Source organism: Intrasporangium sp., assembly GCF_036566125.1.
In the GTDB taxonomy this organism is placed as follows: domain Bacteria; phylum Actinomycetota; class Actinomycetes; order Actinomycetales; family Dermatophilaceae; genus Intrasporangium.
The window spans coordinates 1-96,182 of sequence record NZ_DATCWX010000167.1 but is presented as its reverse complement, the minus strand read 5'-3'; the positions used below and the strand labels follow the sequence as shown (position 1 = coordinate 96,182).

Genomic DNA, 96,182 nt, shown 5'->3' with positions numbered 1-96,182 from the left:
GTCGATGGCGCGGCCCTGACCCACCATGCCCGCCGAGAGGTCGGTGGCCACCACCTGCCCGCCGGCTGCCCGCACCCAGCGCGCGCACTGGCCGGCACCGGCGCCGATCTCCAGCACCCGGCGGCCGCGGACGTCCCCGAGCAGTCCCGCGTCAGCCTCCCGGAGCCGCTCGGGGCCCCACATGCAATCCGCGTCTCCCAGGAACCGGCCATGTTCCGCGTAGTAGCCGTCGGCCTCGGCATCCCACCAGGTCCGGTTGGCCCGTGCGGACTCGTCGGGCGCGGCGGGCCGGCGCAGCGCCTCCGGCTGAGGACAGGGCTGGTGGCTCACGTCGAGCGCAGCCAGTCGTGCCTTTGACCGGTTCCCGGCAGCACGGATAGGATGCTCGAGCGCACTCGTGTGCTCAGTTCACCATGTCCGCACGGCGGCCCTTGGTCGTCGCCAATCTCAAAGTCCACAATCGGAGTTCCTACTACATGACTGCCAACACGGTCGAGAAGACCGCGCCTGAGGTCGCCATCAACGACATCGGCTCTCAGGAAGACATCCTTGCCGCCATCGACGCGACCATCAAGGACTTCAACGACGGCGACATCGTGCAGGGTCGCATCGTCAAGGTCGACCGGGACGAGGTCCTGCTCGACATCGGCTACAAGACCGAGGGCGTCATCCCCTCGCGTGAGCTGTCCATCAAGCACGACGTCGACCCCTCCGAGATCGTCGGTGTGGGCGACGAGGTCGAGGCCCTCGTCCTCCAGAAGGAGGACAAGGAAGGCCGCCTCATCCTGTCCAAGAAGCGCGCGCAGTACGAACGCGCCTGGGGCACGATCGAGAAGGTCAAGGAGGAGGACGGCGTCGTCACCGGCACCGTCATCGAGGTGGTCAAGGGTGGCCTGATCCTGGACATCGGCCTCCGCGGCTTCCTGCCGGCCTCGCTCGTCGAGATGCGGCGCGTCCGTGACCTCCAGCCCTATGTCGGCAAGGAGATCGAGGCCAAGATCATCGAGCTCGACAAGAACCGCAACAACGTGGTCCTGTCGCGCCGCGCCTGGCTCGAGCAGACGCAGTCGGAGGTCCGCACCACGTTCCTCAAGGAGCTCCAGAAGGGTCAGGTCCGCCAGGGCGTCGTCAGCAGCATCGTCAACTTCGGTGCGTTCGTCGACCTCGGCGGCGTTGACGGCCTGGTCCACGTCTCCGAGCTGTCCTGGAAGCACATCGACCACCCGTCCGAGGTCGTCGAGGTCGGCCAGGAGGTCACCGTCGAGGTCCTGGACGTCGACATGGACCGCGAGCGGGTCTCCCTGTCGCTCAAGGCGACCCAGGAGGACCCGTGGCAGCACTTCGCGCGCACCCACGCGATCGGCCAGGTCGTCCCGGGCAAGGTCACCAAGCTCGTCCCGTTCGGTGCGTTCGTGCGCGTCGAGGACGGCATCGAGGGCCTCGTCCACATCTCCGAGCTCGCCGAGCGTCACGTGGAGCTGCCCGAGCAGGTCGTCAACGTCGGTGACGAGATCTTCGTCAAGGTCATCGACATCGACCTCGAGCGTCGCCGGATCTCCCTGTCGCTCAAGCAGGCCAATGACGAGAGCGTGCCGGTGTCGGAGTTCGACCCGACGCTCTACGGCATGGCGGCCGAGTACGACGAGGAGGGGAACTACAAGTACCCCGAGGGCTTCGACCCCGAGACCAACGAGTGGCTCGAGGGCTTCGAGGCCCAGCGCGAGAAGTGGGAGCGGCAGTACGCCGAGGCCCACGCGCGTTGGGAGGCGCACAAGACCCAGGTCGACGCGGCCCACAAGGCCGACGCCGAGGCTGCTTCCAACGCCGGGACCGCCACCTCCTACTCGTCGGCGAGCAGTGGTGGCGCTCCGGAGAGCCAGGCCGCGACGCCGGCCGAGGGCACGCTCGCCTCGGACGAGGCGCTGGCCGCGCTTCGCGAGAAGCTGACGGGCAACTGAACAACGCATTCCGTATGCCGCTGAGCTCGCTCACGCGGTAACGCTCGCACCGAGCCCCGGTCCTTCACAGCGTGGAGGACCGGGGCTCGTGTGCGCCGAGATCTGATCGTGGGTCGTCGAGCAGGAGCGGGTCGTCGGGAAACAGGGGGTCGTCCGCGAACGACTCCTCGATCCGCCTCGTCGTGCGCCGGCCCGCTGATCCGAGCGCACCGCGGTCGCCCGGGACGCGTCGAGCCCGCGCGCCCCGCCACCAGCCCGCCACGAGGCGGGTTGCCGGCTCCGCCACGAAGCGGTCCACGACGAGAACCACGACGGTCAGGAACGCCACGGCCACCACAGCGCGCTCGGGTGGTGCCCAGCTCTCCGTGCGGCGTGTGACGAAGGCGAAGACGGGCACGTGCCAGATGAAGATCGTGATCGACCGTCTACCGAGCCACCCGAGCGGTCTCCAGCTCATGGCCCGGACTCCGTAGGAGCGGGGGTCCGGCGAGCTGACGGCTCCGAGCGCATAGAGCGTCGTGGCGACGGCGATGACCACGCCCTGGAGGCGGTAGTAGGCGCCGACCCCCGTGAAGGCGGTGCTGACCACCGCAGCGACGACGAGCAGGAGTCCGGAGCCGAGGAGCCCGCCGGCGTGGTGACGGATGAAACCCAGACGATGCACGAGCAGTGCCGCGAGGATGCCGTAGAGGAGGCCATCCATCCGCGTCGTGGTCATCAGGCTCGCCTGGTACCAGCCGTCGCTGTCGAAGACATACCAGCGCCACCAGGTGACCACGGGGATGGCCAGTCCAACGAGCACGATCAGGAGTGTCCTGATACGCCACAGGACGAGGAGCAGCGCGAGGAGGACCAGATAGACCTGGAGCTCGATGCTGAGGTAGTAGAGCGCGCCCAGGTCGGATCGAGCGTTGAGCGCGTTGTTACGGACGTACTCGTTCCAGGTGTAGGTGGCGACGGCACGGACGGAGGACAGCGTCGCCGACTCCCGTGTCGTGTCGGTGGGGTCGAGTCGCGCCATCAGCAGCACGACGACCAGCAGCACATAGACCTGGATCGAGATCCGAACGGTGCGGCGGCTCAGCGCCGAGATGGGACCGGTCCACCCGCGCTCGGACCTGGCGCGGAGCAGGCTCGCGGTGACGAGGAAGCCGCCGATGACGAGAAACATCGACACACCGATGTTGCCGGCCTCGAACAGGCTCTGGATCGGCCCCAGGTCCCAGCGCGTCAGCGGTGACCAGACGAGGCCGAAGTGGGACAGCACGACGAGCACGATCGCGATGCCGCGAAACCCGTCGAGGAGGTCGTTGCGGGGACGCCCCGGGCGTTGCGCGGCCTGCTGTTCCCCAGCCCCCATCGCGTTCATCGCCATCCTCCCAACGTGGCAGCCTCCGGACGATGCGGCGGGGCGGTGGTGGGTTCCGTCGGTGGCTCGGGCGCCCGGAGGTGGGTGGCGAGCCACCGTCGGGCCGGCTCCTCGACCCAGCGATGCGTCACGACGACGACGGCCGCAAGGATCGCGACCCCGAGCACCGTGCGGGTGAACCAGTCCCAGTCGCCGGTGTGCCTGGCCACGACGGTGAAGATCGGAAGGTGCCACACAAAGATCGCGAGGGAGGCTCGTCCGAGATAGGTGAGCAGCGGGAGTGACAGGACACGCCCCACGGCGGTGGACTGACGGGCGAGGTAGATGCCGAGGACCAGGGCCGATGCGGTGACGTTGAAGGCGATGCCCCACTCGCGCAGGAAGACCAGCTCGGGCAGTTCGTGCAGGCTGGCCATGAGGACAAGGAGCCCGACAGCCGTCACAGCCATGAGCGTGCCGGCAAACCGGCTCCACCGACGCCACCAGAGGAGGGTCACCGCGATCAGGGCACCGAAGAGGACGCCATCGGCCCGGGTCAGGGTCGAGGTGGTGGCGATGAGCCATCCCTCGTGCTCGAGTACGTGGTAGCGCCAGATGGTCACCGCAACGATTCCTGCCGCGAGCAGGCCCGCGAGGGCCCGCTGACGACGGGCGAGAAGGAGGATGACGAGGGGCAGCACGATGTACACCTGCTGTTGAACGCTGAGGTACCAGAGGTGTCCGAGGTCCGAGCGGACCTCGAGAAGGTGCGAGGCGGCCCAGACGTTCGACGTGTGGGTCAGGGTGTGTGCCGCTGTCAAGTAGGTGCCGCGATCCGTCCACGGATCCATCGGGTCGACGTGGTGGATGAGGACGATGACGAGGACCAGCGGCACGAGCTGAACCCCGAGGCGGACGAGCCTGCGCAGGTAGAACCGCACAGGGTCGAGCACACCGAGCTGGTGCTCGCGCAGGAGCCCGCGGGTCACGATGAGGCCGCCAACGATGAAGAAGATCTCGACCGCGCCGCCACCGAAGAACCCTCGGAGCACGGGGACCGAGTCGAGCGGCTGGCGCGGCCACAGCAGCCCGCCGGCGTGCCCGAGCGCCACCAGGACAACCGCGAGTCCGCGCAGCCCGTCGAGGGCGGAGATGCGCCGAGGCGTGACGATCGGCGTTCCAGCGGTGGACGAGTCGGGCGTAGACGGCTGCGACGGGTCGGCTGCGGGCACGCTCGGATGCTACCGGTCGGTAGACGAGATCAGGACGATTGATGCGCCACGAGGGTCCGGGCTTGGCCCGGACCCTCGTCCCCCTCGCATGGCCCCCAGAGGTCCCGGCCCCGTCTGACAGACTCTCTGTGACACTGCGTCTGGCGAGTCGCGTCACAGGGGAGAGGACCTGACGGACCGGGCGGCAACTCACTTGAATGGCGTTCCAGTGTGCTCATGGTGGCGGCGGAGGTGGCGGGTGTCAACAAACCGATCTCGGCACGCAGGGGGGAGGCTCGAGTCCACCCGTGCCACACGCCGGCGGATCATCGCCGCGGCCACGAAGCTGCTCCTGTCCGATGGCTACCACGCGATGTCCGTGTCGGCGCTCGCCAAGGCGGCCGAGGTGAGCCCGCAGACGGTGTACAACGCCATCGGGGGCAAGGCGGACGTGCTCAAGCTCGTCCACGAAATCCTGCTCGCGGGGGATGAAGAGCCGGTCCCCATGGCCGACCGGCCCGAGTTCAGGGCGATGTCGGACGCACCCGACCAGCCGGCGTTCATCGCTGCCTACGCCCGCCTGTGCGGGCTCATCTACGAGCGTGTCGGCCCGCTCCTCGGGAGCGTTCTGGGACAGGGCACCGGTTCGGATGTTGGGCTGTCGACGTTCGTGGACTCGACCGAGGCAGAGCGCAGGACCGATCAGACCCTCATGCTCGCAACCCTCGAGGCGGTTCACGGGCTCCCGGACGGCTTCCCTCGGGACGTCTTCCTCGACGAGGTCTGGTGCCTCACCGCCCCTGAGATCTATGACCGTCTGGTCCGGCGACGCGGCTGGTCCCACGAGGCGTACGTCCGTTGGCTCGAAGACGTCCTCGTCGCTGCGTTCGAGCGCGCATCCAGGCGGTGAGCTGCCGACGTCTGCCCATGCCGTAGCGTGACCGCATGCTGCGGGTCGGGTTGACGGGGGGAATCGGTTCGGGCAAGTCCACGGTGGCGCGTCGGCTGGGGGAGCTCGGGGCAATGGTCATCGACGCGGACGTCGTTGCCCGCGAGATCATGGAGCCCGGTCAGCCGGTCCTCGAGCAGGTTCGTGAACGCTTCGGCGACGAGGTGATCCGCGCCGACGGCACTCTCGACCGGGCGGGGCTGGCCGCCATCGTCTTCACCGATCCACCGGCCCTTGCGGCGCTCGACGCCCTCACCGGGCCTGCCATCGGCGCGCGGATCGCGCAGCTGCGCGATGCGGCGCCGGCCGGCGTCGTCTCCGTCCACGACATGCCGCTGCTCGTCGAACGTGGGCTCTGGGTCGGTGAACACGTGTCGATCGTCGTCGAGACCGACCTCGAGACGCGGGTCAGGCGACTCGTCGAGCAGCGGGGCCTCGACGAGCAGGACGTGCGCAACCGGATCCGGGCGCAGGCCACCGACGCTGAGCGCAGAGCCGCCTGTGACGTCGTGCTCTCCAACGACGGGGCTCGGGTGGACCTCGTCGCGGCCGTCGACCGGCTGTGGCAGAGTCGCCTGCATCCGTGGAACGACAATCTCGTCGCGGGTCGACACTCCCGTCGGCCGGAGCGTGGCGCCGTCGTCGCACCCCGCGCCGACTGGGCCTCTCGTGGCGCACGGCTGGTCGCCAAGATCGCCCACGCACTGAGGGACATGGCCGCAGTGACGGAGGTCGAGCACGTCGGCTCGACCTCCGTGCCCCACCTGATGGCCAAGGACGTCCTCGACATCCAGGTCGGTGTCCGTGACCTCGCGGTCGCGGACGACCCTCCGTTTCGCGCTGCGATGCGCGGTGCGGGGCTGCTGCGCTTCGATCACCTCACCGCGGATACCCCCCACCCGAGCGGCGCGGATCCGGATGGCTGGAAGAAACGTGTCTTCGGGTCGACGGATCCGGGGGAGATCGCCCATGTGCACGTCCGTGAGGCGGGTTCGCCGGCATGGCGATTCGCGCTGCTCTTCCGTGACTGGCTCAGCCACGTTGCCGAGGAACGTGAGGGCTACGCGGCAGAGAAGCGCCGACTCCTCGACCTCCACGACACGACGACCGCCTACGCGGAGGCCAAGGAGCCTTGGTTCACCGAGGCATTCCCACGGGCCCAGGGCTGGGCGGCGGAGACCGACTGGACGCCACGCTGAGGTCACGTTCGCGTGGGAGGGAAGTCAGCGGCATACGGAATTGTTGAGGCAGGCGTGAGAGGCGAATACAAGGTTCCCGGTGGCAAGCTCGTGGCAGTGGATCTCGACGTCTCCGACGGGCGGCTCGCGGACGTGAGCATCTCCGGTGACTTCTTCCTCGAGCCGGACGACGCCCTCGAGGACATCAACGCCGCACTGAGCGGCCTGTCCACCGACGCAGGCGTCGAGCAGCTGGCGTCGGCAATCGACGGGGCGCTCGACGAGACGGTCTCCCTCATCGGCTTCACGCCCGAGGCCATCGGCATCGCGGTGCGCCGCGCTCTCGGCAAGGCCACGGGGTGGCACGACCACGTCTTCGATGTCATCCCGCCCGTGACGCTCGACCCGGCGATGCACGTCGCCCTGGACGAGGTCATCGCCCACGAGGTGGCCGCGGGGGAGCGTCCACCGATCCTGCGGTTCTGGGACTGGGACCGGCCGCTCGTCGTCATCGGCTCGTTCCAGAGCGTTCGCAACGAGGTTGACCCGGACGGGGCCGCCAGGCACGGGATCGAGGTCGTCCGGCGCGTCTCCGGCGGCGGGGCGATGTTCATGGAGCCCGGCAACACCATCACCTACTCCCTCGTCGTGCCGAGCTCGCTCGTCGAGGGTCTCAGCTTCGAGCGGTCCTACTCCTTCCTCGACGACTGGGTCATCGGGGCGCTCGCCGACATCGGCGTGCGCGCGCACTTCGTGCCCCTCAACGACATCGCGAGCGACAAGGGCAAGATCGGCGGGGCGGCGCAGAAGCGGTTCGCGTCCGGCGCCGTCCTGCACCACGTGACGATGGCCTACGACATCGACGCGGAAAAGATGCTCGAGGTGCTGAGAATCGGGCGGGAGAAGCTCTCCGACAAGGGGACGAAGTCGGCGAACAAGCGGGTCGACCCGATGCGCTCCCAGACCGGGATGACCCGCGAGGCGATCATCGAGAGCTTCATCGCCTCGTTCACCCGGGCGCATCGCACGACGTCGGCGACGTACTCGGAGGCCGAGCTCAGCGCTGCGAAGGAACTCGTCGAGGCCAAGTTCGCGACGCCCGACTGGACTCACCGGGTGCCGTGAGCGGCGTGGGGGAGCCGGCCCAGCGGCATACGACATCGGTGTTGTCGGTATCGCGACGTAACGTGTAGCCATGCGTCCAACGACCGACCTCCAGCGCACGGTGGCACCTTTCGAGGTCATCTCGGACTACCGGCCGAGCGGTGACCAGCCCCCGGCCATCGCTGAGCTCGCGCGCCGGATCACGGCGGGGGAGCAGGACGTCGTGCTCCTCGGCGCCACAGGGACGGGCAAGTCGGCCACGACCGCCTGGCTCATCGAGCAGGTCCAGCGGCCGACGCTCGTCATGGCGCCGAACAAGACGCTCGCCGCGCAGCTGGCCAACGAGTTCCGCGAGCTGCTGCCCAACAACGCCGTCGAGTACTTCGTGTCGTACTACGACTACTACCAACCCGAGGCGTACATCCCTCAGACGGACACGTACATCGAGAAGGACAGCTCGATCAACGACGAGGTCGAGCGGCTGCGTCACTCGGCGACGAACTCGCTGCTCACGCGGCGGGACGTCATCGTCGTCGCGTCTGTCTCATGCATCTACGGCCTCGGGACGCCGCAGGAGTACGTCGACCGGATGGCGCGCATCAAGGTCGGCGAGGAGGTCGACCGGGACTCCCTGCTCCGGCGGTTCGTCGAGATGCAGTACACCCGAAACGACCTCGCCTTCACGCGCGGGACGTTCCGGGTGCGCGGTGACACGGTGGAGATCATCCCGGTCTACGAGGAGCTCGCGATCCGGATCGAGTTCTTCGGGGACGAGATCGAGCGGATCTACACCCTGCATCCGGTCACCGGCGAGGTGGTGCACGAGGAGCAGGAGATGTATGTGTTCCCGGCGTCGCACTACGTCGCCGGGCCGGAGCGGATGGACCGGGCGATTCGCGGGATCGAGCTCGAGCTCGAGGACCAGCTCGCGACGTTCGAGAAGCAGGGGAAGCTGCTCGAGGCACAGCGGTTGCGGATGCGCACGACCTACGACGTCGAGATGATGCGGCAGGTCGGCTTCTGCTCCGGCATCGAGAACTACTCGAGACACATCGACGGCCGCGGTCCGGGGTCGGCCCCGAACTGCTTGCTCGACTACTTCCCGGAGGACTTCCTGCTCGTCATCGACGAGTCGCACCAGACGGTGCCCCAGATCGGCGCGATGTACGAGGGCGACATGTCCCGCAAGCGGATGCTCGTCGAGCACGGGTTCCGCCTGCCGAGCGCCATGGACAACCGGCCGCTCAAGTGGGAGGAGTTCCTCGAGCGGATCGGGCAGACGGTCTACCTCTCCGCGACGCCGGGCGAGTACGAGCTCGCCAAGTCCGCCAAGGGCGGGCCGCCCGTCGAGCAGATCATTCGCCCGACCGGCCTCGTCGACCCCGAGGTGGTGCTCAAGCCGACGAAGGGCCAGATCGACGACCTGATCCACGAGATCCAGCTGCGCGTCGACAAGAACGAGCGCGTCCTCGTGACGACGCTGACGAAGAAGATGGCCGAGGATCTCACCGACTACCTGCTGGACAAGGGGATCCGCGTCCGCTACCTCCACAGCGACATCGACACGCTCCGGCGGGTCGAGCTGCTGCGGGAGCTGCGCACCGGCGTGTTCGACGTGCTCGTCGGGATCAACCTGCTGCGTGAGGGGCTCGACCTGCCCGAGGTGTCACTGGTGTCGATCCTCGACGCCGACAAGGAGGGCTTCCTGCGGTCGACGCGATCGCTCATCCAGACCATCGGTCGGGCCGCCCGCAACGTCTCCGGTCAGGTCCACATGTATGCCGACAAGGTCACGCCCTCGATGCAGGACGCGCTGGACGAGACGAACCGCCGCCGGGAGAAGCAGCTCGCCTACAACCGTGAGATGGGAGTCGACCCGCAGCCGCTGCGCAAGAAGATCGCGGACATCACCGACCTGCTCCAGCGGGAGGACGCCGACACCCAGGAGCTCATCGGCTCTGGGCGCATGCAGTCCCGCGGGAAGAGCGGCGCCGGGCGAGGTGCGGTGGCGGCGGACGTCGGTGTGTCGGTGGGTGGTCGGGGCGAGAGGCCGTCCGACCTCGCCGCCGCCGATCTGTCGGGCCTGATCCAGGAGCTGACCGCGCAGATGCACCAGGCGGCGGCCGAGCTGCACTTCGAGCTGGCGGCGCGGCTGCGGGACGAGGTGAGCGAGCTGAAGAAGGAGCTCCGGCAGCTGACCGCGGCCACCCGCTGAACGGGCCTTCCGACCAGGACGAGTCCACCGGTCAGACGAGAGTTGAACGCAGGGCCGTGGGATGTAAGACTCAGGCGTTCACGGAGGGGAGTATCCCCGAAGCGACGGGCTCGTCATCACGGCTCCGACTCAGTCGGTCCCGGGCCCGTCGGCCGGCCTGCTGGGCGGGAGAGACCTCCGGTTGCTGACGCTGTCCTGACCGACGCTGTAACCGGAAGGTGCCCACATGAACGTCCCCGCTTGGGGCTGGTTTGTCACGATCGGGTTGATGACGGTCGTGCTGATCATCGACGTCTTCGTCATAGCTCGCCGGCCCCACGTTCCCTCCATGGCAGAGGCCAGCCGCCACCTCGCCTTCTACGTGACCGCCGCGGTCCTGTTCGGGCTCTTCGTGTGGTGGGAGTGGGGCGGGCGGTTTGCGGGTGAGTTCTACGCCGGCTGGCTCACCGAGTACTCGCTGTCGGTCGACAACCTCTTCGTCTTCCTGCTCATCATGAGCAGCTTCCGGGTTCCGCAGCGGTTCCAGCAGTCCGCGCTGATGATCGGCATCGTCATCGCCATCGTCCTCCGTGGCATCTTCATCGCCCTCGGCGCCGTCGTCATCAATGCGTACGCCTGGGTGTTCTACATCTTCGGGGCCTTCCTCATCTACACGGCGATCAAGCTGGCCAAGGGTGGGGAGACCGACGACGACGAGTACCACGAGAACCGCTTCCTCGTGTGGGTCGAGAAGACCTTCCCGGCGACCAAGGAATGGCACGGGGTCCATCTCACCATCGTCCGGAACGGCAAGCGCCTCATCACGCCCATGATGATCGTCATCCTCGCGTTGGGGACGACCGACCTGCTCTTCGCGCTCGACTCGATCCCCGCGATCTACGGCTTGACCAAGGAGCCGTACCTCGTCCTCACGGCAAACATCTTCGCGCTGATGGGTCTGCGTCAGCTGTACTTCCTCATCGGCGGCCTGCTCAAGCGCCTGGTCTACCTCAGCATCGGTCTCGCGGTCCTGCTCGGCTTCATCGGCGTCAAGCTGATCTTCCACGCCCTGCACGAGAACAACCTGCCGTTCGTCAATGGCGGGGAGCCGATCCACGGTGTGCCCGACATCCCGATCACCGTTTCACTGGGTGCCATCGTCCTCATCCTCGGCGTCACGACGGTTGCGAGCCTGCTGAAGACGCGCCGCGACGCCCGTGCGGCAGGCGGCCCAACCGCTCCGATCGACCTGGATTCCGGCTCGCGTCGCGGCTCGAGCTGACCCTCCGGGGCTCAGCCCGAGCCGACCACGATGTCCGGGGTGTCCGGCTTCGCCTTCGCGCTGAGCACGAGAGCGCTCGCGATGACGACGAGGAACAGGCCGACCACCTGTCCACGGTCGAGGACCTGGTCGAGGACGAGCAGACCGGCGAGGGCGGCCACGGCTGGTTCGATACTGAGCAGGATGCCGAAGACGCTCTGGCTCAGGTGCCGAAGGGCCATGAGCTCCAGGGAGTACGGCAGGACGGAGCTCAGCACGGCGATGCCAAGGCCGAGACCCACGATCTCCGGCGTCCACCTGTCGACGGAGAAGAGCCCGAACGGCGCCACGACGGCGGTCGACACGACCAGGGCCAGGGCCAGTCCGTCCAGGCCGCTGAACAGGGTCCCGGTGCGTTGGCTGAGCACGATGTAGGCGGCCCACATCGCCCCTGCCACCGCCGCCCAGAACAGGCCGATCGGCTCGAATCGACCCCATGAGGCTCCGGTCGCTCCGGAGACGAGCGCGACCCCCAGACCCGCGGCGAGCACCGCCGCGACGTCTCTCGGTCGCCGGCTCAGCACGGCGGCCAGGGTGAGTGGCCCCAGGAACTCGACGGTGACCGCGACGCCGATCGGGAGGTAGGCGAGCGACGAGTAGAAGGCCGTGTTCATGGCCGCAAGCGCGAGGCCGAAGAGGACCACGGTGACCCAGGCCCTGCGCGAGCGCCCACGGACCCGAGGTCGGACAACGGCACAGAGGATGACCATGGCGAAGGTGAGGCGCAGCAGCACCGAGCCGACGGCCCCGATCCTCGGCACGAGCGTGGCGGCGAGCGCACCACCGAACTGGACTGAGACGACACCGGCGAGGACGAGGAGCGGTGCGGTCGAGCGATCGATCCTCATGGATCGGCGAGGACGTGGTCAGGGTGACCTGGGGTCGGGAACTGGCGGCCAGGAGACACGGACGTCATCTTTCCATGTGACACGCGGGACTCCTGAGGCCAGAAGTGCTGACACGAACCGGGCCGTCGTCGTACCGTCAAGTCATGGGCGAGATCACGGTCGTTGCCATCGATGCTCCGAAGCACCGCCCCGACCCGGAGGACTCCCTGGTCGTCATGCAGGGCTGGCTGCACGCACCCCCTGCCTGGGACGGGACTGCTCTGGAGCGGCTCTGGAACCAGAAGCATGGCCGGTCGCGGTTGGGCATCGGTCTGTGCGTCGCAAACAACCCGAGGCGCCACTTCGTCGTGACCAACGTGCCCTACGACGTCGAGGTCGTGCGCGCCGAGCTCGAGTCCCTCATCGCCGAGCTCGATGCGGGTTCGGACCAGGTGACCGTTCCGGCGTAGTCCTGACGGACGGCTGAGCCCAGTTAGTACGGCTCAGGGCGCCTCAGCGCTGGTCACCAGCCACGCGCGCGCCACTCCTGGAGGTGCGGTCGCTCCGCGCCGAGGGTGGAGTCGTCGCCGTGGCCCGGATAGAACCAGGTGTCGTCGTCGTACACGTCGAAGATCCGCGCCGTCACGTCGTCGATGAGCGAGTCGAAGCTCTGCCCCGGATTCTTCGTGTTGCCGACGCCCCCAGGGAAGAGCGAGTCGCCGGTGAACAGGTGAGTGGCGCCTTCCGGGTTCCGGTAGGCGAGGGCGACGGAGCCAGCGGTGTGCCCGCGCAGGTGGATGACGTCCAGCGTGATCTCGCCGAACCGTACCTGGTCCCCCTGCCCCAGAGGTTCGTCGACGGGGACGGTCAGCCCGTCCGCGTCTTGGGCGCCGGCGAGGGTGCGAGCCCCCGTCGCGGCGACGACTTCCTCGAGGGCCCGCACGTGGTCCCAGTGCCGGTGTGTGGTGAGGACGGCGTCCAGCCCGTCACCGCCGTCCCGGACGAGCTCGAGGATGCGGGGGGCCTCATCGGCCGCGTCGATGAGCAGCTGGCGACGGCTCGTCCTGCACGTCAGCAGGTAGACGTTGTTGCTCATCTGCGACACGGCGAGCTTGCGGATCGTCAGGTGCGGCAGTTCCCGCACGTCCACGGGGCCGCCCGGCACGACTCGTCCGGTGTAGGTGTCGGACATGGCTCAACCTCCGAACGGCAGGTGGGGGAGCGAGGCTGTCGGCTCCGTGAGCCCGTCGGGGCGACTCCGGCCCAGCCAGAGCAGCACGCCCCAGCGCGGGCCGGCGATGGTTGCGCCGCCGTCCCCGATGGTCCACTCGTCGCCCTCGTCGGTCCGGATCTCGAGTCCGGGAGCGCCGTCCGACGAGGCCAGTCGTGCGACCAGGTCATCGAGGAAGAGGTGGACGAGCTCGTCGGGCGTCTCCTCGAACCCGTAGCCGGCATCGAGGTCGACGTGGTGCCACACGACTTCGCGCAGGCGCATGAAGGGGACACGCTCGGCGGAGATGAGCTGTCCGCCCGGCACTCGCTCCACGGTGGTGCCGACGTGCTCGACGCCCAGCCGGCTGATCTGGGGCGCCAACGCCGCCGCCGTCGTCCGGACGTCCGAGGCAAGCTCGGCTCCCGACCGTCCGGCTCCCGCCTCGATGTCGGCATCGCGCGCCTCGACCGAGTCGTACATGGTGTCGGGCTCCCCGGTCAGCACTGCCGCACACACGCGCGAGAGCGCCTCGGCGTTGCGGGCGAGGTGGGTCAGCACGTGTCCGCGGGTCCACCCCTCGCACAGTGAGGGAGCCCGGACGTCAGGGTCTCCCAGCCGCTCGGCCGTCGCCACGAGCCGCTCCGTCTCGCTGGGCAGGTGCGTCGTGGACAGGTCAATGAGGTGCATGCCGTGCCTTTCCGGTGGCCTCGGCCAGCGCCAGGGCTGCGCCGACCAAGGCGAGGTGCGAGAACGCCTGGGGGAAGTTGCCCACCATGCGTTTGTTGATCGGGTCGTACTCCTCCGAGAGCAGCCCGACGTCGTTGGCCAGCCCGACGAGGCGGTCCATGAGCGCCGTCGCCTCGGCCAGCATGCCCGCCTTCGCATAGGCGGTGACGAGCCAGAACGAGCACGCCAGGAAGGGGTGCTCGTCGCCGTTCAGCCCGTCGACGCCCACCTCGGTGCGATAGCGCAGGACGAGGCCGTCCCGCATCAGCTCGCGCTCCACGGCGCGGATCGTCCCGAGCATCTTCGGGTCGTCGCCGGCAATGAAGCCAACAGCCGACAGCGTGAGCAGCGACGCGTCGACCTCGGTCGTGTCGTAGTGCTGCACGAAGGTCTGCTTCTCCTCGTTCCAGCCCTTCTCCATGACCTCGGTGCGGACCTGCTCACGCAGCTCCCGCCAGCGGTCGACCGGACCTTCGAGCCCGTGCTCCTCGACGCCCTGGATCGCCCGGTCGAAGGCGGCCCAGACCATGACCCGAGAGTGGGTGAAGTGGCGCTGTGGGCCGCGGACCTCCCACAGTCCGTTGTCCTGGGCCTGCCAGCGCTCCGCCAGGTTGTCCATGAGGACCCGTTGCAGCATCCACGAGTCCTTGTTGTCGGACAGGCCCTGCTGGCGAGCGTGCTCGAGGGCGATCATGACCTCGCCGAGGACGTCGGTCTGCCACTGTTGCACGGCGCCGTTGCCGATTCGCACCGGCCGCGAGTCGGCATATCCGGGCAGGTGGTCGAGCTCGCGTTCCGGGAGGTCCCGCGAGCCGTCGACGCAGTACATGATCTGGATGTCCTCCGGGTCGCCCGCGACGGCGCGGAGCAGCCACTGGCGCCACGACTCGGTCTCCTCGACGTAGCCGCATCCGAGGAGGGCCTCGAGAGTCAGCGCCGCATCCCGGAGCCAGCAGTAGCGGTAGTCCCAGTTCCGCTCACCACCGAAGTCCTCCGGCAGGGAGGTCGTGGGTGCAGCGACGATGCCGCCCGTGACTCCATGGGTGAGCAGGCGGAGCACCAGGACGGAGCGGGTCACGGCGTTCTCGTAGGGGCCGTCGTAGTCGCTCCGGGCCGCCCACCGGCGGCTGCGCTCGATGGTCTCGGCGATGCGGCTGAGGACCCTGAGCGGCGGTGGGATCGTCTCGACGCTGCTGAACCAGGTCGTCGCGAAGGCGAGGCTCTCCCCTTCCGCGATGTCGAACTCATCGACGTGGGTCCAGTGCTCGGCATGGGGTAGTCGTGCACCGCGGAGGACGATCATGTCCGGTCCAGCCATCGCGGTGATGATCTGGTCGATCCCGGCCTCGCGTTCCTCGGTGTGCCGGCTCACGAACGGCTTGGTCCGGCCGTAGCTGAACCGCACGATCCACTCGTGACGCATCCGCACGGTTCCCGACACGCCCTCGATGCGCCGGAGGACGTCGGCTCGTCCGTCGCCGAGCGGCATGACATCGAGCACGCGGACGACCCCGGTCGAGGTCTCGTGGGTCGTCTCGAGGACGAAGGAGTCATCGAGGTACCGACGCGTCGTCCTGGCATGTGGATCGACCGGTCGGATGAGCCACCGACCGTTGTTCGGGGTTCCGAGGAGCGCCGCGAAGCAGGCGTGGGAGTCGAACCGCGGCAGGCAGAGCCAGTCGATCGAGCCCTCCCGGCTGACGAGCGCGGCCGTCTGGGTGTCGCCGATGACGGCGTAGTCCTCGATGGGAGTGACGTTCGAGGTCGGCTGGCTCCCGCTCATACTCATGCAGTATGCCGACCCATGGGGGGCTCCGCGCCCAAGGCACCCCCCAAAGGCCCGCGCGGCGGGGACTGCGGGGACGTCGGGAGCAGGCCCAGCGGCATACGGCCAGTCATGCGTTTGGGGGACTGTCGGTGGACCGACTTAGCATGGGGCGCGTGAGTCTTACGCCCGCCCATAGGGACGCCAACCCCCACACGCTCGTCGTCCGCGGTGCGCGCGAGCACAATCTCAAGGACGTGTCGGTCGACCTGCCCCGCGACAGCCTCGTCGTGTTCACCGGCCTCTCCGGCTCGGGCAAGTCGTCGCTCGCCTTTGACACGATCTTCGCCGAGGGCCAGCGGCGCTACGTCGAGTCGCTCTCGTCCTACGCCCGGCAGTTCCTCGGGCAGATGGACAAGCCGGACGTCGACTTCATCGAGGGCCTGTCGCCGGCGGTCTCGATCGACCAGAAGTCGACCAGCCGCAACCCGCGGTCGACGGTCGGGACGATCACCGAGGTCTACGACTACCTGCGTCTGCTTTTCGCGAGGGCGGGCCGCCCACACTGCCCCGTGTGCGGTGAGCCGGTGACCCGGCAGACGCCACAGCAGATCGTGGACCAGCTGCTCACCCTCGAGGACCGCACCCGCTTCCAGGTCCTGGCCCCGGTGGTGCAAGGGCGTAAGGGGGAGTTCGTCGACCTCTTCGCGGAGCTACAGACCAAGGGCTTCGCCCGCGCGCGCGTCGACGGTGAGGTCGTGTCGCTGTCCGAGCCACCGAAGCTCGAGAAGCAGCGGAAGCACACGATCGAGGTCGTCGTCGACCGGCTGGTGGCCAAGGGTGACGACACGGGCGCCAAGCGCCGGCTCACTGACTCCGTGGAGACCGCCCTCGGCCTCGCCGGTGGCATCGTGCTCGTCGACTTCGTCGATCGGGATCCCAAGGACCCCGAGCGCCAGCGGCGCTTCTCCGAGCGGATGGCCTGCCCCAACAACCACCCGCTCGGCATGGACGAGATCGAGCCCCGGTCCTTCTCGTTCAACTCGCCGTTCGGCGCGTGCCCCGAGTGCACCGGCATCGGCACCGAGCTCGAGGTCGACCCGGAGCTCGCCGTGCCCGACGACGACCTGACGCTCGCTGAGGGGGCCATCCAGCCGTGGGCGCAGGGGTCAGGGTCTGCCGAGTACTTCCAGCGGGTCATGTCCGCGCTGGGCGAGGACCTCAAGTTCTCCATGGACGTGCCGTGGAAGGCGCTGCCGAGCCGCGCAAAGCAGGCGCTGCTGCACGGGGAGAACTACAAGGTCCACGTGCGGTACCGCAACCGCTACGGCCGCGACCGGTCCTACACCACGGGCTTCGAGGGGGTCGTGCCCTTCATCAAGCGCCGGCACGCCGAGACCGACTCGGACTGGAGCCGGGAGCGCTACGAGGGCTACATGCGCGAGGTGCCCTGTCCCGTGTGCAAGGGCGCCCGGCTCAAGCCCGAGTCGCTCGCCGTGCTCGTCGGGGGCAAGAACATCTCCGAGGTGTGTGCGCTCGCCATCTGTGATGCGGCCGGATTCCTCGACAACGTCGACTTCACCTTGCGCGAGCAGCAGATCGCCGAGCGGGTCATCAAGGAGATCGACTCCCGGCTCGGCTTCCTCGTGGACGTCGGTCTTGACTATCTCTCGCTCGACCGGCCAGCGGGCACGCTCTCGGGCGGCGAGGCGCAGCGGATCCGGCTTGCGACGCAGATCGGGTCGGGGCTCGTCGGCGTCCTCTACGTCCTCGACGAGCCGTCCATCGGCCTGCACCAGCGGGACAACCACCGGCTCATCGACACCCTGACGCGCCTGCGCGACCTCGGCAACACGCTCATCATCGTCGAGCACGACGAAGACACCATCGCCACGGCGGACTGGGTGGTGGACATCGGTCCGGGTGCCGGCGAGCACGGCGGTCATGTCGTGCACTCCGGCTCGGTCCAGGGCCTGCTCGAGCACCCCGACTCGCTCACCGGCATGTACCTGTCCGGCCGTCGCGAAATCCCGGTGCCCGTCGTGCGGCGCGGTCACGACGGACGTCGGCTCACCGTGACGGGGGCCAAGGAGAACAACCTCAAGAACATCACCGTCGACTTCCCGCTGGGCAACCTCGTCGCGGTGACCGGAGTGTCGGGCTCGGGCAAGTCGACCCTGGTCAACGACATCCTCTACAACGTCCTCGCCAACCGGCTCAACAACGCGAAGAGGGTCCCAGGGCGGCACAAGGCGGTCACCGGACTCGACCACCTCGACAAGGTCGTCCACGTCGACCAGAGCCCGATCGGGCGCACGCCGAGGTCGAACCCGGCCACGTACACCGGCGTCTTCGACAACATGCGCAAGCTGTTCGCCGAGACGACCGAGGCCAAGGTGCGGGGCTACCAGCCCGGCCGGTTCTCCTTCAACGTCAAGGGCGGACGCTGCGAGAACTGCGCCGGCGACGGCACGATCAAGATCGAGATGAACTTCCTGCCGGACGTCTACGTTCCGTGCGAGGTCTGTCACGGCGCCCGCTACAACCGGGAGACCCTCGAAGTGCACTTCAAGGGCAAGACCATCGCGGACGTGCTCGACATGCCCATCGAGGAGGCGGCCGACTTCTTCGAGGCGGTGCCGGCGATCTCGCGGCACCTGAAGACGCTCAACGACGTCGGGCTCGGGTATGTCCGACTCGGCCAGCCTGCACCGACGCTGTCGGGCGGCGAGGCGCAGCGCGTCAAGCTGGCGAGCGAGCTGCAGAAGCGCTCGTCCGGGCGCACGGTCTACGTCCTCGACGAGCCAACGACCGGTCTGCACTTCGAGGACATCCGCAAGCTGCTCGACGTCCTCCAGGGGCTGGTCGACAAGGGCAACACGGTCATCGTCATCGAGCACAACCTCGACGTGATCAAGAACGCCGACTGGCTCATCGATCTCGGTCCCGAGGGCGGCTCCGGCGGGGGTGAGGTGATCGCCGAAGGCACACCCGAGGACGTGGCCCTCGTGGAGGCGAGCCACACGGGGCGGTTCCTCCGGCCGATCCTGGAGCGGACCGCCCGCACGCCGGAGCGGTCGACGGCAGGCGCCAAGGCGCCCGGGAAACGGACCTCACAGGCCGGCGACAGCGCTCGCACAGGCGCGAAGAGCAAGGTGGGCGGCACGGCGGCCAGAACGACGGCCGCCGCGACGAAGTCCTCCTCATCGGTCACCGTCCGCACCAAGGCCCGGACGTCGGATGCGGGAGGCGCGCGTTCGACCCGATCGACGAATCCGACGCGAACGACGCGAACGACGCGAACGCAGAAGGGAACCGCATGACCGAGCCTGTCACGGGCCGCAGGACCGTGCTTATCGGTGCCATCGGAGTAGGGGTCGGTGCAGGGACGCTGGCGGCCTGCAGCAGCCCTCCCGTGCCTGCGCCCGAGAACCCGGGTGACAGCTCGGCGGCCGGGAGCCCCGCCGCCGAGGGTGGCGGCGCCACCCCGAGCCCCGCGGGCACGCCTGTCGCCGAGATCCCGGTCGGCGGCGGGAGGATCTTCCCCGACCAGCAGGTCGTCGTGACGCAGCCCGCCGCCGGCGAGTTCAAGGCCTTCTCGACGACGTGCCCCCACCAGGGCTGCGCCGTGACCATGATCGAGGGCGGCCACATCATCTGCCCATGTCACGGGAGCCAGTTCGACCTGACGTCCGGTGCCCCCACCCCGGACAGCCAGGCGAAACAGCCCCTGGCGGCGATGACCGTGCATGTGCAAGGAGACCGGTTCTCCGTGTCGTGAACCGGCCCCGGGCGGGTCCGCGGGTGGGCACGTGGCCCAGCCCAGCGGCATACGGGCGCGTCGGTGACCCGACATAGGGTGGTGGTGTGGCCGATCCGACGACCTACCGCCCCAGACCGGGCGAGATCCCGCTCGACCCGGGCGTCTACCGCTTCCGGGACGCTCACGGACGTGTCATCTACGTCGGCAAGGCCAAGTCCCTTCGGCCACGGCTGTCCTCGTACTTCCAGGACCTGGCCGCCCTCCATCCGCGGACGGCCACGATGGTCACCTCCGCCGCGTCGGTCGAGTGGACCGTGGTCCGCACCGAGGTCGAGGCCCTCGCTCTCGAGTACTCGTGGATCAAGGAGTTCGACCCCAGGTTCAACGTCAAGTACCGCGACGACAAGTCCTACCCGTTCCTCGCCGTGACGATGGGGGAGGAGTTCCCCCGTGCCCAGGTGATGCGGGGCGCCAAGCGGCGCGGCACGCGGTACTTCGGTCCGTATGGTCACGCCTGGGCCATTCGGGAGACCCTCGACCTGCTGCTCCGGGTCTTCCCGATCCGGACCTGTTCCGCCGGCGTCTTCAAGCGGGCCGCGGCGAGCGGCCGGCCGTGTCTGCTCGGCTACATCGACAAGTGCTCGGCGCCGTGCGTGGGCCGGGTCACCGCCGAGGAGCACCGAGCCATTGCCGAGGACTTCTGTGACTTCATGTCCGGCGACACGAGCCGGTTCAGCAAGCGTCTCGAGGCCCGGATGAGGGAGGCCGCTACCAACCTCGAGTTCGAGGAGGCCGCCCGGCTGCGAGATGACCTCACGGCGATGCGCAAGGCGTTGGAGAAGCAGGCCGTTGTCCTCGGAGACGCCACCGATGCAGACGTCTTCGCCCTGGCCGATGACGACCTCGAGGCGGCCGTGCAGGTCTTCCACGTCCGCGGCGGACGGATCCGGGGTCAGCGGGGCTGGGTCGTCGAGAAGGAGAGCGAGGACCTGCCGCTCCTCATCGAGCACCTGCTCCAGCAGGTCTACGGCGATGTTGACCAGGAGAACGGCGACCGCCATGCCGTGCCCCGCGAGGTCCTGGTCCCGATCCTGCCGGCCGACCGGGAGGCGGTCGTGTCCTGGCTCTCCGGGCTGCGCGGCTCGGCCGTCTCGGTTCGCGTTCCTCAACGCGGTGACAAGCGGAGCCTGATGGAGACGGTTCGGCGCAACGCGGAGCAGTCCCTGACCCGCCACAAGGTGGCGCGCGCCGGGGACCTCACCCTGCGCAGCCAGGCACTCAAGGAGCTCCAGGACTACCTCGGCCTGGCCGAGGCACCACTGCGGATCGAGGGCTACGACGTGAGCCACGTCCAGGGCACCAACGTCGTGGCGAGCATGGTCGTCTTCGAGGACGGGCTGGCGCGCAAGGGCGAGTACCGGCGGTTCATCGTCCGCGGGGCCAACGGGTCCGGAGGTGCGAACGGGCACCACGCGGCCGACTCGGAGTCGGGCCCGGAGTCGGGCACGGAGGCAGGGGCGGTTGACGACACCGCCGCGATGCGCGAAGTGCTGACCAGGCGGTTCCGTCGCTACCTCGAGGAGGCCGAGGGCATCGGGGACCTCGACCTGGCCACTGGCGTCGAGCCGGGGGACGACGCCACAGCCAGCCCCGCAGGCGGGTCCGTTGGCGGTGTCGGTCCGGTTGTCGACGCGGATGCTGGTGCCGATGATGACAGGGCGTCGGGCCCCATCGACCCAGCCACCGGCCGCCCTCGACGCTTCGCCTACCCGCCCAGCCTCGTCGTCGTCGACGGCGGTCTGCCGCAGGTCAACGCTGCCCAGGCAGTGCTGGACGAGCTCGGCATCGAGGAGGTGGCCCTCGTCGGCCTGGCCAAGCGACTCGAGGAGGTGTGGCTGCCGCGGACCGAGTACCCCGTCATCCTGCCGCGCACGAGTGAGGGCCTCTACCTGCTCCAGCGGCTTCGCGACGAGGCGCACCGCTTCGCCATCACCTTCCACCGCCAGCGGCGCTCGAAGGCGATGACGGCCTCGCAGCTCGACGGCGTGCCGGGTCTGGGGGCGGCGCGCCAGCGGGCGCTGCTGAGGCACTTCGGCTCCGTGAAACGACTCCGGGCAGCAGCCGCGGAGGACATCATGGCGGTGCCGGGGATCGGGCCCGCCCTCGCCGCTGCCATCGTCGCGCACTTGTCCGAGGGCGGTCCGGCGCAACCGGCCGTCAGCCTCACGACAGGAGAGATCCTCGAATGAACACCCGGTCCGCGACGTCCGAGAGTCCGCAGCGCGGCGAGAGCGCCGTCGCCGACGCACCGCTCGTCATCGTCACAGGCATGAGCGGCGCCGGCCGGACGACGACCGCCAACGTCCTCGAGGATCTGGGCTGGCTGGTCGTCGACAACCTGCCGCCCCAGATGCTCGAGCCCTTGGCCGAGCTGCGGCATGCCTCCCAGGAGCGCAAGCCCGAGCCCGCGCCACGCCGGGTGGCGGTTGTCGTCGACGTCCGTTCTCGCGGCTGGTTCGCGCACCTGCAGGAGGCCATCGACGCCGCCACCGCCAGGGGTGAGCGACCGAGTGTGCTCTTCCTCGACGCCACGGACGAGGCGCTCGTCCGTCGCTTCGAGAGCGTCCGCCGCCCGCATCCCCTCCAGGGTCGCGGCCGACTGCTCGACGGCATCCAGCGGGAGCGTTCGCTCCTCCTCGACCTGCGATCGAGCGCCGACGTGGTCATCGACAGCTCAGGACTCAACGTCCACCAGCTGGCCGCAAAGCTGACGTCCATCTTCGCCGGCGACCGAGAGGTACAGCTCCGAATCGCCGTGATGAGCTTCGGGTTCAAGTACGGCCTTCCGCTCGACGCCGACGTCGTCCTGGACATGCGGTTCCTGCCCAACCCGTACTGGGTGCCCGAGCTCAAGCCACTCAACGGACAGGACGAGGCAGTGGCCGAGTTCGTCATGCAGCAGGCCGGCGCCGAGGAGTTCCTCGACCGGGCGAGCGACCTGCTCGAGACCATGATCGAGGGGTACATCCGGGAGGGCCGCCGGTATGTCACCGTTGCGATCGGCTGCACCGGAGGCAAGCACCGCTCCGTGGCCACCGCCGAAGCGCTCAGTGCCCGAATCGGGCAGCCCGAGGGGGTCGACACCTTCATCGTCCATCGTGACCTGGGCCGGGAGTGACGGTGCCGCCTGCCGCTCGGCTGCTGAGGAATGACCAGCGGCACATCGTTGCTCTCGGCGGAGGACACGGGCTCGCCGCGTCACTCAGTGCGCTACGCCTCCTCACGGACCACCTGACCGCAGTCGTCACGGTCGCCGACGACGGCGGGTCGAGCGGCCGGCTCCGGGACGACTTCCACGTCCTGCCGCCTGGTGACCTGCGCATGGCCCTCGCCGCGCTCTGCGACGACTCGGACTGGGGCCACACGTGGCGGGACGTGCTGCAGCACCGCTTCGCGGGATCCGGGGAGCTCAACGGTCACGCGCTCGGCAATCTCATGATCGTCTCGATCTGGGAGCTGCTCGGTGACACGGTCCGGGGCCTCGACCTCGTCGGCCGGCTGCTCGGGGCCCGCGGACGCGTGCTGCCCATGGCTGCCGAGCCTCTCGAGATCGTCGCGGAGATCCGCGGCCATGATCCTGCGTCGCCGGACGAGACGGTCGTCGTGCACGGACAGCACCGCATCGCGTCGTCGCCGGGCACCGTGTCCTCGATCGGGATCCTGCCGACCTGCCCGCGGCCATGCCCCGAGGCGCTGACCTCGGTCGCCGAGGCCGACTGGATCGTCTTCGGCCCGGGCTCGTGGTTCACGTCGGTCATGCCGCACCTGCTCGTGCCCGACCTCGCCGACGCCCTGGTCGCGACGAAGGCCCGTCGGCTGCTCAACCTCAACCTCGAGGTGGCCAGGGACGAGACGCGCGACTTCAGTGCGGAGGACCACTTGCGATCCTTCGCCGCGAACGCTCCTGACCTGCGGCTGGACGCCGTGCTTGCCGACCCGAGCGTGGTGGACGATCCCGAGGCCCTGAAGGCCGCCGCCGCGGATGTCGGGGCCGACCTCGTCGTCGCTCCCGTCGTGGCACGTGGTCGCCCCGGCGTCCACGACCCCCTTCGGCTCGCCGCGGCGCTCCGCGACGTCATCTCGGCCTGAGACGCGCGACCGGCGCCGGCTGCGGACCGGAGTCGGGGTTCGCCCCGCCAAGATCGAGTGAACGACTTCTGGCGCAGAACTTGTTCACTCGATCGGGCTTGCATCGAGACCGGTGCGGTGAACCGAATGGCAGGATGTCGACCATGGCGATGACAGCAATGGTGAAGGACGAGCTCTCGCGTCTCGAGGTGACCAAGCCCTGCTGTCGCAAGGCCGAGGTGTCGACCATGCTCCGCTTCGCCGGGGGCCTGCACATCATCGGTGGCCAGATCGTCGTCGAGGCCGAGCTCGACACCGCGAACGCCGCGCGCCGCCTGCGCCGCAACATCTCCGAGGTCTACGGCCACCGGAGCGACGTCCTCGTGCTCGCCGCGGGTGGTCTGCGGCGAGGCTCCCGGTACGTCGTGCGGGTCATCGAGGAAGGTGCCACGCTCGCGCGCCAGACGGGCCTCATCGACGCCCAGGGGCGCCCCGTCCGGGGCCTGCCACCCAAGGTCGTCAGCGGGCCGACGTGCGACTCGGAAGCGGCGTGGCGGGGAGCCTTCCTCGCCCACGGCTCGCTCACCGAGCCGGGCCGATCGTCCGCCCTCGAGATCACCTCGCCGGGCCCGGAGGCCGCCCTGGCCCTCGTGGGAGCAGCTCGTCGGCTCGGCATCCAGTCCAAGGCTCGCGACGTGCGCGGCGTCGACCGTGTCGTCATCCGTGACGGTGATGCCATCGGGGCGATGCTCACCCGCCTCGGGGCGCACGACGCCGTCCTCGCGTGGGAGGAGCGCCGCATGCGGCGCGAGGTCCGCGCCACCGCCAACCGTCTCGCGAACTTCGACGACGCCAACCTGCGCCGCTCCGCACGCGCCGCGGTGGCCGCCGGCGCCAGGGTCGAGCGGGCCATGGAGATCCTCGGTGACGACGTGCCGGAACACCTGCGTGAGGCAGGGACGCTCCGCCTCGAGAACAAGCAGGCCAGCCTGGAGGAGCTCGGCCAGCTCGCGAAGCCACCCATGACGAAGGACGCCGTGGCCGGCCGCATCCGTCGGCTGCTCGCGATGGCCGACAAACGCGCGGAGGAGCTGGGCATACCCGGCACCGAGGCCAACCTCACGCCGGAGATGCTGGACGGCTGACCGCTGGCCCCCAGCCCGCCCTGTGCGATGAGACTCACTGAAACGGGTATTCGCTGACGGACTAGGGTTGACCGTGCGGACATCGCAGCGTTGCGGCGCCCGCCGACCAGTGAAGTCTCACTTGAAGAGGTGCACACCGTGACCGTTCGCGTAGGCATCAACGGCTTTGGCCGCATCGGCCGCAACTTCCTCCGCGCCGCCCTGGCTTCCGGGGCCGACCTCCAGGTCGTTGCCACCAATGACCTCATGGACAACAAGACCCTCGCCCACCTGCTGAAGTACGACAGCATCCTGGGCAAGTTCCCGGGCGAGGTGACCTACGACGAGACGTCAATCAGCGTCGACGGCAATTCGATTCGCGTCTTCGAGGAGAAGGATCCCGCCCAGATCGGCTGGGCGTCGGTCGGAGCCGACGTCATCGTCGAGTCGACCGGCTTCTTCACCGACGCGCAGAAGGCCAGGACCCACCTCGATGCGGGCGCCAAGAAGGTGATCATCTCTGCCCCGGCCAAGAACGAGGACATCACCATCGTCATGGGCGTCAATGACGACCTGTATGACGCCGCCAACCACACCATCATCTCCAACGCGTCGTGCACCACGAACTGCCTCGCACCGATGGCGAAGGTCATGCATGACGAGTTCGGCATCGTCAAGGGCCTCATGACGACGATCCACGCGTACACGGCGGACCAGAACCTCCAGGATGGGCCGCACCGGGACCTGCGGCGTGCTCGGGCCGCCGCGCTCAACATCGTCCCGACGACGACGGGCGCGGCCAAGGCCATCGGCCTGGTCATTCCCGACCTCAAGGGCAAGCTCGATGGCTTCGCGTTCCGGGTGCCGACGCCGACCGGGTCGGCGACCGACCTCACCTTCGAGGCGGGCCGCGAGACGACGGTCGACGAGGTCAACGCCGCCGTCAAGGCTGCCGCCGAGGGACCCCTCAAGGGCTTCCTCGTCTACACCGAGGACCCGATCGTCTCCAAGGACATCGAGACCGACCCGGCATCGTGCATCTTCGACGCCGGCCTGACCAGGGTCATCGGCAACCAGGTCAAGGTCGTCGGCTGGTACGACAACGAGTGGGGTTACTCGAACCGGCTCGTCGACATCGTCAAGCTCGTCGGCCAGTCGCTCTGACGACTCCAGAAGCAGCCGCCACACTCCGCACATCCCACCTCGTACCCGTCACCCACCTGACCCGACCGAAGAGGCAAGCGCGTGAAGACGATTGGCGACCTCGGGGACCTGCGCGGCAAGCGCGTCCTCGTCCGTTCTGACCTCAATGTGCCGCTGGACGGCACGACGATCACGGACGACGGCCGCATCCGCGCGTCCGCACCGACCATCCGGATGCTCACCGAGATGGGGGCGCGCGTCATCGTCTGCGCGCACCTGGGACGCCCCAAGGGCGAGCCGGACGCGCAGTACTCGCTCGCGCCCGTCGCCAAGCGGCTCGGCGAGGTCCTCGGTGCGCCGGTTACCTTCGCGGAAGACACCGTGGGTCCCAGCGCCAGGTCCGCGGTGGAGCACCTCAAGGAAGGCGGGGTGCTCCTGCTCGAGAATCTCCGCTTCAATCCCGGCGAGACCGCCAAGACGGACGAGGGCCGCGCCGAGTTCGCCCAGGCACTCGCCTCGCTCGCCGACGTCTTCGTCTCGGACGGCTTCGGCGTCGTGCACCGCGAGCAGGCCTCCGTCTACGACGTGGCCCGGCTGCTCCCGCACGCGACCGGTGGCCTCGTCGAGGCCGAGGTCAACGTGCTGCGCCGTCTGACCCGCGACCCGCAGCGGCCCTACGCCGTCGTCCTCGGTGGCGCCAAGGTGTCCGACAAGCTCGGGGTCATCGGAAACCTGCTCGGCACCGCCGACAGGCTCATCGTCGGTGGCGGCATGGTGTTCACCTTCCTCGCAGCAAAGGGCCTCGAGGTGGGCAAGAGCCTGCTCGAGGCCGACCAGATCGACACCGTCAAGGGCTATCTCGAGCGGGCTGAGAAGGGGGGCGTCGAGATCGTCCTGCCCGCCGACATCGTCGTCGCGGACGCGTTCAGCGCCGACGCGGCGCACGACGTCGTCGCCGTGGACGCCATCCCTGCGGACCGGATGGGTCTCGACATCGGCCCGGAGTCCTCCCGTCGCTTCGCTGAGAAGCTGTCCGACTGTCGCACGGTGTTCTGGAACGGGCCGATGGGTGCCTTCGAGATGGCGCCGTTCGCCGCGGGAACCAAGGCGATCGCACAGGCACTGGCCGAGGTGACTCGCGACGGGGCCTTGACCGTCGTCGGCGGCGGCGACTCCGCCGCCGCGGTACGGCAGCTCGGTTTCGCGGACACCGACTTCGGCCACATCTCCACCGGAGGCGGTGCGAGCCTCGAATACCTCGAGGGCAAGGAGTTGCCCGGTCTCACCGTCCTCGACGGCGACGCCGACGACCGGGCAGGAGACGCCTGATGGCTGGGGAGAAGCCTGCGGGCCGGGTCCCGCTGATGGCGGGGAACTGGAAGATGAACCTCGACCACCTGCAGGCGACCCACCTCGTCCAGAAGTTGGACTGGACCCTGCGCGACGCCAAGCACGACTACGACGCCGTCGAGGTCGCAGTCATCCCGCCCTTCACCGACCTCCGATCCGTGCAGACCCTCGTCGAGGGAGACCGGTTGCGGCTGCACTATGGCGCCCAGGACCTCTCACCGCACGCGTCGGGTGCCTACACGGGCGACATCTCCGGAGCCTTCCTGAAGAAGCTCGGGTGCACCTACGTCATCGTCGGCCACAGCGAGCGCCGGGAGTACCACGACGAGACCGACGACGTCGTGGCGGCCAAGGTCAAGGCCGCCTACGCGCACGAGCTGACGCCGATCCTCTGCTGCGGCGAGGCCCTCGGGGTGCGTAAGGAGGGCCGCCAGGTCGAGCACGTCGTGGCCCAGCTGCGGGCGGCGCTCGACAGCGTGACGAAGGAGCAGGCGACGAGCATCGTCATCGCCTACGAGCCGATCTGGGCCATCGGCACCGGTGAGGTGGCCACGCCCGAAGACGCCCAGGAGGTGTGCGCCGCCATCCGCACCCTGCTCGCCGAGCTGTACAGCGGCGACCTGGCCGATGGCGTGCGGATCCTCTACGGCGGGAGCGTCAAGGCCGCCAACGTCGCGGCGATCATGGCGCAGGAGGATGTCGACGGCGCCCTCGTCGGCGGCGCGTCGATCGACCCGGCTGAGTTCGCGTCGATCTGCCGCTACCGAGATCACGTCACGGCGACCTGAGCCCAACGGGCCAGACGCACGCCGCTCGTTCGGTCCAGCCGGTCCGGGAAGGTATCCTGTCCCGTGGCCCACCAAAGCCCCACCATCCGACGGGCAGCGCCCGTAGCCGACGATTTGGAGTGACCACGTGGATGCGGTTCGCATCGTGCTGCAGGTCCTGCTGGTGTTGTCCAGCCTGATCCTGACCCTCTTCATCCTCCTGCACAAGGGCAAGGGTGGCGGCCTGTCGGACATGTTCGGCGGTGGCATGTCGACCTCGCTCGGTGGCTCCTCGGTCGCCGAGCGCAACCTCGACCGCTTCACGGTGGCCGTTGCCACGGTCTGGGCCGCGGCGATCATCGGACTGGGCCTGCTGGCCCGCTTCCAGAGCTGAGAGGACGCACATGGCGAGCGGTAACGCAATTCGAGGCAGCCGAGTCGGCGCCGGCCCCATGGGTGAGGCCGAGCGCGGGGACGCGGCCCCCCGGGTCTATGTCTCCTACTGGTGCTCCAACGGCCACGAGACGAAGCCGAGCTTCGCGGAGGAGCCGGGCATGGTGGTGCCCGACATCTGGGACTGCCCCCGCTGCGGCTTCCCGGCCGGCCAGGACCAGGACAACCCGCCGGCTCCACCGAGGGTGGAGCCCTACAAGACCCACCTCGCCTACGTGAAGGAGCGCCGCAGCGACGCCGACGGCGCCGCCATCCTTGACGAGGCGCTGACCAGCCTGCGCGAGCGTGGCCTCATCCAGTGACCGCACCCGTGAGAGCCGGCTGGCCGAGACGTCCCTCCAAAGGCGGCACACCCGGCCACCCACGTTCCGTATGCCGCTGAGCGCGCGCCCGCTCAGCGGCATACGACTGTCTGTGGTGAAGTTCAGGGAAGACGTGAAGCGGCCGCGGCGTCGATGAGCCACCGCGTCGCCTCGGCGCCCTTCGGCGCCGACGCCGGCACGTCCCACCGGTCGGAGGAGGGGTCGAGCGCGGCCGCGACGGCGTCGGCCTTGTCCGCTCCGGCCACGAGGAACCAGATCTCCCGGGAGCGGGCCAGGCACTCGAAGGTGAGGGAAACCCGGTCAGGCGGCGGCTTGGGTGAGTCGTGGACCGCCACGGCGAGGGCACCTGTGACGCGCTGCGCCTCGTGGTGCGGGAAGAGCGACGCGACGTGGCCGTCCGGGCCCATGCCGAGGACGACGACGTCGAAGTCGCCGTGTCCGTGCTGCCGGAACGTCGCAGCGTAGGCCGCGGCACTCGCCTCGGCACTGTCGGACTGATCTGGTCCCTGGACCCGATGGACCTTGGCCTGGTCGAGGCCCAGCGCGGTGAGCCCCGCCTCGTCGTTCTGCGTGTCGTTGCGGTCCGGGTCCCCTAGCGGCAGGTACCGCTCGTCTCCCCACCAGACGCGGACCCTCTGCCAGTCGACCGCGTGGCGCGCCGGCACCTGAGTGAGTGACGTGATGATGTCCGAGCCGAGCGATCCTCCGGTCAGGGCGATCTGTGCCTCGTCGGAACGTGCCTGCGCATCGAGGAGGGCCGTGACGAGGCGAGCCGCCGCTGCGTCAGCGACGGACTGCTTGTCCGGATGAACGATGACGACCGGCTCGGGAGTCATGACGAGGCCTTCTTGGTGGGGGTGGTCCTCTTGCTCTTGGGTTCCTTCTCGGCGGCCTTCGTCTCCTCGCGTGGTGTGGGCTCGCCGGCGAGCTTGCGCCTGGTCGCGGAGCGCACCTGGGCCGTCTTGGCGGTGTCCGGGGCCGGGGGAGCGGTGACCATCGCCATCGCCTCCTTCGCGGAGTCGACGCGCCGCAGACGGGCGGCCAGCCGTCGCGACTGGTCCGGATTGGGTGCCTTGCCCGCGCGAGCGGCTTGCTCAGCCGAGAAGCGCACCGGGGTGAGCTTCTCGATGCCGAGCACCAGGGCCTGCTCGTACGTGTCGTCCGGGTCGAGACGGCGCAGTTCATCGGCGAGGATCTCCTTGGCCTCGCGACGGGGCAGGGTGATCCGGCGGTCCGGTTGGCCCGGCTGGGACAACGTGGCGACGACGTCGCCTGGGCGGACCAGATCGATGGGTCCACCCTTGCGCTCGAGGCGCACCGCGCTGATGCCCGACCCTCGAGGGGTGGCGACGCGCTGGACCGGCACCTTCAGTCGCTGGGCCAGCCACGCGGCCAGCAAGTCGGTCGATGGAGAGTCCGGCGCTCCGGAGACAACCGCCCCAGTCACCGTTTCGTACGGGGGCTGGTCCAGCGCGGCTGCGAGCAGGCCGCGCCAATGGGTGATCCGGGTCCAGGACAGGTCGGTGTCGCCGGGCCGATACGTCTGGGCGCGCTTCTTGAGGACGACGCGTGAGCTTCGGTGCTGGGCCGCGTCGGTGATGCGCCTCTGCGCCATCGTCCCGATGGGGTCGTTCCCGACGTCATCGGGTGCCTCACCGGGCCACCACGCGACGATGGGGGAGTCGGGTAGCAGGAGCGGGACGACGACGCTCGGACCATGCTTGGCCAGCGGACCGTAGAGCCGGAGGACGACGATCTCGCTCGCACCCGCGTCACCGCCCAGGCGGATCTGGGCGTCGAGGCGGCTGCGGCCACGGCGTTCACCCGAGATGAGCACGATGATCCGGCAGGGATGCTGGCGGCTGGCATGGGTGGCGATGTCGATCGCCTCAGAAGCGTCGCTGTCGTCGACCACGACGATGAGGGTCAGGACCCGACCGAGCGCCATCGCACCGACGTCGTTGCGGAGCCGGACGAGGGTCTTGCTCACCGCAGCCGTGGTCGTGTCGGTGAGGTCGCGGATCACGGCATCCTCCAGGTGCGACCGTCGCGTTCGAGCATCCGGACGGCGCAGGGCGGTCCCCAGGTGCCGGCGGCATACTGCTCCGGCTTGCCGTTGCGCTGCCAGTGCCTGAGGAGCGGGTCGAGAATGCGCCAGGACAGCTCGACCTCCTCGTGGCGGGGAAAGAGCGGGGGATCTCCCAGAAGCACGTCGAGGATGAGGCGCTCGTAGGCCTCGGGTGAGCTCTCCGTGAAGGCCGATCCGTAGCCGAAGTCCATCGTCACATCGCGAATGTCCATCTGCCCGCCCGGCACCTTCGACCCGAAGCGGATCGTGACGCCCTCGTCCGGCTGGACCCGGATGACGACGGCGTTCTCGCCCAGCTCCTCGGTCGCCGTGTGCTCGAAGGGCAGGTGCGGTGCGCGTTTGAAGATGACGGCGATCTCGGTCACCCGCTTGCCCAGGCGCTTTCCCGTGCGTAGGTAGAAGGGCACACCGGCCCACCGCCGGGTGTCGACCTCAAGCGTCACGGCGGCGAACGTCTCGGTCGTGGAGTCGGGGGCGACCCCGTCCTCCTCGCAATAGCCGACGACCTCGGTGGCACCCTGCCATCCCGCGGCGTACTGCCCGCGGGCGGCGTGGGCGTCGAGGTCCTGAGGCAGACGTACGGCCGACAGGACCTTCTCCTTCTCCCCGCGCAGTTCATTGGCGTCGAAGGACACCGGTTCCTCCATCGCCGTCAGAGCGAGGAGCTGCAGGAGGTGGTTCTGGATGACGTCGCGCGTGGCACCAATGCCGTCGTAGTAGCCGGCCCGCCCGCCGATTCCGATGTCCTCGGCCATCGTGATCTGCACGTGGTCGACATAGTGCGCGTTCCAGACCGGTTCGAAGAGCTGGTTGGCGAACCGCAGGGCGAGCAGGTTCTGGACGGTCTCCTTGCCGAGATAGTGGTCGATCCGGAAGATGCTGTCCGGCGGGAAGACCTTTTCGACGATCCGGTTCAGCTCCTGTGCGCTTCGCAGGTCGTGGCCGAACGGCTTCTCGATGACGACGCGACGCCAGGAGTCCCCATCCGCCTCGGCGAGCCCCGACCGTTCGAGCTGCTCGCAGACCGGGGCGAAGAACGCCGGCGGGACCGACAGGTAGAAGGCATGGTTCCCGCCAGTGCCCCGAACGGAGTCAAGTTCACGCACGGTCTGGGCGAGCAGGTCGAATGCCGCCGGATCGTCGAACGTGCCCGGCACGAAGCGGAACCCCTCGGCGAGGTTGCGCCAGACCGAGTCGCTGAACGGGGTCCTGGCGTGTTCCCGCACCGCCTCATGGACGACCTTGCCGAAATCCTGGGTGGCCCAGTCGCGGCGGGCGAAGCCGACCAGTGAGAAGCCCGGCGGCAGCAGCCCGCGGTTCGCGAGGTCGTAGATGGCGGGCAAGAGCTTCTTGCGGGCGAGGTCACCGGTGACGCCGAAGAGCACCATGCTGCAAGGACCCGCGATCCGGGGGAGGCGCTTGTCCTCCGGGTCGCGCAGCGGGTTCACGCCATGGGCGACCCGCGCCGGGCTCATCCGTGGTCTCCCGCCTGCAGCGCCTTGCGGACCTGGGCCAGTCCGGCGTCGTGCTCGGTCAGGTGCAGCCGAACGACCGGCCGCCCGTGGTCGGCGAGCACCTGTGCGTCGCCGCCCGCCTGTGCCGCGATGAACTTCCCGAAGGTGAAGTCCCGGCCCGGTACCGGAAGGTCCTCGTGCGGGGCGGAGGTGATCTGGAGGTAGACCCCCACGGGAGGTCCGCCCTTGTGGAACTGCCCGGTCGAGTGGAGGAACCGGGGCCCCCATCCGAAGGTCGTCGGCCGCTCCGTGCGCTTGGCCAGAGCCCGTCGGCACTCGGCCAGGTCGGCATCCTCGAGCCGGTCGAGGTAGGCCATCACCGCCACGTAGCCGCGCTCGCCGACCTGTCCCAGCAGTGCGGTGACGGCCTCGTCGACGGTTGCCGCCTGACCCAGCCAGCCACCCCCCAGTGCGCGGACCTCAACGGCCCCGTCCACGAAGGCCGGCGCAGTGCCTTCACCGGTGCCCTCCTCGAGGAGCCCGCGAGCGGCCTGCTTCGCGGACTCGACGTCCGGTTGGTCGAACGGGTTGATCCCGAGCAGTCGCCCCGACACGGCGATGGCCGCTTCCCAGAGCAGCATCTGGGCGCCGAGCGTCCCGCCGACGCGGACGCTGTCGCCGCTCGGGCGGGTCTCGTCGTCGGCCGCCACGAGACGGGCCACGAGGACGTCGCTCGCGGGCCACTGGATCTCGGGGTCCTCCTCCGACTGGACCACGACGGGGAGCAGTCCGGTGCCGTCCTTCCCGGTGGACTCGGCGATGAGCTGCTCGGCCCAGTCGGCGAAGCCGTGGATCCCGGAGCCGTCGTCGAGCAGAGCCACCTTGTCGCGGAGCGGATCGGTGCCACCCAGAGCGGCCCCCAGCCGAAGGGCCGGGTTGGCGGCGTCGTCGGCTGCGAGCAGGTCGGCGACCGACTCCGCCTCGTCGAGCAGGGCCGAGACATCCACTCCCGCGAGACCGCTCGGCACGAGACCGAAGGCGGTCAGCGCCGAGTAGCGCCCGCCGACGTTGGGATCGGCATTGACGACGCGATACCCCTTCGCCCGCGCCTCGGCGTCGAGCGGGCTCCCCGGATCCGTCACGACCACTATGCGGGCAGCCGGATCGATCCCTGCCTCCGTGAAGGCCTGCTCGTAGGCCCGCCGTTGCGAGTCGGTCTCCACGGTCGAGCCCGACTTGCTTGACACGACGACCACCGAGTGCTCGAGGTCGTCGCTGATGGCTCGCCGCACGTAGTCCGGGTCGGACGAGTCGAGCACGACCAAGGGCTTGCCTGCGGTGGCGCAGATGACCTCCGGCGCGAGCGAGGACCCGCCCATGCCACAGAGGACGACGTGGTCGAGCCCCTCCTCCGCAAAGACCTCCCGCAGCGCTGCGATCTCCCCGACGAGCGGCCGGGAGGACGTGGCGAGGCCGACCCAGGCGAGGCGGATGCTCGCCTCCGACTCCGCCTCAGGACCCCACAGGGTGGCGTCCCTGGCGAAGAGCCGACTCGCCACCGAGTCCCGGACGAGGTCAGGGACGTGCCGCTCGATCGCGTCCGCAGCTGCTCCAGACGCGCTGACGGACAGGGCGGTCATGCCCGCACCTTCTCCATCTCCTCAGCAGCGCCGGCGAGGAGCGCGGTCCACGACTTCTCGAACTTCTCGACGCCTTCGTCCTCGAGGACCTGGACGACGTCGTTGTAGGAGATCCCTTGGGCGGCAAGGCCGTCCAGCACTGCACTCGCGTCGGCGTAGTTGCCCGTCACGGTGTCGCCCTTGATCTCTGCGTGGTCGGCGGTCGCCTCGAGCGTCTTGCTCGGCATCGTGTTGACCACGCCGGGGGCGACGAGCTCGGTGACGTAGAGGGTGTCCGGGTAGGCGGGGTCCTTGACGCCCGTCGAGGCCCAGAGCGGGCGCTGGACGTTGGCTCCCTCGTCGGCGAGGCTCTTCCAGCGTGGCGTGCCGAAGACCTCCTCGTAGGCCTGGTACGCGAGTCGGGCGTTGGCGACGCCGGCCTTGCCACGCAGGGCCTTCGCCTCGTCGGTCCCGATGGCGTCCAGTCGCTTGTCGACCTCGGTGTCCACGCGCGAGACGAAGAACGATGCGACGGAGTAGATCTTCGACAGGTCCTTGCCCGCCGCGTGCGCCTTCTCGAGCCCTTCGAGGTAGGCGTTCATGACGGCGCGGTAGCGGTCCAGCGCGAAGATCAGGGTCACGTTGACGCTGATGCCCTCCGCGGTGGCCGCCGTGATCGCTGGGAGCCCCGCCTCGGTCGCGGGGATCTTGATGAGGACGTTGGGCCGGTCCACGTCGGCGTAGAGCTGCTTGGCCTGGTCGATCGTGCGCTCCGTGTCGTGGGCCAGCCGGGGGTCGACCTCGATGGAGACCCGGCCGTCGACGCCGCCGGTCCGGTCGTAGATCGGCCGGAACAGGTCACACGCGTCACTCACGTCGGCCGTCGTCAGCTCGTGCACGATCTCCTCGGCGCTCTTGCCCTTGTTCGTCAGGGCCGCCAGGTCGTCGTTGTAACGGTCCCCTGAGGACAGGGCCTGCTGGAAGATCGTCGGGTTGGAGGTCATCCCGACGACGTTGCGCTCCTCCATGAGCTCGGCGATCTTGCCGGTCTCGATCAGCTCGCGCGACAGGTCATCGAGCCAGATCGAGACGCCGGCGTCCGACAGTGCCTTGGTGTTGGGATTTGTCATGGTGGTCACTTCCTCTTCGAGGTGTGCGCTGTCGCGGACTTCTTGGCGGCGGCGCGGGGCATGGAGCTCTTGACATCTGTGTCACCGCTCGAGTCGCGCTTACGCGGGTTGGTCTCGGTGATGGCGGGCGCGTGGACCGCGGTCTGGGCGGCCTTGATCGAGTCCTTCGCGGCCTTGACGACGGCCTCTGCGGTGATCCCGAACTCCCGGAAGATCGTCTTGTAATCGGCGGAGGCGCCGAAGTGCTCGAGGCTGATGGTGCGCCCGGCGTCGCCGACGATGTCGTGCCAACCCATCGAGACGCCGGCCTCGACGCTGACCCGGGCGCGCACCTCGGGTGGCAGCACCTTGTTCTGGTAGCCCTTCGACTGCCTCTCGAACCACTCCCGGCAGGGCATCGAGACGACGCGCGTCGCGATCCGGGACTTCTCGAGCTGCTCGGCGGCCTGAACCGCGAGCTGCACCTCCGAGCCGGTCGCGACGAGGATGACGTCCGGGCTACCGGGCTCGGACTCCTCGACGAGGACATAGGCGCCCTTGGCGACGCCGCTCGCCTTGCCGTGCGTCTTGCGGTCGAAGGTCGGGACCGGCTGCCGGGTGAGGGCGAGGGCGGTCGGGCCGGTCGCGTTGGTGAGGATCTGGCCCCACGCGGCGGCGGTCTCGTTGGCATCTGCGGGACGGACGACGTCGAGGCCGGGGATCGCGCGCAACGCGGCCAGGTGCTCGACGGGCTGGTGGGTCGGCCCGTCCTCGCCGAGGCCGACCGAGTCGTGAGTCCACACGTAGGTGACGGGCAGCTGTTGCAGTGCGGCGAGACGCACGGCCGGCCGCATGTAGTCGGAGAAGATGAGGAACGTCCCGCCGTAGGGTCGCGTGAGGCCCTCGAGCGCGATGCCGTTGAGGATCATCCCCATGCCGTGCTCGCGCACCCCGAAGTGCAGAGTGCGGCCGTAGGGGTTGCCCTGCCAGACCTTGGTCTGCTTCGACGTCGGGATGAAGGACGGCTCACCCTCCATCGTCGTGTTGTTCGACTCGGCGAGGTCGGCGGAGCCACCCCACAGCTCAGGCATGACGGGCGCCAGCGCGGTGAGGACCTTGCCAGAGGCCGCACGCGTCGCGATGCCCTTCTCGTCGGCGGGGAAGGTCGGCAGCGCCTTGGTCAGGCCCTCGGGGGCCCGACCGGAGACGACGCGGTCGAGCAGGGCCGCGCGGTCCGGATTCGCCTTGCGCCAGGCCGCGTAGGACGTCTTCCACTCGCGGTGGACCGCCTTGCCGCGCTGGACGACCTCACGGGCCCGCTTCAGCACGGCCGGCTCGACGACGAACGACTTCTTCGGGTCGAAGCCGAGCAGCTCCTTCGTGGCCGCCACCTCCTCCTCACCGAGCGCAGAGCCGTGCGACTTGCCGGTGTCCTGCTTTGTCGGGGCCGGCCAGGCGATGATCGTGCGGAGGACCACAAGGGTCGGCTTGTTGGTCACCTGCTCGCCCGACCGGATCGCGGCGAACAGCGCGTCGACGTCCTCGACATAGTCCGCCCCGTCGCCGTCGCCCCGCCAGTCCACGGTGACGACGTGCCACCCGTAGGCCTCGAACCGCTTCCCCACGTCCTCGCTGAACGCGATGTCCGTGTCGTCCTCGATGGAGATCTGGTTCGCGTCGTAGACCACGGTGAGGTTGCCCAGCTCCTGGTGGCCCGCGAGGGAGCAGGCCTCATGGCTGACACCCTCCTCCATGTCGCCGTCAGAGGCGATGACATAGATCCGATGGTCGAACGGGCTCGTGCCCGCCGCGGCATCCGGGTCGAAGAGGCCTCGCTGGCGGCGCTGCGCCATGGCCATGCCAACTGCGGAGGCGAGTCCGGAGCCGAGGGGGCCAGTGGTGATCTCGACGCCGACCGTGTGGTGCACCTCCGGGTGTCCAGGGGTCTTGGAACCCCACGTGCGCAGCGCCTTGAGGTCGTCGAGCGTCAGGCCATAACCGCTGAGGTAGAGCTGGATGTACTGCGTCAGGCTCGTATGACCCGCCGAGAGGACGAAGCGGTCCCGGCCGAGCCACGACGGGTCCGACGGATCGTGGCGCATGACGTTCTGGTAGAGCAGGTACGCCAGCGGCGCGAGGGACATCGCCGTCCCCGGGTGCCCGTTTCCGACCTTCTGGACGGCGTCCGCAGCGAGGACGCGGATCGTGTCCACGGCGCGGAGGTCGACGTCGGACCACCCGGCCTCGTCGGCGACCGGCCTGGCCAGGTTTCGGCTCCGTTTGGCCAAGAGGTCCTTGGGTGCCGTCCTGCCTCGGTTGGATGTGGTCTCCGTTGCGGTTGCACTGGTCGTGGGCACGGGACGGGTCTCCTTATGGGCCAGATGAAGTGCGGCGCGTGACATCACGAGCCTAGTGCGTGGCGCTGGGGACGAGGCAGGCCCGCCGGGCAGACCCGGCGGGCCTGCCCGGCCGGATGACACCTACACGGCTGGTCCCTTACCCGGATCCATCACCAGTCACCTGCCCCGGAGGAGCACGGGCTAGACTGCGGGCGGACCTGCCTGCCACCGCTCGCGCCCACGGCGCACCGGCGAGCCGGGCGCGACGACGGATGACGAGGACTGTAGTGACAACGGTGGACCCCCGCGCCGACCTCTCGGCGCTCCACGGTCCTGGCGGCAGTGGGCTCAGGTTCCTCATCGGGCAGTACGTGGCGCTCACGAAGCCACGGATCATCGAGCTGCTCCTGATCACCACGATCCCGGTGATGTTCCTCGCCGCGCGTGGTGTCCCCGACCTTCTCCTCGTCCTCGCGACCCTCGTCGGCGGCACGCTCTCGGCCGGCTCGGCCAACACCCTCAACTGCTACATCGACCGCGACATCGACGCGGTCATGCACCGCACGAAGAAGCGGCCTCTCGTCACCGGGACCATCAGCCCTCGGGGTGCCCTCATCTTCGGCATCATCCTGGCGGTCGTGTCGACGGTGTGGCTGGGCCTGCTCGTCAACTGGCTGAGCGCCTGGCTCGCGCTCGCGGCACTGCTGTTCTACGTCGTCGGCTACACGCTGCTGCTCAAGCGCCGCACCGCGCAGAACATCGTCTGGGGCGGCGCGGCCGGCTGCATGCCCGTCCTCGTCGGCTGGTCGGCCGTGACCAACACCCTGAGCTGGTCCGCCTTCATCCTCTTCATGGTCATCTTCTTCTGGACCCCGCCGCACTACTGGCCGTTGTCCATGCGGTTCAAGCAGGACTACGCCGAGGCCCACGTCCCGATGTTGCCCGTCGTCGAGCGGCTCGTCGTCGTCGCAAGGCAGATCGCCATCTACGCGTGGGCCATGGTGCTCGCCTCGCTGGCGCTCATCCCCGTTGCCGGCATGGGCTGGATCTACACCGTCGTGGCGATCGCTTCCGGCGGGATCTTCCTCGCCGAGTCCCACCGGCTGCTGTCCGGCGCCAGGGCCGGCATCCCGGAGCTCAAGCTGCGCCCGATGCGCCTGTTCCACCTGTCGATCACCTACCTGACGATCCTCTTCGTCGGCGTCGCGATCGACCCGATCTGGCACCTCGCCCTTCCGGGGATCGCCTGATCATCGCGCCCACCACATAGGCGTGATCCAGCCGTATGCCGCTGAGCCCGGTTCCCGGGCCGCAGTGACCTCAGGCGCGTGGCTCCGACTCAAGCGCCGGCTTCCCGTCCTCGAGATAGAGCGCACCCGGGACGCGTGGGTCATCCAGTGCGACGGACCCGATCGAACGGAGCAGCCGGTCGTTGTACGGCGCGACCCGCTGCGACCAGACCGACTCGTCGGCCCAGTGCAGCGCCCGGATCTCTCGATGCTCGAGGACGGCCCGCTCCACCACGTCGGACGGGCCCGTGCCGAGGTCGAAGACGAGCAGGACGGCGTCGCGCCAGCCCAGCCACGGGGGCATCCAGTCGACTGCAAGCAGGGCGCGCGGGCGCACCGTGATCCCGAGCTCCTCCTGCACCTCCCGGGTGACGCAGTCGGCAGGGGACTCGTTCGGATCAACCACTCCACCGGGCAGGTCCCACTCGCGCTTGTAGGCCAGCTCGCAGAGGAGCACCTCGCCGCGCTCGTTGCGGAGGACGCCCTGCGCAATGGCCCGCTTGACCGGGAGCGCCGAGTCGAGCATCGCGGTGAAACCCTCCCGCGTGCCGGGCGCCGGGTCGTCCTTGAGCCGGCCGAACACGACGGTGTCGTGGGGTTCGCCGCCGAGCCGCGCATTCGCGCGGAGCAGTCCCTCCCGCCGTAGGCCGGCGCGCAGGGCGATCCGGAGCGACGGCCGGTTGAGCGGGTCGACGTGGGCCTCGACCCGGCTCAGACCCAGCTCGGTGAAGGCGAAGTCGACGAGGAGCCGCACGGCGCGTCCCCCAAGGCCGCGCCCCCGGAACGGGGCGTAGACGACCCAGGAGAGGGAGCCCACACCGTCCGACACGCGTCTGACGTCGACCGACCCGGCCAGCATGCCCTGCCACTCCACGAGGAACGTGGCCTTGGAGCGCGATTCCCACTCGTCACTCGTGTCGGCGACCCACGCGGCGTGCTCAGCTCGGCTCGGTGGCGCTGCAGGGAGGTCGAACCGCCGCGCGATCTCCTCGTCGTGCAACTGGAGGGACTGCTCCACGTCACTGGTCGCCCAGGGCCGGAGCAGGAGGTCGCCGTCGTGCAGCGTCGGCTGGTCGCCACGATTCACGCCCCCAACCTAGGGCGTTCTAGACGGGCAGGCGACGGGTCTCCAGGACGCCCCACGTCAACGCCATCGCGAGCAGGCTCGCTCCCAGCATGTGCAGTAGGACCAGGACCTCCGGCAGCCCACTGAAGTACTGCACGTAGCCGATGAAGCCCTGGGCGATCGTCACGTAGAGCACGGCGTACCAGGCGCGCTTGGGGGCATCCTCACTGGCCGTGAGCCGCACCGCCACGAGCGTCGCGATGACGAGCCCGACGAAGAGCATGACGGCGTCCGCGTGCATCCACGACACGAAGCGTGGGTCGAAGCCCGTTCGCGCCGGAGTGTCGGCATCACCGGAGTGCGGACCCGATCCGGTGACGATGACGCCGAGTGTGAGAACCACGGCGCCGACGCCGGTCGTTGCCCAGGCGAGACGACGGGTCAGCGGGTGGACCGTGAGCTCGCCCGGACCGGACTCCTCGTCCGCGGCTCCCCGCACCAACGCGGTCGAGAGGGCGATGAGGACCATGGACATGAGGAAGTGGAACATGACGGTCCAGGGATTGAGCCCGGTCCGCACCGTGATCCCTCCGACGACCGCCTGGGCGACGACGCCGGCCACCACCCCGTAGGCGGCGTAATGCATCCTGCGCCGCTCGGGCCAGACCCGGAGGACCAGCCAGAGGGAGGCAACCGCGAGCAGGCCGAGCACGCCGGTCAGCGTGCGGTTCCCGAACTCGATGAGGTCGTGGTACTGGCTCTCCGCCGTGCGGATCGGGGTGAAGGAGCCGGGCTGGCACTCCGGCCAGGTCGAGCAGCCCAGGCCGCTCCCGGTCAGGCGGACGATCCCGCCGGTGACCACGATGCCGACCTCCGCGACGAGGTTGGCCACGAGGATCGGCCGCACCCAGCGACGCAGCGGGGAGGCAGGGGTGACGGAGGTCTTCCAGGCGGAGTCGGGCAGGGTCACACGCAGAGCGTATGCCGCTGGGCCGGCATGGCGTGCAGCGCCCCTCGGTGTCGGCGCAGCTAAAACCCGGGTCGACCGGAGTCCCTCGGGCGGCCTTCCTTCTCGTGCCAGTGGACAGCTTTGGGGGTATGCCGCCCGGCTGGCTTCCACAGATCTTGTTCACTCGATCGGGGGGCCGGGTCAGCCGAGGCCAGACCACACCGCGGCGCTGCCCGCGTGGCCGGCGAGCACGACGGTCACGATGAGAGCGAGGGAGGCAGCCACGAGGAGCACGGCCACCACGACCTGGAGCGGGCGGCCGCCCACGTCCTCGCGCGCGGCCGGCTTCAGGAGCCAGGTCGCAACGAGCGCGACGACCATGAAGATCGTGGCGAGCATGCGGACGCGGTAGCCGGCATCGATATGGGTCCGGACGAGGTCGAAGTCGGTCGTCGCGCTGCGTACCTGGGACACCCTCACGAGGAGGGCCTCCCCGCTCTCAGCCGCCACCCAGGCAGCTGCGGCACTGAGGACGGCGCCGACTGCGGTCGGCCAGCGCAGGACCGCACGCCATCGGGGCAGCACCCCGAACGCGATGGCGAGGACCGCCACGAGGGGTACAAGGACGACAACGGCGTGGACGACGAGGGCGTGCATCGGGAGCCCGAAGATGTAGTCGAACATGTAGTCGAACCCTGTCCCTTCCCTGCGGCGCGGGCCGGCGGTGCCGCCAAGTCTCGCCCAGTCAGTCGTCGAATCGGAACAGCCGCGCGGCGAGGAGTGTCGTGGCGCCCGCCCAGGCGAGGAGAACGAGCAGGGCGGGGAGGTTCAGCGTCCCGTCGACGAGCCCCGACCGGAGCCCGTCCCCAAGGGCTGCGGAGGGGAGTAGCCCGACGAACCCGGCGACGGCGTCCGGCAGCTGCGATCGGGGGACGATGACACCTCCGATGGCGAGGAAGAGCACCCAGAGCAGGTTGGCCAGGGCGAGCACCGCCTCGGCCCGCAGGGTTCCGCCGATGAGGAGCGCCAGGGCCACGAAGGCCCACGTGCCGAGGACGATGAACACCAGCGCGGGAAGTACTCCGGCAGCGTTGGGGTGCCAGCCGAGCGCGAGGCCGAGCACGCTGAGGACGATCACCTGGATGGTCAGGACGGCAAGCGTGGCGAGGACCTTGGCCGCGACGAGTCCCCCTTTGCCGAGTGGCGTCACCCCGAGGTAGCGCAGCACGCCGTAGCGACGGTCGAATCCGGTCGCGATGGCCTGTGACGTGAACGCGGACGAGATGATCGCGAGGGCGAGCACGCCGGGGACGGCGACGTCGATCCGGTTGCCCGGGCCGAGCGATGGCGACGTCGTCGCGCTGAGGCCGACGAGAACCAGGGCGGGCAGGATGATGGAGACGAGCAGCTGCTCACCGTTGCGGAGCAGGGTGCCGACCTCGAAGCGGGCCTGGGCTAGGACTCGTGGCCGGGCGGGTGCCGCGAGACCGGTCGTCGCCCCCGTGCCGGACGCCACGGGGCTGGTGTCCTTGCCGCCGTTTCTGCCGGCAGCTTTGCCGGTGCGGAGCGCGCTCATGCGCGGCCCCTCGTCGTGAGCTCGAAGTAGACCGCTTCGAGCGGCCGCCCACCGGTGACCTCGTCGAGGGTGCCCTCGGCCACGGTGCGTCCGGGGTTCATGATGACGAGGTGGTCGGCGAGCCGCTGGGCCTCTTCGAAAGAGTGGGTCGTGACGACGACGGTCGCCCCCTCGTCGCGCAGGGACCTGATGATGTCCCACACCTCCAGACGTCCATGCGGATCGAGGCCGGCGGCGGGCTCGTCGAGGAAGAGCACCTCCGGCCGGCCGAGCAGGGCCGCAGCGAGGGCGAGCCGCTGCTTCTGGCCTCCCGACAGGCGCCGGATCGTGGTGCCAGCGAAGTCGGACACGCCCAGCCGGCCTGCGATGGCGGCGACATCGGCCGGGGCGGAGTAGAAGCGGCTGAGGTGTCCGAGCAACCGCATCGGCTTGCTGCCCCCCGGCAGGCCGCCGCTCTGCAGCATGACGCCCACGCGGGCGCGGTGGTCGGCATCAGCGGTGGCGGGATCGGTCCCCGCGACCCGGACCTCGCCCCGGTCCGGGCGCCCCAGGCCCACGGCGCACTCGATTGCGGTGGTCTTGCCGGCGCCGTTGGGTCCCAGCACGGCCGTGATACGAGCGGCGGGAGCACGCCAGGAGAGGCCGTCGAGAGCGCGCACGGAGCCATAGCTGCGGTGCAGGTCCGAGATGGTGACAGCCGATGTTTCAGCTGACGCCTCATGCGCGGCCTCCGTCATGGTCGATGAGTCTAGGCTCGGGTGGGGCCGCCACCGATCGCGGCCCTGAAGCACGTGCCGCCCGACCAGCCTGGAGACGCTCCCTCGTGAAGATCGACCCTGCCGCCAAGCCGTTCACCGCGATGGCGGCCGCACCCACCCTCCTCGCCGCGGTGGCCCGTCGGCCCCGCACGACGCTCGCCCTCGGCCTGCTGACCGCGGGCGTCACGCTCTTCTTCCGCGACCCGGACCGCACGCCGGACCGGTCTCCGATCATCGACCCGGACGTGGTCGTGGCCCCGGCCGACGGGGTGATCGTTCATGCCGGGCCGGCTCAGGAGGGCGTCGGCCCCGAGGAGGACTCGGCAGGGGAGTGGCAGCAGGTCAGCATCTTCCTGTCGCTGCTCGACGTGCACATCAACCGATCGCCCTACGGGGGCCGCGTCGTCAGCGTCACCCACGTACCCGGCCGATTCCTCGCCGCCTACCGCGCAGCCAGCGCGACGAAGAACGAGCGGACCGACATCGTCGTGGAACGCGTCGTGGCGGGGCAGTCCCGCCGGGTGGTCTACCGGCAGCTGGTCGGCCAGCTGGCCCGGCGCATCGTCACCCGCATCCGCCCCGGCGACGACGTCGCAACCGGCGAGCGCATCGGCCTGATGAAGTTCGGTTCCCGGATGGACGTCTTCCTCCCGCCCCACGTGACTCTCGAGGTCAGCAAGGGACGGCGGGCCGTGGCCGGCGAGACGGTGCTCGGCCGGTTCCCTGCAGTGGACGCCGACGAGGAGCCGACGGCGTGAGCCAGCCGAGTGACCCGTCCCGGCCACGGACGGGACGGGCGCGACGCCGGGTGGTCCGGGGGTGGCGGCTCGTGTCCCAGACCGGTGCTCGCGTCGTCCCGCTCAACCGACTCAACCCGCGTGTCCGGGCCAAGGTCATGCTGCCGAGCCTGTTCACCCTCGGGAACATGATCTGCGGCTTCTCCTCGGTCCTCATGGCGTTCCAGGGCAGGTTCCGCATCGCGGCCGTCCTCATCGCCGTGTCGATCGTGCTCGACATCTTCGACGGCGCGGTTGCTCGTGCGGTGGGTGCGATCACCCCCTTCGGGCTCCAGTTCGACTCGCTCGCGGACCTGATCTCCTTCGGGATCGCGCCCGCCGTTCTCGTCTACACCTGGGCGTTGCCGTCGTACCCGCAGTGGGCGTGGGCCGGTGCGATGTTCTGGCTCGCCTGTGCCGCGTATCGCCTGGCCCGCTTCAACGTGACGATCGACCCCCTCGCCGACAAGCGCTATTTCGTCGGGCTACCCAGTCCGGGGGCCGCAGGCGTCGTCATCGCCACGGTGTTCGCAATCGACAAGCCACTCGAGGGCCCGCTTCTGCCCATCGCGGCGGGCGTCGTGCCGGCTGCGCTGATGGCGACCTCCTACCGGTTCCGTTCGTTCCGAGCGTTGATCTCCACGCAGCACCTGCCGCTCACGATCGCCCTGCTCGCGGCCGTCGTCCTCGGGCTCGTCCTCGCACCCGGTGCGACCGGTATCGCCATCGCCTACGGCTACGTCCTCACGGCGCCCCTCGGCTGGCTCACGGCTCCCCTCCGTCGGCGATGGATGGGGCCCGACTCCGTGGCTCCGCCCCGGACGCGCCTGCCCTCGGTCATCATGCCCGTCGATGCGGATCCTCGGGTCGACGGCGAGCAGGCGGTCGTCGTGATCGAGGACGGGGTCGCCTCACCCGGCATCGATGACGATGAGGACGCCGAGGCTGGTGGGAACATCGAGGGCGATGGGGATGGTGAGGCCCGGTAAGGCGACCCTGACTGGAGCTTCGCAATCAATTACGTCACAATGGTGTGGTGTTTATCGGTGAGCGCGCGCCGCGCGAGGCGAGGGACGGCGACCTGACGTCGCCGCTCGAGTCGCGCACCCGATCCCGAGTTCTGCACATGGTCTCCGCAGAGGGCCCGATCACCGCTGCCGAGCTCGGTCGGCATGTGGACCTGACCCCGGCGGCCGTCCGTCGCCACCTCGACGCGCTCGTCGAGCAGGGGGCTGTCGTCGAGCACGAGCCGGTGGGCACTCGCCGTGGTCGCGGGCGTCCCGCACGCGCCTACGTCGTCTCGGAGGCGGGGCACCAGGCGCTCGAGGCGGACTACGACTCGCTCGCTGTCGAGGTCCTGCACTACCTCGCCGAGCACGCCGGCCCCCAGGCCGTTGCCGACTTCGCCCGCGCTCGGGTGGCGGCTCTCGAGGAGAGGTATGCCGCTGAGCTGGCTTCCGTCGGCGACGACCCGAGCGCACGGGCCGAGACGCTCGTCGACCTGCTGAGCCGCGACGGCTTCGCCGCCTCCGCGCGTCCCGTCCGCGCTGGCGCGCTGGCGGGCGTCCAACTGTGCCAAGGGCACTGCCCGGTGCAGCACGCGGCAGAGCAGTTCCCGACCTTCTGCGAGGCCGAGACGGATGCGTTCTCGCGCCTGCTCGGTGTCCACGTCCAGCGGCTCGCGACGCTGGCGGGCGGACACCACGTGTGCACCACCTTCGTCCCGACGGCCGGCCTCTCGCGGAAGAGCGAGGGCGCGGTGGCTGTTGAGGCAAGGGTGCCCCCCGAGAAGGGGGCTGACCCTGGAGACCCAGCTCAGCGGCATACGACCACGTCGAACGAACCAACCAAGGAGAGGTCCCGTTCATGACCACCCACATCGAAGAGCTCAACCCGGGCCTGAAGGACATCGGGCGCTATGAGTACGGCTGGGCCGACTCGGATGTCGCCGGAGAGTCGGCCCGGCGCGGTCTGAACGAGGAGGTCGTGCGCGACATCTCTGCGCGCAAGAACGAGCCCGAGTGGATGACCAAGCTGCGCCTCAAGGGACTGTCGCTGTTCGGCAAGAAGCCGATGCCGTCCTGGGGCTCCGACCTCACGGGCATCGACTTCCAGAACATCAAGTACTTCGTGAAGTCAACGGAGAAGCAGGCCACGACGTGGGACGAGCTGCCCGAGGACATCAAGAACACCTATGACCGCCTCGGCATCCCCGAGGCCGAGAAGCAGCGCCTCGTCGCCGGTGTGGCCGCGCAGTACGAGTCGGAGGTCGTCTACCACCAGATCCGCGAGGACCTGGAGGCGCAGGGCGTCATCTTCCTCGACACCGACACGGCGCTCAAGGAGCACGAGGACATCTTCCGCGAGCACTTCGCGACGGTGATCCCTGCCGGAGACAACAAGTTCGCCTCGCTCAACACGGCTGTGTGGTCGGGGGGCTCGTTCGTCTACGTCCCGCCGGGCATCCACGTCGAAATCCCGCTGCAGGCCTACTTCCGGATCAACACCGAGAACATGGGGCAGTTCGAGCGCACGCTGATCATCGCCGACGAGGGCTCCTACGTGCACTACGTCGAGGGCTGCACGGCGCCGATCTACAAGTCGGACTCGCTCCACTCCGCCGTCGTCGAGATCATCGTCAAGAAGAACGCCCGGGTGCGCTACACGACGATCCAGAACTGGTCCAACAACGTCTACAACCTCGTCACCAAGCGCGCCACCTGCGAGGAGGGCGCCACGATGGAGTGGGTCGATGGCAACATCGGCTCCAAGGTGACGATGAAGTACCCGGCCGTCTTCCTCATGGGCGAACACGCCAAGGGCGAGACCCTGTCGATCGCCTTCGCCGGCGAGGGCCAGCACCAGGACACCGGGTCGAAGATGGTCCACGCGGCTCCCAACACGAAGAGCTCGATCATCAGCAAGTCGGTCGCCCGCGGTGGCGGTCGCTCGTCGTACCGCGGTCTCGTCCAGGTGCTCGAGGGCGCCCATCACTCGGCCTCGACCGTGCGTTGCGACGCCCTGCTCGTCGACACGATCAGCCGCTCCGACACGTACCCCTACGTCGACATCCGCGAGGACGACGTGTCGATGGGCCACGAGGCGACCGTCTCGAAGGTGTCCGAGGACCAGCTCTTCTACCTCATGTCCCGCGGGATGGCCGAGGACGAGGCGATGGCGATGATCGTGCGCGGCTTCATCGAGCCGATCGCGCGGGAGCTGCCGATGGAGTACGCCCTCGAGCTCAACCGCCTCATCGAACTCCAGATGGAAGGAGCCGTCGGCTGATGACCGTTGCCGACACGCTTGTCGAGTCCGCAGACGGGATGGCGCAGGGCCGCGGGAAGACGCACGTCGACCCCGTTGGCGCGTTCGTGCCCGTGCAGTCCCGGGCCGAGCGCACTGCATCGTTCGACCTCTCCGACTTCCCGGTTCCCAAGGGCCGTGAGGAGGAGTGGCGCTTCACCCCGGTGAAGAAGCTCGCCGCCCTCCTCGCGGACGGGACGAGCCCCGCCCCGTCGTGGGCGACCGAGCTGCCCGAGGGGGTCACGGCCTCAGCGATAACTCTCGCCGAGGCACGCGGACTCGGCATCCTGCCCCCGCAGGACCGCGCGGCCGCGGTCGCCGCGGCAGGTGCCGCCGAGGTCCTCCTCGTGGACATCGCGCCCGAAGCCGAGCTGTCTGAGCCGGTCCGCCTCGTCCTCGACGGTGCCGGGACCGACGGCGTGCCCGCACATGCCCACGTCGTCGTCCGCGCCGGACACCACTCGAGGGCGACCGTGGTCATCGACCACCGGGGATCCGGCCAGCTCACCGAGCTCGTCTCCGTGGTGACGGGCGACTCTGCCGACCTCACCCTCGTCGCCGGGCAGCGGTGGGACGACGATGCGATCCACCTCGGCGAGCACGACGCCCTCGTGGGCCGCGACGCGACCTATCGGCACATCTCGGTGACGCTCGGCGGACAGGTCGTCCGCCTGAACGCCAACGTCCGCTACGCCGGTCCCGGTGGCGACGCGACCCTCCTCGGCGTCTACTTCGCCGACTCCGGGCAGCACCTGGAGCACCGGTCCTTCGTCGACCACAACACGCCCCACTGCAAGAGCCACGTGACGTACAAGGGCGCCCTCCAGGGCCACACCGCCCGCACGGTGTGGGTCGGTGACGCCCTGATCCGCGCCGCCGCAGAGGGCACCGACACCTACGAGCTGAACCGCAACCTCATTCTCACCGACGGCGCGCGCGCCGACTCGGTGCCCAACCTCGAGATCGAGACGGGCGAGATCGAGGGAGCCGGCCATGCATCGGCGACAGGACGATTCGACGACCTGCAGCTGTTCTACCTGCAGTCCCGGGGCATCCCGGAGGACGAGGCCAAGCGACTCGTCGTGCGCGGCTTCTTCGCCGATATCGTCCGCGAGATCCCGCTCACCGACCTGCGGGACGAGGTGACCGCAGCGATCGAGGCGGAGCTCGCCTCCACCGCATACGCAGCGCCCACCATCAGCGCGAACTCCAGCACGACCGACAGCACCAAGGAGAACTGACCCAGAATGAGCACGCTCGAGATCAAGGGACTCACCGTCTCGGTCAAGACTGAGGACGGCCCGAAGGAGATCCTGCGCGGGGTCGACCTGACCGTGAAGTCGGGGGAGACGCACGCGCTCATGGGTCCGAACGGGTCGGGGAAGTCCACCCTGGCCTACAGCGTGGCGGGCCATCCCAAGTACACCGTCACGGGTGGCACGGTGACGCTCGACGGCGAGGACGTCCTCGCGATGTCCGTCGACAAGCGCGCGCGTGCCGGCCTCTTCCTCGCCATGCAGTACCCGGTCGAAGTCCCCGGCGTCACAGTGAGCAACTTCCTTCGGACGGCCAAAACCGCGGTCGACGGTGAGGCACCGAAGCTGCGCACCTGGGTCAAGGACATGAAGGGAGCCATGTCCAACCTGCGCATGGACCCGTCCTTCGCCGAACGGAACGTCAACGAGGGGTTCTCCGGTGGTGAGAAGAAGCGCCACGAGATCCTCCAGCTGGAGCTGCTCAAGCCGAAGATGGCGATCCTCGACGAGACCGACTCGGGACTCGACGTCGACGCGCTGAAAGTGGTCGCCGAGGGCGTCAACCGGGCCAGGGAGACCGACGACCTCGGGGTTCTGCTCATCACGCACTACACGCGGATCCTGCGCTACATCAAGCCCGACTACGTTCACGTCTTCGTCGACGGCCGGATCGTCGAGGAGGGCGGCTCCGAGCTCGCCGACCGCCTCGAGGAAGAGGGCTACGACCGATACGCGCCGGCTGCTGCAGCCGCTGATGCCTGAGAGGCACGAGAGGACACCTGAGAGGACACTGACCGAGATGCGTTCTGCCGCCACGTCGCACGCCGGCGCTTTCACAGATGAGGAGCTCGCTGCGATCCGCCGTGACTTCCCCATCCTGTCGCGCACCGTGCGTGACGGCAGGCCGCTCGTCTACCTCGACTCCGGAGCCACGTCGCACAAGCCGAGGCCGGTCCTCGACGCCGAGCGGGCGTTCTACGAGCAGCACAACGCTGCCGTCCACCGTGGCGCCCACCAGCTCGCCGAGGAGGCGACGGACGAGTACGAAGGAGCACGTGCGACGATCGCCGGCTTCATCGGGGCGCCCTCGGACGAGGTCGTCTTCACGAAGAACGCGACCGAGGCGATCAACCTCGTCGCCTATGCCTTCTCGAACGTCGGGCCGACGGATGACCCGAAGGACGGCCGCTTCGTGCTCGGCCCGGGCGACGAGATCCTCGTCACCGAGATGGAGCACCACGCCAACCTCGTGCCGTGGCAGGAGCTGGCCCGCCGCACGGGAGCCACGCTCCGCTGGATCCCGGTGGGCGCAGACGGGGCCCTCGACCTGACCGGGCTTGCCTACCTGCTCACCGAGCGGACCAAGGTCCTCGCGCTGACCCACGTGTCCAACGTCCTCGGCACCATCAACCCGGTGACCGAGCTCGCCGAGCGGGCCCACGCCCTCGGTGCCATCGTCGTCGTTGACGCCTGCCAGTCGGTTCCACACCTGCCGGTCGACGTGACGAGCCTGGGCGCCGACTTCATCGCCTTCAGCGGCCACAAGATGTACGGACCCATGGGCATCGGCGTCCTCTGGGGTCGGGCCGAGCTGCTTGAGGTCATGCCCCCCTTCCTGACGGGTGGGTCGATGATCGAGCTCGTGACCATGGAGCGATCGACGTGGGCGCCGGCGCCGCAGAAGTTCGAGGCAGGCGTGCCCAACGCCGCCCAGGCCATCGGTCTGGCTGCTGCGGTCCGCTGGATCGAGCAGATCGGCATCCAGCGCATCCGCGACCACGAGGCCATGCTCGTCGACGGTCTGCTGGCCGGACTCGCCGAGCGCCCGTGGGTCCGCGTCGTCGGGCCGCGACGGGGTACCCCGCGCGGGGGTGCCGTGGCCTTCGTCGTCGACGGCGTGCATGCCCACGACGTGGGCCAAGTGCTCGACGATGCCGGTATCGCCGTACGGGTCGGGCACCACTGCGCCTGGCCGCTCCACCGTGCACTCGATGCTGCGGCGACCACCCGGGCATCGTTCGCCGCCCACAACACCCGCGAGGAGGTCGCCGCCCTGCTCGAGGCGCTCGACCGCGTGCCAGCGATCTTCGGGCTCGACGTGAAGACCCCAGCGAGGGCGAGCTGACATGGACCTCTACCAGGAGCTCATCCTCGAGCACTCGAAGCGGCCACATCACGCCGGTCTGCGCGAGCCGTACTCCGCCGAGGTGCACCACATCAACCCGACCTGCGGCGATGAGGTCACCCTCAGGGTGTCCATCGCCGGGGACGACGCAGACCCCGTCGTGCGAGACGTCTCCTACGACGCCAAGGGCTGCTCGATCTCGATCGCCTCGTCGTCGGTCCTCGCGGACGAGGTCATCGGTCGTCCGGTGTCCGAGGCCCTGACCACCTTCGAGGCGATGCGGGAGATGCTCACCTCGAAGGGCAAGGCCGCTGGCGACGAGGAGGTCATCGGTGACGGCGTCGCCTTTGCCGGCGTGGCCAAGTACCCAGCCCGGGTGAAGTGTGCCCTGCTCGGCTGGACCGCCCTCACCGACGCCCTGGCCCGCTCGGGCCAGGACATCAGTCGCGCCGCCCCGGCCGCCCGCACACAGTCCACGCCAGCAGAGCCAACGACAGCACAGTCCACGGGAGCGAAGTCATGACCACCCAGACCACCCCTGCCAACGTCGCGGACGTCGAAGAGGCCATGCGTGACGTCGTCGACCCCGAGCTCGGCATCAACGTCGTGGACCTCGGCCTCGTCTACGGGATCACCGTGGACACCCAGTCGCACGCGGTCATCGACATGACATTGACGTCCGCTGCCTGCCCGCTCACGGATGTCATCGAGGACCAGACGGCACAGGCCCTCGAGGGGCTCGTCGCGTCCCACCGGATCAACTGGGTCTGGATGCCACCGTGGGGACCCGACAAGATCACGGAGGATGGCCGCGAGCAGTTGCGCGCGCTCGGCTTCAACCTCTGACGAGCACCGGCTGACGTGGGATCGCGCGTCATCGAGGTCGACGCCGAACGGCTGGACCGGTGGCTCGCAGGCTTCACCGAGCGCCATGGTCCCTTCGAGTCAAGCAGCGAGGACAGCGCGGATGGCGTCGTCGTCCGGGCGCGAGCAAAGGACGGCGCCACCGTCGTGGCGACGCCTTTTGCCTACGACCCCCTCGGACTCATCCTTGTCAGGAGAGGTGGGTATGCCGCTGGGCTCGCTCTCGAAGGTACGCTGACGGCCGCCAAGGTCGGGTCGCGGCACGTGCAGTCCCGCACGGCAGCGGGAGGTTGGTCGCAGCAGCGGTTCGCCCGTCGTCGCGGCAAGCAGGCAGACGAGCTCGTCGACGCGGTGGTCCGGCAGGCGCGACGGATCCTGCTCCGGGACGACGAGTCACCGGGACCGGACGCCGTGGGCGTGCCGCAGGGCCTCGTCGTCGGCGGCGACCGGGCACTCGTGCGTCAGGTACTGCAGGCGCCGGCGCTGCGCGCCCTGCGGGGCCTGCCGGTCCGCGAGTTCTATGACCTGCCCGACCCCAGACGCGAAGTGCTGGAATCGGCCCTACGCCGTGGCCGGGCCTACCGGGTCGCGCTCACCGAGCCCTGACGGTCGCCCGGTGGTGGATCTGCTGGATCGGCCGGGTCAGCTGACGCGCTCGACGCCGAAGGTGTTGCACTGGTTGAGGTCACCAGTCTCGTAGCCTTGGTTGAACCAGCTCATCCGCGCCTCGGCCGATCCGTGGGTCCAGCTCTCCGGCGTGACGCGGCCCTGCACCTTCTCCTGGATGCGGTCGTCACCGACCGCCGCAGCCGCCGACAGCGCGTCCTTGATGTCCTGCTGGGTGATCGGCTGCAGCAACGGGGTGCCACCCGCATCGGTCGTCTCCGTGGCGTGCTTGACCCACGTGCCGGCAAGGCAGTCGGCCATGAGCTCGATCCGCACGGCGCCGGAGTTCGGCCCCTGCGGGTCCTGCTGGGCGCGGTTGAGGATCCCGAGCAGGTTCTGGACGTGGTGACCGTACTCGTGCGCGATGACGTACTCCTTGGCGAGCGGCCCCCCGCTGGCGCCGAACTTGCTCTGCAGCTCCTGGAAGAAGCTGGCGTCGACATAGACCTTGGAGTCGAGCGGGCAGTAGAAGGGGCCGACCTGGGCGTTCGCGGTGCCACAGCCGGACTGGGTCTGCCCCTCGTAGATCACCGTCTTGGCCAGCTCGTAGTTCATCTGGTACTTGGGCAGGGTCTTGCTCCAGTAGTCGTTGGCGCTGTTCACCGTGGCGATGATGAGGCAAACGTCGTCCCTGTTCGCGTCGGCTCCTGTCTTGCACTGGGAGAACTCGGACTGCTGCACCTGGCCCGCGGCGTCGACCTGCTGCGGCTGGAGCTGCTGCGATGGCAGTCCACCGGCGCTGCCGCCGCCCGAGTCGCCCCCGAGGATGCTGCCGCCTCCGAAGATGAGCATGAGGACGAGGAGGATGAGGCCGCCGATGCCGCCGCCGATCTGGATGCCGCCGGGGAAGTTGCCTCCGCCTCCGCCGCGCCCGAAGCCGCCGCCCCCACCGCTCTGCACCTGCGAGGTGTCGAGCTGCGCGTTGTCATTGAAGCTCATGTCATGCTCCTGCTGGCCTCGGCCGGGCACGTCCCAGCCATCGCGGTCACAACCCTAGTCGGCAGCCTGTACCCACCATGATCACAACTGACCCCGTGTCGCCGGTCGGTGACATCACGTTGTGACGTCGCGTTGGTCAGTCGACGACCACGGCGTCCGGGTAGGCGGTGGTCAGTCGCATCCGCACCGGAACGGTGTCACCGATACGTGGGGGCGGGACTCCCGCGGGGAGCGCGAGCAGGCTGCACTGCATGTGCGGCGGCTCGGCGAAGCGCGGCATGGTGCCGCTGATCGTGAAGGGGGAGCGGACGCGGTGGGCGGCTTCGAGCAGCCCCTCGGCGACGGCGATCGCCCGGCTGCGGGCCGTGGCCGCAGATGCGGGGGACTCCATGGCCACCCCGTGCGACGTTCCACCGCTGACGACGACGAGGTGCCCTGCCGGTTGGGGACGCTGTCGGTAGCCGACGCGGTCGCCCCGTGCCAGTGGCCGCACGTCGAGGACGTGCGCGCGCACCTCGTAGGCGGAGCGGTCCGCGAGCCACAGATCGGTCCCCACGCGGGCCGAGAAGCGGTGCTCGGGGAAGCGTCGGCGCAGCTCGGCCACCTCGTCCGCCGTCGTGTGTGACACGAAGAAGGGACGGATCCCGCCGACGGCCTCGACGAAACGGCTGATCTCGCCGACGTGGCCAGAGCCCAGCGGCAGGTGCAGGGCCACGCCCTCTCCGTACCCCGCCGCCATCAGGTCGCCGACCTTTTCGACCGGGGCGCCGAACCGGCTCATGGAGGTGAGCCCCTCGACCACGACGCGCGCCGACGTGTGGGCCGCACGGAGCGCGTCCAGGTCATCTCGCGCGGTGATGGTGTGGACGAGGCGGGGGTTGCCGAGGTCGGGAAGGGCGGAGTCCACCGATCCGCGGAACGGCTCCATCACCAGCACGTCACCGGGGAACGTCGCGAGGGCCCCCGGGACCTCCGGGTACGTCCCCACCGCGATCAGCGACACGCCGAGGCGGCCCGCCTCTGCGCAGAGCAGGTCCTGGCCGAACCCGTAGCCGTTGCCCTTGATGACGGGGACGAGGCTCGGGTTCGCCGCGAGCGCCGCATCCTGGGAGGCGCGCCACTTCGCACCGTCGACGTGCAGGGTCAGGCTCATGGGGTCACCGCGCCTTCAGGTAGAGCGAGAATGCGGTGTAGAGCAGTCGGTTGAGCGGCAGGTCCCACTCGCCGGCGAGGCGCACCGCCTCCCCGCCCGTGCCGACCTTGAACCGGATCAGTCCGATGTGAGGGTTGTCCTCGGAGACCGTGTTCGTGATGCCACGCAGGTCGTAGACAGTCGCGCCGGCTGCGAGGGCGTCCCGCATCATCCGCCACTGGATGGCCGTCGACCCCTGCAGTTCACGCTTGGCCGCCGTTGAGGCGCCGTACGAGTACCACGCGTGCTGGCCGACTCGAATCCAGATCGTCGCGGCAAGGACGTCATCACCGTGCTCGGCGAGGTAGACGCGGATCCGATCCGGGTCCTCCGCCGACATCACGCGGTACATCCGCTCGAAGTACTCGAGACCGCGCGGCGTGAAGGTGTCGCGATCAGCCGTCTCCAGGTACAGCCGATGGAAGGTCGTCAGGTCGGAGGCGTCGCCCACGCGGACCACGACGCCGTTCTTCTCCGTCTTCTTGATGTTCCGACGCCAGAGCTGGTTCATCCCCGAGAGGAGCTCCGCCTCGGTCCTTCCCGCGAGCGGGACCTGGAAGACGTACTCGGGTTGCCCCGCGAGGAAGCCGTCGTCCGCCGCGAGATGCTTGAACCCCAAGCGCCGCAACGTAGCAACGACGGTGGTGCCAAGCGGCTCGACGACGTCAGGTGTGGCTTCGTCGTATCGCCTCGTCGTCGGGTCCGCGATCGCCGCCTTGATCGTGGCGGCGTGCCATCGGTGGGTCGGCACAGGCGGCCCAAGGCGCAGCGCGAAGGCGCCCTTGGCCTTGAGGTGGTCGCGTAGGACCTTGAGCAGCTCGACCAGCCGGGGCGAGCCCCAGTCGATGCACGGCCCTTCCGGGAGGTAGGCGAGCGACCGGCGGATCTTGGGCAGGCTGCGGTGCAGGACGAGCGCTGCGCCCACCATGACGTCGCCCTCGAACCAACCCACTGACTCGGCACGCCATTCCGTCTTCACCTGTCCCCAGGCGGGCGTCTGCAGGAAGCTCGCGGACGGCTGCTCACAGAGCCACCGCAGGTGCTCCTCGACGCTGATGTCCCGGACGGTGATGGGGGCGGTCACGCTGGGCCACGCTACCGGAGCGCCACGCCCGGCTTGACCTTCAACCCGGTTGAGGGTCGAGGGTGGGGGCGTGACGGGATCTGGTGACCATCGGTGAGCTCGCCCGCCTGAGCGGGCTGTCGGCGAGCGCGCTGCGCTTCTACGACCGGCAAGGGGTGCTCGTTCCCGCCGAGGTGGATGCCGTGTCGGGCTACCGCCGTTACGCGCCCGGCCAGGTGTCAGACGCCTGCGTCGTCGCACACCTGCGACGAGTCGGTATGCCGCTGGACGAGCTCTCGCTCGTGCTCGATCTCAGGGCGCGTGGCCAGGTCACCGACGCCCGGGACGTCGTGGTGGCCCACGAGACGCGGCTGGAGGAGGGCCTACAGCACGCGCGGCGCGAGATCGCCCGGGCGCTCGAGGCCCTCGAGACGGCCGGCCCAGCGACGGCCAGGGTGACGGTCGCAGGGCCTGCTCTGGCTGCAGCGCTGGCAGCGGTCCGGTTTGCGGTATGGGAATCACCGGACGAGCCGTTCGGAGTGCTCGCGGGCGTCCTGGTCGAGGTGGCGCCGGATGGGCTGCGCCTGGTCGCGACCGACCGGTACCGGCTGGGGGTGGGCCAGACGGCGGCCCGGACCGAGGGTGGGGCCGTGGGCCTGAACCGCGGCTGGGTGCTGCCGCCGCGTTGGCTGGAGGAGGTCGTGCAGCTCGCCGCGGGCGGTGACGTGCGGCTCGAGCTCGACGACGTCTGTCGCGCGCGAGCGGGTGGGCGCCTGATCGAGTCGCCCTGTGTCGCAGGCGATTTCCCTGACTACCGCCGTTTCCTCGACGTCGAGGACGTCCGGAACCATGCGGGAGCCGACGCCAGCAGCCTCACCCGGTCGGAGCTGCTGACCGGCGGTGCGGGGACGCCCGTGGGACTCGCCGTCGCGGACGGCTCGGTGCGGGTGGCGCGCCCCGACGACGAACCGGTCGTGCACGTCAACGGCGAGTTCCTGCTCGAGGCGTTGTGCGGCGTCGAGGGGGTGCCGTCACTCGTTCTCGACGGGCCGATCTCGCCGCTGGTGATACGTGGCGCCAATGGCGGTCTCTCCGTGCTCATGCCGGTGTCCGCCCCGTGAGCTGGCGTGGGTGTCACGTGAGCGTCCGATGAGCGTCCTGGCCCATCTCTGCCGGTCGTGCCCCCACCCGATGGACTGGCACGACGTTCGCAACCGGGGCTACTCCTCATGCGCATGCTGCCGTGTCGGCGTCGGCGAACCCGACCCGGCACCGACGGTGCTGCCGACGTGGAGCTCGCCCAGCGGCATACGGGAAGGGTGGTATGCGCCTGGCACCCAGCGCAACGCGGGCACGATGCACGCCACCACGACGTGTGCGTGCGCTGCCTGCCGTGAGGCGTACGACGCGATAACGCGTCGAGAGCACCCGCCGCACGCTGGCAGAATGGTGGGGTAACCAAGCCGCTGACGCATTGCGGCACCAGAGAGGATTCGCCGTGATCGTCGCCACCGGGATCGAGTTGCGCGCGGGAGCGCGCCTGCTCCTCGAGGACGCGAGCTTCCGCATCGACGCAGGGGACCGGATCGGTCTCGTCGGCCGCAACGGTGCTGGCAAGACGACGTTGACGAAGGTGCTCGCGGGGGAGGGACAGCCGGCCGCCGGGACGGTCACACGGACGGGCGCAGTCGGCTATCTACCCCAGGACCCGCGCACCGGGAACCTCGAGATCCTTGCCCGCGACCGCATCCTCTCGGCCCGTGGTCTCGACGAGATCGTGCGTCGCCGGGCGCGTGCCGAGGAGCGGATGGCGAGCGACGAGGACAGCGTGCGCGAGAAGGCCATGGCGCAGTACGCGCGGCTCGAGGTCGACTTCGAAGCAGCGGGGGGCTACGCCGCAGAGTCTGAGGCGGCGGCCATCGCGGACGCCCTCGGACTCGAGGAGCGGATCCTGACGCAGCCACTGCGGACGCTCTCCGGCGGTCAACGGCGAAGGGTGGAGTTGTCGCGAATCCTCTTCTCCGGCAATGAGACCCTGTTGCTCGACGAGCCGACGAACCATCTCGACGCCGACTCCATCGTGTGGCTTCGCGATTACCTGCGCGGCTACAAGGGCGGGCTCATCGTCATCAGCCACGACGTCGAGATGCTCGACGAGGTGGTCAACAAGGTCTATCACCTCGACGCCAACCGGTCCGCGCTCGACGTCTACAACATGGGGTGGAAGACATACCTCCAACAGCGCGAGACCGACGAGCGCCGCCGCAAGCGTGAGCTTGCCAATGCGCAGAAGAAGGCCAGTGCCCTGCTCGCCCAGGCGGACAAGATGCGGGCCAAGGCGACCAAGGCGACGGCGGCCCAGAACATGGCGAAGCGGGCCGAGCGGCTCCTGGCCGGGGTCGAGGGGGAGCGGGCCCAGGACAAGGTGGCCAAGCTGCGCTTCCCGAAGCCGGCGCCATGTGGCAAGACGCCGCTCCGTGCGTCCGGCCTGTCGCGGTCCTACGGCTCGCTGGAGGTCTTCACCGACGTCGAGCTGGCGATCGATCGGGGCAGCAAGGTGGTGGTGCTCGGCCTCAACGGTGCAGGCAAGACAACCCTGCTCCGGATGCTCGCCGGGCTCGACGACCCCGACACGGGGCAGGTGGAGCCGGGGCACGGGCTCAAGCTCGGCTACTACGCCCAGGAGCACGAGAACCTCGAGCTCGACCGCACCGTCCTCGAGAACATGAAGTCGGCGGCGCCACAGCTGGGGGAGACCGACGTGCGCAAGGTGCTCGGCTCCTTCCTCTTCTCCGGCGACGACGTCGAGAAGCCGGCGAGCGTGCTCTCCGGCGGGGAGAAGACGCGGCTCTCGCTGGCCCTCCTGGTCGTCTCGTCAGCCAACGTGCTGCTGCTCGACGAGCCGACGAACAACCTCGACCCGGCGTCGCGCGCAGAGATTCTAGGCGCCCTGTCGACCTACGAGGGGGCCGTCGTCCTCGTGACGCACGACGAGGGTGCGGTCGATGCCCTCGAGCCGGAGCGCATCCTGCTGCTGCCCGACGGTGTGGAGGACCTCTGGGGACCGGACTACAAGGACCTCATCGCGCTGGCCTAGGGGCGGATGTCCACAGGCGTGGCGGAAAGGGCTATCCGACGGCGTTGAGACGTCAGAGGCGGCGGACTGCAAGGCCCGCACCGCGGCGGCGAAAGCGGCAATATGAACATGTGGTCATCCATATAATGGATGGTTATTGTATTAATAATGTCCGCTGATGACACTGGGACGCATGCCGACACATCGCCTCACCTGCCCCTACTGCGGGGGTGACGACCTCACGCCTTGGCCTGACCCACTTCACGCCTGGTCATGTCTGGAGTGCTTGCGGGTGCTGCGGGTCGAGCTCGTGCAGCCGGCTTCGGTGTCGGGATGGGGCGTCCTCCGGCCCGTGCGCCCAGTGCCCGTGGCGGCCTGAGCAGCAACCTGCGGGAATCGTTGTCCCCGGCATGCGGTTTGATCGGAGGACGAAGGAGGGCCCGCCTTGGGGATGCAGCCGTGGATGATGATGCGGTCGCTGTCGCGCGACCGCAGTGTCACCGAGCGCACCCTCGCGCCGGGCACTCGCCGGCGGGTCCTGTCCTATGCGGCTCCGTACCGCTCGTCCATCATCGCCTTTCTCGGCGTCGTGATCGTCGACTCTGTCCTCGTCGTCACCGTCCCGCTCCTGCTCAAGGCGCTCGTTGACGACGGCGTCATCCCCAAGGACGCCAGCGTCGTCGTCCGTCTCTCCCTGATCGTCGCGGGGATCGCCCTGCTCGATGCGCTGCTCACCACCATCCAGCGCTGGTTCTCGGCGCGAATCGGCGAGGGACTCATCAAGGACCTGCGCACCGAGGTCTTCGCCCACGTGCTGCGCCAGCCCATCGCCTTCTTCACACGGGCCCAGACGGGCTCGCTCGTGTCGCGACTCAACAACGACGTCATCGGTGCCCAGCAGGCCTTCACGTCCGTCCTGTCCAACGTCGTCAGCAACATCGTGTCGGTCGTGCTTGTCGTCGGCGCCATGTTCGCGCTGTCGTGGCAGCTGACTCTGGGGTCGCTGCTCCTCGTCCCAGTCTTCCTCTTCCCGGCCAAGCTCATGGGCCGACGGCTAGCCGAGCTCGCTTCTCGTCAGATGTCGCTCAACGCGGACATGGGCACCCGGATGACGGAGCGCTTCAACGTCGCGGGCGCGCTGCTGGTGAAGCTCTTCGGCGACCCAGGGCGCGAGACGACCGAGTACGACGAGCGGGCCAGCCGAGTCCGGGACATCGGTGTTCAGATCGCCATCAACCGCACCGTGTTCATGTCGGCGTTGACCCTTGTTGCTGCACTGGCCACCGCGCTGGTCTACGGCTTCGGCGGGGTCATGGCCGTGAACGGGACGCTCACCGTCGGGACGCTCCTGGCCCTGGCCGCCCTGCTCGCCCGGCTCTATGGACCCCTCACCTCGCTGTCCAACGTCCGGGTCGACATCATGACGGCACTCATCTCGTTCGAGCGCGTCTTCGAGGTGCTCGACCTCAAGCCGCTCGTCGACGAGCGCCCGGGCGCCCTGCCGTTGCCTGATGAGCCGTTGGGTGTCGAGCTCGACGGCGTGTCCTTCCGGTACCCATCAGCTGACGAGGTGTCGCTGGCTTCGCTCGAGGCGACGGCGAGCGGCGATCGTCGCGCTGGTGGCGAGGTGCTGCACGGCGTGAGCGTCACCGTCGAGCCGGGCCAGCTCGTCGCCCTCGTCGGTCCCTCCGGTGCCGGCAAGACGACCTTGACGTCACTCGTGGCGCGCCTCTATGACCCGACGTCCGGAGCCGTTCGCATCGCTGGACTTGACCTGCGCGACGTGACCCTCTCGTCCCTGCGGGACCGGCTCGGCGTCGTCACGCAGGAGGCGCACCTCTTCCATGACACGATCCGGGCCAACCTGCTCTACGCCCGCCCCGACGCCACTGAAAAGGAGATGACCGCGGCGCTGGGGGCGGCACAGATCAGTGAGCTCATCGACGATCTTCCCGAGGGACTCGACACCGTTGTCGGAGACCGCGGCCACCGCCTCAGTGGCGGCGAGAAGCAACGCCTCGCTATTGCCCGGCTGCTGCTGAAGGCGCCCGACATCGTCGTCCTCGACGAGGCGACGGCGCACCTTGACTCCGAGTCCGAGGTGGCGGTGCAGCGCGCTCTCGATGCCGCGCTCACCGGTCGGACGTCGATCGTCATCGCACACCGACTCTCGACGATCCGCCAGGCCGACCTCATCGTGGTGCTGGACCACGGCCGCATCGTCGAGACCGGTCGGCACGTCGATCTCCTCGCCGCCGAGGGGCTGTACGCGCAGCTCCACGCAACGCAGTTCGCAGACTCACCTCGACCTGCCGCCAGCCTCTCTGCCGCACCGTTTGGAGCGGAGCCGGTCGGAGCTGAACCGGTCGGGCTACCGGCAGCGCCGCCGCTGTCCTGATCGGCCAGGTTGTCTATGCTCCGCACGTGACAAACGACGCTCGCAGCCTGACACCAAAGGCGTTCCACGCGCCCATCCGGGCGCAGCTCGAGATGTTCCTCGATGACCACCGCGCAGCGCTCAACGCGTGTTTGGACGGACTGACCGAGGGTGAGGCCCGCCGCTCGCTCGTCCCATCGAGGACGACGCTGCTCGGATTGCTCAAGCACGCGACCTTCGTCGAAGGGGTGTGGTTCGACGAGGCGATCACCAAGCGGTCCCGATCGGAGATCGGAATTCCGGCGAGTCCGGACGAGTCGTTCATCCTCGACCCGGATGACACGATCGGGAGCATCAGGGCCTCGCACCAGCACGCGTGTGCCGCCTCCCGCGAAGCGGCCGCCGCGCTGGGGCTGGACGACATCGTCACGGGAAACCGCCGCGGGCCGCTGCCGCTCCGGTGGGTCTACCTCCACATGATCCGTGAGCTGGCGCAGCACTGCGGACACGCGGACATCCTCCGCGAGCAGATCTTGGCGGCGCGGGACGGCGACGTCACGTGAGGTGAGGCGATCGCCCGGCTGGCGTCGTCGAGCCGCGTGTCAGGCGTCCTCCTCATCCCAGATCCGCACCTTTTTCGGCTTCGCGGTGGCAGCCTCCTGCGAGCCCTCGGCCGACTGGACCGTCTGTCGTCGGATCGCGAACCACACGAAGACGAGTCCGGCCGGCATCGTCAGCCACCACTGGATGGCGTAGGCCTGGTGAGGGCCAAGCCCCTCGTCAGGGCGCGGCAGCGGCGCCACCGGGTGCCCACCCGCTGAGGGGCTCGGCGTCTGGGAGCCGAGCACGACGTAGGCGTCCACATCGCTCAGCTCGGGGATACGCGCCCGCGAGTCCGAGATGCTGATACTCGCCAGCTGGGGGGCCGGTAGGTCGCGGCCGAGGTCGGGCTCACCGGTCCGGAGCCAGCCGACCACCTCGACCTGACCCGAGGGGGGTGGGTCAGCCGAAGGGGTGCTCTCGGCCTCGCGGGCATTGGGCACCCATCCCCGATCGACGAGGATGGTCAGCCCGTCCGCGGTGAACGGTGTGAGGACCTCGAAGCCGACCGTCTGGTCCTGGGTACGGTTGCGAACCATGAGGTCGGGACCCGGTCGATAGGAGCCGCGCAGCGTCACCCGGGTCCACTGCTCCTCGGCGGTCAGCCCGGCCCCGCTCCCATCGGTCCCGACGAGATGGCCTAGGACGGTCGCGATCGGCACCGGAGTAGCTTCGTAGTTCTGTTCGATGGCCGTGACCTTGGTGCGTTGCTCGACGTGACGACCCCACTGCCACGAGCCGAGCATCCAGCACGCCACACCGAAGAGGATGGCGACCACGGTCATGAGCAGCCATCGCGGAGTGAGCCAGAGCCGGAGCACACCACGACGCTACCCGGCCTAGAGTGGAGGTCATGACGCGCCTTCCGGATCCCATTGTCCGGCCCCCCGACGCGATCAGCAGGCCGGCTGGGCAGACCGGTCTGCGGGATCAGTTCGGTCGGGTGGCCCGAGACCTGCGCGTCTCGGTGACCGACCGCTGCAACCTGCGCTGCACCTACTGCATGCCCGCCGAGGGTCTGCCCTGGATGCCGAAGGCGGAGATGCTGACCGACGAGGAGATGCTCCGACTCATCGGGCTCTTCGTGCGGGACGGCGTCACGCAGGTGCGCCTGACCGGCGGGGAACCCCTGTTGCGCAGGTCCCTCGTCGAGCTCGTGGCCGGCATCGCCGCACTCGAGCCGCGCCCGCGGATCGCGATGACCACGAACGGGGTAAGCCTCGAGCGCGTCGCCCAGGGCCTTGCCACCGCCGGCCTGGACCGGGTCAACGTCAGCCTCGACACGATCGACTCCGAGACCTTCACGCGACTCACGAGACGGGACCGGATCGCCGACGTCGAGCTCGGCCTCAAGGCTGCAGCGGATGCCGGCCTCACCCCGGTCAAGGTCAACGCCGTCGCCATGCGCGGCGTCAACGACGACACCGTGGCGGACGTCCTGCAATGGTGCCTGGACCGTGGCTACGAGCTGCGCTTCATCGAGCAGATGCCGCTGGATGCCCAGCACGCGTGGGACCGCCGCGACATGGTGACCGCGGACGAGATCCGAGCGAGGCTGTCCGAGCGCTTCACCCTGACCGCGTTGCCCGCGGAGGAGCGGGGCAGCGCCCCGGCCGAGCGTTTCCTCGTGGATGGCGGTCCGGAGACCGTGGGCATCATCGCCAGCGTCACCGCTCCCTTCTGTGCCGCCTGCGACCGGACCCGACTGACCGCCGACGGCCAGGTGCGCAACTGCCTCTTCTCCCGCACGGAGACGGACCTGCGCACCCCGATGCGCGATGGTGCCTCCGACGACGAGCTGCTCGACCTCATGCGCGGCGAGATGTGGCGCAAGCGGCGTGGGCACGGGATCGGCGCGCCGGACTTCGTCCAGCCGGACCGTCCCATGTCGGCGATCGGCGGCTGAGCGACCGCCAGCGCGTCAGCCGTCCGCGTCCGTCAGCGCGCCCACGGGGATCACCTCGATGAGGAAGCCACGCAGGCCGACGAACTCCGCGAGCGACTGCTGATGGTCGTCGCAGGCAAGCCAGACCTTGCGCCGCCCTTCCACGTGCAGCTTCGGGTTGCGCCAGACGACGGCGTGTCCCGCAACGGCGCGACAACCCTTCGCGCTGCACACGTGGTCCTCGGTCCCCGGAACCGGACGGGGGAGCGGCGCCGTCACTGCTCGAGCCGGTTGTGGTCCGGCTGGGGAGTCACCGGCTGAATCGCGCCGGACTGGCTCGGTCGCACGGCGTTGGCGGTGACGACGGCGAAGTACGGCAGCAGGACGGCCCCGATGACGGCCACCCAGCGCAGCCAGCCGTGGAGGACGAAGACGAGACCGAAGCATGCGACGCGGATGCCCATCATCGTCAGGTACCGGCGGATGCGCTGGGCCTGGTCGTCCGCGGGCGAGGTCTGCGCCGAGGTGACGGTGTGCACCACTGGTCGCTGCTTGCCTTCTGCCACTCATCCACCATAAGCCCGGCGCGAGCGGATGAAACCTGGCACCCCCGAGCGGCTTCGGCATACCCATCGGTAGTCCACTAGGTTCGGGCTGACCCCGCGACGCCGGAACCGGCGGGGTCAATTGACCGATTGACCCAGGCGAAGGAGAGACAGGTGGCAGACACGGAGCCGCGCAACGTGCTCGTGACGGGAGGCAATCGAGGGATCGGCCTCGCCATCGCCCGTGCCTTCCAGGCCGCCGGCGACAACGTCGTCATCACGCACCGGTCCGGGGTGCCACCAGAGGGGCTGCAGGGGGTCACGTGCGAGGTGACCGACACCGCCTCTGTCGACCAGGCCTTCACCGCCGCCGAGGAGATCTTCGGCGCCCCGGTGGAGGTGCTCGTGGCCAACGCGGGCGTCACCCGTGACACGCTCCTCATGCGGATGAGCGACGAGGACTTCGACACGGTCATCGACACCAATCTCGCGGGTGCCTTCCGCTGCGCCCGCCGCGCCGCCACAGGGATGATCCGCAAGCGTCGGGGCCGGATCATCCTCATCTCGAGCGTCGTGGGGCTCTACGGGTCACCCGGCCAGACGAACTATGCGGCCTCCAAGTCGGGCCTCGTCGGTCTGGCCCGCTCGATCACCCGCGAGCTCGGCGGTCGCGGCATCACGGCCAACGTCGTCGCACCCGGCTTCATCGACACCGAGATGACCGCCGTCCTGCCGGAGGAACAGCGCAAGGCCTACCTCGCGAGCATTCCCGCCGGCCGCTTTGCCACGCCCGAAGAGGTGGCGTCCGTCGTCCGCTTCGTCGCCAGCGACGCCGCCGCCTACATCACCGGCGCCGTGATCCCCGTCGACGGAGGACTCGGCATGGGGCACTGACCCAGCCCAGCGGCATACGGCACAAGCATTTTGTCGTATGCCGCTCAGCTCACTTCCGCACGCACGCCGCCTCCCACACGAGAAAGTCACGAGAAGACATGGGAATCCTCGAAGGCAAGAAGCTCCTCGTCACCGGAGTCCTGATGGACAGCTCCATCGCGTTCCACGTTGCCAAGATTGCCCAGGAGCAGGGCGCCGAGGTCGTCCTGACCTCCTTCGGACGGACGATGAAGATCACCCAGACCATCGCCAAGCGGCTGGCCACGACGCCCGAGGTGATCGAGCTCGACGTCGCGAACCAGGGCGACCTCGACTCGCTGGCCGATCGACTCCGCGAGCACATCGACGGCCTCGACGGGGTGCTGCACTCCATCGGGTTCGCGCCCCAGGGCGCCTTCAACTTCCTGGAGGGCTCGTGGGAGGACGTGTCCACGGCGCTGCAGATCTCGGCCTACAGCCTCAAGTCCCTGGCGGTGGCGGCGCTCCCGCTCATGGCGGACGGCGGCAGCGTCGTCGGCCTGACCTTCGACGCGAAGTTCGCCTGGCCGGTGTACGACTGGATGGGCGTGGCGAAGGCTGCCTTCGAGTCGACGAACCGCTACCTGGCCCGTGACCTCGGCCCCAAGGGTGTCCGGTGCAACCTCGTGGCTGCCGGGCCGATCCGCACCACGGCGGCCAAGTCGATTCCGGGTTTCGAGCAGTTCGAGCAGGTGTGGGACGAGCGGGCGCCCCTTGGCTGGGACGTCAACGACCCGGTGCCGGCGGCGCAGGCGTGCGCCGCGCTGCTCTCGGACTGGTTCCCCGCGACGACGGGCGAGATCGTCCACGTCGACGGCGGCGTCCACGCCATGGGGCAGTAGCGTCAGGAGCGGAGACCGGGCACGGGCGGAGCGGCGGTCGGGGTCCCGTCGTCCAGGTCCGCCTCCTCGATCTCCTCGCGCGTGATGCCGAGCAGGTAGAGCACCGAGTCGAGATACGGCACGTTGACGCTCGTGTGCGCCTGCTCGCGGACGAGCGGCTTGGCGTTGAAGGCGACACCAAGGCCGGCGATGTGGAGCATGTCGAGGTCGTTCGCGCCGTCACCGATGGCCACGGTCCGGCTCAGCGGCAGCCCTTCCAACGCCGCGAACTCGCGCAGGGCGGCCGCCTTGCCGGCGCGGTCGACGACCTCGCCCACGAGGCCACCGGTCAGGAGGCCGTCGCGGAGCTCGAGCCGGTTGGCACGCGCATGCTGGATGCCGAGCTCGGCCGCCAGGCCGCCGACGATCTCGATGAAGCCACCGCTGACGAGGCCGACCGTGAATCCGAGGCGCTTGAGGGTTCGGACAAGGGTGCGGGCACCCGGCGTCAGGACGATGTCCCGCCGCACCTCGGCGAGCACCGACTCAGGAAGGCCCCCCAGCGTGGCCACCCGAGCCCGGAGCGACTGCTCGAAGTCGAGCTCGCCGGCCATGGCCCGAGCGGTCACGGCAGCCACCTCCTCCTCGCGCCCGCAGTGCGCGGCGAGCAGCTCGATGACCTCCTGCTGGATCAGCGTCGAGTCGACGTCGAGGACCACGAGGCGGCGTCCGCGGCGCGCCAGCCCGCCCGGAGCGACGGCGATGTCAATCCCCGACGACGCTGCGACGAGGGCCAGCTCGTTGCGCAGCGCGGGCACGAAGGCGCCGCTGATGTCGAACTCGACCGTCGTCACGGGGTAGCGCGACAGCCGCCGGATCCGGTCGATGTTCGCGCCGTGGTCGGCGATCCGGGTCGTGACCAGGCCCACGGCGTCGGCGAGCAGGGGCGCGCCGAGGACGACGACGGCGGCGCGGCCCTGCCTGGGCCGTGCGTTGTCCCCGCTGCCCTCGAGCACGGTGAGCGAGAGCCCGAGCCGATGCGCCGTCACAGCAGCCGCATCCCGCAGCTCGTCGGAGTGGTCACCGGGATCAAGGAGCAGGGCCAGGGTGAGGTGCCCGTGCACGGCGACCTGCTGGATGTCGAGCACCTCGGCGCCGGTCCCGCTGATGGCTCGCAGGATGGTGCTGGTCACACCGGGTCGGTCCTCGCCGGTCAGCGTCAGGCTCAGGGTCTGGACGTGCTCGCTCGTCACGGTCGAAAGGCTAGCCAGCCGGGCTCCTGGGCGGTGCATCGATCCGGCATGCGACCGATCACACCGCGTTGGTCTCATCCCTCCACCGCAACAGGTCCCGGGCCCGTCCAAGGTCCGGGTGAGCCGCGGACATGCTGGCGGTGAACAGGCGCGTGCCCACGTCGTGCAGCCGCTGCGCGTTGCCGGCATAGTCCGCCCGCTGGTCCGGGTTGCGACCGGGCACGAAGGCGACGCCGGCGGACCGCTCGATCTCCAGGGGGTCGCGCCCGCGACGCCGGCACCACTCGTCGAGCACCCGGTGCTTGTGGGCGATGACGTGGTCGTCGCCGAAGCCGTGCCAGATCGTGGCGTGCTCGGCCACGATTCGCAGGGTCTTCCGCTCACCTCCGCCACCGATGAGGATCGGGATGGCGCGCGTCGGTTTCGGGTTGAGCCGTTCCCACCGCCGACGGATGAGGGGTAGGTCCCTGGCGAGATCGTCGAGGCGGCTCCCCGCGGTCCCGAACGCGTAGCCGTACTCGTCGTAGTCCCGCTGTGCCCACCCCGATCCGATCCCGAGGATGAGCCGCCCACCGCTCACGTGGTCCACGGTCCGAGCCAGGTCGGCGAGCAGGTTGGGGTTGCGGTAGGAGTTGCCCGTGACGAGGCAGCCGATCTCGACCCGCTCGGTGACCTCCGCCCACGCGGCGAGAACCGTCCATGCCTCGAAGTGGGCTCCGTCCCGGTCACCACTCAGCGGGAAGAAGTGGTCCCAGGTGAAGAGGATGTCGGCACCCAGTTCCTCGAGTGTTACTGCGAGAGAACGGATTTGAGCCCACGTGGCATGCTGCGGCGGGATCTGGAAGGCGACCCGCGCCGGCCTTGGGTCCGTCGCGCTGATCGGTGCCGTCTCGCTCATGCTTCCTCCACGGATGAGGCCGTATGCCGCTGGGCTGGCTCGGGTGCCCGGCCGCGGTCAGAGCGGAGCACGCGAAGGGTCGCGAGTGACGCGTCGGCCGCGTAGGCGACGCGAGTCCCGTGCCTGTGGGCTGTTCTCAGGGCTTCCACCGCTGCTGCCGTGACCTGCTCGCCGGGCGCCAGGACCGGGACTCCCGGCGGGTAGGGGGCGACGAGTTCGGCACAGGTTCGTCCGATCGCAGCCTCGATGGGGACCGACTCGTGCTGTGCGAAGAACGCCGTGCGGGGCGTCGTGACGACGATCGGGTCGACGTTCCAGGCGGCAGCAGGGACCACCGGCCGCGGTTCGCCACGGTGGCGTTCCAGAGCCGCGGCAAGGGCGTCGCCGAGCCGGCCGACGCTCACGTCGTCGTCGGCCACGGTAACGAGCGCGACGATCGTGTCGCGGTCGGCCATCTCCACCGGGAGGCCCTCCGCGATGAGGTCCCGCTCGACCCGGACGCCATCCGCTCCCGTCCCGCCCAGGACGAGCGTCAGCTTGGCGGGATCGACGTGCGGCCCGTCGAGGACCACGAGGCCCGGGATGTCCGAGAGCGTGGCCCGGGCGCGGGCCACGCGGTCGACGAGTGCCCCGAGCAGCTCGACACCGTCCCGGGCGAGCAGGGCCCGTGCCGCGTCGGCGCTGGCCAGGATGGCGCCGGCCGGGCTCGTCGTGTGGGTTGCCTCGACCGCCGCCTCGAGCCGCGCCGGGTCGATCCGGTCGGTCCGCGCCAGCAGGTAGGCGGCCTGAGACCACGCTGGCAGTGTCTTGTGCGCCGACGTCACGAGCGCGTCGGCGCCGAGGGCGAGCGCGTGCTGGGGGAGCGCGGGATGGAAGCCGAAGTGGGCCGCCCACGCAGCGTCGACGACGAGCGGCCTGCCGTGTCGGTGCGCCACGTCGGCCAGCCCTGCGACGTCGCCGACCGTCCCGACGTAGGCCGGGTCGCCGACGAGCACGGCGACCGCGTCCGGTGCCCGGCGGAAGCCGTCCTCCACCGCGGCAGGACTCACACCGAGGGGAAGGCCGGTTGCTGCATCGAGGTCCGGCCGGAGCCAGACCGGCTCGAGCCCGGCGAGGACGAGACCGAGGAGCACCGAACGGTGGAGCGTGCGCCCGACGAGGACCCGGTCACCCTCGGACCCGATGGCCAGTGCAAGCGCCTGGTTCGCATGGGTGGATCCGCCGACCGAGAAGCGGCAGACGTCGGCACCCCACAGGACAGCGGCCCGCGCCTCCGCGTCGGCGAGGACGCCGCCCGTCAGCTTCACCGTGTCGAGGCCGCCGTAGAGCGGGACGTCTCCGGCGATGACGTCACCCACGAGGTCGGTCCGGTGCTTGTGCCCGGGAATCGTGAAGGGCGCGGGCGGCTGCTCGTGGAAGCGCAGCCAGGCGTCGAGGAGGGGTGCGTCGCCACGCAGCCCCCGCGGATCAGTCGGCATCGAACCCCTCCGCCAGGGACGCGACGGCCGTGCCGATGGCCTCGGGAAAGGCGCGCACCTGGCGCAGGTCGACCCACTCGTCGACCGAGTGCAGCCCGCCACCTGACGGTCCGCAGACGAGAGCCGGGATCCCGCTCGCCTCGAAGAGCGGCGCCTCCATCCAGTAGGGCGCCGCGAACCGCGCACCTGTCCGGCCGGGGACCGTGGTGAGCCGTTCGTCGAGGACGGTCGCAAACGTCCGCGCCGGCCCCGCTGGCTGCAGCTGCCACGACTCCCGGGCGACGACCAGCCGCGCGGTGGCCGTGACCGTCGGGTCCTCGTTGCGCATCCGGGCCAGGAGCATCTCGACCTCCTCGAGGGCCGCCGCCGACGACTCTCCCGGAGCGGTCCGGCGCTCGACGGTCGCCGAAGCCCGATCGGCGACGGTGAAGGGCGCACTACCACCCCGGACCACGCTGACGAGGAGCTCGCCACCGCGGGCCCGGATCGGCTCCCGTGCGGCCGCGACGGCGCCCAGGAAACGTCCCAGCTGCGCCACCGCGTCGACCCCCTCGTCCGGCTGGGACGTGTGCGCAGCGCGTCCCGCGAACTCGACCTCGACGACGGCGAAGCCCCGGAGGCTCACGGTGAGGTCGAGGTGGCTGGGCTCGGCGACGAGCGCCAGGTCAGGCCGGAGACCGGTGACCCCCAGGTGTGCGAGCACCGTCTCGGTGCCGAGACTCCGGTCCTCCTCGTCCGCCACGAGCGCGAGCACGACGGAGCCGCGCGCACGCCGTCCGAGCTCCTCGGCGGCGATGACGAGCCCGGCCACCCCGCCCTTCATGTCCGCCGCGCCGCGGCCGAAGAGACGGTCACCGTCGATCCGCGGGCGGAACGGCTCGGCCATCCCGTCGACCCCGACGGTGTCGACGTGTCCGTTGAGCAGGAGACAGGGACCGGGCGCCGAACCCGTGTGCCAGGCGAGCAGGCTCGGTCTGTTTGGAAGGCCATCCGGTGTCACGACCAGCGTGGAGAACCCGGCCCGCTCGACGCGATGCCGCAGGTGCTCGACGATCGCGGCCTCCCCGCGCGCCCCGTCGGCGAGGCCCGGATTGACGGAGTCGATGGCGACGAGCTCCCCGAGCAGCTCCACCGCCGCGTCACCGAGCTCTCCAGCGGGCCGGGCCAGGACGCGGATCCAGTCCCACGGTGTGCCCGGGTCCACCTCGAGCGCGACGACGTCGAAGCCACACTCACCGACAAGATCTCGGAGCGGCTCCGGCTGCCAGTACTGGAAGAAGCGCGGTACCCCGAGCTTGTGCGAGCTCCACTCCGATCCGTCGCCGATCTTGACGCTGAAGGCCAGCAGGCCACCGGGCAGCAGTGCTCCCCGGATCTTCGCCAGGACACGGCGGAGCTCATCGGGCTGGAAGTGGAGGAGGACAGCGTTCGCCAGCACAGCGGCATACGGCCCCTTGATCTCGTCGGTGAGGACGTCGAGGACGTCTGCCGCGTAGCCCCCCGCTCGTTGCATCTCGACGAAGGCGAGCGCGGCGTCGGTCCGGTGCACGCTGCGCCCACGCCGCTCGAGCGCAGTGGCGTCGCGGCCGTGGGCGCTACCGACCTCGAGGATCCGGCCAGGAGGCGCGTCCGCAGCGAGCCGATCGAGCCAGTCGTCCTTGGGCAGTCCCTGCGTCTGCTCGCGGTAGCGGTCAGCCTGAGCCTCGTAGGCAGCGACAGTCCTTGCGTTCGAGTCGGGTTCGCTCACCGGACGACGGTCTGGCCCTTGCCGATGACGACGATCCCGGTGTCCGTGACGTGGAAGCCGCGGGCCACGTCGTGCTCGTGGTCGAGGCCGATCTGCGCGCCCTCTGGTACCACGACGTTCTTGTCGATGATGGCGCGTCGGATCTGGGCGTGGCGGTGCACGTGCACGCCGTCGAGGATGACCGATCCCTGGACACTCGCGTACGAGTGGACGTGGACCAGCGGCGACAGCACCGACGCATAGATGTGGGCGCCGGACACGACGACCCCGGGGGACACGGCCGAGTTGAGGGCCTCACCGATGCGGTCGCCACTCCCGTGGACGAACTTCGCCGGGGGATAGGGCTGGTGCTGCGTGTAGATCGGCCACTCGTAGTTGTACAGGTTGAAGACCGGGTGGATCGACACGAGATCCATGTGCGCGTCGTAGTAGGAGTCGATGGTGCCGACGTCGCGCCAGTAGCCTCTGTCGCGGTCCGTCGCCCCGGGCACGGGCGTGTCCTTGAAGTCGTAGACCGCGGCGTCACCGCGAGACACGAAGTCGGGCACGATGTTGCCGCCCATGTCGTGCTTGCTCTCGTCGTTGTCGCGGTCGCGCGTCACCGCATCGATCAGCGCATCGGTCGTGAAGACGTAGTTGCCCATCGACGCGAGGATCTCGTGGGGGCTGTCCGGCAGTCCCTTCGTCTCCGTGGGCTTCTCGAGGAACGCGGCGATCTTGGTCGGGTCGTTGTCGTCCACCTCGATGACCCCGAACTGGTCGGCCAGCGAGATCGGCTGCCGAATCGCAGCGACGGTGCACCCGGCACCGGACTCGAGGTGCCGCTCGACCATGTCGCTGAAGTCCATGCGATAGACGTGGTCCGCGCCGACAACGACGACGATCTCGGGCTTCGCGTCGTCGATGAGGTTGAGGCTCTGGTAGATCGCGTCCGCGCTACCGAGGAACCAGTTCTTGTCGACGCGTTGCTGGGCCGGCACGGTCGTGACGTAGTTGCCCAGGAGGGTGGACATGCGCCACGTCTTGGTGACGTGCGCGTCGAGGCTGTGCGACTTGTACTGCGTCAGGACGACGACCTGGAGGAAGCCGGAGTTGACGATGTTGGACAGGGCGAAGTCGATGAGGCGATAGATGCCCGCGAACGGGACCGCTGGCTTGGCTCGGTCGGCGGTGAGCGGCATGAGCCGCTTGCCCTCACCTCCGGCCAGGACGATGGCGAGCACCTTGCGGTTCGAGTACGGGCTTCGTCGCGCCATGTCCACACCCTAGGCGGGAACGCCGCGTCGGGGGAGGCTTCTCCGGACCGGGCGCGTCGCAACCGTTGCGCGCCATGCCATTCCGTATGCCGCTGGGCCGGCTCGGCAGGGGAGGCCCTTTTCAGCCGGTATCAGCGCGTTCGCGGCTACGCTCGACCCGTGCGCGTCGACATCCTGAGCAAGGAGTACCCACCGGCGATCTACGGGGGAGCGGGCGTCCACGTGGCCGAGCTCGTGCGAGCTCTGCGAGCCCGGGGTGACCTCGACGTGCAGGTCCGGTGCTTCGGGGCACCCCGTGACGAGCCGGGGACGCAGGCCTACGGCGACCTGACCGAGCTTGCCGACGCCAACGCCGCGATCCAGACGCTCGGCGTCGACCTGGCGATGGCCGGTGACTGTGTCGGGGCTCAGCTGGTCCACTCGCACACGTGGTACGCCAACCTCGCGGGCCATCTCGCCTCTCTCCTCGGCGGCATGCCGCACGTCGTGACGGCCCACTCGCTCGAGCCGCTGCGTCCGTGGAAGGCCGAGCAGCTCGGCGGCGGCTACCGCGTCTCGTCCTGGGCTGAGCGCACCGCCTACGAGGCGGCTGCGGCCGTGGTGGCCGTCAGCGCCGGCATGCGCGAGGACATCCTGGGCAGCTACCCGTCACTGGACCCGGGCCGCGTTCATGTCGTGCACAACGGCATCGACTCGCAGCTCTGGCAGGCGGACCGGACAGCGGAGGCGCGGGCCGTCGTCGAGCGCCACGACGTCGACCCGGATCGGCCGTCGGTCGTCTTCGTCGGTCGGATCACCCGGCAGAAGGGCCTGCCCTACCTCCTGCGTGCCTGCGCCGAACTACCGCCCGAGGTCCAGCTCGTCCTCTGCGCCGGGGCGCCCGACACGCCCGAGATCATGCGCGAGGTCGAGGGCCTCATGGAGAGCCTGCGGGCGCAGCGCGAGGGCGTTGTGTGGATCGCCGAGATGCTCCCTCGCGCGGAGGTCATCGCCCTGCTCTCGCACGGCACGGCCTTCGCCTGTCCGTCGGTCTATGAGCCGCTCGGGATCGTCAACCTCGAGGCGATGGCCTGTGAGCTGCCCGTCGTGGCTACAGCGACGGGCGGCATTCCTGAGGTCGTCGTCGATGGCGAAACCGGGTGGCTCGTGCCCATCGAGCAGGTCAGGGACGGCACCGGGGCGCCCGTCGACCCGGACCGGTTCGTCGCCGACCTCGCGGCTGCGCTGACCGAGGCGGTGTCAGACCCCGACCGGGCTCGGCAGCGAGGTCTCGCCGGACGTCGCCGCGCGGTCGAGTCGTTCTCGTGGGCGTCCATCGGCGACCGCACCCTCGACGTGTACCGCGCGGTTCTCGGCACGTGACACCATTCCGTATGCCGCTGGGCTGAGTTCCGACACCCGCTCGCTCCGCGACTCCAGGGACCCCAGAGAGGTCACCGATGATCGAAGCCCTGACCGGGATGGGCCTGTCCGCCGCAGCAGGGCTGAACGCCTACATCCCGTTCCTCGTCGTGGCCCTCGCCGCCCGGTTCACCGACGTCATCACCCTGCCGACCAGCCTGACGTGGATCGAGAGTGGCTGGGCGATCGGCATCGGCTCGGTGCTCCTGCTGGCCGAGATCGTCCTCGACAAGATCCCCGCCGTCGACACGATCAACGATGCCGTGCAGACCTTCATCCGGCCCAGCATGGGTGGGCTGATGGTCGCCGCGACCTCCGCCGCGGGGAAGGCAGACCAGTCGACCTGGATGGCCGACAACCCGTGGGTCGGGGTGGTCCTCGGCGTCGTCGTCTCCGGACTCGTCCATGCCGGCAAGCTGACCGTCCGGCCCGCCGTCGACGCCGGGACCCTGGGCATGGGCACCCCCGTCGTCTCGGCTGCGGAGGACTCAGCGTCGCTCGGTCTCAGCCTCATCGCGATCCTCGTGCCGGTTCTCGTCATCGCGGCGCTCATCATGCTCGCGATCGTCCTCATCGTGCTGGTCCGCACCGTGCTTCGGTGGCGACGCCGCCGTCGCCGAACCAGCGGCCCGGACCTGCGGGTCAGCTGATCAGCCGGCCCGTGAGGGCGTGCTCGACTCCGAGCAGCTCGGCCGGTCCACCCAGGATCTGCTGGAGCAGGTCCCGCGGCTTGGGGTAGTCGGGTCCCAATGCCTCGAGGTAGCGGTCATGGGCGGACAACGAGGCGACTGCGGCCTCGAAGTGCCCGGAGACGTCCACGAAGTGGGTAGGTTCCGGGTCGGCGGCGACGAGCAGCTGCCGGGCCTGCCACGGCTCGAGACCCTCGTCGACGAGCCCACGGTAGATCCAGCGGTTGCCCGCATCGGCCCTCGCGTCCAGGGTGGCGAGACCCACCGCGCGGTGGTCGGCCTGGTTGGCAAAGCCGCCGGGGAAGTAGGGGGCGAAGTTCGTCGCGATGATCAGGTCAGGCCGGCGGATCCGGATCTCGCGGGCGATCGCACGGCGCAGGGGGATCCCGTACTCGACGACGCCGTCGCGGAAGTCATCGAGGAACTCGACCACCGTCACGCCGACCTCCTCGGCGCCGTCCCGCTCCTCCTGCTCACGGACCGGGCCCGCCTCCTCCGGAGCCATCGTGTCGATGCCGGCCTCGCCCCTCGTCACGAGCAGGTAGGTCACCGACGTGCCGGCCTTGACCCATTTGTCGACCGCAGCAGCCGATCCGTACTCGAGGTCGTCGGGGTGCGCGGCGACACAGAGGACACGCTCGATGCTCGACTCGTCCAGGGGTTGGAGCTCGTGTTGTTCGGACATGGCCCCACTATGCCCGGCGCCACCCCGCCAGACTCATCACCGCGACGTTCGTGGCGTCGGCAAGGGCGTCGTCCGCGTCGGCGGCCAGGGAACGCACGAGCGACTCACGCCGAGCGCCCGTGCCCAGGTCCAGCCCGTCGGACCCGAGGCTGGCGAGCCGTCGGGCACGCTCGGCGAGCACGGCTGCTGTCGCTGCCAGCGACATGACCCGCAAGGCCCTGCCCGGGGTGTCGTCCGGAAGCCCCCACGGACGGGTGTCGAGGGCGGTCTCGGCCTCGGCTCTGGCCGACGTCCCCCACGGCGTTCCGCCCACCCGCTCGAACGCCTCCGTGTGCTCACCCAGGCGGCTGACCAGGGTCCGCTCCACATCGCGCAGGTCGATCATCTCCAGCCGATGCCTCGGCATGGGCTGCGCGTCGTGGGCGGACCAGTCCACCCGCCACCCGGTGTCACCCGACGGGCCGAACTCCGTGAGCTTCGGGACGAGCATGCCGCCGATCGACGGCACGAAGACGCACTCACCCGCCTCGGCAGCCAGCGCCGCGGCTGGGAGCGAGCACAGCGGCATACGGCTCATGTCTCCCGGTCGGGGGAGCGCGACGAAGAGGGCCCGTTCCCCGAGGTCACGCCACACGTCGAGGCGGCCGAGGTCGCCGGCAACGTGGTCGACGTCGGGGAGGGAACGGGCGAGGGCGGCACGGAGGGAGACCTTGTCGTTCCATGCCGCAGTGACCCACAGCGCAAGTCGCACGGACCCTGGGAGCTCGGACATCAGGCGCCATCGTAGGCCCGCGCACGGAGACAGGTGAGCCGCGCAGGGGACCTCCGAGGGCCCGAGGGGGTGGCATAGGGTCATGCCATGAGCGATGTCCTCGCCTTGGCCGGCGTGTCCGTCAGACGAGGCGCCTCGATGCTGCTCGAGGACGTGAACTGGGACGTCGAGGAGGGAGAGCGCTGGGTCATCCTCGGCCCCAACGGAGCAGGCAAGACGACGCTCCTGCAGATGGCGGCGGCCCGGCTGCACCCGACGAGCGGGGTGGCAGGAATCCTCGGCGAGGTGCTCGGGGCGGTCGACGTCTTCGAGCTGCGGCCGCGGATCGGCCTCGCAAGCTCGTCGATGGCCGAGCGGATTCCCGGCGATGAGCTCGTCGGCAACGTCGTCGTCACCGCCTCCTACGGCATCCTCGGCCGGTGGCGCGAGCAGTACGACGACCTCGACTACGTGCGCGCCATGGAGCTGCTCAAGGCGATGGGCGTCGACCACCTCGCGGACCGGCACTACCGCACGCTGAGCGAAGGGGAGCGGAAGCGGGTCCAGATCGCCAGGGCGCTCATGACCGACCCGGAGCTGATGCTGCTCGACGAGCCAGCTGCCGGCCTTGATCTCGGCGGCCGCGAGGACCTCGTCCGACGGCTGGGAGAGCTCGCCGCCGACACGGACGCGCCGGCTCTCGTCCTCGTGACCCACCATGTCGAGGAGATCCCGCCGTCGTTCACTGACGTGCTCCTGCTCCGACAGGGCCGGGTCGTGGCGGCGGGGCCCATCCCGATCACCCTCACGGAGGAAAACCTGTCCCAGACCTTCGGGCTGCCCCTCGTGCTCGAGCGACACGGCGACCGCTGGTCGGCCCGCGCGCGGACGTGACCAGACCGTTGCCTCACCCGAGTCCAGAACGACGGAACTGAGGCAGAATCGAAGACGTCACAGGTGTGACGCACGAGACGTCGCCCCGGCTGCGGGCGACACGGACAAAGGTCGGTGCAAGGTGTTCGAGGGTTACGTATGGATCGTGTGGCTCGGAGTCTCACTCCTGCTCGTCGCCGTCGAGGCCGCGAGCGGCGACTTCACGTTCCTGATGCTCGCCGGCGGTGCACTCGGAGGGTCCGTGGCGGCCGCCCTGGGAGCACCGGTCGCGGTCCAGTCCGTGGTCGCCGCCGTGACCGCGGTCGCGTTGGTCTTCACGGTGCGGCCCTGGCTGAAGCGCCGGTTCACGGGTGTGTACGAGCCGATGGGGGCCGAGGCCAACCTCGGCAGATCTGCGTACGTGCTCGACCGCGTGACGACCTCCAACGGACGGGTCAAGCTCGCCGGGGAGACGTGGAGCGCCCGCACGACGGGCGACAGCATCGAGCCGGGTGAGGAAGTCGTCGTCGACAGGATCGAGGGCGCAACCGTCGTCGTGAGCCGCGCCCGGATCCTGGGGAGCTGACTGCCGCCGGCTCCTGTTTCGCCAACAACGTCTTCTGCGGGCTCCGCCCGCAGCCAAACCCGCGCGACCGGTCAGGAAGCGCGATCACCAGAACAAGACAGGGAGTAGGTCGTGGACCCCGTACTCATCATCCCGGTGCTGATCGTCGTCGTGGCGCTCGTCATCGTGCTGCGCACGGTGCGCATCGTGCCGCAGCAGACGGCGCAGATCGTCGAACGCCTCGGGAGCTACAACAAGACGTTGACGGCGGGGATCCACTTCCTCGTGCCGTTCGTCGACAAGGTGCGCGCCAACATCGACCTGCGTGAGCAGGTCGTGACGTTCCCACCGCAACCAGTCATCACGTCCGACAACCTCGTCGTCAGCATCGACACGGTCATCTACTACTCGGTGATCGACGCCAAGGCAGCCGTCTACGAGATCGCCAACTTCATCACCGGCATCGAGCAGCTCACCGTGACGACGCTCCGTAACGTCATCGGATCCCTCGACCTCGAGCAGACTCTCACCAGCCGCGACCAGATCAACGGCCAGCTCCGTGGCGTCCTCGACGAGGCCACCGGCAAGTGGGGGATCCGGGTCAACCGGGTCGAGCTCAAGGCGATCGACCCACCGCACTCGGTGCAGGACTCGATGGAGCAGCAGATGCGCGCCGAGCGCAACCGGCGCGCGGCCATCCTCACGGCCGAAGGTGTCAAGCAGTCCGCGATCCTCACCGCGGAGGGTGAGAAGCAGAGCCAGATCCTGCGCGCCGAGGGCTCCGCGCAGGCGCGGATCCTCGAGGCGCAGGGCCAGTCTCGCGCCATCCAGCAGGTCTTCGGGGCGATCCACCGCGGCAAGCCGACCCAGATGCTGCTCGCCTACCAGTACCTCCAGGTCCTGCCGCAGATAGCCAAGGGGGACTCCAACAAGATGTGGATCATCCCGTCGGAGCTGACCGACGCCCTGCGCGGCATCGGGAATGCGCTCGGCGCCAACGAGGCCAGGGAAGCCCTGGCTGTGGACGAGTTGTTCGAGCAGAGCCCGCCCGAGGACGACGCCTTCGCCGAGACGATCCTCGAGGACCCGGCGAAGGCCCTTGCGGAGGCACGCGGCCAGGCGGCGATGGCCAGCGCCGAATCCACCGAGCACGCGGCGCCCGTGAGTCGCCAGCAGCCACCCATCCGGCCTCCTGCCGACCAGGTGCCTCCCGCTCCCTCGACGCCGCCCCAGCAGGTGACGCAAACGACGAACCCGACGGCAGTGGACGGCGATGGCGCGGGGCCGGCCGCTCCCGACGCGCCGCAGAATGCGTCGCCCTCGACGGACCTGCCCGAGGACGGAGACGGCTCGCCCGCTCGCTGAACGGACCACGGAGCACCCGGCCACCCGCGTCGCTAGGGTGGCCGGGTGTCGTTCTGGTCAGCCGTCGCCATCGCGCTGGCCGGGACCGCCGCGGGCATGATCAACACGATCGTCGGCTCCGGCACGCTCATCACCTTCCCGACGCTGCTCTTCTTCGGCGTCAACCCTCTTGCGGCAAACGTGTCGAACACGGTGGGTCTGGTGGCGGGCGGCGCGAGTGGCGCCTGGGGATACCGACACGAGCTGACAGGGCAGGCACCCACGCTGCGCCGGCTCCTGCCGCTGTCCTTCATCGGATCCGTCATCGGCGCCACCCTGCTGCTCGTCCTCCCGCCGAGTGCCTTCAACGCCATCGTGCCGGCCCTCATCGGCATCGCTCTCGTCCTCGTCCTCGTGGGGCCGCGGATCCAGGCCTGGGCCACCCGTGACCGTCATGAGCAGCCGGCCTGGCATGCGCCGGTGATGGGCGCGGGCGTGCTCGTCGCGGGGATGTACGGCGGGTACTTCGGCGCGGCCCAAGGCGTCCTGCTCATGGGCCTGTTCAGCGCGCTCAGCGCCGAGCCCCTCCAGCGACTCAACGGGTACAAGAACGTCCTCGCGCTCGTCGTCAACCTCGTCGCGGCCGTGCTCTTCCTCATCTTCGCTCGACAGCACATCGACTGGCTGGTCGTCGTGCTCATCGCCGCCGGCAGCGCCCTGGGTGGGGTCCTGGGCGCCAGCGTCGGGCGACGACTCCCCCCGAAGGGCCTCCGGGCCGTCATCGTCGTCATCGGCCTCGTCGCGATGGTCAAGCTGATCTGGTTCCCGTGATGGGAGTGCACGTCGCACTGGGGCTCGCTGTTGCGCTCGGGGCCTTCGTCCAGGGGTCCATCGGCTTCGGGATCGCCGTCGTCGCCGCACCGTTCATCGTCGTGTGGGCGCCCGACCTCATGCCGGTGGCGATGCTCGTCGCCAGCCTCGCCGTACCGGTGGTCCAGCTCGTCCATGGGCCGCGCGAGATCGCGTGGCGGCCCCTGACGTGGGCCATCATCGGTCGCGTCCTCTTCACGCCGGTGGGAGTCTGGGTCGTCGCAGCCTTCTCGGTCCATGTCATCGCGGGGCTCGTCGGCGTCCTGCTGCTCCTCACCGTCGCGGTGTCGTTGACCCGCGTGCGCATCCACGCGACTGCCGGAAACGCTTTCGCGTCCGGGGCCGTCGCGGGGATCTCCGCGACGGCGGCGTCGATCGGCGGTCCGTTCTTCGCCCTGGTGCTCCAGCACGAGACGCCGGTGCGTGTGCGGTCCACGCTCTCGTGGTTCTTCGTCATCGGCTCGGCGATCTCCCTGGCTGGCCTCGCCATCGGCGGGAGGGTCGACTCGGCGTCACTGCGCGCCGGGCTCCTCTGGATCCCCTTCGCCGTTGCCGGCTACGCCGCGGCCGGGCCGGCCCGGCGGCTGCTCTCCAGCGGTCGCCTCCGGATCGCCGTCCTGGCCTTCTGCACCGTCGCAGGAACGTTTGTCATCATCCGAGCCATCGCCGCGTGAGGCGCACAGCTACCCCGTATCTACCCTTGGCTCGTGCCGATCGTCATCACCGACCACGCGGATCCGCGGCTCGAGGACTACGTCTCGCTCACCGATGTCGCCCTGCGGAGACGGGCGGAGCCGGAGCGCGGCCTCTACATCGCCGAGAGCGAGAAGGTGATCCGGCGGGCCCTCACGGCGGGTCACCGGCCGCGTTCCTTCCTCATGGCGCAGCGCTGGCTCGCGGACCTGGCCGACGTCGTGGGAGACGCGGAGGCGCAGGGGATTCCGGTCTTCGTGGGGGAGCATGACGTCATCGAGCGGCTCACCGGCTTCCACCTGCACCGTGGGGCGCTGGCGTCGATGCAGCGGCCTGAACTGCCCGACGTCGCTGGGCTCATCGCCGGGGCGCGCCGGGTCCTGGTCCTCGAGGACATCGTCGACCACACCAACGTCGGGGCGATCTTCCGCTCGGCTGCCGGTCTCGGCGTGGACGCCGTCCTCGTCACGCCACGGTGCGCCGACCCGTTCTACCGACGCTCGATCCGGGTGTCGATGGGCACGGTCTTCCAGGTGCCATGGACGCGCATCGACCCCTGGCCCCGGGGGGTCGACCTGCTCCGCGAGCTGGGCCTGACGGTGGCGGCGCTGGCACTCTCGGAGGACTCCGTGACCCTCGACGAGTTCGCGGCACACCCGCCGGAGAAGGTCGCCATGATCCTCGGCACCGAGGGCGACGGGATCGGGGCGCGCACCGTCGCAGCCGCCGACGTGACAGTCCGCATCCCCATGGCCGGTGGCGTGGACTCACTCAACGTCGCGGCTGCCTCGGCGGTGGCGATGTGGGCGCTTCGCGTGGTGACCGCACCTGAGGCCGGGTGATTCACACGAGTCTCTAGGGCTGGGGAACCCGCACGAGTCGGTCGACGAGCCGGTCCAGCTCCGCTGCCGGGTCATCGGTCAGGCCACCGTGCACCGGCCCCGGCTGGATGACCGTCGACCGTGGGGCGATGATCCAGCCGAAGCGCTGGCCCGGCTTGTCGAGCGTGGGCAGCCCTCGTCCGGTCTCGCCCCGGCACACAGCCTGGACCCGACGGAGCATCGCGCGCACCCCGTCGAGCTCGCAGTGCGGAGCGAACGAGGCCAGGCGGTTCTCGTCCAGCTCCCAGGCCGCTTCGAGGAACCCAGCGTCCTGGGAGTAGAGGACGACGCCGACGTTGAGGAACTCCTCGCGGTCGACGCGAGGCACGATCCGGAGCACGACGTACTGGTAGGCCTTCATGCAGCGGCCCTTCCCGGCACCCAGGCGGTGCTGTCGAGACGCGCCTCGAGCAGGGCGCGGTAGGCCGATCGGACCGAGCCGGCATCGTGCAGGTCCGAGGTCGTCTCCAGCCACTCGTCGGGCACGTCGTCGAGGGCAGCGTCGATGCGATCCGGCGTGACCAGGGCAGCGAGCTCGTCGTGACGCGCCGCGACGTCTCCCGCGACGTCTCGTAGGACGTGCCGACTCGCATCGAACACCTGGGCCGCGAATCGCTCGGGCGACGGCGGCCGGCTCGGCCAGGAGTGGTGGAAGTAGAGGGCGGCGCCGTGGTCGATGGCGTACGTCTGCCCATGCCAGACGAGGAGGTTGGGGTTGGACCACGTCCGGTCGACATTCGCGGTGAGGGCGTCCAGCCAGATGATGCGCTCAGCCAGGTCGGGTGACGGTGGCTGGGAGCCGTCGTAGCCGAGCGAGCCGGGCAGGAAGTCGACGCCGAGGTTGGTGCCGACGGACGCGGTGAGCAGGTCCTGGACCTCCTCGTCCGCCTCGTACTTCGCGATCCGCTCGTCCAGGGTGATCACGGCGAGGTCAGGCACGTGGACGTCGATGGCCCGCGCAACACCGGCCACGATGATCTCGGCGACGAGCACCTTCAGCCCCTGGCCCGCGCCGCGGAACTTCATGACGTAGGTGCCCTCGTCGCTGGCCTCGACGATCCCGGGGAGCGAACCGCCCTCCTTGAGCGGGGTGACGTATCGAGTCGCCGTGACCTGGGGCAGCACGCCGTCAGCCTAGTGTGCGTGGGACTCGCAACCTCCGACCCGTCTAGGTGCCTCTCGTCAGCGGGGCGCGCGCGTCCCTCGCGGACACGCGACGCCAGAGTCCCGGCAGGACCAGGGCCAGCACGCCGAGCACCGCTGCCACGACGAAGAACGGCCACCTGGTCGCGCCTCCCGGCGGCAGGGTCCATGCGGCAAGCGACGCCGCTGCCACGAGGCCCAAGTTGTACATCATGTCCTGGAGCGAGAAGGTGCGGCCCAGGAGCGCGTCGGGCACATGGGCCTGCAGCAGGGTGTCGGTGCTGATCTTGACGGTCTGGACCGCGAAGCTGACGACGAAGTTCGTCGCCGAGACGGTAAATGGCGTGAGCCAGGGCGCCAGTGCGATCGCCGCCACCGCGGAGATCGCCAGCATCCGCGCGGCGAAGGACACGGGTTGCCATCGTTGCGTCAGCCACGGGGCGACGAAGGCCGCCAGACCGAAGCCGGCGGCGGCTGCTGCGGCGGCCAGACCGAAGCCGAGGACGTCGCCCACCTTCTGTCCCGGCTGCGCAAACGGACCTCGGAAGAGCAGCAGGGTCTGCATCAGCACGAAGCCGAAGGGCAGCCGCGAGACGAAGACAAGCACGAGCAGCAGCCGGGCCCGCCGGGGCAGGGTCCGGGTCGCCTCGACGAGCCCTCGACCCACGGCGGCCAGCACCTGCACCGCCTGGGGACCGCCGGCCCGGATATCCGGCCCGATGAAGGGCAGGCGTCCGGCCGCCCAGGCCGCCGACAGTGCGCCTGCTGCAGCGACGAGGGCGACGAGGGCGTCCGTCCCGAGGGCACTGACGACTCCGCCCACCACGACCCCCGCGAAGTACGCGACCGACCCGGTGGTCGGCGCCACGGCGTTCCCGCTGACGAGATCCTCGGGCGCGATGAGGTGGGGCAGCGCCGCAGAGAAGCCGGACAGGATGAAGCGGTTCACCGAGAAGACGAGCAGGACGACGAGGAAGAAGCTGAGGCCGGTGACGCCGAGGACGATCAGCCCGGCAACGGCGCACATGGCGACGACGCGGGCCAACTGGCTGACAACGATCACCCTTCGGCGCGGCCAGCGGTCGAGCAGCGTGCCGGCGAAGGGTCCCAGGATGCTGTAGGGCAACAGAACGACGGCGAAGGCGGCGGAGATCTGCCTCGGGTCGGTGTTCTGCTCCGGGTTGAACAGGACGTGACTGGCAAGGGCGGCCTGAAAGACGCCGTCGCTGCCCTGCGACGTCACCCTGGCGAGGAACAGGCGTCGGAAGCCCTGGACGCGGAGCAGCGTCACCAGCGCACGCAGGAACGTCACGGCGCCAGCGTAGGGGCGCCACTGGGCGGGTAGGACGTAGTCATGAGCTCGTCCGAATCGATCGCAGCCGGCCGCGGCACCGCACCCGCCGAACTGGTCCTCGTCCGTCACGCCGAGAGCGTGGGGAACCTCGCAGCCGAGGCGGCCCGCCGCGAGGGGCTGAGCCGACTGGACCTGGACACCCGGGACCCGGACACCCCGCTGTCCGACCTCGGGCGCGAGCAGGCCGCCGCTCTGGCAGAGCACCTCTCGGAGCTGGACCCTGGCCGCCGCCCTGACATCGTGCTCAGCTCACCCTATGCGCGAGCCGCCGACACGGCCCAGATCGCGTTGGCGGAGTTCAGCGACCTGGACGTGCTGCGGGACGAGCGGCTGAGGGAACGGGATCTCGGCGCCTTCGACCGACTGACCGGAAGCGGGATCAAGGAGGCCTTCCCCGAGGAGGCCGAGCGACGGGGTGCCGTGGGCAAGCTCTACTACCGGCCCCCGGGTGGCGAGAGCTGGACGGACGTGGCCTTGCGCATCCGGAGCGTGCTGTCCGACATCCGCTCCGACTACGCGGGCAAGCGGGTGTGGGTCTTCACGCACCAGGCGGTCATCATGAGCTTCCGGCTCGTCATCGAGGGCCTGGACGAGGCCAAGCTGCTCGAGATCGACCGTGAGATGCCGCTCGGCAACTGCTCCCTCACGACGTACCGGGACCGCGACGGGACCCTGGAGCTCGACTCCTTCGGCGCGGCCGACCATCTCGAGGCTCGCGACGTGTCCAAGACGCATGAGCAGCCGCACGCCGCCGCGACGGGAGAGCCGGATGGCTGAGCGTCCGCCCGGGCAGCAGAACCCCATGAGGGACACCGTCGTCACGCCGAGCGTGCTGCGCGACTGGCCGCTGCCGGACCCGTACGGCGACAAGTACGACAAGGGCGGATTGCTCATCGTCGGTGGCGCCGCCCAGACGCCCGGTGCGGTGCTGCTCGCCGCGGAGGCCGGGCTGCGGGTGGGCGCCGGAAAGGTCCGCGTGGCAACCGTTCGTAGCACTGCGCAACTCCTGGCGACGGCCATGCCCGAGGCATACGTCGAGGGGCTACCCGAGGAGGAGGACGGCGACATCGCCCCCGAGGCGGCGGAGCAGATCCTGGAGCTCGCCGGTTCCGCGGACGCCGTGCTGGCAGGGCCGGGGATCATGAAACCGGAGGCCGCGAGCGGGCTGCTCGAGCGCGTGGTGCCGCACCTCGACACCGCGCTGCTCATCGACGGTCTCGGCATGGCGTACCTGACGAAGACCTTGGACGGGGTGCAGCATCTTGCGGGTCGGGCGCTGCTGACGCCCAATGCCCGGGAGCTGGCCAAGACGCTTGGTCGGGAAGGCGAAGCGCCGGACGAGGACGAGATCCGGACCCAGGCAGCGGAGCTGTCGCGCAAGAGCATGGCTGTCGTTCTCGGCGGTGCGGCGACGTCCTTCGTGGCCAGACCGGATGGTGCCGTTTGGCGGAACGAGGCAGGAGCGCCCGGGATGGCCGCCGCGGGGTCCGGGGACGCCAAGGCCGGGGCCATCGCCGGACTGCTCGCGCGTGGCGCCCCTCCCGAGCAAGCCGCCGTCTGGGGCGCGTTCATCCATGGCCGTGCGGGGGAGCGGCTCACCGCAGCCGTGGGCCGGGTCGGGTTCCTGGCGCGGGAGCTCGTCCGTGAGCTGCCGGTCGCCTTGGCCGAGATCGAGGTCTGACCCGAGCTAGGACGAAACGGACGGGACTTGCACTCGTCCGCGGCTCGTCCGCGCGCTTCATACGGGTTGGGTCGATAGGGTGCCCGACGTGGTGGCTACCGCAGTCTCATCGGCACGTCACACGTGGATGGACCTACTTCGCGGCACCGCAGTACTGCTCGTCATCGCGTGGCACTCGATGACTGTTACCGAGGGCCTTGGCGTTGACGTGCCGGACGCGATCACCATGGCCAACCAGGCGCTCTCGCCGTATCGACTTCCCACTTTGCTCGTCATCTCGGGAATGCTGCTCCCGCGGTCACTGACCAAGCCGGTCGCAGCCTACGTCCGCGGCAAGGTCCGCGCGATCCTGTGGCCCTTCCTCATCTGGACGCTCATCATGGGGCTGCTCCGGGATCGGAGCTCGCTGCTCGACCCGGTGACGTGGGTCGCCGGTCGTGACCACCTGTGGTTCTTGTCCACGCTGTTCGTCTGCTACCTCGCCGCGCTGGCGCTGCGCCGCGTGCCCGGCTGGGTGGTTGCGGTCGCCGCGTGGGCCTGCTGGTTCGCGTTCTCGCCTCAGGTGCCGGGGTTGGCCAATTGGATCTGGTTCGGCGCCTACTTCTTCCTTGGCGCCAGCCTCAGCCAGGCGTTCGAACGGATCACGCGACTGCCGGGAACGGTCGTCGCAGGGCTTGCCGTAGCCGCAGCGGCGGGCGCGGTGCTGGCTGCCGCCCGGTCCGGCTACCAGTGGGGCGCGCCCTGGCTGGTGATCTCGCTGGTTGGTGTCCTGCTCCTGATGTGGTCCGCGCCACGCGCCCCGCGGGTTGCGGTCGTGCGTGCGCTCGAAGCGATGGGCCGCTCGTCGATCTACTACTACCTGGCGCACGTGGCCGCGATCCTGCTCGTAGGACGGGGGCTGCTGGCAGCCGGCGTCGAGTCCGGCTGGCTGGCCTACCTCGCTGCCTTCGCCGCTGGGCTGCTGGGGTCCTACGCGCTCACGCGCATCCCGGCCGCACGATGGCTGTTCCTTTTCGCTCGCCGCATTGCGCATGACCCAACTCAGAGCCGTTCGACGGGCTGGTCGGATGTCAGCCCGTTGCCTCGCCAGCCGCAGCAGTAGCCTCGCCCGGCCGGCGCCAGAACGACGTATCGGGCGAATGAATCGGTCCAAGACGACAGGCCCCGTGTCTCGGACCGAGACACGGGGCCTGCATGGTGTCGAGGGGGGGACTTGAACCCCCACGCCCGTTAAGGGCACTAGCACCTCAAGCTAGCGCGTCTGCCATTCCGCCACCCCGACAAGGTGATGTGCAAGCGGTCCCGACGCAGCTCTGGGACTCCCTTGCGGCGAGGTGAAACGGTAGCACGCGGGCCCAGCAAATGACCAAACGGGTGGCGGGCACCGGGCGAGCTCAGCGGCATACGCTGACGGCATGACGAGCCACGACGCGAAGGACACGCCCGCAGCGCCCCGGCCGACCGCAGAAGGGGAGGTGGTGCGGATCTGCCGGGACCTGATCCGCATCGACTCGTCCAACTACGGCGACGGCAGTGGACCGGGGGAGCGCAAGGCGGCGGAGTACGTCATGGCCGAGCTCGCGGAGGTCGGTCTCGAGGCGGAGCTGCTCGAGAGCAACCCGGGGCGCTCGACCGTTGTCCTGCGGCTCGAGGGCGAGGATCCGGGGCGACCCGGGCTCGCCGTGCACGGCCACCTCGACGTCGTGCCCGCCAACGCGGCCGACTGGCAGGTCGACCCCTTCGCTGCCGAGGAACGCGACGGCTGCATCTGGGGGCGCGGCGCCGTCGACATGAAGGACATGGACGCGATGATCCTGGCGAACCTGCGCGAGTTCGCGCGCACCGGGACCCGGCCGGCGCGGACGACGACCTTCGTGTTCTTCGCCGACGAGGAGGCCGGGGGAGTGCAGGGGAGTCACTGGCTCGTCGACAACCATCCCGAGTGGTTCGAGGGAGTGACCGAGGCGGTCAGTGAGGTGGGGGGCTACAGCGTCACCGTCCCGACGCCTGAGGGCGAGCAGCGGGCCTACCTGCTGCAGACCGCGGAGAAGGGCATCATCTGGCTCCGCCTCCACGCCCATGGGCGCGCCGGCCACGGGTCGGTGCCCAACGACGACAACGCGATCGTCAAGCTCGCCGCGGCCATCGGCCGCATCGCGGCTCATGAGTGGCCCCGCGAGTACATCGCCTCCGTCAAGCAACTTCTCGACGGCCTCAGCGGCCTCACCCAGATTCCGTATGCCGCTGGGCTCGACCCGCTCCTGGCCGTCCTTGGTGGGGCGCAGGGTTTCGTGCGCGCCACGCTGCAGGACACGGCGAACGTGACGATGCTCGAGGGTGGCTACAAGCACAACGTCATCCCGCAGTCGGCGTCAGTTGCCGTCGACTGCCGCTTCCTGCCGGGGCACGAGGACTCGCTGCTGTCCACGGTCCGTGAGCTCGCGGGGGAGCACGTCGAGGTCGAGGTCATCCACCGGGACATCGCGCTCGAGGCGCCGTGGGACGGCGACCTCGTGGAGGCGATGAAGCAGTCGCTGCTGCGCGCGGACCCCGGAGCGGCCGTCCTGCCGTACTGCCTGTCGGGTGGCACCGACAACAAGGCGCTGGCGGGTCTCGGCATCCGGGGCTATGGCTTCGCGCCACTGCGGCTGCCGGCCGACCTCGACTTCGCGCCGATGTTCCATGGGATCGACGAGCGGGTCCCGTTCGACTCACTGCGCTTCGGGGCGCGGGTGCTGGGCGACTTCCTCAGGACCTGCTGACCCTGCTGAATCGGGCCTGCGGTCAGGCGGTGCGCTGGACGCGCATGATCTTGCGCCGCAGCCAGAAGCGGTGGACCCCGCCCTCGTACCGGACCGACCGGGCCAGCTCCCACCTGCCGTACTCGGCGTGCTCACGCACGGCCTGACGTGCGGCTGCCTTGGAGGTGCGCCGGTCGAACGTCAGGATGCGGTACTCGTACTCGGTCATCGCCGAACATTGTGACATCACCGAGGCACGCGGGCCGGGAACTCCGGCCGGTGCCCTCCAGCCGCAACACACCCGCCTATCGACTGCCACCCCCTGCTGCACCAGAGGGCAGCAGTCGACAAGCGGGTGTGTTGCCCTGCTGGGAGGGGGCTCGGCAGTGTCCCGAGGGGTGCCGGCGCGCCGCGTGTCGGACATCTACCTGAGGTAAGGTCACACGGTCCGGTCCAGGGGGATCGGGGGAACCGCCCGCCCCGCGGGCTCGATCGGCCCAGGAGGGCAACCAGATGTTGAAGAGGACCCGCCGCTTCGCGATCGCCACGGTCGTGCTGCCCGTTGCGTTCGTGGCGGCCTGTGGCACGGCGACCGAGACGGAGGCTCCGGCCGCCAACCAGACATCCGCAGCGAGCGTGGCCCCGCAGACGTCGACCACGCCGGCGGCCCAAGGACATGCGGACAAGGGAGCCTTCATCGCCGCCATCAAGTCTGGCAGCGAGCAGATGACCAGCGCCCACGTCGAGATGGTCATGGACGCCCAGGGCCAGACCATCACGATGTCCGGTGACACGAAGATGGACGCCAAGAAGCCGGCCATGCAGCTGTCGATGGACATGGGCAGCGCCATGAAGCTCGACATGATCCTGCTGGACAAGGTCCTGTACCTGCAGGGCATCCCCGGCGTGGGGGACGGCAAGTGGGCCAAGATGGCCGTGACCGGGGAGATGGCCAAGGAGTTCGAGAAGTCCCTTGAGCAGGCCGACCCCTCGAAGATGGCGGAGACGTACGAGGACGCCATCACGGACGTGAAGTTCGTCGGCCCTGACACTGTCGACGGTGAGAGCCTGCAGCACTACGAGGTGACGATGGACACCAAGGCGCTCGGCGACACCCTGCCGGATGGCGCCGCTGGGCTGCCCGACACCCTGACCTATGACATGTGGCTGGATGGGCAGGACCGGATCCGTCAGGTCGTCTACTCCGTCTCTGACATCAAGGCCGAGATGAAGATGAGCAAGTACGGCGAGCCGGTGGACATCAAGGCTCCCGCAGCCGCCGACGTCGTCGAGGTGCCCACCTCCTGACGCTCCTCTTCTGACCCACGGGTGAACGGCCCGCGAACGTCGTCCGCGTTCGCGGGTCGTTCCCTTATCTACCGCTTTTCCTGCGGGCCATTCGGTGTCGTCGGCGACGTGCGTCGACTACGGTCGAGTCATGACCGTGGAGCCCCGCGCAGCCCTGGAGCGGCTCATCAGTGCCCTCGAACGCCACTATGAGGCAGCGGGATCGACGAGGGATCCCGACCACCCGCTCGTCATCGCAGCGGCCCAGGACCTCGCCGAGGCGTTCGACGAGTACGACGAGGCGCTCTTCGACGCCACGGAGGTCGCGACCCCCTTGGCGGTCTATGGCGACGACTTCGACGGTCACGAGGACGAGGACGACAGCGACACTCCCTATGCCGGCCTCGACCCCGACGAGTACGAGGACGTGGACGACGAGGACGACCTTGACGACGATGACCTCGACGACGAAGAAGATGACCTCGACGATGAAGAAGACGACCTCGACTACGACGACGAGGACGAGCTGGACGACGTCGATGACGACGACGACGAGGCGCAGGACGGCGTGAGGTCGCAGGCCTGACGACCCCAGCGCCGAGTCACCTGCTGGGTCACCGCGAGCTCAGGGGCGCGCGGACACGTCGTCCAGGGCGTCCACGATCTCCGGCGGGAGGGTGAGCTCGAGGCTGGCCAGAGCTGTCCGCAGCTGCGCTCCCGTCCTCGCCCCGACGATCGGAGCGGTGACCCCGGGCCGGTCCCGGACCCAGGCCAGTGCGACCTCGCTGGGAGTCACGCCGAGGCCACGGGCCGCCATGACGACCGCTTCGGACACCCGTCTGGCGTGCTCGTCGAGAAACCGCTCCGCGAAGCCCGGGAAGTCGACGGAGGTGGCGCGCGACCCGGCCGGCACGCCGGAGCGGTACTTGCCGGTGAGCACCCCGCGCCCCAACGGCGACCAGGCCAGGACGCCGAAACCGAGAGCCTCAGCGGCAGGCAGGACCTCTGCCTCAGGCACCCTCGCCACGAGAGAGTACTGGATCTCGTTGACCACCAAGGGAACTCGCGCCTGCTCCAGCAGGGTCAGCGCTCTGGAGACCTGCCAGCCCGTGTAGTTGGAGACGCCGACGTAGCGGGCGCGACCGGTCGCGACCGCCCACTCAAGGGCAGAGAGGGTCTCTTCGAGCGGGACGTCGTCGGACCACGTGTGCGCGAGCCAGATGTCGACGTGGTCGGTGCGCAGCCGTCGGAGCGAGGTGTCGAGCTGCTGGATCAGCGTGCGTCGGGAGACATCGACCCGGCGTTCGTCGCCCACCCGGTGGATCCCGGCCTTGGTGCAGATGACGAGATCTTCCCGCGACACGACCTGGTCGAGCATCTCTCCGATGCACGTCTCGGCGTCGCCGCCGCCATAGCCGTAGGCGGTGTCGATCAGCTCGCACCCGGCATCGAGGAAGGCGCGGACGTGGTCGCAGGCCTCGTGCCGATCGACCGAGTTGCCCCACGTCATCGTCCCCAGGGCGAGCGGGGCGATCCGGAGGCCCGAGGAGCCGACACGCCTGTGCATGACCACGCACGCTAGTCGCTCGGGGGCTCTCTGCTGGCCGTTCCGCGCCAGATCGCGGGTGAGGATAGCCTCCCAGCATGCGACTCGGAGTGAACCTCGGCTATTGGGACCGCGGCGCTGCGGCTCACGACATGGTGGCCATCGCCCAGGAGGCGGACCGGCTCGGCTACGACAGTGTTTGGGTCGCCGAGGCCTACGGCTCCGACGCGCCCTCGATGCTCGCGTGGATCGGGGCGCTCACCGAGCGCATCCACCTGGGGTCTGCGGTCATGCAGATCCCGGCCCGGACGCCGGCGATGACGGGCATGACCGCGGCGACGATCGACACGATGTCCGGCGGGCGCTTCCGGCTCGGCCTCGGCGTGTCCGGTCCCCAGGTCAGCGAGGGCTGGCACGGCGTCCGGTTCACCAGCCCGCTCGCGCGAACTCGTGACTACGTCGAGATCGTCCGGTCCGTCCTTCGCCGCGATCGGGTCGCCCACGACGGACCGCACTACGAGCTCCCCCTGCCGGACGGGCCCGGCAAGGCGCTCAAGCTGGGCTCCCGCCCGCTGCGCAGCGAGATCCCCGTCTACCTCGCAGCCGTGGGCCCGCGGAACCTCGCCCTCACGGGTGAGATCGCCGACGGTTGGCTGGCCATCTTCCTCAGCCCAGAGCACGCAGGCGAGCAGATCGGCGCCATCGCTGCGGCGCGTCGCGCGGCGGGGCGGGGGACTGAGCAGGACCCCATGGCCGGCTTCGACGTCGTGTCCGCGACCCCCGTCGTCCTCGTCGACGACGTCGCGGCCGCCGCGGACCTGCTGCGTGACTACTGCGCCCTGTACATCGGTGGGATGGGCTCTCGGGAGCAGAACTTCTACAACCAGCTCGCCTGCCGGATGGGCTTCGAGGAGGAGGCGGCCCGGATCCAGGACCTCTACCTCGGCGGACAGCACCGCGAGGCCGCCGCGGCGGTCCCACTCGAGTTCATCGACGAGACGGCGCTGCTGGGGTCTCCGCAGCGGGTGGCACAGCGCCTGCGCCGCTACGAGGACGCTGGAGTGACCACGCTCGCGGTGGCGACCGGGGGCAGGATGACCCGGGAGCAGGCAACGGCGACCCTGTCCATTCTCGCGAAGGTGCACCAGAGCCCTGCGCAGTGACCCCACTCCTGGCAGACAGTGAGCCGCGGTAGGGTGCTCCACTGTGTCCTGCTGCGATCCGACCGAATCGGGACGGCACATCAGCGTTCGTCGATCCAGAAGGCTTGTGAACCGTGGCTGACCTGAGCTATCTCGATGCTGTCATCCTCGGCATCGTCGAGGGCCTGACCGAGTACCTCCCCGTCTCCTCGACGGGCCACCTCACCATCGCCGAGAAGATGCTCGGCCTCGAGGTCGACGATCCCGCTGTGACGGCGTACACCGCGGTCATCCAGTTGGGTGCGATCGCCGCCACCCTGATCTACTTCTTCAAGGACATCGGGCGGTTCGCCCGGGCCTGGTTCCGTGGTCTGGGAGGAGCAGAGGAGCGCAGGAATCCCGACTACGGGCTGGCCTGGGCGGTCGTGATCGGCTCGATCCCTGTGGGGTTGGTGGGCTTCGTGTTTCGCGATGTCATCGCGGGCCCGCTGCGTAGCCTCTGGGTGGTCGCGATCGCCCTGGTGCTGTGGAGCATCGTCATGGTCGTCGCTGAGCGGGCCCACACGGCGTTCGAACGCCGGGGCGCGGTCCGAGGGGAGCACACCGTGTCCCCGATCGACGGCCTCGTCATTGGCCTGGTCCAGTGCTTCTCCCTCGTCCCCGGGGTATCTCGCTCCGGAGCGACCATCTCGGCGGGCCTGATGCGGGGCATCGACCGGGTGACGGCCACCCGCCTCAGCTTCTTCCTCGCGATCCCGGCCCTCACCGCCGCGGGCGTCTTCCAAGCGGTGGAGGAGCGCGCGAACCTCGCTCGTCTGGGGATCGGCCCCATGGTCGTCGGCCTCGTCGTGGCCTTCGTGGTTGCCTATGCCTCGATCGCCTGGTTGCTGCGCTTCGTCGCCTCCAACAGCCTGTTGCCGTTCGTGTGGTACCGCGTTGGCCTCGGCGCCCTGCTGGCAGCGGCTCTCGCCGCCGGCTGGATCACCGCGACCTAGCCACTGAGCGGCGGGCGGCCACGTCCTCGTCAGAGCCAGCCCGAGCGCTTGAACCTCGTCCAGAGGAACAGGCACACCGCGACGATGACGGCGAGCACCACGAAGTACCCGTAGTGGTACTCGGAACCACCCACGTTGACGCTCGCCGTCAGCTCCGGCATGCCGTCGAAGTTCATCCCGTAGATCCCAGCGATCATGGTGGGAACCGCGGCGATGGCAACCCAGGCGGAGATCTTGCGCATGTCCGAGTTCTGCTGCACGGACACGCTGGCCAGGTGCGCGGACAGGATCACTGTGAGGAGCCGGTCATAGCTCTCCACGTGGTCGTTGACGTGGCGCAGGTGGTCCGCGACGTCGCGGAACAGGTGGCGCAGGTCGACGTGCAGGTCCCCGCCGCTGCCCCGCTCCAGGTAGCCGGCCAAGGAGTCGGCGAGGGGGCCGCTTGCCCGCCTGAACTCGAGCACCTCTCGCTTGAGCCGGTAGATCGCATTGGCGTCGCCCACGCCGTCCTCGCCAACGACCTGTGCCTCGATCTCGTCGAGGTCGATGCCGAGCTCGCGGTCCACGTCGACGTAGTGGTCGACGACGGAGTCCATCACCGCATGCATGACGATCAGGGGCCCGTGCTCCAGCAGCTCGGGATGCTGCTCGAGCTGCTCCCGGACGTCGGTGAGGGGGTTTCCCTCCCCGTGGCGGACGGTGACGACGAAGTGGTCACCGATGAAGAGCATGACCTCGCCGGTCTCGATGTCACTCGTCTCGTCGATGTATCGCAGCGTTTTGAGCACGACGAAGAGGGAGCCCTCGTACTCCTCGATCTTCGCGCGCTGGTTGCCCATCACCGCGTCCTCCACCGCGAGGGGATGGAGTCCCAGCTCCTGCCTGACCAGCGCGAACTCCTCGTCGGTCGGGTCCTTGAGACCGATCCAGATGAAGCCCTCCTCACCGTCGCGGAGGGTCGCGAGCTCGTCGCTGAGGTCGCCGCACTCAAAGCGTTGGCCCTGACGGTAGAGGGCCTGGTCCACGATCACAGCCCTACTCCACCACAGCACCATGCCGTATGCCGCTGGGCTGGCTCGGCGCGTCTAGGCTGGCCGGGTGCCCACCGTCCTCTTCGTCCGCCACGGCAGGTCGAGCGCCAACACCGGTGGCGTGCTCGCCGGCTGGACGCCGGGGGTGTTCCTCGACGAGACGGGCGAGGCGCAGGCCTCCAGGGTCGGCGCGGCCATCGCCGCAGCCGAGCTGCAGGTCGCGGAGCTCGTCTCGTCACCCCTCGACCGGTGCGTCCAGACGGCCGACCTCATCGCTGGTCACCTGGGGACGGTGACCCGGTCGGTGCACCCGGGGCTGGGGGAGTGCCGGTATGGTGCGTGGACCGGACGGCGGATCACGGACCTCGTGTCCGACCCGCTGTGGAAGGTCGTCCAGGACCGCCCGAGTGAGGCGCGCTTCCCGCCCTCCGACGCCTACGAGGCGGAATCGCTCTCCGACGTCCAGGAGCGCGCCCTGCGCACGGTGCGGGAGACCGACGCCCATGTCCTCGAGCGGCATGGACCGGACGCCGTCTGGGTTGCGGTCTCGCACGGCGACGTCATCAAGGCGGTGCTGGCCGACGCTGCGGGCGCCCATCTCGACGACTTCCAGCGCTTCGTGGTCGACCCGGGCTCCGTCAGTGTGGTGCGCTACACGAGCCGCAAGCCCTTCTTGCTGCGGCTCAACGACATCGCGGGTGACCTGCACGCGATCCGTCCGGCGGCGGGTCCGGGCGTTGACGGCGATGCGGAGGTCGGCGGCGGAGCTGGCCGCGCGGCCGCCGCCGACCTGCCCGACGAGGACCCGTCCGTGCTCGACTAGGGTGCTCGACCGAGATGCCTCGACCGAGATGCGTCGACCACGGTGGACGAACAGGGTGCTCGACCAGGGTCGGATAGGGTCGCTCGTATGACTTTCCAGGAGTTCGACCCGGTGTCGCGCTTCGTGGCGGGAACGGTCGGACCCACAGGCAACCGCACCTTCTACCTGCAGGCCAGCGATGGCCGACGCGTCGTCACCGTGGCCGTGGAGAAGCAGCAGGTGTCGATCCTGGCCGACCGCATCAACGACGTGCTGGACCAGCTGGCGCCGACGACTGCCATCGAGCCCGGGCAGCCCGGCGGTGCGCCGGAGGACACCGATCCACTCGAGACTCCGTTCGAGGAGGACTGGCGGGTCCAGACCCTGTCTCTCGCCTGGGACGAGGGGCGTCAGCGTCTCGTCATCGAGTGCCACGACCACGACCCGGACGAGCTCGAGGGAGGCGAGTCGGCCGATGACCCCGTGGCCGGTGGTGCCGAGCCGGACGAGGACTCGCCCTTCTCGAGGAACTCGCTCCGGGTGACCCTGAACCCCCCGCAGGCGCGGGCCTTCGCACGGCGCAGCCTGTCGATCGTCGCGGCCGGCCGGCCTCCCTGCCCTTTCTGCGGCGGCCCCCTCGACCCGACGGGCCACATCTGCCCGCGGGCCAATGGCTACCGTCGCTGACGGCGGCTTCCGGGCGGCGCCCGACGACGCGGCCCTGCTGGGGGATCTCGAGGTCGTCGGGCGAGTCGCCGATTCGTCCAACCTCTCCGTGCTGGTGCGGCTCCTCGCCGAGGACGGCGCTCATGCCATCTACAAGCCGGTGCGCGGGGAAGCGCCGCTGTGGGACTTCCCGGAGGGCACGCTCGCTGGCCGGGAGGTGGCCGCGCACCTCGTGTCCGAGGCCGGCGGCTGGCATGTCGTCCCGCCCACCGTTCTGCGCGACGGTCCGCTCGGTCCCGGGTCGGTCCAACGCTGGATCGGCGACCCGTTCTCGCCACTCGCCGACGATCTCGTCGTCGACCTCGTGCCGGAGGGGAACGTCCCGCCCGGCTGGATCGCCACCTTCTCCGGAGAGACCCCGTCCGGCCGGGCCGTCACCGTGGTCCACTCCATCCGCGAGGACGTTCGATCCCTCGCCGTGCTCGACGCGGTGATCAACAACTCGGACCGGAAGGGTTCCCACTGCCTCCGGGACACGACTGGGCGGCTGTGGGCCATCGACCACGGCGTCAGCTTCCACGCCCACCCGAAGCTGCGGACCGTGCTCTGGGGCTGGGCCGGAGACCCGCTCGTTGATGGCGACCTTGCGCGTCTCGAGCGCCTGCTCGACGTGCTGGACGATGCCACGAGCGGCCTCACGGACGCGTTGGAAGCCCTGCTGCCCCATGCTGACGTCGCTGCTCTCCGCGGACGGGTGGAGAGCCTGCTCCGCCGGCGCCGCCACCCCCGGCCGAGCCCGGGGTGGCCGGCCGTGCCGTGGCCCCCGCTCTGACCTCCCCACCTGATCGAGTGGACAAGAATTGCGCGCAATTCTTGTCCACTCGATCAGGTGGGGAGGTCAGAGCGGGGGCCAC

At 69.5% G+C, this 96,182-nt stretch carries 91 protein-coding genes, 1 tRNA gene and 1 pseudogene; 55 read left to right on the top strand and 38 right to left on the bottom strand.

Going from position 1 to position 96,182, the window contains the following annotated elements:
• A pseudogene (locus VIR15_RS10290) lies at positions 1–330 on the bottom strand (SAM-dependent methyltransferase); the annotation flags it as partial.
• Between the two features lie 146 nt (positions 331–476).
• Between VIR15_RS10290 and rpsA the strand changes: the two are divergent.
• The gene (gene rpsA, locus VIR15_RS10285) at positions 477–1,958 is read left to right on the top strand and encodes a 30S ribosomal protein S1 (protein ID WP_331927384.1); all 1,482 of its coding nucleotides are present in this window, start codon (positions 477–479) and stop codon (positions 1,956–1,958) included.
• Positions 1,959–2,022: 64 nt separating this feature from the next.
• On the opposite strand, the gene VIR15_RS10280 is transcribed toward rpsA, so the two are convergent.
• Both VIR15_RS10280 and VIR15_RS10275 read right to left on the bottom strand, forming a co-directional pair.
• On the bottom strand, positions 2,023–3,333 hold the full coding sequence (locus VIR15_RS10280; protein WP_331927383.1) for an acyltransferase family protein: 1,311 nt from the start codon (positions 3,331–3,333) through the stop codon (positions 2,023–2,025).
• Positions 3,324–4,538: an acyltransferase family protein gene (locus VIR15_RS10275; protein WP_331927382.1), complete on the bottom strand. Its 1,215-nt coding sequence runs from the start codon at positions 4,536–4,538 to the stop codon at positions 3,324–3,326. The genes VIR15_RS10280 and VIR15_RS10275 overlap by 10 nt, the downstream gene beginning before the upstream one ends.
• A 238-nt stretch (positions 4,539–4,776) precedes the next feature.
• Here VIR15_RS10275 and VIR15_RS10270 point away from each other — a divergent pair, with 238 nt between their 5' ends.
• The 5 genes from VIR15_RS10270 to VIR15_RS10250 all read left to right on the top strand — a co-directional run bounded on the left by VIR15_RS10270 (position 4,777) and on the right by VIR15_RS10250 (position 11,224).
• Positions 4,777–5,427 carry a TetR/AcrR family transcriptional regulator gene (locus tag VIR15_RS10270; protein WP_331927381.1) on the top strand — a complete coding sequence of 217 codons (651 nt, stop codon included), beginning with the start codon at positions 4,777–4,779 and terminating at the stop codon, positions 5,425–5,427.
• A 35-nt stretch (positions 5,428–5,462) separates the two neighbouring features.
• Positions 5,463–6,665, top strand: a complete 1,203-nt coding sequence (coaE, locus tag VIR15_RS10265) for a dephospho-CoA kinase (RefSeq protein WP_331927380.1) — start codon at positions 5,463–5,465, stop codon at positions 6,663–6,665.
• A gap of 54 nt (positions 6,666–6,719) precedes the next feature.
• Positions 6,720–7,769, top strand: coding sequence for a lipoate-protein ligase LplAB (gene lplAB, locus VIR15_RS10260; protein WP_331927379.1), 1,050 nt, complete (start codon positions 6,720–6,722; stop codon positions 7,767–7,769).
• 70 nt (positions 7,770–7,839) lie between these two features.
• The gene (uvrB, locus tag VIR15_RS10255) at positions 7,840–9,963 is read left to right on the top strand and encodes an excinuclease ABC subunit UvrB (protein WP_331927378.1); all 2,124 of its coding nucleotides are present in this window, start codon (positions 7,840–7,842) and stop codon (positions 9,961–9,963) included.
• Between the two features lie 226 nt (positions 9,964–10,189).
• Positions 10,190–11,224 carry a TerC family protein gene (locus VIR15_RS10250; RefSeq protein ID WP_331927377.1) on the top strand — a complete coding sequence of 345 codons (1,035 nt, stop codon included), beginning with the start codon at positions 10,190–10,192 and terminating at the stop codon, positions 11,222–11,224.
• Positions 11,225–11,235: 11 nt separating this feature from the next.
• Here the strand turns inward: VIR15_RS10250 and VIR15_RS10245 are convergent, their stop codons facing one another.
• Complete coding sequence (locus VIR15_RS10245) at positions 11,236–12,111, bottom strand: EamA family transporter (protein WP_331927376.1); 876 nt, start codon at positions 12,109–12,111, stop codon at positions 11,236–11,238.
• Between the two features lie 143 nt (positions 12,112–12,254).
• Here VIR15_RS10245 and VIR15_RS10240 point away from each other — a divergent pair, with 143 nt between their 5' ends.
• Complete coding sequence (locus VIR15_RS10240; protein ID WP_331927375.1) at positions 12,255–12,560, top strand: hypothetical protein; 306 nt, start codon at positions 12,255–12,257, stop codon at positions 12,558–12,560.
• A gap of 53 nt (positions 12,561–12,613) precedes the next feature.
• Here the strand turns inward: VIR15_RS10240 and VIR15_RS10235 are convergent, their stop codons facing one another.
• Genes VIR15_RS10235 through VIR15_RS10225 form a run of 3 tightly spaced genes read right to left on the bottom strand, consistent with a single transcriptional unit; the run spans position 12,614 to position 15,812 of the window.
• Positions 12,614–13,282 carry an MBL fold metallo-hydrolase gene (locus tag VIR15_RS10235; RefSeq protein WP_331927374.1) on the bottom strand — a complete coding sequence of 223 codons (669 nt, stop codon included), beginning with the start codon at positions 13,280–13,282 and terminating at the stop codon, positions 12,614–12,616.
• Between the two features lie 3 nt (positions 13,283–13,285).
• On the bottom strand, positions 13,286–13,990 hold the full coding sequence (locus VIR15_RS10230) for a maleylpyruvate isomerase family mycothiol-dependent enzyme (protein WP_331927373.1): 705 nt from the start codon (positions 13,988–13,990) through the stop codon (positions 13,286–13,288).
• Positions 13,977–15,812 (bottom strand): glycoside hydrolase family 15 protein, encoded by a 1,836-nt coding sequence (locus tag VIR15_RS10225; RefSeq protein ID WP_331927372.1) that lies wholly within the window; start codon positions 15,810–15,812, stop codon positions 13,977–13,979. Before VIR15_RS10225 ends, VIR15_RS10230 begins: the two co-directional genes overlap by 14 nt.
• Before the next feature lie 149 nt (positions 15,813–15,961).
• On the opposite strand from VIR15_RS10225, the gene uvrA reads away from it, so the two are divergent.
• The 11 genes from uvrA (at position 15,962) to VIR15_RS10170 (ending at position 28,824) form a co-directional block, all read left to right on the top strand.
• Positions 15,962–19,117 carry an excinuclease ABC subunit UvrA gene (gene uvrA, locus VIR15_RS10220; RefSeq protein WP_414654951.1) on the top strand — a complete coding sequence of 1,052 codons (3,156 nt, stop codon included), beginning with the start codon at positions 15,962–15,964 and terminating at the stop codon, positions 19,115–19,117.
• Complete coding sequence (locus VIR15_RS10215) at positions 19,114–19,575, top strand: Rieske (2Fe-2S) protein (protein WP_331927370.1); 462 nt, start codon at positions 19,114–19,116, stop codon at positions 19,573–19,575. The genes uvrA and VIR15_RS10215 overlap by 4 nt, the downstream gene beginning before the upstream one ends.
• Positions 19,576–19,661: 86 nt before the next feature.
• Complete coding sequence (gene uvrC / locus VIR15_RS10210; protein ID WP_331927369.1) at positions 19,662–21,806, top strand: excinuclease ABC subunit UvrC; 2,145 nt, start codon at positions 19,662–19,664, stop codon at positions 21,804–21,806.
• A complete protein-coding gene (gene rapZ / locus VIR15_RS10205; RefSeq protein WP_331927368.1) occupies positions 21,803–22,735 on the top strand; it encodes an RNase adapter RapZ in 933 nt (310 codons plus the stop codon). Before uvrC ends, rapZ begins: the two co-directional genes overlap by 4 nt.
• 2 nt (positions 22,736–22,737) lie before the next feature.
• Positions 22,738–23,706 (top strand): gluconeogenesis factor YvcK family protein, encoded by a 969-nt coding sequence (locus VIR15_RS10200; RefSeq protein ID WP_331927367.1) that lies wholly within the window; start codon positions 22,738–22,740, stop codon positions 23,704–23,706.
• A 143-nt stretch (positions 23,707–23,849) separates the two neighbouring features.
• Positions 23,850–24,830: a DNA-binding protein WhiA gene (gene whiA, locus VIR15_RS10195; protein ID WP_331927366.1), complete on the top strand. Its 981-nt coding sequence runs from the start codon at positions 23,850–23,852 to the stop codon at positions 24,828–24,830.
• A 138-nt stretch (positions 24,831–24,968) separates the two neighbouring features.
• Positions 24,969–25,973, top strand: a complete 1,005-nt coding sequence (gene gap / locus VIR15_RS10190; protein ID WP_331927365.1) for a type I glyceraldehyde-3-phosphate dehydrogenase — start codon at positions 24,969–24,971, stop codon at positions 25,971–25,973.
• 81 nt (positions 25,974–26,054) lie between these two features.
• Positions 26,055–27,281, top strand: a complete 1,227-nt coding sequence (locus VIR15_RS10185) for a phosphoglycerate kinase (RefSeq protein WP_331927364.1) — start codon at positions 26,055–26,057, stop codon at positions 27,279–27,281.
• Complete coding sequence (tpiA, locus tag VIR15_RS10180; RefSeq protein ID WP_331927363.1) at positions 27,281–28,090, top strand: triose-phosphate isomerase; 810 nt, start codon at positions 27,281–27,283, stop codon at positions 28,088–28,090. Before VIR15_RS10185 ends, tpiA begins: the two co-directional genes overlap by 1 nt.
• Positions 28,091–28,217: 127 nt before the next feature.
• Positions 28,218–28,463 (top strand): preprotein translocase subunit SecG, encoded by a 246-nt coding sequence (gene secG / locus VIR15_RS10175; protein ID WP_331927362.1) that lies wholly within the window; start codon positions 28,218–28,220, stop codon positions 28,461–28,463.
• Positions 28,464–28,473: 10 nt separating this feature from the next.
• A complete protein-coding gene (locus VIR15_RS10170) occupies positions 28,474–28,824 on the top strand; it encodes an RNA polymerase-binding protein RbpA (RefSeq protein ID WP_331927361.1) in 351 nt (116 codons plus the stop codon).
• Between the two features lie 122 nt (positions 28,825–28,946).
• Here VIR15_RS10170 and pgl read toward each other — a convergent pair whose 3' ends face one another.
• From pgl to tkt, 6 genes are read right to left on the bottom strand one after another with little or no spacing between them, the layout of a single operon-like run.
• Positions 28,947–29,681: a 6-phosphogluconolactonase gene (pgl, locus tag VIR15_RS10165; protein WP_331927360.1), complete on the bottom strand. Its 735-nt coding sequence runs from the start codon at positions 29,679–29,681 to the stop codon at positions 28,947–28,949.
• Entirely contained in the window at positions 29,678–30,871 is a 1,194-nt protein-coding gene (locus VIR15_RS10160) for a glucose-6-phosphate dehydrogenase assembly protein OpcA (RefSeq protein WP_331927359.1), read from the bottom strand. Before VIR15_RS10160 ends, pgl begins: the two co-directional genes overlap by 4 nt.
• The gene (gene zwf / locus VIR15_RS10155; RefSeq protein ID WP_331927358.1) at positions 30,868–32,409 is read right to left on the bottom strand and encodes a glucose-6-phosphate dehydrogenase; all 1,542 of its coding nucleotides are present in this window, start codon (positions 32,407–32,409) and stop codon (positions 30,868–30,870) included. The genes VIR15_RS10160 and zwf overlap by 4 nt, the downstream gene beginning before the upstream one ends.
• Positions 32,406–34,028: a phosphoglucose isomerase-related protein gene (locus VIR15_RS10150; RefSeq protein WP_331927357.1), complete on the bottom strand. Its 1,623-nt coding sequence runs from the start codon at positions 34,026–34,028 to the stop codon at positions 32,406–32,408. Before VIR15_RS10150 ends, zwf begins: the two co-directional genes overlap by 4 nt.
• Positions 34,025–35,137, bottom strand: coding sequence for a transaldolase (gene tal, locus VIR15_RS10145; RefSeq protein WP_331927356.1), 1,113 nt, complete (start codon positions 35,135–35,137; stop codon positions 34,025–34,027). Before tal ends, VIR15_RS10150 begins: the two co-directional genes overlap by 4 nt.
• Before the next feature lie 5 nt (positions 35,138–35,142).
• Positions 35,143–37,473, bottom strand: a complete 2,331-nt coding sequence (gene tkt, locus VIR15_RS10140; RefSeq protein WP_331927355.1) for a transketolase — start codon at positions 37,471–37,473, stop codon at positions 35,143–35,145.
• Between the two features lie 269 nt (positions 37,474–37,742).
• On the opposite strand from tkt, the gene VIR15_RS10135 reads away from it, so the two are divergent.
• The gene (locus tag VIR15_RS10135) at positions 37,743–38,705 is read left to right on the top strand and encodes a heme o synthase (RefSeq protein WP_331927354.1); all 963 of its coding nucleotides are present in this window, start codon (positions 37,743–37,745) and stop codon (positions 38,703–38,705) included.
• A gap of 70 nt (positions 38,706–38,775) precedes the next feature.
• Here the strand turns inward: VIR15_RS10135 and VIR15_RS10130 are convergent, their stop codons facing one another.
• The 5 genes from VIR15_RS10130 to VIR15_RS10110 form a co-directional block, all read right to left on the bottom strand.
• Positions 38,776–39,831, bottom strand: a complete 1,056-nt coding sequence (locus VIR15_RS10130; protein WP_331927353.1) for an NUDIX hydrolase — start codon at positions 39,829–39,831, stop codon at positions 38,776–38,778.
• Between the two features lie 19 nt (positions 39,832–39,850).
• The gene (locus VIR15_RS10125) at positions 39,851–40,780 is read right to left on the bottom strand and encodes a COX15/CtaA family protein (protein ID WP_331927352.1); all 930 of its coding nucleotides are present in this window, start codon (positions 40,778–40,780) and stop codon (positions 39,851–39,853) included.
• A 180-nt stretch (positions 40,781–40,960) separates the two neighbouring features.
• On the bottom strand, positions 40,961–41,443 hold the full coding sequence (locus tag VIR15_RS10120; protein WP_331927351.1) for a DUF2231 domain-containing protein: 483 nt from the start codon (positions 41,441–41,443) through the stop codon (positions 40,961–40,963).
• A gap of 61 nt (positions 41,444–41,504) precedes the next feature.
• Positions 41,505–42,335, bottom strand: coding sequence for an ABC transporter permease (locus tag VIR15_RS10115; RefSeq protein ID WP_331927350.1), 831 nt, complete (start codon positions 42,333–42,335; stop codon positions 41,505–41,507).
• Entirely contained in the window at positions 42,332–43,072 is a 741-nt protein-coding gene (locus tag VIR15_RS10110) for an ABC transporter ATP-binding protein (protein ID WP_331927349.1), read from the bottom strand. Before VIR15_RS10110 ends, VIR15_RS10115 begins: the two co-directional genes overlap by 4 nt.
• Before the next feature lie 86 nt (positions 43,073–43,158).
• Here VIR15_RS10110 and VIR15_RS10105 point away from each other — a divergent pair, with 86 nt between their 5' ends.
• From VIR15_RS10105 to VIR15_RS10060, 10 genes are read left to right on the top strand one after another with little or no spacing between them, the layout of a single operon-like run.
• The gene (locus VIR15_RS10105) at positions 43,159–43,851 is read left to right on the top strand and encodes a phosphatidylserine decarboxylase (protein WP_331927348.1); all 693 of its coding nucleotides are present in this window, start codon (positions 43,159–43,161) and stop codon (positions 43,849–43,851) included.
• On the top strand, positions 43,848–44,858 hold the full coding sequence (pssA, locus tag VIR15_RS10100; protein WP_331927347.1) for a CDP-diacylglycerol--serine O-phosphatidyltransferase: 1,011 nt from the start codon (positions 43,848–43,850) through the stop codon (positions 44,856–44,858). Before VIR15_RS10105 ends, pssA begins: the two co-directional genes overlap by 4 nt.
• A gap of 47 nt (positions 44,859–44,905) precedes the next feature.
• Positions 44,906–45,739, top strand: coding sequence for a helix-turn-helix transcriptional regulator (locus tag VIR15_RS10095; protein ID WP_331927346.1), 834 nt, complete (start codon positions 44,906–44,908; stop codon positions 45,737–45,739).
• Positions 45,736–47,157 (top strand): Fe-S cluster assembly protein SufB, encoded by a 1,422-nt coding sequence (sufB, locus tag VIR15_RS10090; RefSeq protein WP_331927345.1) that lies wholly within the window; start codon positions 45,736–45,738, stop codon positions 47,155–47,157. The genes VIR15_RS10095 and sufB overlap by 4 nt, the downstream gene beginning before the upstream one ends.
• Entirely contained in the window at positions 47,157–48,416 is a 1,260-nt protein-coding gene (sufD, locus tag VIR15_RS10085; RefSeq protein ID WP_331927344.1) for a Fe-S cluster assembly protein SufD, read from the top strand. The genes sufB and sufD overlap by 1 nt, the downstream gene beginning before the upstream one ends.
• 6 nt (positions 48,417–48,422) lie before the next feature.
• The gene (gene sufC, locus VIR15_RS10080) at positions 48,423–49,193 is read left to right on the top strand and encodes a Fe-S cluster assembly ATPase SufC (protein ID WP_331927343.1); all 771 of its coding nucleotides are present in this window, start codon (positions 48,423–48,425) and stop codon (positions 49,191–49,193) included.
• Between the two features lie 37 nt (positions 49,194–49,230).
• Positions 49,231–50,556: a SufS family cysteine desulfurase gene (locus tag VIR15_RS10075; RefSeq protein ID WP_331927342.1), complete on the top strand. Its 1,326-nt coding sequence runs from the start codon at positions 49,231–49,233 to the stop codon at positions 50,554–50,556.
• Between the two features lies 1 nt (position 50,557).
• Positions 50,558–51,079 carry a Fe-S cluster assembly sulfur transfer protein SufU gene (gene sufU, locus VIR15_RS10070; RefSeq protein ID WP_331927341.1) on the top strand — a complete coding sequence of 174 codons (522 nt, stop codon included), beginning with the start codon at positions 50,558–50,560 and terminating at the stop codon, positions 51,077–51,079.
• Entirely contained in the window at positions 51,076–51,402 is a 327-nt protein-coding gene (locus tag VIR15_RS10065; protein WP_324145173.1) for a metal-sulfur cluster assembly factor, read from the top strand. The genes sufU and VIR15_RS10065 overlap by 4 nt, the downstream gene beginning before the upstream one ends.
• A 15-nt stretch (positions 51,403–51,417) precedes the next feature.
• A complete protein-coding gene (locus VIR15_RS10060; protein WP_331927340.1) occupies positions 51,418–52,026 on the top strand; it encodes an acVLRF1 family peptidyl-tRNA hydrolase in 609 nt (202 codons plus the stop codon).
• A 36-nt stretch (positions 52,027–52,062) separates the two neighbouring features.
• Here the strand turns inward: VIR15_RS10060 and ypfJ are convergent, their stop codons facing one another.
• From ypfJ to VIR15_RS10045, 3 genes are all read right to left on the bottom strand, one after another.
• Positions 52,063–53,025 (bottom strand): KPN_02809 family neutral zinc metallopeptidase, encoded by a 963-nt coding sequence (gene ypfJ, locus VIR15_RS10055; RefSeq protein WP_331927339.1) that lies wholly within the window; start codon positions 53,023–53,025, stop codon positions 52,063–52,065.
• Between the two features lie 136 nt (positions 53,026–53,161).
• Positions 53,162–54,178: an alanine racemase gene (locus tag VIR15_RS10050; protein WP_331927338.1), complete on the bottom strand. Its 1,017-nt coding sequence runs from the start codon at positions 54,176–54,178 to the stop codon at positions 53,162–53,164.
• A 4-nt stretch (positions 54,179–54,182) separates the two neighbouring features.
• Complete coding sequence (locus VIR15_RS10045; protein WP_331927337.1) at positions 54,183–55,301, bottom strand: lipid II:glycine glycyltransferase FemX; 1,119 nt, start codon at positions 55,299–55,301, stop codon at positions 54,183–54,185.
• 83 nt (positions 55,302–55,384) lie between these two features.
• On the opposite strand from VIR15_RS10045, the gene VIR15_RS10040 reads away from it, so the two are divergent.
• The 4 genes from VIR15_RS10040 (at position 55,385) to VIR15_RS10025 (ending at position 61,296) form a co-directional block, all read left to right on the top strand.
• Positions 55,385–56,401, top strand: a complete 1,017-nt coding sequence (locus VIR15_RS10040; RefSeq protein ID WP_331927336.1) for a DNA polymerase III subunit beta family protein — start codon at positions 55,385–55,387, stop codon at positions 56,399–56,401.
• A 377-nt stretch (positions 56,402–56,778) separates the two neighbouring features.
• Entirely contained in the window at positions 56,779–58,377 is a 1,599-nt protein-coding gene (locus VIR15_RS10035) for an ABC-F family ATP-binding cassette domain-containing protein (protein ID WP_331927335.1), read from the top strand.
• A gap of 430 nt (positions 58,378–58,807) precedes the next feature.
• Positions 58,808–60,754 carry an ABC transporter ATP-binding protein gene (locus tag VIR15_RS10030; protein WP_331927387.1) on the top strand — a complete coding sequence of 649 codons (1,947 nt, stop codon included), beginning with the start codon at positions 58,808–58,810 and terminating at the stop codon, positions 60,752–60,754.
• A 92-nt stretch (positions 60,755–60,846) separates the two neighbouring features.
• Positions 60,847–61,296 (top strand): DinB family protein, encoded by a 450-nt coding sequence (locus VIR15_RS10025; protein ID WP_331927386.1) that lies wholly within the window; start codon positions 60,847–60,849, stop codon positions 61,294–61,296.
• 39 nt (positions 61,297–61,335) lie between these two features.
• Here VIR15_RS10025 and VIR15_RS10020 read toward each other — a convergent pair whose 3' ends face one another.
• Positions 61,336–62,154, bottom strand: a complete 819-nt coding sequence (locus tag VIR15_RS10020) for an SURF1 family cytochrome oxidase biogenesis protein (RefSeq protein ID WP_331927334.1) — start codon at positions 62,152–62,154, stop codon at positions 61,336–61,338.
• Positions 62,155–62,186: 32 nt separating this feature from the next.
• On the opposite strand from VIR15_RS10020, the gene moaA reads away from it, so the two are divergent.
• Positions 62,187–63,239, top strand: a complete 1,053-nt coding sequence (moaA, locus tag VIR15_RS10015) for a GTP 3',8-cyclase MoaA (protein ID WP_331927333.1) — start codon at positions 62,187–62,189, stop codon at positions 63,237–63,239.
• A 15-nt stretch (positions 63,240–63,254) separates the two neighbouring features.
• Here the strand turns inward: moaA and VIR15_RS10010 are convergent, their stop codons facing one another.
• Entirely contained in the window at positions 63,255–63,497 is a 243-nt protein-coding gene (locus VIR15_RS10010) for a hypothetical protein (RefSeq protein ID WP_331927332.1), read from the bottom strand.
• Positions 63,494–63,784: a DUF3099 domain-containing protein gene (locus VIR15_RS10005; protein ID WP_331927331.1), complete on the bottom strand. Its 291-nt coding sequence runs from the start codon at positions 63,782–63,784 to the stop codon at positions 63,494–63,496. Before VIR15_RS10005 ends, VIR15_RS10010 begins: the two co-directional genes overlap by 4 nt.
• A 153-nt stretch (positions 63,785–63,937) precedes the next feature.
• Here VIR15_RS10005 and VIR15_RS10000 point away from each other — a divergent pair, with 153 nt between their 5' ends.
• Positions 63,938–64,657: a beta-ketoacyl-ACP reductase gene (locus tag VIR15_RS10000; RefSeq protein WP_331927330.1), complete on the top strand. Its 720-nt coding sequence runs from the start codon at positions 63,938–63,940 to the stop codon at positions 64,655–64,657.
• Between the two features lie 98 nt (positions 64,658–64,755).
• On the top strand, positions 64,756–65,517 hold the full coding sequence (gene fabI, locus VIR15_RS09995) for an enoyl-ACP reductase FabI (protein ID WP_331927329.1): 762 nt from the start codon (positions 64,756–64,758) through the stop codon (positions 65,515–65,517).
• Positions 65,518–65,519: 2 nt separating this feature from the next.
• Here the strand turns inward: fabI and serB are convergent, their stop codons facing one another.
• From serB to glgC, 5 genes are read right to left on the bottom strand one after another with little or no spacing between them, the layout of a single operon-like run.
• Positions 65,520–66,749, bottom strand: a complete 1,230-nt coding sequence (serB, locus tag VIR15_RS09990) for a phosphoserine phosphatase SerB (RefSeq protein ID WP_331927328.1) — start codon at positions 66,747–66,749, stop codon at positions 65,520–65,522.
• Positions 66,750–66,807: 58 nt separating this feature from the next.
• Positions 66,808–67,647, bottom strand: coding sequence for an LLM class F420-dependent oxidoreductase (locus VIR15_RS09985; protein WP_331927327.1), 840 nt, complete (start codon positions 67,645–67,647; stop codon positions 66,808–66,810).
• Positions 67,644–69,125: an aminotransferase class I/II-fold pyridoxal phosphate-dependent enzyme gene (locus VIR15_RS09980; RefSeq protein WP_331927326.1), complete on the bottom strand. Its 1,482-nt coding sequence runs from the start codon at positions 69,123–69,125 to the stop codon at positions 67,644–67,646. The genes VIR15_RS09985 and VIR15_RS09980 overlap by 4 nt, the downstream gene beginning before the upstream one ends.
• A complete protein-coding gene (locus tag VIR15_RS09975) occupies positions 69,115–70,872 on the bottom strand; it encodes a M20/M25/M40 family metallo-hydrolase (protein ID WP_331927325.1) in 1,758 nt (585 codons plus the stop codon). Before VIR15_RS09975 ends, VIR15_RS09980 begins: the two co-directional genes overlap by 11 nt.
• Complete coding sequence (gene glgC / locus VIR15_RS09970) at positions 70,869–72,128, bottom strand: glucose-1-phosphate adenylyltransferase (protein WP_331927324.1); 1,260 nt, start codon at positions 72,126–72,128, stop codon at positions 70,869–70,871. The genes VIR15_RS09975 and glgC overlap by 4 nt, the downstream gene beginning before the upstream one ends.
• Before the next feature lie 159 nt (positions 72,129–72,287).
• On the opposite strand from glgC, the gene glgA reads away from it, so the two are divergent.
• Together glgA and VIR15_RS09960 are read left to right on the top strand one after the other, a co-directional pair.
• Complete coding sequence (gene glgA / locus VIR15_RS09965) at positions 72,288–73,490, top strand: glycogen synthase (protein WP_331927323.1); 1,203 nt, start codon at positions 72,288–72,290, stop codon at positions 73,488–73,490.
• A 77-nt stretch (positions 73,491–73,567) separates the two neighbouring features.
• Complete coding sequence (locus VIR15_RS09960) at positions 73,568–74,179, top strand: DUF4126 domain-containing protein (protein WP_331927322.1); 612 nt, start codon at positions 73,568–73,570, stop codon at positions 74,177–74,179.
• On the opposite strand, the gene VIR15_RS09955 is transcribed toward VIR15_RS09960, so the two are convergent.
• Entirely contained in the window at positions 74,172–74,903 is a 732-nt protein-coding gene (locus tag VIR15_RS09955) for a PIG-L deacetylase family protein (RefSeq protein ID WP_331927321.1), read from the bottom strand. The genes VIR15_RS09960 and VIR15_RS09955 overlap by 8 nt on opposite strands.
• A 7-nt stretch (positions 74,904–74,910) precedes the next feature.
• Entirely contained in the window at positions 74,911–75,675 is a 765-nt protein-coding gene (locus VIR15_RS09950) for an Rv1486c family protein (RefSeq protein ID WP_331927320.1), read from the bottom strand.
• A gap of 87 nt (positions 75,676–75,762) precedes the next feature.
• On the opposite strand from VIR15_RS09950, the gene VIR15_RS09945 reads away from it, so the two are divergent.
• The 6 genes from VIR15_RS09945 (at position 75,763) to VIR15_RS09920 (ending at position 80,841) form a co-directional block, all read left to right on the top strand.
• Positions 75,763–76,548, top strand: coding sequence for an ABC transporter ATP-binding protein (locus VIR15_RS09945; protein WP_331927319.1), 786 nt, complete (start codon positions 75,763–75,765; stop codon positions 76,546–76,548).
• Positions 76,549–76,669: 121 nt separating this feature from the next.
• Complete coding sequence (locus VIR15_RS09940; RefSeq protein ID WP_331927318.1) at positions 76,670–77,113, top strand: NfeD family protein; 444 nt, start codon at positions 76,670–76,672, stop codon at positions 77,111–77,113.
• Positions 77,114–77,224: 111 nt separating this feature from the next.
• A complete protein-coding gene (locus VIR15_RS09935; protein WP_331927317.1) occupies positions 77,225–78,457 on the top strand; it encodes an SPFH domain-containing protein in 1,233 nt (410 codons plus the stop codon).
• A 45-nt stretch (positions 78,458–78,502) separates the two neighbouring features.
• On the top strand, positions 78,503–79,267 hold the full coding sequence (locus VIR15_RS09930) for a sulfite exporter TauE/SafE family protein (protein ID WP_331927316.1): 765 nt from the start codon (positions 78,503–78,505) through the stop codon (positions 79,265–79,267).
• A 5-nt stretch (positions 79,268–79,272) separates the two neighbouring features.
• Entirely contained in the window at positions 79,273–79,980 is a 708-nt protein-coding gene (locus VIR15_RS09925; RefSeq protein WP_331927315.1) for a sulfite exporter TauE/SafE family protein, read from the top strand.
• 33 nt (positions 79,981–80,013) lie between these two features.
• Positions 80,014–80,841 (top strand): TrmH family RNA methyltransferase, encoded by an 828-nt coding sequence (locus tag VIR15_RS09920; RefSeq protein WP_331927314.1) that lies wholly within the window; start codon positions 80,014–80,016, stop codon positions 80,839–80,841.
• A gap of 13 nt (positions 80,842–80,854) precedes the next feature.
• Here VIR15_RS09920 and VIR15_RS09915 read toward each other — a convergent pair whose 3' ends face one another.
• From VIR15_RS09915 to VIR15_RS09905, 3 genes are read right to left on the bottom strand one after another with little or no spacing between them, the layout of a single operon-like run.
• A complete protein-coding gene (locus tag VIR15_RS09915; RefSeq protein ID WP_331927313.1) occupies positions 80,855–81,241 on the bottom strand; it encodes a DUF3037 domain-containing protein in 387 nt (128 codons plus the stop codon).
• Complete coding sequence (locus VIR15_RS09910; protein ID WP_331927312.1) at positions 81,238–82,005, bottom strand: HipA family kinase; 768 nt, start codon at positions 82,003–82,005, stop codon at positions 81,238–81,240. Before VIR15_RS09910 ends, VIR15_RS09915 begins: the two co-directional genes overlap by 4 nt.
• A 43-nt stretch (positions 82,006–82,048) precedes the next feature.
• A complete protein-coding gene (locus tag VIR15_RS09905; RefSeq protein ID WP_331927311.1) occupies positions 82,049–83,335 on the bottom strand; it encodes an MFS transporter in 1,287 nt (428 codons plus the stop codon).
• Positions 83,336–83,377: 42 nt separating this feature from the next.
• Between VIR15_RS09905 and VIR15_RS09900 the strand changes: the two genes are divergently transcribed.
• From VIR15_RS09900 to VIR15_RS09890, 3 genes are all read left to right on the top strand, one after another.
• On the top strand, positions 83,378–84,154 hold the full coding sequence (locus VIR15_RS09900) for a histidine phosphatase family protein (protein WP_331927310.1): 777 nt from the start codon (positions 83,378–83,380) through the stop codon (positions 84,152–84,154).
• Entirely contained in the window at positions 84,147–85,058 is a 912-nt protein-coding gene (locus VIR15_RS09895) for an NAD(P)H-hydrate dehydratase (RefSeq protein ID WP_331927309.1), read from the top strand. The genes VIR15_RS09900 and VIR15_RS09895 overlap by 8 nt, the downstream gene beginning before the upstream one ends.
• Positions 85,059–85,149: 91 nt before the next feature.
• Positions 85,150–86,160 carry an acyltransferase family protein gene (locus tag VIR15_RS09890; RefSeq protein WP_331927308.1) on the top strand — a complete coding sequence of 337 codons (1,011 nt, stop codon included), beginning with the start codon at positions 85,150–85,152 and terminating at the stop codon, positions 86,158–86,160.
• Between the two features lie 93 nt (positions 86,161–86,253).
• On the opposite strand, the gene VIR15_RS09885 is transcribed toward VIR15_RS09890, so the two are convergent.
• Positions 86,254–86,340 (bottom strand) — tRNA-Leu (locus VIR15_RS09885).
• Positions 86,341–86,473: 133 nt separating this feature from the next.
• Between VIR15_RS09885 and VIR15_RS09880 the strand changes: the two genes are divergently transcribed.
• Positions 86,474–87,820 (top strand): M20/M25/M40 family metallo-hydrolase, encoded by a 1,347-nt coding sequence (locus VIR15_RS09880; protein WP_331927307.1) that lies wholly within the window; start codon positions 86,474–86,476, stop codon positions 87,818–87,820.
• A 22-nt stretch (positions 87,821–87,842) separates the two neighbouring features.
• On the opposite strand, the gene VIR15_RS09875 is transcribed toward VIR15_RS09880, so the two are convergent.
• The gene (locus VIR15_RS09875) at positions 87,843–88,028 is read right to left on the bottom strand and encodes a DUF5703 family protein (RefSeq protein WP_324144749.1); all 186 of its coding nucleotides are present in this window, start codon (positions 88,026–88,028) and stop codon (positions 87,843–87,845) included.
• A 284-nt stretch (positions 88,029–88,312) separates the two neighbouring features.
• Here VIR15_RS09875 and VIR15_RS09870 point away from each other — a divergent pair, with 284 nt between their 5' ends.
• Positions 88,313–89,107: an SCO4651 family lipoprotein gene (locus VIR15_RS09870; RefSeq protein WP_331927306.1), complete on the top strand. Its 795-nt coding sequence runs from the start codon at positions 88,313–88,315 to the stop codon at positions 89,105–89,107.
• Positions 89,108–89,237: 130 nt separating this feature from the next.
• Complete coding sequence (locus VIR15_RS09865; protein ID WP_331927305.1) at positions 89,238–89,672, top strand: hypothetical protein; 435 nt, start codon at positions 89,238–89,240, stop codon at positions 89,670–89,672.
• A gap of 39 nt (positions 89,673–89,711) precedes the next feature.
• Here VIR15_RS09865 and VIR15_RS09860 read toward each other — a convergent pair whose 3' ends face one another.
• On the bottom strand, positions 89,712–90,653 hold the full coding sequence (locus VIR15_RS09860; RefSeq protein ID WP_331927304.1) for an aldo/keto reductase: 942 nt from the start codon (positions 90,651–90,653) through the stop codon (positions 89,712–89,714).
• Positions 90,654–90,730: 77 nt separating this feature from the next.
• Between VIR15_RS09860 and VIR15_RS09855 the strand changes: the two genes are divergently transcribed.
• The gene (locus VIR15_RS09855) at positions 90,731–91,795 is read left to right on the top strand and encodes an LLM class F420-dependent oxidoreductase (protein WP_331927303.1); all 1,065 of its coding nucleotides are present in this window, start codon (positions 90,731–90,733) and stop codon (positions 91,793–91,795) included.
• Positions 91,796–91,908: 113 nt separating this feature from the next.
• The gene (locus VIR15_RS09850; RefSeq protein ID WP_331927302.1) at positions 91,909–92,769 is read left to right on the top strand and encodes an undecaprenyl-diphosphate phosphatase; all 861 of its coding nucleotides are present in this window, start codon (positions 91,909–91,911) and stop codon (positions 92,767–92,769) included.
• Positions 92,770–92,798: 29 nt separating this feature from the next.
• On the opposite strand, the gene VIR15_RS09845 is transcribed toward VIR15_RS09850, so the two are convergent.
• The gene (locus VIR15_RS09845; RefSeq protein ID WP_331927301.1) at positions 92,799–93,800 is read right to left on the bottom strand and encodes a magnesium and cobalt transport protein CorA; all 1,002 of its coding nucleotides are present in this window, start codon (positions 93,798–93,800) and stop codon (positions 92,799–92,801) included.
• Positions 93,801–93,867: 67 nt separating this feature from the next.
• Between VIR15_RS09845 and VIR15_RS09840 the strand changes: the two genes are divergently transcribed.
• From VIR15_RS09840 to VIR15_RS09830, 3 genes are all read left to right on the top strand, one after another.
• On the top strand, positions 93,868–94,623 hold the full coding sequence (locus VIR15_RS09840) for an Rv2135c family putative phosphatase (RefSeq protein WP_331927300.1): 756 nt from the start codon (positions 93,868–93,870) through the stop codon (positions 94,621–94,623).
• Between the two features lie 87 nt (positions 94,624–94,710).
• Positions 94,711–95,289, top strand: a complete 579-nt coding sequence (locus VIR15_RS09835) for an Rv2134c family protein (protein ID WP_331927299.1) — start codon at positions 94,711–94,713, stop codon at positions 95,287–95,289.
• A complete protein-coding gene (locus VIR15_RS09830; RefSeq protein ID WP_331927298.1) occupies positions 95,273–96,100 on the top strand; it encodes an Rv2133c family protein in 828 nt (275 codons plus the stop codon). Before VIR15_RS09835 ends, VIR15_RS09830 begins: the two co-directional genes overlap by 17 nt.
• Positions 96,101–96,182 lie beyond the last annotated feature (82 nt).

Coding starts and splice junctions, on each gene's coding strand:
- rpsA (WP_331927384.1), top strand. CDS start 477: ATGACTGCCAACACGGTCGAGAAGACCGCGCCTGAGGTCGCCATCAAC.
- VIR15_RS10280 (WP_331927383.1), bottom strand. CDS start 3,333: ATGGCGATGAACGCGATGGGGGCTGGGGAACAGCAGGCCGCGCAACGC.
- coaE (WP_331927380.1), top strand. CDS start 5,463: ATGCTGCGGGTCGGGTTGACGGGGGGAATCGGTTCGGGCAAGTCCACG.
- uvrB (WP_331927378.1), top strand. CDS start 7,840: ATGCGTCCAACGACCGACCTCCAGCGCACGGTGGCACCTTTCGAGGTC.
- VIR15_RS10250 (WP_331927377.1), top strand. CDS start 10,190: ATGAACGTCCCCGCTTGGGGCTGGTTTGTCACGATCGGGTTGATGACG.
- VIR15_RS10245 (WP_331927376.1), bottom strand. CDS start 12,111: ATGAGGATCGATCGCTCGACCGCACCGCTCCTCGTCCTCGCCGGTGTC.
- VIR15_RS10240 (WP_331927375.1), top strand. CDS start 12,255: ATGGGCGAGATCACGGTCGTTGCCATCGATGCTCCGAAGCACCGCCCC.
- VIR15_RS10235 (WP_331927374.1), bottom strand. CDS start 13,282: ATGTCCGACACCTACACCGGACGAGTCGTGCCGGGCGGCCCCGTGGAC.
- VIR15_RS10230 (WP_331927373.1), bottom strand. CDS start 13,990: ATGCACCTCATTGACCTGTCCACGACGCACCTGCCCAGCGAGACGGAG.
- VIR15_RS10225 (WP_331927372.1), bottom strand. CDS start 15,812: ATGAGCGGGAGCCAGCCGACCTCGAACGTCACTCCCATCGAGGACTAC.
- uvrA (WP_414654951.1), top strand. CDS start 15,962: ATGGGGCGCGTGAGTCTTACGCCCGCCCATAGGGACGCCAACCCCCAC.
- VIR15_RS10215 (WP_331927370.1), top strand. CDS start 19,114: ATGACCGAGCCTGTCACGGGCCGCAGGACCGTGCTTATCGGTGCCATC.
- rapZ (WP_331927368.1), top strand. CDS start 21,803: ATGAACACCCGGTCCGCGACGTCCGAGAGTCCGCAGCGCGGCGAGAGC.
- whiA (WP_331927366.1), top strand. CDS start 23,850: ATGGCGATGACAGCAATGGTGAAGGACGAGCTCTCGCGTCTCGAGGTG.
- tpiA (WP_331927363.1), top strand. CDS start 27,281: ATGGCTGGGGAGAAGCCTGCGGGCCGGGTCCCGCTGATGGCGGGGAAC.
- VIR15_RS10170 (WP_331927361.1), top strand. CDS start 28,474: ATGGCGAGCGGTAACGCAATTCGAGGCAGCCGAGTCGGCGCCGGCCCC.
- pgl (WP_331927360.1), bottom strand. CDS start 29,681: ATGACTCCCGAGCCGGTCGTCATCGTTCATCCGGACAAGCAGTCCGTC.
- zwf (WP_331927358.1), bottom strand. CDS start 32,409: ATGAGCCCGGCGCGGGTCGCCCATGGCGTGAACCCGCTGCGCGACCCG.
- VIR15_RS10150 (WP_331927357.1), bottom strand. CDS start 34,028: ATGACCGCCCTGTCCGTCAGCGCGTCTGGAGCAGCTGCGGACGCGATC.
- tal (WP_331927356.1), bottom strand. CDS start 35,137: ATGACAAATCCCAACACCAAGGCACTGTCGGACGCCGGCGTCTCGATC.
- VIR15_RS10120 (WP_331927351.1), bottom strand. CDS start 41,443: ATGTTCGACTACATCTTCGGGCTCCCGATGCACGCCCTCGTCGTCCAC.
- VIR15_RS10115 (WP_331927350.1), bottom strand. CDS start 42,335: ATGAGCGCGCTCCGCACCGGCAAAGCTGCCGGCAGAAACGGCGGCAAG.
- VIR15_RS10110 (WP_331927349.1), bottom strand. CDS start 43,072: ATGACGGAGGCCGCGCATGAGGCGTCAGCTGAAACATCGGCTGTCACC.
- sufB (WP_331927345.1), top strand. CDS start 45,736: ATGACCACCCACATCGAAGAGCTCAACCCGGGCCTGAAGGACATCGGG.
- sufD (WP_331927344.1), top strand. CDS start 47,157: ATGACCGTTGCCGACACGCTTGTCGAGTCCGCAGACGGGATGGCGCAG.
- sufC (WP_331927343.1), top strand. CDS start 48,423: ATGAGCACGCTCGAGATCAAGGGACTCACCGTCTCGGTCAAGACTGAG.
- VIR15_RS10075 (WP_331927342.1), top strand. CDS start 49,231: ATGCGTTCTGCCGCCACGTCGCACGCCGGCGCTTTCACAGATGAGGAG.
- sufU (WP_331927341.1), top strand. CDS start 50,558: ATGGACCTCTACCAGGAGCTCATCCTCGAGCACTCGAAGCGGCCACAT.
- VIR15_RS10065 (WP_324145173.1), top strand. CDS start 51,076: ATGACCACCCAGACCACCCCTGCCAACGTCGCGGACGTCGAAGAGGCC.
- ypfJ (WP_331927339.1), bottom strand. CDS start 53,025: ATGAGCTTCAATGACAACGCGCAGCTCGACACCTCGCAGGTGCAGAGC.
- VIR15_RS10050 (WP_331927338.1), bottom strand. CDS start 54,178: ATGAGCCTGACCCTGCACGTCGACGGTGCGAAGTGGCGCGCCTCCCAG.
- VIR15_RS10030 (WP_331927387.1), top strand. CDS start 58,808: ATGCAGCCGTGGATGATGATGCGGTCGCTGTCGCGCGACCGCAGTGTC.
- VIR15_RS10025 (WP_331927386.1), top strand. CDS start 60,847: ATGTTCCTCGATGACCACCGCGCAGCGCTCAACGCGTGTTTGGACGGA.
- moaA (WP_331927333.1), top strand. CDS start 62,187: ATGACGCGCCTTCCGGATCCCATTGTCCGGCCCCCCGACGCGATCAGC.
- fabI (WP_331927329.1), top strand. CDS start 64,756: ATGGGAATCCTCGAAGGCAAGAAGCTCCTCGTCACCGGAGTCCTGATG.
- VIR15_RS09985 (WP_331927327.1), bottom strand. CDS start 67,647: ATGAGCGAGACGGCACCGATCAGCGCGACGGACCCAAGGCCGGCGCGG.
- VIR15_RS09980 (WP_331927326.1), bottom strand. CDS start 69,125: ATGCCGACTGATCCGCGGGGGCTGCGTGGCGACGCACCCCTCCTCGAC.
- glgC (WP_331927324.1), bottom strand. CDS start 72,128: ATGGCGCGACGAAGCCCGTACTCGAACCGCAAGGTGCTCGCCATCGTC.
- VIR15_RS09960 (WP_331927322.1), top strand. CDS start 73,568: ATGATCGAAGCCCTGACCGGGATGGGCCTGTCCGCCGCAGCAGGGCTG.
- VIR15_RS09955 (WP_331927321.1), bottom strand. CDS start 74,903: ATGTCCGAACAACACGAGCTCCAACCCCTGGACGAGTCGAGCATCGAG.
- VIR15_RS09950 (WP_331927320.1), bottom strand. CDS start 75,675: ATGTCCGAGCTCCCAGGGTCCGTGCGACTTGCGCTGTGGGTCACTGCG.
- VIR15_RS09945 (WP_331927319.1), top strand. CDS start 75,763: ATGAGCGATGTCCTCGCCTTGGCCGGCGTGTCCGTCAGACGAGGCGCC.
- VIR15_RS09915 (WP_331927313.1), bottom strand. CDS start 81,241: ATGAAGGCCTACCAGTACGTCGTGCTCCGGATCGTGCCTCGCGTCGAC.
- VIR15_RS09900 (WP_331927310.1), top strand. CDS start 83,378: ATGAGCTCGTCCGAATCGATCGCAGCCGGCCGCGGCACCGCACCCGCC.
- VIR15_RS09895 (WP_331927309.1), top strand. CDS start 84,147: ATGGCTGAGCGTCCGCCCGGGCAGCAGAACCCCATGAGGGACACCGTC.
- VIR15_RS09880 (WP_331927307.1), top strand. CDS start 86,474: ATGACGAGCCACGACGCGAAGGACACGCCCGCAGCGCCCCGGCCGACC.
- VIR15_RS09875 (WP_324144749.1), bottom strand. CDS start 88,028: ATGACCGAGTACGAGTACCGCATCCTGACGTTCGACCGGCGCACCTCC.
- VIR15_RS09870 (WP_331927306.1), top strand. CDS start 88,313: ATGTTGAAGAGGACCCGCCGCTTCGCGATCGCCACGGTCGTGCTGCCC.
- VIR15_RS09865 (WP_331927305.1), top strand. CDS start 89,238: ATGACCGTGGAGCCCCGCGCAGCCCTGGAGCGGCTCATCAGTGCCCTC.
- VIR15_RS09860 (WP_331927304.1), bottom strand. CDS start 90,653: ATGCACAGGCGTGTCGGCTCCTCGGGCCTCCGGATCGCCCCGCTCGCC.
- VIR15_RS09855 (WP_331927303.1), top strand. CDS start 90,731: ATGCGACTCGGAGTGAACCTCGGCTATTGGGACCGCGGCGCTGCGGCT.
- VIR15_RS09835 (WP_331927299.1), top strand. CDS start 94,711: ATGACTTTCCAGGAGTTCGACCCGGTGTCGCGCTTCGTGGCGGGAACG.
- VIR15_RS09830 (WP_331927298.1), top strand. CDS start 95,273: ATGGCTACCGTCGCTGACGGCGGCTTCCGGGCGGCGCCCGACGACGCG.